This window comes from Corynebacterium sp. CTNIH16 (genome assembly GCF_032821655.1).
GTDB lineage: Bacteria > Actinomycetota > Actinomycetes > Mycobacteriales > Mycobacteriaceae > Corynebacterium > Corynebacterium marquesiae.
Window position 1 is genome coordinate 287,025 of record NZ_JAVBIG010000001.1, and the last position, 115,343, is coordinate 402,367.

The 115,343-nt window shown below is 58.7% G+C and carries 101 protein-coding genes, 2 tRNA genes, 1 other RNA gene, 1 pseudogene and 1 riboswitch (2 of these 106 cut by a window edge); of the genes and pseudogenes, 40 read left to right on the top strand and 65 right to left on the bottom strand.

Features of this window, described 5'->3' with window-relative positions:
- From pgeF to RAE04_RS01475, 16 genes are all read right to left on the bottom strand, one after another.
- Window positions 1-671, bottom strand: partial view of a peptidoglycan editing factor PgeF gene (gene pgeF / locus RAE04_RS01400; protein WP_198491692.1) — the 5' portion only. Its footprint begins 61 nt before the window's first position; the window shows 671 of its 732 coding nt (coding positions 1-671); its start codon is at window positions 669-671; the stop codon falls past the left edge of the window.
- Between the two features lie 24 nt (window positions 672-695).
- Window positions 696-2,015, bottom strand: coding sequence for a cell division protein FtsZ (ftsZ, locus tag RAE04_RS01405; RefSeq protein ID WP_284786832.1), 1,320 nt, complete (start codon window positions 2,013-2,015; stop codon window positions 696-698).
- 313 nt (window positions 2,016-2,328) lie between these two features.
- A complete protein-coding gene (locus RAE04_RS01410) occupies window positions 2,329-3,000 on the bottom strand; it encodes a cell division protein FtsQ/DivIB (protein WP_317026171.1) in 672 nt (223 codons plus the stop codon).
- On the bottom strand, window positions 3,000-4,463 hold the full coding sequence (gene murC / locus RAE04_RS01415; protein WP_317026172.1) for a UDP-N-acetylmuramate--L-alanine ligase: 1,464 nt from the start codon (window positions 4,461-4,463) through the stop codon (window positions 3,000-3,002). Before murC ends, RAE04_RS01410 begins: the two co-directional genes overlap by 1 nt.
- Window positions 4,464-5,564: an undecaprenyldiphospho-muramoylpentapeptide beta-N-acetylglucosaminyltransferase gene (gene murG / locus RAE04_RS01420; protein WP_317026173.1), complete on the bottom strand. Its 1,101-nt coding sequence runs from the start codon at window positions 5,562-5,564 to the stop codon at window positions 4,464-4,466.
- A gap of 23 nt (window positions 5,565-5,587) precedes the next feature.
- The gene (locus RAE04_RS01425) at window positions 5,588-6,988 is read right to left on the bottom strand and encodes a putative peptidoglycan glycosyltransferase FtsW (RefSeq protein WP_317026174.1); all 1,401 of its coding nucleotides are present in this window, start codon (window positions 6,986-6,988) and stop codon (window positions 5,588-5,590) included.
- A 29-nt stretch (window positions 6,989-7,017) separates the two neighbouring features.
- A complete protein-coding gene (gene murD, locus RAE04_RS01430) occupies window positions 7,018-8,409 on the bottom strand; it encodes a UDP-N-acetylmuramoyl-L-alanine--D-glutamate ligase (RefSeq protein ID WP_317026175.1) in 1,392 nt (463 codons plus the stop codon).
- 41 nt (window positions 8,410-8,450) lie between these two features.
- The gene (gene mraY / locus RAE04_RS01435) at window positions 8,451-9,557 is read right to left on the bottom strand and encodes a phospho-N-acetylmuramoyl-pentapeptide-transferase (protein WP_239273583.1); all 1,107 of its coding nucleotides are present in this window, start codon (window positions 9,555-9,557) and stop codon (window positions 8,451-8,453) included.
- 30 nt (window positions 9,558-9,587) lie between these two features.
- Entirely contained in the window at window positions 9,588-11,117 is a 1,530-nt protein-coding gene (locus RAE04_RS01440; RefSeq protein WP_317026176.1) for a UDP-N-acetylmuramoyl-tripeptide--D-alanyl-D-alanine ligase, read from the bottom strand.
- 2 nt (window positions 11,118-11,119) lie between these two features.
- Window positions 11,120-12,655 carry a UDP-N-acetylmuramoyl-L-alanyl-D-glutamate--2,6-diaminopimelate ligase gene (locus tag RAE04_RS01445; protein WP_317026177.1) on the bottom strand — a complete coding sequence of 512 codons (1,536 nt, stop codon included), beginning with the start codon at window positions 12,653-12,655 and terminating at the stop codon, window positions 11,120-11,122.
- A gap of 9 nt (window positions 12,656-12,664) precedes the next feature.
- A complete protein-coding gene (locus RAE04_RS01450; protein WP_317026265.1) occupies window positions 12,665-14,533 on the bottom strand; it encodes a penicillin-binding protein 2 in 1,869 nt (622 codons plus the stop codon).
- Window positions 14,534-14,731: 198 nt separating this feature from the next.
- Complete coding sequence (locus RAE04_RS01455; protein WP_317026178.1) at window positions 14,732-15,526, bottom strand: hypothetical protein; 795 nt, start codon at window positions 15,524-15,526, stop codon at window positions 14,732-14,734.
- Window positions 15,523-16,563 carry a 16S rRNA (cytosine(1402)-N(4))-methyltransferase RsmH gene (gene rsmH / locus RAE04_RS01460; protein ID WP_317026179.1) on the bottom strand — a complete coding sequence of 347 codons (1,041 nt, stop codon included), beginning with the start codon at window positions 16,561-16,563 and terminating at the stop codon, window positions 15,523-15,525. The genes RAE04_RS01455 and rsmH overlap by 4 nt, the downstream gene beginning before the upstream one ends.
- Before the next feature lie 157 nt (window positions 16,564-16,720).
- A complete protein-coding gene (mraZ, locus tag RAE04_RS01465; RefSeq protein WP_005324499.1) occupies window positions 16,721-17,155 on the bottom strand; it encodes a division/cell wall cluster transcriptional repressor MraZ in 435 nt (144 codons plus the stop codon).
- A gap of 450 nt (window positions 17,156-17,605) precedes the next feature.
- A complete protein-coding gene (locus RAE04_RS01470) occupies window positions 17,606-18,004 on the bottom strand; it encodes a DUF3040 domain-containing protein (protein WP_317026180.1) in 399 nt (132 codons plus the stop codon).
- A 109-nt stretch (window positions 18,005-18,113) separates the two neighbouring features.
- Window positions 18,114-18,545, bottom strand: a complete 432-nt coding sequence (locus RAE04_RS01475; protein WP_317026181.1) for an SAV_6107 family HEPN domain-containing protein — start codon at window positions 18,543-18,545, stop codon at window positions 18,114-18,116.
- A gap of 226 nt (window positions 18,546-18,771) precedes the next feature.
- On the opposite strand from RAE04_RS01475, the gene RAE04_RS01480 reads away from it, so the two are divergent.
- Genes RAE04_RS01480 through RAE04_RS01490 form a run of 3 tightly spaced genes read left to right on the top strand, consistent with a single transcriptional unit; the run spans window position 18,772 to window position 21,955 of the window.
- Complete coding sequence (locus tag RAE04_RS01480; protein WP_317026182.1) at window positions 18,772-19,326, top strand: GNAT family N-acetyltransferase; 555 nt, start codon at window positions 18,772-18,774, stop codon at window positions 19,324-19,326.
- 50 nt (window positions 19,327-19,376) lie between these two features.
- Window positions 19,377-20,456, top strand: a complete 1,080-nt coding sequence (locus tag RAE04_RS01485) for a polyprenyl synthetase family protein (protein WP_317026266.1) — start codon at window positions 19,377-19,379, stop codon at window positions 20,454-20,456.
- 8 nt (window positions 20,457-20,464) lie between these two features.
- Window positions 20,465-21,955, top strand: coding sequence for an alpha-(1->6)-mannopyranosyltransferase A (locus RAE04_RS01490; protein ID WP_317026183.1), 1,491 nt, complete (start codon window positions 20,465-20,467; stop codon window positions 21,953-21,955).
- Here the strand turns inward: RAE04_RS01490 and RAE04_RS01495 are convergent.
- A complete protein-coding gene (locus RAE04_RS01495) occupies window positions 21,924-22,328 on the bottom strand; it encodes an Rv2175c family DNA-binding protein (protein ID WP_317026184.1) in 405 nt (134 codons plus the stop codon). The two genes, RAE04_RS01490 and RAE04_RS01495, sit on opposite strands and share 32 nt — an antisense overlap.
- Window positions 22,329-22,338: 10 nt before the next feature.
- On the opposite strand from RAE04_RS01495, the gene RAE04_RS01500 reads away from it, so the two are divergent.
- A complete protein-coding gene (locus RAE04_RS01500) occupies window positions 22,339-23,691 on the top strand; it encodes a protein kinase domain-containing protein (protein ID WP_317026185.1) in 1,353 nt (450 codons plus the stop codon).
- Here RAE04_RS01500 and RAE04_RS01505 read toward each other — a convergent pair.
- Together RAE04_RS01505 and RAE04_RS01510 are read right to left on the bottom strand one after the other, a co-directional pair.
- The gene (locus RAE04_RS01505; protein WP_317026186.1) at window positions 23,688-25,076 is read right to left on the bottom strand and encodes a class II 3-deoxy-7-phosphoheptulonate synthase; all 1,389 of its coding nucleotides are present in this window, start codon (window positions 25,074-25,076) and stop codon (window positions 23,688-23,690) included. The genes RAE04_RS01500 and RAE04_RS01505 overlap by 4 nt on opposite strands.
- Window positions 25,077-25,120: 44 nt before the next feature.
- Window positions 25,121-25,630, bottom strand: coding sequence for a polyadenylate-specific 3'-exoribonuclease AS (locus tag RAE04_RS01510; RefSeq protein WP_269953159.1), 510 nt, complete (start codon window positions 25,628-25,630; stop codon window positions 25,121-25,123).
- Between the two features lie 74 nt (window positions 25,631-25,704).
- Between RAE04_RS01510 and RAE04_RS01515 the strand changes: the two genes are divergently transcribed.
- Window positions 25,705-26,886 carry a glycosyltransferase 87 family protein gene (locus RAE04_RS01515; protein WP_317026187.1) on the top strand — a complete coding sequence of 394 codons (1,182 nt, stop codon included), beginning with the start codon at window positions 25,705-25,707 and terminating at the stop codon, window positions 26,884-26,886.
- On the opposite strand, the gene RAE04_RS01520 is transcribed toward RAE04_RS01515, so the two are convergent.
- The 12 genes from RAE04_RS01520 to RAE04_RS01575 all read right to left on the bottom strand — a co-directional run bounded on the left by RAE04_RS01520 (window position 26,792) and on the right by RAE04_RS01575 (window position 39,999).
- Window positions 26,792-27,883: a hypothetical protein gene (locus RAE04_RS01520; RefSeq protein WP_317026188.1), complete on the bottom strand. Its 1,092-nt coding sequence runs from the start codon at window positions 27,881-27,883 to the stop codon at window positions 26,792-26,794. The two genes, RAE04_RS01515 and RAE04_RS01520, sit on opposite strands and share 95 nt — an antisense overlap.
- Before the next feature lie 65 nt (window positions 27,884-27,948).
- Window positions 27,949-28,689, bottom strand: a complete 741-nt coding sequence (locus RAE04_RS01525; RefSeq protein ID WP_286687839.1) for a lysophospholipid acyltransferase family protein — start codon at window positions 28,687-28,689, stop codon at window positions 27,949-27,951.
- A gap of 23 nt (window positions 28,690-28,712) precedes the next feature.
- Window positions 28,713-29,645: an ROK family protein gene (locus RAE04_RS01530; protein WP_317026189.1), complete on the bottom strand. Its 933-nt coding sequence runs from the start codon at window positions 29,643-29,645 to the stop codon at window positions 28,713-28,715.
- Window positions 29,646-29,683: 38 nt separating this feature from the next.
- Window positions 29,684-30,787 carry a glycosyltransferase family 4 protein gene (locus RAE04_RS01535; RefSeq protein ID WP_317026190.1) on the bottom strand — a complete coding sequence of 368 codons (1,104 nt, stop codon included), beginning with the start codon at window positions 30,785-30,787 and terminating at the stop codon, window positions 29,684-29,686.
- Window positions 30,788-31,831 (bottom strand): NlpC/P60 family protein, encoded by a 1,044-nt coding sequence (locus RAE04_RS01540; protein ID WP_317026191.1) that lies wholly within the window; start codon window positions 31,829-31,831, stop codon window positions 30,788-30,790.
- A gap of 114 nt (window positions 31,832-31,945) precedes the next feature.
- Window positions 31,946-32,575, bottom strand: a complete 630-nt coding sequence (locus tag RAE04_RS01545) for a C40 family peptidase (RefSeq protein ID WP_317026192.1) — start codon at window positions 32,573-32,575, stop codon at window positions 31,946-31,948.
- 961 nt (window positions 32,576-33,536) lie between these two features.
- The gene (locus RAE04_RS01550; protein WP_317026193.1) at window positions 33,537-35,159 is read right to left on the bottom strand and encodes a cytochrome bc complex cytochrome b subunit; all 1,623 of its coding nucleotides are present in this window, start codon (window positions 35,157-35,159) and stop codon (window positions 33,537-33,539) included.
- Entirely contained in the window at window positions 35,159-36,379 is a 1,221-nt protein-coding gene (locus tag RAE04_RS01555) for a ubiquinol-cytochrome c reductase iron-sulfur subunit (protein WP_317026194.1), read from the bottom strand. Before RAE04_RS01555 ends, RAE04_RS01550 begins: the two co-directional genes overlap by 1 nt.
- Window positions 36,376-37,263 (bottom strand): c-type cytochrome, encoded by an 888-nt coding sequence (locus tag RAE04_RS01560; protein ID WP_005324465.1) that lies wholly within the window; start codon window positions 37,261-37,263, stop codon window positions 36,376-36,378. The genes RAE04_RS01555 and RAE04_RS01560 overlap by 4 nt, the downstream gene beginning before the upstream one ends.
- Before the next feature lie 53 nt (window positions 37,264-37,316).
- Complete coding sequence (locus RAE04_RS01565) at window positions 37,317-37,901, bottom strand: heme-copper oxidase subunit III (RefSeq protein ID WP_193393064.1); 585 nt, start codon at window positions 37,899-37,901, stop codon at window positions 37,317-37,319.
- Window positions 37,902-38,474: 573 nt separating this feature from the next.
- Window positions 38,475-38,906 (bottom strand): cytochrome c oxidase subunit 4, encoded by a 432-nt coding sequence (locus RAE04_RS01570; RefSeq protein WP_198491716.1) that lies wholly within the window; start codon window positions 38,904-38,906, stop codon window positions 38,475-38,477.
- Between the two features lie 19 nt (window positions 38,907-38,925).
- Window positions 38,926-39,999: a cytochrome c oxidase subunit II gene (locus RAE04_RS01575; protein ID WP_005324460.1), complete on the bottom strand. Its 1,074-nt coding sequence runs from the start codon at window positions 39,997-39,999 to the stop codon at window positions 38,926-38,928.
- 390 nt (window positions 40,000-40,389) lie between these two features.
- Here RAE04_RS01575 and asnB point away from each other — a divergent pair, with 390 nt between their 5' ends.
- Window positions 40,390-42,312, top strand: a complete 1,923-nt coding sequence (gene asnB / locus RAE04_RS01580; protein ID WP_317026195.1) for an asparagine synthase (glutamine-hydrolyzing) — start codon at window positions 40,390-40,392, stop codon at window positions 42,310-42,312.
- 65 nt (window positions 42,313-42,377) lie between these two features.
- Here asnB and RAE04_RS01585 read toward each other — a convergent pair whose 3' ends face one another.
- Window positions 42,378-42,722: a HesB/IscA family protein gene (locus RAE04_RS01585; protein WP_005324455.1), complete on the bottom strand. Its 345-nt coding sequence runs from the start codon at window positions 42,720-42,722 to the stop codon at window positions 42,378-42,380.
- A gap of 141 nt (window positions 42,723-42,863) precedes the next feature.
- Here RAE04_RS01585 and RAE04_RS01590 point away from each other — a divergent pair, with 141 nt between their 5' ends.
- Window positions 42,864-43,556, top strand: a complete 693-nt coding sequence (locus RAE04_RS01590; RefSeq protein ID WP_317026196.1) for a DUF3043 domain-containing protein — start codon at window positions 42,864-42,866, stop codon at window positions 43,554-43,556.
- An 11-nt stretch (window positions 43,557-43,567) separates the two neighbouring features.
- Window positions 43,568-44,362 carry a nicotinate-nucleotide--dimethylbenzimidazole phosphoribosyltransferase gene (locus RAE04_RS01595; protein ID WP_317026197.1) on the top strand — a complete coding sequence of 265 codons (795 nt, stop codon included), beginning with the start codon at window positions 43,568-43,570 and terminating at the stop codon, window positions 44,360-44,362.
- 7 nt (window positions 44,363-44,369) lie between these two features.
- Here RAE04_RS01595 and RAE04_RS01600 read toward each other — a convergent pair whose 3' ends face one another.
- Complete coding sequence (locus RAE04_RS01600) at window positions 44,370-45,467, bottom strand: branched-chain amino acid aminotransferase (RefSeq protein ID WP_317026198.1); 1,098 nt, start codon at window positions 45,465-45,467, stop codon at window positions 44,370-44,372.
- A 103-nt stretch (window positions 45,468-45,570) separates the two neighbouring features.
- Here RAE04_RS01600 and RAE04_RS01605 point away from each other — a divergent pair, with 103 nt between their 5' ends.
- From RAE04_RS01605 to thiC, 3 genes are all read left to right on the top strand, one after another.
- Window positions 45,571-47,058, top strand: coding sequence for a leucyl aminopeptidase (locus RAE04_RS01605; protein ID WP_317026199.1), 1,488 nt, complete (start codon window positions 45,571-45,573; stop codon window positions 47,056-47,058).
- Between the two features lie 38 nt (window positions 47,059-47,096).
- Entirely contained in the window at window positions 47,097-47,633 is a 537-nt protein-coding gene (locus tag RAE04_RS01610) for an isochorismatase family protein (protein ID WP_317026200.1), read from the top strand.
- A gap of 330 nt (window positions 47,634-47,963) precedes the next feature.
- Window positions 47,964-48,074: riboswitch (TPP riboswitch) on the top strand.
- Complete coding sequence (gene thiC / locus RAE04_RS01615; RefSeq protein WP_317026201.1) at window positions 48,073-49,854, top strand: phosphomethylpyrimidine synthase ThiC; 1,782 nt, start codon at window positions 48,073-48,075, stop codon at window positions 49,852-49,854. It overlaps the preceding riboswitch by 2 nt.
- On the opposite strand, the gene RAE04_RS01620 is transcribed toward thiC, so the two are convergent.
- Window positions 49,846-50,256, bottom strand: coding sequence for an oxidoreductase (locus RAE04_RS01620; protein ID WP_317026202.1), 411 nt, complete (start codon window positions 50,254-50,256; stop codon window positions 49,846-49,848). The genes thiC and RAE04_RS01620 overlap by 9 nt on opposite strands.
- Before the next feature lie 125 nt (window positions 50,257-50,381).
- Here RAE04_RS01620 and sucB point away from each other — a divergent pair, with 125 nt between their 5' ends.
- From sucB to RAE04_RS01655, 7 genes are all read left to right on the top strand, one after another.
- Window positions 50,382-52,061 (top strand): 2-oxoglutarate dehydrogenase, E2 component, dihydrolipoamide succinyltransferase, encoded by a 1,680-nt coding sequence (gene sucB, locus RAE04_RS01625; RefSeq protein WP_239273554.1) that lies wholly within the window; start codon window positions 50,382-50,384, stop codon window positions 52,059-52,061.
- A 293-nt stretch (window positions 52,062-52,354) separates the two neighbouring features.
- Complete coding sequence (gcvP, locus tag RAE04_RS01630; RefSeq protein ID WP_317026203.1) at window positions 52,355-55,198, top strand: aminomethyl-transferring glycine dehydrogenase; 2,844 nt, start codon at window positions 52,355-52,357, stop codon at window positions 55,196-55,198.
- A gap of 2 nt (window positions 55,199-55,200) precedes the next feature.
- Complete coding sequence (gene gcvT, locus RAE04_RS01635) at window positions 55,201-56,313, top strand: glycine cleavage system aminomethyltransferase GcvT (RefSeq protein WP_317026204.1); 1,113 nt, start codon at window positions 55,201-55,203, stop codon at window positions 56,311-56,313.
- A 36-nt stretch (window positions 56,314-56,349) separates the two neighbouring features.
- Complete coding sequence (gene gcvH / locus RAE04_RS01640) at window positions 56,350-56,742, top strand: glycine cleavage system protein GcvH (RefSeq protein WP_049377710.1); 393 nt, start codon at window positions 56,350-56,352, stop codon at window positions 56,740-56,742.
- An 80-nt stretch (window positions 56,743-56,822) separates the two neighbouring features.
- Complete coding sequence (gene lipB / locus RAE04_RS01645) at window positions 56,823-57,626, top strand: lipoyl(octanoyl) transferase LipB (protein WP_317026205.1); 804 nt, start codon at window positions 56,823-56,825, stop codon at window positions 57,624-57,626.
- 127 nt (window positions 57,627-57,753) lie between these two features.
- The gene (gene lipA, locus RAE04_RS01650; RefSeq protein ID WP_005327094.1) at window positions 57,754-58,818 is read left to right on the top strand and encodes a lipoyl synthase; all 1,065 of its coding nucleotides are present in this window, start codon (window positions 57,754-57,756) and stop codon (window positions 58,816-58,818) included.
- 80 nt (window positions 58,819-58,898) lie between these two features.
- Window positions 58,899-59,684 (top strand): DUF4191 domain-containing protein, encoded by a 786-nt coding sequence (locus RAE04_RS01655; RefSeq protein ID WP_317026206.1) that lies wholly within the window; start codon window positions 58,899-58,901, stop codon window positions 59,682-59,684.
- A gap of 73 nt (window positions 59,685-59,757) precedes the next feature.
- On the opposite strand, the gene RAE04_RS01660 is transcribed toward RAE04_RS01655, so the two are convergent.
- Window positions 59,758-60,231: an RDD family protein gene (locus tag RAE04_RS01660; RefSeq protein WP_049377713.1), complete on the bottom strand. Its 474-nt coding sequence runs from the start codon at window positions 60,229-60,231 to the stop codon at window positions 59,758-59,760.
- Between the two features lie 118 nt (window positions 60,232-60,349).
- Here RAE04_RS01660 and glnA point away from each other — a divergent pair, with 118 nt between their 5' ends.
- Window positions 60,350-61,783 (top strand): type I glutamate--ammonia ligase, encoded by a 1,434-nt coding sequence (gene glnA, locus RAE04_RS01665; RefSeq protein ID WP_049377714.1) that lies wholly within the window; start codon window positions 60,350-60,352, stop codon window positions 61,781-61,783.
- A gap of 320 nt (window positions 61,784-62,103) precedes the next feature.
- Here glnA and RAE04_RS01670 read toward each other — a convergent pair whose 3' ends face one another.
- Window positions 62,104-63,009 carry a DUF3800 domain-containing protein gene (locus RAE04_RS01670; protein ID WP_317026207.1) on the bottom strand — a complete coding sequence of 302 codons (906 nt, stop codon included), beginning with the start codon at window positions 63,007-63,009 and terminating at the stop codon, window positions 62,104-62,106.
- Window positions 63,010-63,348: 339 nt separating this feature from the next.
- Between RAE04_RS01670 and RAE04_RS01675 the strand changes: the two genes are divergently transcribed.
- From RAE04_RS01675 to RAE04_RS01685, 3 genes are read left to right on the top strand one after another with little or no spacing between them, the layout of a single operon-like run.
- Window positions 63,349-64,320 (top strand): TDT family transporter, encoded by a 972-nt coding sequence (locus tag RAE04_RS01675; protein ID WP_317026208.1) that lies wholly within the window; start codon window positions 63,349-63,351, stop codon window positions 64,318-64,320.
- Window positions 64,321-64,338: 18 nt separating this feature from the next.
- Complete coding sequence (locus tag RAE04_RS01680) at window positions 64,339-64,548, top strand: hypothetical protein (RefSeq protein WP_317026209.1); 210 nt, start codon at window positions 64,339-64,341, stop codon at window positions 64,546-64,548.
- The gene (locus RAE04_RS01685) at window positions 64,548-64,922 is read left to right on the top strand and encodes a hypothetical protein (RefSeq protein WP_317026210.1); all 375 of its coding nucleotides are present in this window, start codon (window positions 64,548-64,550) and stop codon (window positions 64,920-64,922) included. The genes RAE04_RS01680 and RAE04_RS01685 overlap by 1 nt, the downstream gene beginning before the upstream one ends.
- A 2-nt stretch (window positions 64,923-64,924) precedes the next feature.
- Here the strand turns inward: RAE04_RS01685 and RAE04_RS01690 are convergent, their stop codons facing one another.
- From RAE04_RS01690 to thrC, 4 genes are read right to left on the bottom strand one after another with little or no spacing between them, the layout of a single operon-like run.
- Entirely contained in the window at window positions 64,925-65,470 is a 546-nt protein-coding gene (locus tag RAE04_RS01690) for an NUDIX hydrolase (RefSeq protein ID WP_198491733.1), read from the bottom strand.
- A 29-nt stretch (window positions 65,471-65,499) separates the two neighbouring features.
- Window positions 65,500-66,333, bottom strand: coding sequence for a trypsin-like serine protease (locus tag RAE04_RS01695; protein WP_317026211.1), 834 nt, complete (start codon window positions 66,331-66,333; stop codon window positions 65,500-65,502).
- Entirely contained in the window at window positions 66,311-66,457 is a 147-nt protein-coding gene (locus RAE04_RS01700; RefSeq protein ID WP_317026212.1) for a hypothetical protein, read from the bottom strand. Before RAE04_RS01700 ends, RAE04_RS01695 begins: the two co-directional genes overlap by 23 nt.
- A 3-nt stretch (window positions 66,458-66,460) precedes the next feature.
- The gene (gene thrC, locus RAE04_RS01705; RefSeq protein ID WP_317026213.1) at window positions 66,461-67,903 is read right to left on the bottom strand and encodes a threonine synthase; all 1,443 of its coding nucleotides are present in this window, start codon (window positions 67,901-67,903) and stop codon (window positions 66,461-66,463) included.
- Between the two features lie 39 nt (window positions 67,904-67,942).
- On the opposite strand from thrC, the gene RAE04_RS01710 reads away from it, so the two are divergent.
- Window positions 67,943-69,250 carry an MFS transporter gene (locus RAE04_RS01710; protein ID WP_317026214.1) on the top strand — a complete coding sequence of 436 codons (1,308 nt, stop codon included), beginning with the start codon at window positions 67,943-67,945 and terminating at the stop codon, window positions 69,248-69,250.
- A 14-nt stretch (window positions 69,251-69,264) separates the two neighbouring features.
- Here RAE04_RS01710 and RAE04_RS01715 read toward each other — a convergent pair whose 3' ends face one another.
- From RAE04_RS01715 to RAE04_RS01740, 6 genes are all read right to left on the bottom strand, one after another.
- Window positions 69,265-69,972, bottom strand: coding sequence for an AAA family ATPase (locus tag RAE04_RS01715; RefSeq protein WP_317026215.1), 708 nt, complete (start codon window positions 69,970-69,972; stop codon window positions 69,265-69,267).
- A 10-nt stretch (window positions 69,973-69,982) separates the two neighbouring features.
- Window positions 69,983-70,201, bottom strand: a complete 219-nt coding sequence (locus RAE04_RS01720; protein WP_239273539.1) for a hypothetical protein — start codon at window positions 70,199-70,201, stop codon at window positions 69,983-69,985.
- A gap of 145 nt (window positions 70,202-70,346) precedes the next feature.
- Window positions 70,347-70,796, bottom strand: a complete 450-nt coding sequence (locus tag RAE04_RS01725; RefSeq protein WP_239273538.1) for a hypothetical protein — start codon at window positions 70,794-70,796, stop codon at window positions 70,347-70,349.
- 10 nt (window positions 70,797-70,806) lie between these two features.
- On the bottom strand, window positions 70,807-71,151 hold the full coding sequence (locus tag RAE04_RS01730) for a hypothetical protein (RefSeq protein ID WP_317026216.1): 345 nt from the start codon (window positions 71,149-71,151) through the stop codon (window positions 70,807-70,809).
- Window positions 71,152-71,248: 97 nt separating this feature from the next.
- Window positions 71,249-74,320, bottom strand: coding sequence for a bifunctional [glutamine synthetase] adenylyltransferase/[glutamine synthetase]-adenylyl-L-tyrosine phosphorylase (locus RAE04_RS01735; protein WP_317026217.1), 3,072 nt, complete (start codon window positions 74,318-74,320; stop codon window positions 71,249-71,251).
- Between the two features lie 7 nt (window positions 74,321-74,327).
- Complete coding sequence (locus tag RAE04_RS01740) at window positions 74,328-75,665, bottom strand: glutamine synthetase family protein (RefSeq protein ID WP_317026218.1); 1,338 nt, start codon at window positions 75,663-75,665, stop codon at window positions 74,328-74,330.
- Window positions 75,666-75,857: 192 nt separating this feature from the next.
- On the opposite strand from RAE04_RS01740, the gene RAE04_RS01745 reads away from it, so the two are divergent.
- A complete protein-coding gene (locus RAE04_RS01745) occupies window positions 75,858-76,916 on the top strand; it encodes a DUF2786 domain-containing protein (protein WP_317026219.1) in 1,059 nt (352 codons plus the stop codon).
- A 135-nt stretch (window positions 76,917-77,051) separates the two neighbouring features.
- Window positions 77,052-78,788, top strand: a complete 1,737-nt coding sequence (locus RAE04_RS01750) for a CYTH and CHAD domain-containing protein (RefSeq protein ID WP_317026220.1) — start codon at window positions 77,052-77,054, stop codon at window positions 78,786-78,788.
- Between the two features lie 59 nt (window positions 78,789-78,847).
- Here the strand turns inward: RAE04_RS01750 and RAE04_RS01755 are convergent, their stop codons facing one another.
- Window positions 78,848-79,036, bottom strand: a complete 189-nt coding sequence (locus RAE04_RS01755; RefSeq protein ID WP_317026221.1) for a hypothetical protein — start codon at window positions 79,034-79,036, stop codon at window positions 78,848-78,850.
- 259 nt (window positions 79,037-79,295) lie between these two features.
- Here RAE04_RS01755 and RAE04_RS01760 point away from each other — a divergent pair, with 259 nt between their 5' ends.
- On the top strand, window positions 79,296-80,570 hold the full coding sequence (locus RAE04_RS01760; RefSeq protein WP_317026222.1) for a galactokinase family protein: 1,275 nt from the start codon (window positions 79,296-79,298) through the stop codon (window positions 80,568-80,570).
- 12 nt (window positions 80,571-80,582) lie between these two features.
- Here the strand turns inward: RAE04_RS01760 and RAE04_RS01765 are convergent, their stop codons facing one another.
- The 5 genes from RAE04_RS01765 to RAE04_RS01785 form a co-directional block, all read right to left on the bottom strand.
- Complete coding sequence (locus tag RAE04_RS01765) at window positions 80,583-81,977, bottom strand: ribonuclease catalytic domain-containing protein (RefSeq protein WP_317026223.1); 1,395 nt, start codon at window positions 81,975-81,977, stop codon at window positions 80,583-80,585.
- 25 nt (window positions 81,978-82,002) lie between these two features.
- An RNA gene (gene rnpB / locus RAE04_RS01770) (RNase P RNA component class A) lies at window positions 82,003-82,450 on the bottom strand.
- 15 nt (window positions 82,451-82,465) lie between these two features.
- A complete protein-coding gene (locus RAE04_RS01775) occupies window positions 82,466-83,596 on the bottom strand; it encodes a bifunctional RNase H/acid phosphatase (RefSeq protein WP_317026224.1) in 1,131 nt (376 codons plus the stop codon).
- Window positions 83,596-84,312 (bottom strand): zinc ribbon domain-containing protein, encoded by a 717-nt coding sequence (locus RAE04_RS01780; RefSeq protein ID WP_317026225.1) that lies wholly within the window; start codon window positions 84,310-84,312, stop codon window positions 83,596-83,598. The genes RAE04_RS01775 and RAE04_RS01780 overlap by 1 nt, the downstream gene beginning before the upstream one ends.
- The gene (locus RAE04_RS01785) at window positions 84,313-85,452 is read right to left on the bottom strand and encodes a Nif3-like dinuclear metal center hexameric protein (protein WP_317026226.1); all 1,140 of its coding nucleotides are present in this window, start codon (window positions 85,450-85,452) and stop codon (window positions 84,313-84,315) included. It abuts the gene before it with no gap.
- 95 nt (window positions 85,453-85,547) lie between these two features.
- On the opposite strand from RAE04_RS01785, the gene RAE04_RS01790 reads away from it, so the two are divergent.
- Window positions 85,548-86,039: a low molecular weight protein-tyrosine-phosphatase gene (locus tag RAE04_RS01790; RefSeq protein ID WP_317026227.1), complete on the top strand. Its 492-nt coding sequence runs from the start codon at window positions 85,548-85,550 to the stop codon at window positions 86,037-86,039.
- A 10-nt stretch (window positions 86,040-86,049) separates the two neighbouring features.
- Window positions 86,050-87,030: an SURF1 family protein gene (locus RAE04_RS01795; RefSeq protein WP_317026228.1), complete on the top strand. Its 981-nt coding sequence runs from the start codon at window positions 86,050-86,052 to the stop codon at window positions 87,028-87,030.
- Between the two features lie 208 nt (window positions 87,031-87,238).
- Here RAE04_RS01795 and RAE04_RS01800 read toward each other — a convergent pair.
- Together RAE04_RS01800 and RAE04_RS01805 are read right to left on the bottom strand one after the other, a co-directional pair.
- Window positions 87,239-87,311 (bottom strand) — tRNA-Val (locus RAE04_RS01800).
- Window positions 87,312-87,379: 68 nt separating this feature from the next.
- Window positions 87,380-87,778 (bottom strand): DUF3052 domain-containing protein, encoded by a 399-nt coding sequence (locus RAE04_RS01805; RefSeq protein WP_005324380.1) that lies wholly within the window; start codon window positions 87,776-87,778, stop codon window positions 87,380-87,382.
- Window positions 87,779-88,115: 337 nt separating this feature from the next.
- Between RAE04_RS01805 and aceE the strand changes: the two genes are divergently transcribed.
- Window positions 88,116-90,863, top strand: coding sequence for a pyruvate dehydrogenase (acetyl-transferring), homodimeric type (gene aceE, locus RAE04_RS01810; protein WP_317026229.1), 2,748 nt, complete (start codon window positions 88,116-88,118; stop codon window positions 90,861-90,863).
- Window positions 90,864-90,976: 113 nt separating this feature from the next.
- Here aceE and RAE04_RS01815 read toward each other — a convergent pair whose 3' ends face one another.
- Window positions 90,977-91,975, bottom strand: coding sequence for an alpha/beta hydrolase (locus tag RAE04_RS01815; RefSeq protein ID WP_317026230.1), 999 nt, complete (start codon window positions 91,973-91,975; stop codon window positions 90,977-90,979).
- A 27-nt stretch (window positions 91,976-92,002) separates the two neighbouring features.
- Between RAE04_RS01815 and RAE04_RS01820 the strand changes: the two genes are divergently transcribed.
- Both RAE04_RS01820 and RAE04_RS01825 read left to right on the top strand, forming a co-directional pair.
- Window positions 92,003-92,296 carry an acyl carrier protein gene (locus RAE04_RS01820; RefSeq protein WP_317026231.1) on the top strand — a complete coding sequence of 98 codons (294 nt, stop codon included), beginning with the start codon at window positions 92,003-92,005 and terminating at the stop codon, window positions 92,294-92,296.
- Window positions 92,293-93,078, top strand: a complete 786-nt coding sequence (locus RAE04_RS01825; RefSeq protein WP_317026232.1) for an HAD-IIA family hydrolase — start codon at window positions 92,293-92,295, stop codon at window positions 93,076-93,078. The genes RAE04_RS01820 and RAE04_RS01825 overlap by 4 nt, the downstream gene beginning before the upstream one ends.
- 69 nt (window positions 93,079-93,147) lie before the next feature.
- Here the strand turns inward: RAE04_RS01825 and RAE04_RS01830 are convergent, their stop codons facing one another.
- Together RAE04_RS01830 and RAE04_RS01835 are read right to left on the bottom strand one after the other, a co-directional pair.
- A complete protein-coding gene (locus tag RAE04_RS01830) occupies window positions 93,148-93,561 on the bottom strand; it encodes a hypothetical protein (protein ID WP_317026233.1) in 414 nt (137 codons plus the stop codon).
- 475 nt (window positions 93,562-94,036) lie between these two features.
- Window positions 94,037-94,831 (bottom strand): serine hydrolase domain-containing protein, encoded by a 795-nt coding sequence (locus RAE04_RS01835; protein ID WP_317026234.1) that lies wholly within the window; start codon window positions 94,829-94,831, stop codon window positions 94,037-94,039.
- 402 nt (window positions 94,832-95,233) lie between these two features.
- Here RAE04_RS01835 and RAE04_RS01840 point away from each other — a divergent pair, with 402 nt between their 5' ends.
- A complete protein-coding gene (locus tag RAE04_RS01840; protein ID WP_317026235.1) occupies window positions 95,234-96,925 on the top strand; it encodes an alkaline phosphatase D family protein in 1,692 nt (563 codons plus the stop codon).
- Between the two features lie 147 nt (window positions 96,926-97,072).
- On the opposite strand, the gene RAE04_RS01845 is transcribed toward RAE04_RS01840, so the two are convergent.
- Window positions 97,073-98,161 carry an alkene reductase gene (locus RAE04_RS01845; protein ID WP_317026236.1) on the bottom strand — a complete coding sequence of 363 codons (1,089 nt, stop codon included), beginning with the start codon at window positions 98,159-98,161 and terminating at the stop codon, window positions 97,073-97,075.
- A 146-nt stretch (window positions 98,162-98,307) separates the two neighbouring features.
- Entirely contained in the window at window positions 98,308-99,918 is a 1,611-nt protein-coding gene (locus RAE04_RS01850) for a mechanosensitive ion channel family protein (RefSeq protein WP_317026237.1), read from the bottom strand.
- Window positions 99,919-100,064: 146 nt separating this feature from the next.
- Here RAE04_RS01850 and RAE04_RS01855 point away from each other — a divergent pair, with 146 nt between their 5' ends.
- Window positions 100,065-100,586: a hypothetical protein gene (locus RAE04_RS01855; RefSeq protein WP_317026238.1), complete on the top strand. Its 522-nt coding sequence runs from the start codon at window positions 100,065-100,067 to the stop codon at window positions 100,584-100,586.
- 9 nt (window positions 100,587-100,595) lie between these two features.
- Here the strand turns inward: RAE04_RS01855 and RAE04_RS01860 are convergent, their stop codons facing one another.
- Together RAE04_RS01860 and RAE04_RS01865 are read right to left on the bottom strand one after the other, a co-directional pair.
- Window positions 100,596-101,651: a trimeric intracellular cation channel family protein gene (locus RAE04_RS01860; protein ID WP_284839048.1), complete on the bottom strand. Its 1,056-nt coding sequence runs from the start codon at window positions 101,649-101,651 to the stop codon at window positions 100,596-100,598.
- 114 nt (window positions 101,652-101,765) lie between these two features.
- A tRNA-Ile gene (locus RAE04_RS01865) sits at window positions 101,766-101,839 on the bottom strand.
- Window positions 101,840-101,951: 112 nt separating this feature from the next.
- Between RAE04_RS01865 and RAE04_RS01870 the strand changes: the two genes are divergently transcribed.
- The 6 genes and pseudogenes from RAE04_RS01870 to RAE04_RS01900 all read left to right on the top strand — a co-directional run bounded on the left by RAE04_RS01870 (window position 101,952) and on the right by RAE04_RS01900 (window position 108,683).
- Window positions 101,952-102,959 carry a DUF5067 domain-containing protein gene (locus tag RAE04_RS01870; RefSeq protein WP_317026239.1) on the top strand — a complete coding sequence of 336 codons (1,008 nt, stop codon included), beginning with the start codon at window positions 101,952-101,954 and terminating at the stop codon, window positions 102,957-102,959.
- A gap of 172 nt (window positions 102,960-103,131) precedes the next feature.
- Window positions 103,132-103,947 carry a PTS sugar transporter subunit IIA gene (locus RAE04_RS01875; protein ID WP_317026240.1) on the top strand — a complete coding sequence of 272 codons (816 nt, stop codon included), beginning with the start codon at window positions 103,132-103,134 and terminating at the stop codon, window positions 103,945-103,947.
- 11 nt (window positions 103,948-103,958) lie between these two features.
- Window positions 103,959-105,536, top strand: coding sequence for a PTS ascorbate transporter subunit IIC (locus tag RAE04_RS01880; protein WP_317026241.1), 1,578 nt, complete (start codon window positions 103,959-103,961; stop codon window positions 105,534-105,536).
- 37 nt (window positions 105,537-105,573) lie between these two features.
- Window positions 105,574-106,185 carry a hypothetical protein gene (locus RAE04_RS01885; RefSeq protein ID WP_317026242.1) on the top strand — a complete coding sequence of 204 codons (612 nt, stop codon included), beginning with the start codon at window positions 105,574-105,576 and terminating at the stop codon, window positions 106,183-106,185.
- A 156-nt stretch (window positions 106,186-106,341) separates the two neighbouring features.
- Window positions 106,342-106,761: an organic hydroperoxide resistance protein gene (locus RAE04_RS01895; protein WP_317026243.1), complete on the top strand. Its 420-nt coding sequence runs from the start codon at window positions 106,342-106,344 to the stop codon at window positions 106,759-106,761.
- 574 nt (window positions 106,762-107,335) lie between these two features.
- Window positions 107,336-108,683: pseudogene (locus tag RAE04_RS01900) on the top strand (IS256 family transposase).
- A gap of 415 nt (window positions 108,684-109,098) precedes the next feature.
- Here RAE04_RS01900 and RAE04_RS01905 read toward each other — a convergent pair.
- From RAE04_RS01905 to RAE04_RS01920, 4 genes are all read right to left on the bottom strand, one after another.
- Window positions 109,099-110,991, bottom strand: a complete 1,893-nt coding sequence (locus RAE04_RS01905; RefSeq protein ID WP_317026244.1) for a hypothetical protein — start codon at window positions 110,989-110,991, stop codon at window positions 109,099-109,101.
- A gap of 525 nt (window positions 110,992-111,516) precedes the next feature.
- Window positions 111,517-112,200, bottom strand: a complete 684-nt coding sequence (locus RAE04_RS01910; protein WP_317026245.1) for a type II toxin-antitoxin system death-on-curing family toxin — start codon at window positions 112,198-112,200, stop codon at window positions 111,517-111,519.
- Window positions 112,197-112,349: a hypothetical protein gene (locus RAE04_RS01915; RefSeq protein ID WP_317026246.1), complete on the bottom strand. Its 153-nt coding sequence runs from the start codon at window positions 112,347-112,349 to the stop codon at window positions 112,197-112,199. The genes RAE04_RS01910 and RAE04_RS01915 overlap by 4 nt, the downstream gene beginning before the upstream one ends.
- Before the next feature lie 892 nt (window positions 112,350-113,241).
- Window positions 113,242-114,816 (bottom strand): PucR family transcriptional regulator, encoded by a 1,575-nt coding sequence (locus tag RAE04_RS01920; RefSeq protein ID WP_317026247.1) that lies wholly within the window; start codon window positions 114,814-114,816, stop codon window positions 113,242-113,244.
- Between the two features lie 129 nt (window positions 114,817-114,945).
- On the opposite strand from RAE04_RS01920, the gene gabT reads away from it, so the two are divergent.
- Window positions 114,946-115,343 carry the 5' end (the start) of a 4-aminobutyrate--2-oxoglutarate transaminase gene (gabT, locus tag RAE04_RS01925; protein ID WP_317026248.1) on the top strand. It continues 946 nt past the right edge of the window, so 398 of the gene's 1,344 nt are visible here — the first part of the coding sequence; it begins with the start codon at window positions 114,946-114,948; the stop codon falls past the right edge of the window.

The following is a 115,343-nucleotide window of genomic DNA, read 5'->3' on the forward strand; positions in this document are numbered from 1 at the left end:
GAAAAGAATTCTTCGTCTTCAATGGTGCAACGGGGGTCGGATTCAATGGCGGTGATACCTAGCCCCATAAGCTGGCGAATCAGCCCTGCGCGCACATCAATGCCCCACGTGCCCTTCGACGTCCGTGTCTTGGAGCCGGGCAAGCGACGCTCGACGTCAGTGGCCATTTCCTCGGGCACTTCATAGTTCTTTCCCGAAGCAGCCGGCCCCATAACCACCTGAATGCGCTCGGGCTGTGCGCCAAGCTTCTGCATTTCGCGCACGGTATTGACCACAATGCCGTTGCGGGCGCCAAGGCGGCCGGCGTGGGCGGCGGCGATGACACCAGCGGCGACGTCGACAAGCAGCACCGGCGTGCAATCAGCGACGAGGACGCCCAGCCCGAGGCGTCGCTGGGTGGTGACAATTGCGTCTGTGGCTGGCACGGGCTCGTCCCGTGGACCATCGACGACGGTGACGGTATTGGTGTGTAACTGTTCCATCCACACGATGTCGTCCAGACCGGTCACGCGCTTCAAGCGCTCGCGGTTAGCGGCAACCGCGGCGGGGTCATCGCCGACGTGGTGCCCCAAGTTAAAGGAGTCGTATGGGATAGCAGACGCCCCGCCAGCACGGCTAGTAAAAACCATGCGGACGGGGCGTGTGGTGCGATGTTCCTCGTTTACTGGCATGCACACCAGCGTAGCGCTTTGCGCTTAGCGCATGAAGGAAGGCACGTCCAGATCGTCGTCGCCGTCATCGTCACGACGCTGGGACGGGCGGGACAAACGGTAGTCATCACGGCGTTCCTCGCGGGAGAAACGATCAGAGTTGGTGAACAGACCGCTAGATTCTGGGCGACGCTCCTCGGTAGGGCGCTGCGGGGTGTAGCGCTCTCGCTCCTGGCCGGCGCGCGGCTCGTAGGAGTGGCGCGGGGAATAGTCATCCTGTACCGGCTGAGCGGCAGCAGGCTGCGCCGGCGCCGGGGTGACGGACTCTGCATTCTCGCGCTGACGATTGTCAAAAAGAGAACCCGGCTTGCGCTGTTCCTGTTGCGGCTGCTGATCGGCAGCAGCCTGAGCCATGTTGGCCTCGGCGTCAAAACCAGTAGCAATGATGGTAATGCGAATCTCATCGCCCATGGTGTCATCAATGATGGTGCCGAAAATGAGGTTGACGTCCTCATCTGCGCGCTCTTCCACCATGGAGGCGGCGGCATTAACCTCGTGCAGGCCAAGGTCGGAGCCACCAGCAATGGAAAGCAGCACACCCTTGGCGCCTTCCATCGTGGATTCCAGCAGCGGGGAGTTAATGGCCTGCTCAGCGGCAGTCATTGCGCGATTATCGCCGCGGGCGAAACCGATACCCATGAGCGCAGAACCGGCATCGGACATGACGGAGCGGACGTCCGCAAAGTCGACGTTGATCATGCCCGGGATGGTGATCAGGTTAGTAATACCCTGCACGCCATTGTGCAGCACCTCATCGGCAGCACGGAAAGCCTCAACGATGGAGAGCTCTTCCCCACCGAGCTGCATCAGGCGATCGTTCGGGATGACGATGAGAGTATCGCAGACCTCGCGCAGCTCCTCAATGCCGGCCATGGCCTGGCGGGTACGGCGAGCACCTTCGAACTTGAACGGGCGGGTGACAACACCGACGGTCAGCGCACCCATCTTCTTCGCGATAGACGCCACGACCGGAGCAGCACCGGTGCCGGTGCCGCCACCCTCGCCGGCAGTCACGAAGACCATATCGGAACCCTCGAGGGCGTCTTCAATTTCGGACTTGTGGTCTTCTGCGGAGGTCTTGCCTACCTCAGGGTTAGCGCCGGCGCCGAGGCCACGGGTGGCCTCACGGCCAATGTCGAGCTTGGTGTCTGCATCGGAGAAAATGAGGGCCTGGGAGTCGGTGTTGATGGCGACGAACTGAACACCCTTGAGGCCTTCTTCGATCATGCGGTTGACGGCGTTGACGCCGCCGCCGCCGACGCCGACGACCTTGATATCCGCGAGATTGTTATTGGAAGAGATCATGTGAGTAGGTCTCACCTTTCGCTACTGTAAGTCTGCACGTGCATTAAACGAGGAATGTAATGCGGTCCACCGAAGGCGAATCGCGTTCCTTTCCATCTTTAACGACAGCAGTGTAATTTTCACGCACATTTTCCGCGTGTCGAGACCCTCAAGTTCCACTTTAGGGTTTCTCACCTGCGGTTTTACAAGTCACACCCGCATCATCCGCCCCATGGTTCAGGCACTAAAAAGAGCCCATGCAGCGCACACGCCTAAGCGCTGCTGTACGGGCCCACAAGAGCGATAAAAAGCACCCGCGGGGGCACCCGTCGCCCTATCCGCGGGTGGTGACCAACTCAGGGTTGGAAATATTCCACTCGCGGCCTTCCATCTTCAACACTGTGGCAAAGGCATGCGCCTTGTCCTCATCGTTGGAATCGCTGGCCCCCCAGAAGATGCGCCGGTCATCTTTAGTGGTGAAAGTCAGCGAGTATTCGCCCGCTACTTCGAGCTTTGCTACTTGGTTGCGGACGTCGTCGGAAAGCGCTGCAATCGCTCGCACGGCATCCTGGGTTTGCGGGGAGCCACTATCGACAGAGCCCGTAACCTCAACCGCGCCCGCGGGAGGTTCCGCGGAGGTAAATTCCTCGCCTTTGTCGTCGATCAGGTAGGGCTTATTATCGCGCTTTACAAACGCCACAGCCTTGTGCTCGGACACGTTGATGGTCAAGGTCGAAGGGAAATCGCGAGAGACTGTCACCGAATCGACCCAGTCCAATCCAGCAACACCGGAAGCTGCCTCACGCGCGTTCACGCGCAGCAAATTTTCGCCCTTGGGAACCCCAGAGGCTTCCTCCACCTGTGCGGGATCGAGCTGGTGGACACCTTCCACCTGAAAATTGCGTACCTTCAGGACTGGAACTGTCCACATCACGGCGGCCGCTATGAGGGCCACGGCGACAATTGCGGCGATGGCCCCAGCGATGAGCTTTGCGGATACGCGCACTAGCTTGCCCGCAATTCATCGAGGATTTCCGCCGCCACCATGGTTACCGAGCCAGCACCAATGGTCAGCACCACATCTCCTGGCTCCACCACCGACACGACGCCGCGGGCAGCGGCGGAAAAATCCGGCTCGAAGATGACCTGCATATCAGCGGGCATCTTATCGGTAATGATGCGGGAGGTAATTCCCTCCACGGGCTGTTCGCGAGCGCCGTAGATGTCGAGTACCACGGCGGCGTCGGCAAGCGAGAGTGCCTGGGCAAACTCTGCATCGAATTCCATGGTGCGCGAGTACAGGTGCGGCTGGAAACACGCGATGACGCGCCCGCCGTGGCCTTCCGCCTCAACCTTGGCGCGTGCGGCCCGTAGCACTGCCGCAACCTCGGTGGGATGGTGGGCATAATCATCAAAAACGCGCACGGGTTTGCCCTGCTTGTCGACGCTCCCCCGGTACTCAAAGCGCCGCCGCACACCGCCAAAATCAGCCAATCCCTCGGCGATGGCGGCTGGAGTGCCGCCGGAGAGCACACCGGCGATCAAGGCTCCCATGGAATTGAGCACCATGTGGTGGCCTGGGATCTGCAGCTCGTAGCGCACGGTTTCAGAAACACCAGGAAGGTTGACTTTGACGGTGGTGTCCATGCCTTCCGCGGTGGTCTCTTCGCGGACCAGCTCGGCGGCCAACGGCACGGTGGAGGTAAACGACTTCTCCTGCGAGCCGTAGGCCACGACGTTGATGCCGCGCTCCAGCGCCCGCTCGCCGGCCCGGGCAGCGTGCTCGTCTTCAGCGCACACAACGAGGTAGCCGGTCTCCGGGGTGACCAAGTCAGCAAAGTCATCGAAGACTTGGAAATAGGCTTCCTCGCTGTGGAAGAAGTCGAGATGGTCGGGCTCGATGGTCGTGAGCACCGCAACGTCGGGGCTATAGCGCAGCAGAGAGGCATCGGATTCATCGGCCTCGGCGACGAACGCTTCTCCGGTGCCACCGTGGGCATTGGTACCCGCGCGGTTGAGCTGGCCGCCGATGGCGAAGGAAGGATCAAGGCCCGCGTGTTGCATCGCGCTCACGGTCATCGACGTGGTGGAGGTTTTACCATGGGTGCCAGCCAGCAACACCTGCTGGTGACCTTCCATCAAGGCGGCGAGCAGATCGGAGCGGCGAATTACCGGGATATCGTTATCCTTTGCGGCTACTAGCTCCGGGTTGTCTTGGGGGATGGCGGCAAATGAGGTAACTACGACGGTGGGCAGCTCACCTGACAGTCGCAGATTTTCCGCGGCATGGCCGATGGCGACCTTGGCGCCCATGGTGCGCAGCACCTCAACCGGGGTGGAGTCTTTGACATCGGAACCAGTGACCACTCCGCCGCGAGCGGCGAGGATTCGCGCGAGCCCCGACATTCCGGAACCACCAATGCCGATGAGGTGGACGCGGCGCAGATCGTAGTGTGCGGGATCGGTCATTTACTTATCCTTCCTTCCAGCTGCATTCTCGGCCTCAGATACGCGGGCGGCGATGCGGTCTGCGATGGTATTTGCCACGTCCCCGGCGCTGGCATGGGCGGCGGCGTGCGTCATCGACTCGAGGCGTTGCGGATCATCGAGAATGCCGCGCACCTCAGAGATGAGTCGCTCTGGGGTCAGCTCCGTGTCCGGAATCTGGATGGCGGCGCCTGCCTCGACCACTTCGCGGGAATTGAGCGCCTGTTCGCCATTGCCGTGCGGCAGCGGAACGTAGATGGCCGGCAGGCCTGCGGCGGATACTTCGGCAACGGTCATCGCGCCGGAGCGGCACACGACGAGGTCGGCTACCGCAAGGGCGGAGCCCATGTCCTCGATATACGGCAGTGCGGCGTAGTTCGGGTGTTCTGCGGGCGGGTCATTCTTCTTGCCATAGGCGTGCAGGAGCTGGAAGTCCTGTGCGAGGTCCTCCACCGCTCCAGCGACGGCGCGGTTGATGCTGACCGCGCCTTGGGACCCACCGGTGATGAGGACGGTGGGAAGCTCGGCCAAGTTCCACTTGGTGCGCGCGTCTGCGGCCAGGTTGCCATTCGGGTCCTCCGCTAGGCTCGGGCGAACGGGAATGCCGACGACCTCGCCCGGCATGCCAGAATCCGGGTGGGCGTTGAGCCCAATGCCGCCCATCTTCACGCCGAGCTTATTGGCCATTCCAGCCAAAGCATTGGTTTCAAGAACATAGAACGGGATGCCGAGCGAACGCGCAGCGATATAAGCCGGGCCGGCCACGTAGCCGCCGGTACCAAAAACGACATCCGCCTCGACGTCCTTGAGCACCTGCTTGGCCTCCCCCACCGCACGAGAGAGGTTAAACGGTAGCTTGAAGAGCTGCGCGTTGACCTTGCGCGGGATTGGCACGGGGGTAATCAGGCTAAGGTCCACGCCGCGGGCGGGAATGATATCGCGCTCGAGGCCCTTTTCGGTACCGAGGGCGGTGATGCGTGCGCCGTGGCGCTCGCGCAAAGCTTCGCCTACGGCGAGGGCGGGTTCAATGTGTCCGGCGGTGCCGCCACCTGCGATGACAACGGAAATAGGCGTGGAATTCATAGCCTAAAGGCTACCAGCGCCACCTATCGATAGCGGCGCTCGGCGCGCGGATAGCGGCGGCCGCTTCCGGTCACGGGGCGACCAAAGCGCTCCTCGCGCACGCGGGACCGCGGCTCCTGCGGCCGAGCGTGACGGCCCTGCTGCTTCTTTTTCGGCTGCGGCACCGGCTGTGGCTCGCCGATGAAAAGGAGGCGATCGAACAGCGGGCGACCGAAATTCTGCATGGCGGAGATCTGCATCGGCTCATGACGCGCCACGTTGCACAAGATGCCCATCGAGCCGATCGTGATGATCGCCGCAGTACCGCCGGCCGAAATCATGGGCAGCTGAATACCGGTTACCGGCAGCAGGCCAATAACGTAGCCAATATTCACGAAGGCCTGCGTGACCACACCGATGGTCAACGTTGCGGCCAGCAGGGACTGGAACTGGTTCTGTGCGCGCATCGCGGTGCGCAGGCCCACATAGCCCAGTGCGGCGAATAGCACGATAACGAGCGCACCGCCCCACCAGCCGAGTTCCTCACCCACGATGGCGAAAATAAAGTCATTTTTCGCCTCGGGCAGGTAGAACCACTTGGCACGGGATTGGCCAATGCCAACGCCCCAGAAGCCGCCGTCGGCAAGCGAGAGAAAGCCCTGATAGGACTGGAAACCCGTACCTTGAGTATCGGAGATATTGCCTACGAGGGCGTCGAAATAGGTGTGGAAGCGGTTGGACCGGAAGCCGCCAGAAAGGAAGATAAACAGCAAACCACACACGGCTGCGACGCCGATGGTCGCCGGAACGCGCCAGTCGACACCCGCGAAAATCAGGGTGAAGACAACCACGAGGGCAAAGGACAAAGCCATACCCAAGTCGCCCTGAAAGACGATGAGCAAGAACATAACTCCGGCAATGAGGGAGTACATCATGAAGGGATCCGTCACCTTCATGGATTTGTGCTCCTTATCCGCCAATACGGTCGCACCAAACATGCCTACGGCGACGCGGGCAAGCTCCGAGGGCTGCAGGGAGAACGGTCCCAAGTAAATCCAGGACTGGGAACCTACCTCCTCGCGGCCGGTGCCCACACCGGGGATCAGCACCGCGATGAGCAAAATGATGGACAAACCCACAATCCACGGCACGCATTTGCGCAGGGTATGCGGCGAAACCTTGAGACCAAACCAAAAGGCAACGAGACCCAAGAACACCATCACGCACTGGCGCAACGCCTGGTTCCATACTCCGCCGTCCTCGGTTAGGGAAGTAGCCATGGAGGAAGAAAAGACCATGAGCACACCGATGCCCACGAGGAAAAAGATGATAAAGCGCAGCAGCTGGTAATCAAGGCCTGCTTCCTGGCGGGCTCGCTCGCGCAGCTCGCGAACGCGGTCGCCAAAACTCTTGGAGCGCGGGCGCTGCTGGGAGGTGGCCGTCATGTGTTCTCCTGATCCTTAAATCTATAGCTCTAGTTGCGGGTAAGCTCCCGCGCGGCCGCGGCGAATACATCACCGCGTTGAGCCATGCCGGTATACATGTCCAACGATGCCGCAGCCGGCGCCAAAAGAACGGTATCCCCGGCGTCGGCGTGTTGCAGTGCAGCCTCCACCGCAGCATTCATGGCTGCGAAAGGCTCCTGCGTTTCGATGATGTCCACCGGGGCATGCGGCGCGTGGGCGGCGAGGGCCCGGGCAACCGCTTCCCTATCCACGCCCAGGACTACCGCGGCTTTGATGTGGGCGGCGTGCTTGGCGACGAGCCCGTCCACCTCCGCGCCTTTCAACTGCCCGCCGGCAATCCAGACCACGGAATTGAGCCCCTTGAGCGCCGCATCCGCCGCATGCGGGTTGGTGGCCTTGGAATTATCGATGAACGTGATGCCGGAATGCTCATGGACCACAGCGCCGCGGTGCCCGGCGACGGTATATGCGGCCAGCCCCTGCGCAATGGACTCTGGGGTGGCGCCTGCCAGACGCGCGACGCTGGCTGCGGCCGCAGCGTCTAGGATTCCTGCCAGACCGGCGGGCTCAATGCCCTCTGCGGACGCGAGATCCTCGCGCTTCTCGTTAAGCCGCGAGACAAGACGGCCGGCACTTACGCCCACCTCTCCCTGTATAGGTTCAGCGGCAGTAAAGCCGAAGAGGTCTGCGGTATCCGCGGCGTAGTGGACCGTCTCGGCGTCATCCTTGCCCACCACAGCGACTTCACCGGAGAGCACCTTGGCCTTCGCGCGGGCATAGGCATCAAACGATCCGTGCCAATCCAGGTGGTCATCAGCCAAATTCAGTAGCACGCCCACATCCGGGCGCAAATGGCGGGACCAATGCAACTGGAAAGAAGATAGCTCGGCGCAGAGAACGTCGACGCGGGGGGTGGCCGTGAGGGCGTCGAAAAGCGAAACGCCGATATTGCCCACCGCCAGTGCGCGCTTACCGGTGCGCTCTGCATCTGCCTGCATAATCTGGGCCAACATACCGGTAGTCGTGGTTTTGCCGTTGGTTCCGGTAACTACCAACCAGGTACGCGGCGCGCCGAAGACGCCCGCACGATCCAGGCGATACGCGAGCTCCACGTCTCCGATGACCTCTACCCCAGCGTCCTGGAGGGCGACCAACAAGGGCGAATCGGGACGCCAGCCCGGCGAAGTAACCACAAGGTCAAAATCGCCTTGGGCGGCAGAATCGACGGAGACGGTTGCTACCCCGTATTCCTCCGCCAATTCCGCCAGCGCGGTCTCGTTGGCATCTACCACGGTGGTATCCACCCCGAGGCTTGCCAGCATTGCGACGCAACCGCGTCCCGATACTCCCGCCCCGGCCACGAGTACTCGCCCGCGCAACGAGGATGGCAACTCGGTCATCTCTATTCCTCTTTCCTCGATAAAGCTAAAAGGCGTGAGTCTTAGGAAGCAAAGCCAACCGCAGACAGCCAGTCGCCGTAGAAGATGCATACGCCGGCAATAGCGGCCATGGCGCTTAGCAGCCAGAAGCGAGTGACCACGGCGGTCTCAGCCCAGCCACCATTTTCAAAGTGGTGGTGGATGGGCGCCATGCGGAAGAAACGCTTTCCGGTGCTGCGGAAGACGATGATCTGGATAACCACGGAGACCGTCTCAATTACGAAGATGGCGCCGATGATGATCATGAGCAGTTCGGTGCGAGTGGTCACCGATAGGCCGGCGACGAGGCCGCCGAGTGCAAGCGAACCGGTATCGCCCATGAAGATCTTTGCCGGTGCAGCATTCCACCACAAAAAGCCCAAGCAACCGCCCAGGCCAGCGGCAGCCAGTACGGCCAAGTCGAGCGGATCGCGTACCTCATAGCACCCTGCCGCTGGCGACACGGCGCAAGAGTTACGGAACTGCCAGAAGGAAATCAGTGCATAGGCGCCCATCACCATCGCGGTGGTGCCTGCGGCCAAGCCGTCGAGTCCGTCGGTGAGGTTCACGGCGTTCGACCACGCAGCAATGAGTAGGTAGAGAAAGACCAGGAAAACAATGGTGCCGATGATGGCGCCGCCCACGGCGATGTCGAAGGTTTCAAAATCGCGAACGAAGGAAAGATTGGTAGACGCTGGGGTCAATCCGTGTGCATCTGGGAACTGCAGCGCCAGGATGCCGAAGATGAGTGCCACCGCCAGCTGACCTACCAGCTTGGCGGTCTTGTTCAGGCCGAGGTTGCGCTTTTTGAACAGCTTGATGAAGTCATCGGCAAAACCCAGACCGCCAAGGCCCATCGTGAGGAAGTAGACCAAGAGACCGGAGGGGCTAAAGCCACCGTTACCGGTCACGCGGGCATAAATTCCCACCACGAGATAGGCCACGGTGATGGCCAGCAAAATCGCCAGACCGCCCATGGTGGGGGTGCCGCGCTTGCGCAAGTGCAGCTGCGGCCCGTCCTCGCGAATTTCTTGCCCCTTGCCTACCCCGGAAAAGTAGCGGACCAACATGGGAGTGGTAAAGATCGCGACGAGGAAGCTGAGGATGCCCGCGATAATGATCTGAGTCATTGCTAGAGGTCTTTCTCCTTGTACTGAGGACTAACGGCGATTGAGCTGTTCTGCCACGCGCCACAGGCGCTGGGCATTCGATGACTTGATGAGGACTACATCTTTGGCCTCGCGCCCCGTCCAATCTTCGATGCCGGCAGGCGCTACCCTGACGATGTCTTCGACCGCCGCCGCAGCGGCGTCAACATCTGGGCTGATAGTAGTATTTATACCCCGCGCCTGTGCGGCCTCAACCATGGCCCTCATATTATCGTTGTCTCCCACGGCCACGAGGTGGTCAACGTGGTACTTGGAAAGCACCTCTCCCAATGCGCGGTGGGCGGCCACTGCTTCTCCGCCGAGCTCGCCCATCTCACCGAGCACGGCGATGGCGCGGGCATCCGGTCGGGCGGCCGAGGTATAGGCCAGCGCTGCAATGGCCGCGTGCATGGAATCGGGGTTGGCGTTATAGGAATCATCGATGGTGGTTACTCCATCGCGGCGGGTACGCACGTCCATGCGGTGTTCCGAGGCATTCTGATGCCCGGAAAGCGCGTTAGCTACTACCTGCGGGTCCATGCCCAATTCGATAGCAGCCGCGGCCGCAGCCAAAGCGTTAGAGACTTGGTGCTTGCCAAAGACCTGCAGCTTTACCGCAAGCGGGTCCGTTCCCGGCGCATGCAACACAAACGAGGGGCGGGCGACGTCATCGAGCTGGATATCGCTGGCGTAATACTGGGCGTCGGAAGCCGGCGGCTTATTGGCCGAGTAGTAGACGACCTTGGCCGAGGTGCGCGGCGCCATGCCGGCGACGAAGGGATCATCGGCATTGAGCACGGCGACGCCGCCTTCAGCGGCCGAGGGTAAGGCTTCAACGAGCTCGCCTTTGGCCTGGGCAATATTCTCGCGTGAGCCAAACTCGCCCAAGTGCGCGGTACCAACGTTGAGTACCACGCCGACGGTGGGCGCGGTGATGGTGGTCAGGTGGCGGATATGACCGATGCCGCGGGCAGACATTTCGGCAACCAAGAAGCGAGTGTGCTCATCGCAGCGCAAAGCGGTATACGGCAAGCCGACCTCGTTATTAAAGGAGCCGGGAGGAGCGACGGTGTCACCCTCAGCGCGGAAAATCGTGGCCAGTAGGTCCTTGGTGGAGGTCTTACCGGCCGAGCCAGTCACGCCGACAATGTCTAGGCCCTGCTCGGCGGTCAGGCGGCGGGTGACCTCCCGCGCAATATCGGATAGCGCCTGCACCACCGCGGCGGCCGAGCCGTCCTCGTCGTGGGCATAGATATCCGCGTTGGCGGCATCACCGGTAACGCGGCCTTGGGGCTTGACGACGACCGCCGGAACCCCGACTGGCCGCGCCGCCAGCACCGCCACTGCGCCCTGCTCGATGGCCTTTTCTGCATAATCGTGGCCATCCACACGGGCCCCGGGCAGGGCAAGGAAGAGCCCGCCCTTAGTTACCTTGCGGGAATCGAATTCGATGAACCCGGTAACGCGCTGGTCCGGGTCAGACACGCAATCGAGGCTGCCCCCGGTGATTTCGGCAATATCGGCAATAGAAAGTGGAATCATGTCTACTCCTTCGCATCCCCAAGGGTATCGCGGTGCGGGGTTCCGGCCAGCTTTTCCTCGATAGCGCGGGCCATTTCCTCGCGGTCATCAAAGTGCAAGGTTTTGCCGTTCACGAGCTGTCCCACCTCGTGGCCCTTGCCTACGACGATGACGGCATCGCCCGGCTCGGCCCAATCGACGACCTCATCGATGGCACGGGCGCGGGAGCCTACCTCGCGGATATCGCCCTGCGGGGCGGCCTCACGCGCGCCCGCCATAACCGCCGCGCGAATGGTGGCGGGGTCCTCGGAGCGCGGGTTGTCATCGGTAACCACGGTAAGGTCAGCGCGGCTGGCTGCGGCTGCGCCCATGATGGGGCGCTTAGAGCTATCACGGTCTCCGCCGGCGCCGACGACAATGCCGACGCGGCCCTTGGTTCCCTCCAGTTGGCCGCGCAAGGTGTCGAGCACCGCAGCGATGGCCGCTGGCTTATGCGCGTAGTCCACCACGGCCACAAAGTCTTGGCCGCGGTCGATGCGCTCCATACGGCCAGGAACTGCGACCTTCTCCACTCCCGACAGAAACTCCGCCGGATCCTCTCCTACCGCGGCGGCCATGCCGAGCGCCAAGCAAGCATTGGCGATATTGAACTCGCCAGGCAGCGGCAGCCGGAAGGTGAAATCGGAACCGTCATAATTCAGGGCTACCTCCTGGGCACCGGTGGCCTCAGTGGCGGTTTGGCGTGCGCTTATCGTGGCCGAAGCGCCCTGGGTGGCAACCGTAGTCACTGTGTGGCCCGCGCTCTTGGTGACGCCGCGCATGCGCTCGCCCCACTCATCATCGATGCAGAGGACGGCCCGCTCGGCCGCCTGTTCCCCAACGAAAAGCTTCGCCTTAGCTTGGAAGTAATCCTCCATGGTGGGGTGAAAATCGAGGTGGTCCTGGCTCAGGTTCGTAAACCCGCCTACCGCAAACCGAGTTCCGCGCACGCGTCCCAACTCCAGCGCATGCGAGGACACTTCCATCACCACATGGGTAACACCCTCGTTCTTCATGCGCGCGAAAAGCTCTTGCAGGGTCGGCGCCTCAGGCGTGGTGAGCGACGTGGGGACCGGAGCGCGGTTGATTCGAGTACCGGTGGTCCCGATTAGGCCCACGGAATGCCCGGTGTGGAGCAGGCCGGCCTCCAGCAGGTAGCTGGTGGTGGTCTTGCCGGAAGTGCCGGTAACGCCGATAACCGTCAGGTCGCGGGTGGGGTGGCCATAGATCTCTGCGGAAATGGGTCCGAGCACGGCACGAATATCGTCCACCACCACAATAGGGCGGGTCTCTTGGGCCTCGGTAAGCAGGTCGAGCCCGGCGGCGTCGGTAAGCACAGCTGCAGCCTTAGTATCGTGGGCGAACTGCGCACCGTGTGCACGAGTGCCCGGCAGGGCGGCGAAAAGCGCACCCTCAGGCAGCTGGGAAGAATCCAGCCCGCACGCGGAGACCTCCACGGAGGCATCACCAATGACGCGCCCACCAGAAAGCTGGGCGAGAGTATCCAAAGAAACGGTCATACTAAGCTCCTATTGTGCCCGCAGGGTCAGCCGCGGTGCTGGTTTCGAAGTCGGAATATTGTCACGGTTAAGCAGCCACGAGGCGATGTCGCGGAAAATCGGCGCTGCCGATTGGCCGCCGCCTCCATTGTCCTCCACGCCGGATTTGGGTTCATCCAACATGACGGCAACGACGAAGCGCGGATCATCAGCCGGGGCAATACCGGCGAAGGTTATCCAATAGGCGGAATTCGAATACGCCCCGGTATTCGGATCGACCTTTTGAGCCGTACCGGTCTTACCGGATAGCTGATAACCCTTGAGCTGCGCATTACCGGCCGTGCCATTTTGCAGGCCGGCGTCATCGTCTTGGAAGACGGCGCGGAACATATCCACCGTTGTCTTGGCGGTTTCAGGGCTTAGCACCTGAGTCTTTTTCGGTTCCTCCAGCTTTTCGTCCTTACCGTCTGACCCCTTCACAGAATCAATGATGCGCGGCTCGATGCGCTCGCCGCCATTTGCCAGTGTTTGATACACGCTCGCCATCTGCAAGGTGGTCCACGACTGGCCCTGGCCAATGGGCAGGTTGGCGAAGGTGCCGCCGGACCATTGCTCTAGATCCGGGACGCTGCCGGCCGATTCGTTCGGCAGCTCAACGCCCGTGGTATTGCCCAACCCAAACTTCTTTAGGTAATCGGCGTACTTTTCTTGGCCCAATTTATCGGCGATCATCAAGGTGCCAACGTTAGAGGATTTACCAAAGATGCCGGTGGTGGTATACGGCTCGGTGCCGTGTTCCCACGCATCATTCACCGTCACGCCCGCCATATCGATGGAACCGGGGACCTGGTGCACCTCATCCGGAGTGGTCACGCCCTCCTGCAGTGCGGCAGCCGCGGTAACCACCTTCGCTACAGAACCCGGCTCATATGGATGGGAGACGCTGCGGTTTTCAAAGTCCTTGCCTTCATCGAGCTGATCCTCAACATTCTTATTGGGATCCACTGTATCCGTATTTGCCATGGCTAGGACCTGGCCGGTTGCAGCATCGAGGACCACTGCTTCTGCACCGGAAGCCTTGGAGTTGGCCTTAGCCTTTTCCAGTTTTTGCTGAACGTAGGTCTGCAGGTCCAGATCCAAAGTGAGGGTGACGTCGCGACCGTCAACGGTATCCACGACGTCACGCAGCGTGCCTGGGATCACCTGGCCATCTGCGGATACGTCCTCGGTGGACTGGCCGTCAATGCCAGTAAGTTCCGTATCGCGCGCGGCCTCGAAACCGAACTGTCCATGGCCATCCATCGACACCTTGCCCACAACGTTTTCACCAATGGCGCCGTTGGGGTATTGGCGGATGTCTTGGCGGTCCGCTGCCACTCCGTGGTACTTATTGGCGATCTCTACGGCAACATCCGGATCGACATTGCGCACCAGTACCTCATACTGGGTATCGGCTTTGAGCTTATTGAGGATGTCGTCCTTATCCACCTTGGAGGTCGAGGCGCCGGAATCCTCAATCAGCTTCGGGATTCCCTCAGACATGTCCTTGAGGGTCTGCTCCATCTTCTTGGTGAGAAAACTATCCAGCTTCTCATCATCCATGCCCTCCGTCGAGCCATCTTTTTGGGCCTCGATCTCGGCCTTGTCTTTTAGCTCATCGCGCAGTCGGGTCGGCGAGACGGTCAAGGAACGAGACTTCATCGTGTAGGCCAAGCGCTGGCCATCGCGGTCTAAGATCTCTCCCCTACGGGCCGGCTCAATATAGACGCGCTCACGCTGGGTGACGGCTTTGGCGGAAAGGTCTGGGCCCCACACAAGCTGTACCCAGGCTAAGCGGCCAACGAGGACGACCATCGCCACGAGCACCACGGATACGATGATGCGCAGGCGTTTGCGCATCATTTTCTTTTGCGGCACCGCGGAGCTGGCAGAGCGGCGCGGGCGGCGCCTAGCCTTACTTGGCGTAGTCACAGTCCAGTGTCACCTTCCCTATTTCCGCCACAATTTCTTGCGTGTATTGATTGTGCCCTACAAAAGTGAGAATGCCCGCGCCACCACGCGCGAGCATCATCTTTTTCACCGATTATTCTTCCCTAGCTATTCGGCGCGGCTGTCATACGGCGCACGGGCTGGAAGATTGGGTCGCGCATCGCTCTGGACAGCACCAGCAGCGCCGGTCTCACGATCCGAATTACGGTCGGCATCGCCACCATTGCCGGTGCGCTGCTGTCCCTGTGGCACGGCATTGAGGGAATCCGACATCCCCTCCGTATCCTTTGGGTCGCTGGAAGCCTGGCCCGGGCGGATTGGTTCACCGTTGACATCAATGAGCTTTTCGGTATCCGGGGTGCCTTCGCGCTTGTCGACGATCTTTCCATCGCCGCCAACTTCCGCAATGCCCGGCTGCTTAGGAATAGCCATTCCCATTTCGTCCGCGCGGCGCGCAATATCAGCAGAAGAGCTGAGATTCTCTGCATCGCGGTTGAGGGTCTCAATCTGGTTATCCAGTTGGGAATCCTGCACGGTCAGCTGCTGGATAGCAAAGGTTTGCTTGGTAGACAGACCGGACAGCCACATGGCCAAGGCCACACCGACGATAAGCAGCGTAAGGGAAATGACGCCCAACCGAGTAAGGAGCCCGTTCTTCTTCGTCTGCGGCTGCAGCTGACGGCCACGGAAGCTCACTACCTGCTTCGAACCCAGGCGCTTCGTGCTGCGGTGCGGTACCCGAGTGCGGCTCGGGGCACGCTTAGTGCTGGGACGCTCGCGCAGCGCCGTCGGGGCTCCGGTATCGATTCCGGTGGTGAAGTCTCGGCTGGCGCCCATGGTGCGAGTGGCCTCTCTGTCGCGGCTGTCAGTCTTTAGGTGGTTGCGGCGTGGGATGGTGCTCATTGCCTGCCTCCCGACGGTAGAAATTCTGGTATTCCCTCGAGTCTTTCGATGGCACGAACACGCACCGACGCGGCTCGCGAATTTTCCGCGATTTCCTCCTCAGAGGCCTTTTCCGCCCCGCGCGTAACGATCTTGAACTTCGGTGCGGTGCCCGGCAGATCCATCGGCAACCCAGCCGGCGTCTTGGAAGTGGTCAGTTCTTTGAAGGCTGCTTTAACGATGCGGTCTTCCAAAGATTGGTAGCTCATGAATACGGCACGGCCGCCTTCCGAAAGCGCCTGGGTTATGACCGGCAGGACATTTTCGATAGCTTCCAACTCGCGATTGACCTCAACCCGCAGTGCCTGGAAGGTGCGCTTGGCGGGGTGCCCTCCGGTACGGCGGGTCGCAGCGGGAATGACATCATAAAGCAGCTCAACGAGCCGCGCGGAGTTGACGAAAGGCTCCTTGTCGCGCTCTCTCAACACGGCGGAGGCAATTTTCCCAGCGAAGCGCTCATCGCCATAGGTCTTGAGGACCCGCGCTAAGTCACCGTGCGAATAGGTATTGAGTACATCCGCCGCAGTAATCCCCTGCGAAGGATCCATGCGCATATCTAGCGGCGCATCCGCCTTATAAGCGAACCCGCGGTCAGCTTGGTCTAGCTGCATCGAGGAAACACCAAGGTCAAAGAGAGCGCCGGCAATGCCTACGGTGCGGGCCGAATCAAAGATGTCGCCGTCACCTTCCGCGATGGCGCTGCCCAGCTCATCGAATCGTGCGTTAACGCCGACGAAGCGATCGCCGTAGGGCGCAAGACGTTCGGATGCATTGCGCAGCGCCTGCTTATCGCGGTCAACGCCTATGACTCGAGCCTTGGGGAAAGATTCCAGGAAGTAGCGAGTGTGACCGCCGGCGCCCAGAGTGGCGTCAACAAGCACAGCCTTATCCCCCGCCGCTTCAACTTGGGGGCGCAGGAGATCGGCCATGCGCTCACGCATGACTGGCACGTGGCCGTGGTTTTCGGTCACATCATAATTTAGGTCCTTGGTAGCCATGTCTCCCCGCAACCCCCTTTCTCAAATTCCTGACTTCCAGTGGTGGAAAGCATGCGAGTGCGTATAGGGCCCTGTCCGAGGCAGGTTTCTGATATCGGGGAAGTACACCAGAATCATCCGCCTCGGACAGAGTCCTTACACGCACTCTTGTACAGGCTTAGAGCAAGCCCGCCAGTACGTCATCGGCATCTGCTGCCGAATAAGCATCTTCAGTTTGCGACTGGTACTCAGCCCACGCGGCTGCGTCCCAAATTTCGAGAAAGTCCACAGAGCCAACCACAACGCACTCCTTGGACAAGTTGGCATATTCCCGATGCCCCGCGGACAACGTAATGCGCCCATGCCCGTCCGGCCGTTGTTCGTCCGCACTTGCTGCCAAGTTACGGATAAAAGCACGTGCTTCTGGGTTGGTTCGAGAAACCGCCGCAGCCTTCCGTGCGCGTGCCGCAAATTCCTCCCGCGGGTACACGGCCAGCGAGTGGTCCTGTCCCTTGGTGACCATGAGGCCACCCGCGAGTTCATCGCGAAACTTTGCCGGAAGCGTAAGACGCCCTTTGTCATCGAGCTTCGGAGTGTAGGTTCCGAGAAACATCCCGGCGTCCACCTTCCTTACTCGAAAACTCCGGATTCTCTTACTTCAGAATCGAGACCCTTGAGCCCCTCTTTCCTCCGCTGCGCCCCACTCTACCCCACTTTCCCCCACCTAACCCACTTAAAGCGGCGTGTCCTTCGGATCGCTCTCGATTACTTGCAGCTAGATAATGGTTTTTCCAGTGGGAAGAAATCCCACGAAAGGCCTTGACAGCCCGCTACAATCACCCCACTCACCCCACCCGCAACACCAACATAATGAGCCCCAATCCACACACCAACCCCATATGCTGTGTTATCGAGGACTTTTAACTAAGTCCATGGGGTAGTTACCCCACCAGTTCCCACCTAGCGCCCCTTCCGTGGGGCAAAGTGGGGAATTTTGGCGCGGCACAAAAATCCCCGGTTGACCTTCACTAGGCCAACCGGGGTGAACCAAATCAATAAAGCGTTAACGCTCCTCAAAGCGGCGACGGAAGTTTTCCTCCAACTTGCCACTGACTCCACCGCTGCGAGACGCGGGCTTCTTTGCACGGGCGCCGGAGTAATGGCTCTGTACAGAGTGACCGGAGCCATCTCCGCGCAGCATCCACACACCAGCGGCAAACATCACCAAAAAGCCCGCGATAGAAAGCGCAATAAACCACAGGCTTTGCTGCGCGAGAGCAACTCCACCAATAAGCATGCACAGCCCAACGACGACGAGCGCTATACCTCGGAGGGTTACCGCACCGCCAGATCCGCCGAACGACGTAGGCTCAGAAACGGAAGCGCCAAACTTAGGATCGTCAGCAAGTAACGATTCCTCAATTTCACGGAGCGTGCGCTGCTCCTGCTCGGAAAGAGACACTGTTCCTCCAACTAGGGATTGAGCTTCGGGCGGTAATAGTTCTATCTATACTAACGCCCAGAATAATCAGTATGTTCCCCAAAAGGTAGTGAGCGCCCCCACGGAGTGACTACGCAGCAAAAGAGCCGAAAGTAGTCTCTACCTCACTTTCATCCAAAAATTGTGCGGCATGCTGCATGAGGCCATAAACATATTCCTCGCTCGGCGCTTCATCCAGCCCCGAAGACACGCGCGCACGAGTCCGCGAATATCCCTTAAAGGATTCAGCCCACCGCTTGTCTTCCACACCAACGAGCGCTAACCGATCCCATGCACTGGAGGGAAGGCGGCGGCGCCGAGCCACTACAGATGCAGCTACTCGTGCGCCAGCAGTACGTAGAGCCGATTGGTACGCCACCTCTAAGGCTTGATCGAATCGCCCCTCAGCCGCGTAACCGCGCGCAGCGTCTAATAATTCTCGTGCTTGGAAGAGAAATCGTGCCCGCTTGCCACTTTCTCGCCCAAGAGAACGAGTACGCGTTGCCGAAATAATCTGTGCCATTGTTTCGTCCTTAGCTAAATAAATAACGTCGTTGAACTGTCCCCGACCCTAAGCAAGCCGCCAGACATTTCACTGTTAATAATAGTTCACGTGTTCGATTCGATCAATGCTAATTGCAGGCCACAAATTAACTGCAGTCCTCTTGTTCGATTCGCTCTTGCGGCTTTCAAAGAACAGAGTGGGACTCGCTTCCCTTCCGCTACAGACATCTGGTGTCATAGGAAGTGTGAGCTTTGAAATTCGCCGCCTAACCCCGCCGGAATTCTCCCTATTAACCCCGCAGTTGGTTGAAATCTACATCGAGGCAATGCACTACAATCCCGCGATCTTGCATAGCCGCATTTCAAGCTGGCGAAATGACGTAACCCGCCCCGGATTCAGCGCGCAGATTGTCACCCATGACAATGGCCTCGTCGGCGTAGCCTATGGGTTCTTAGGCTCCCCGGACAGCTGGTGGGACGCTGAGCTTCGCCGGGGGCTCCGACTACAAGGCGGGCCCACCGAAGAGCAGTGGGACATTGTGCGCAACTACTTTGAGTTGGCAGAGATCCACGTCTTGCCGCAGTACCAGGGGCACGGACTAGGCAGAAAACTATTAGAGGGATTGCTATGGAATGCCCCGGCGCGCTACGCACTGTTGTCCACACCCGAGGTGCCGAACGAGGATAACGGCGCCTTCCGCCTCTATAGAGCCGCCGGCTTCTTCGATGTCCTCCGCGATCATCTCTACCCCGCCGATGCCCGCCCCTTTGCCATATTGGGCGCGAGCCTGCCGCTGTAAACCTCTGTTATTTCTTGCGCAGCCTAGCCGGTATCGTGTGAGGTGTGACTATGCAGAATATTCCTGAGCTTGCGGAAATCCCCGGTGCGGTGCGCGAGGAACTCGCCACCTTCCTTGATCAACGCCGAGCGCAGGTGGCGGAAATTGGTGCCCCGGTAACCAAGGCCGTGAGCTTTTTGGAATCCTTCGTGCTTGACGGCGGCAAGCGAGTGCGCCCTACCTATGCTTGGGCGGGCTACCTTGCTGCAGGTCGAGGAGAAGAAGATCCCGCGGCTATGCTCCGCGCGGCCGCCTCTTTGGAATTTATCCAGGCCTGCGCTCTTATCCACGATGACATTATCGATGCTTCAAATACCCGTCGCGGCAATCCTACGGTGCACCGGGGCGTCGAAAAGCTGCACCGCGAATCGGAATACTTGGGGGATCCAGAATTCTTCGGTACCTCCGTAGCAATCTTGGTGGGCGATTTAGCGCTTGTGTATGCAGAAGACATGTTCCAAGATTCCGGCCTGAGTGCGGCCGCTTTGCACCGTGCCCGCAGCCCGTGGCGCGGCATGCGCACTGAGGTTATCGGTGGACAGCTCTTGGACATCTCTTTGGAGGCAGCAGGGTCCGAATCAGTAGAGCTTGCCAATTCCGTCAACCGCTATAAGACGGCCGCTTATACCATTGAACGCCCGCTGCACTTGGGCGCCGCCATCGCCGGTGCCAGCGCGGAACTCATCGCGGCCTTCCGCGGCTATGGGCACGATATAGGCATTGCCTACCAGTTGCGCGACGATCAGCTGGGTGTTTTTGGCGATCCCGCGGTGACCGGCAAACCTGCCGGTGATGATCTGCGCGAAGGCAAGCGAACCGAACTTTTAGCGCTAGCGCTCCAGCGCGCGGATGAGTCCGATCCACACGCTGCTGCTACCTTGCGCAAGCTCGTTGGCCACACCTCAGATCCCCAGGAGCTATCGCGCCTGGCCCAGATCATCGCTGATTCCGGCGCACCAGAAGAGATTGAGCGCCGCATCGATTCCCTAACGCAATCGGGCCTGCAGCACCTGCACGCCGCGAAGGTGGATCCCACAGTCACCGAAACCCTAGAGCAGTTGGCTATCAAGGCTACTGCTCGCCGCAAGTAGGTTGTGCCGTGGCAAAGACGTACTCTTTTCCCATTCCGCGCGCACTGCCGCTAGGGCTATCTGCCTGCTGCATTTTGCTGCTCGCGTCCTTCTCTGGCGGCGCCACCCGCAACCGTGGAGGACTCCTCGAAGCCTTAAATATCGGCTTCTTGTCCTATGGGCATGGGCGCAATCTCGGCCTCGCGCTGTACTGGGTGGGTATTTTCCTCTTAGCCGCGGCGTGGGTGCTAGCTGGGCGCACCATCATTCGCCCGCAGCTCAAAAATCCTCTGCCCGAGGGCGGCTTGCGTGACATCCAGCGCATCCTCATCGCCTGGGTAGCTCCCCTTTTATTAGCCGGGCCATTGGCCTCACGCGATGTGTATTCCTACCTCATGCAAGGTGCTATGGTTCGCGATGGGTTCGATCCGTATACCGAAGGTGCCGCCGTTAACCCCGGACCCTTCCTCCTTGAGGTATCACAAGATTGGCGCAATACCACCACACCTTATGGTCCCCTTCACCTGTGGATAGGAGAACTGGTCACCAGCTTGGTAGGCGATAACGTCACTGCAGGCGTGGTGATCTATAAGATTCTTTCTCTGCTCGGATTTATTACCATCGCTTGGTCAATCCCCCGCATCGCCCGCAAACTCAATGCGGATCCAGCGGTAGCACTGTGGCTTGGTGTAGCTAATCCAGTTATTATCTTGCACCTTATCGGCGGCATGCATAATGAATCACTCATGGTGGGGCTCGTATCGATCGGACTGCTAGCGGCATTGCATAAGCGCTTCCACGCCGCCCTCATCCTCGTGGGCACGGCCGTGGCCATGAAGGCAACTGCGGTTATTGCGGCACCGTTTATCGTATGGATGATGCTCCACCACTATGCCCCCAAGGGCTCCAGTAAGTGGCGACAACTTGCTGTCTTTGTGCTATCTGGCATCGCCGCAGTGGCAGAAATCATCGCCGCAGTAGCCCTCATCACGTGGGTTTCTGGCACATCGTGGGGCTGGCTATCGCAGATAAGCGGCAATTCCAAGGTGATTAACCCGCTGGCAGGCCCCACCTTGGCCACCGATGTTATCTTCCCGGCGGTACAAATATTTATGCCGGATGCGTCTTATAACGCCATCTTGGCCGTCCTGCGCAGCATCGCAATGGTCTGCATGCTCATTGGGCTGGTGACGGTATGGTGGCTCTGCCGCAGGAACAACCGCGACGCCATTATGGGCACCGCGGCCGCATACCAAGTTGCCTTCGTTTTCAATGCCGTGACCCTACCGTGGTACTACGCCTCAATCTTCACCCTGATGGGCACCTTCCGGCCGCCGCTCTGGCTCATCAAATTCACCACCGGCGTGGCCCTGTTTATTGGCGTCTCCTTCTCCGGCGATGGCAATCACCAGCTCTACAACTGGTTCTGGGTCATCGGCATGATTGTGGTGGTGTGGTTTGCCACCCAGTGGATCTTTGAAGGCGTGCCTAAAAAGCGGCAGCCTGCGCGCGCCGAATAACCTCGCGGGCAAGGTGACCGTGCAGGGCATCGATCGGGCGGCCCGGCAGCGAGTCATCCTCGGTAAAGAGATGCCTGAAAATTTCGTCGTCCTTATAGCCGCCGTCTGTCAACACGGTAATTGCGGCAGTTACATGCTTGGCAATGACGCCCTTGTCGTTGAAGAAGGCCAGCGGTACGCGCTTTCCTTCTGGGGAATCCCAGGCAATGAACTTTCGGTCCTGCAGCAGGTCATAAGCGCGTGTAATGGGCAGGTCTAGCTTTTCTGCCACCTGCTGCATGCTGAGCAGTTCTTCATTAGCGAGCAAGGAATCGAGGGATTTTTCTTGGTTAGTCACGTTCTCTATTTTAACGCGGGCTAGATGATCGGCCATACTGGGAAGCATGACTAGGTTGGAAATTGGTGACGTTCTGGAGAATCGTTACCGGATCGATCGCCCCATTGCCCGCGGTGGCATGTCTACCGTCTATCGCTGCGTGGACATGCGGCTGGGACGAGCGGTCGCGGCCAAGGTCATGGACGAGCGCTATTCCGATGACCCGGTCTTTATCAAGCGTTTTTCTCGCGAGGCTCGCGCCATGGCCCGCCTGCAGCATCCCAATCTCGTGGCTATTCACGATTTTTCCGCTGACGGCGAGCCCATCTATCTCATCATGGAGCTCATCGATGGCGGTACGCTACGCGAGCTACTGGCCGAGGGTGGCCCCTTTCCTGTGCAGGCAGCCGCCTCTACCCTGCGCAATGTTCTGCGCGGCTTGGAAGAGGTGCATTCCACCGGGCTCATCCACCGCGACATCAAGCCCGATAATGTGCTTATTACCTCGCACCACCGAGTAAAGGTGGGCGATTTTGGGCTGGTGCGCGCCACCAATGCCGAAGCCACGACAGACATGATTGTAGGCACCGTGTCCTACCTTGCGCCCGAGCAAGTCACAGGTGAGGAAATTACCCCGGCCTCGGATGTATATTCAGCCGGCATTGTCCTCTTCGAACTTCTTACCGGCACCGTTCCATTCTCGGGGGATACTCCCCTGGCCCATGCCACGGCCCGCTTGGATTCTGACGTCCCCGCGCCGTCCTCGCGGATTTCTGGGGTGCCCAAGCTTGTCGACGCCCTCGTGGCCACCGCCACTGCCCGCGATCCCCGCGAGCGCTTCGCCGACGCCGGAGAATTCCTCGAGGCGCTCGATGATGTCTGCCGGGAGCTCAATCTCCCGGACGTGACCATTCCTGTGCCGAGGAACGCTGCTGCAGCGCGCACGGCACAAGCCCCCACGGATTTTTCTGGCACCGGAGCCACGGAAATTTTCGAGCCCACCCGCAGCATTCCGCAGGGCGAAACGGAGCATCTCGACGGCGGTCCGACAGAAGTCATCCCACCGCAACGCCTAAGCTTTGAGACCAAACTGGATTTGCCGCAGGCAGAGCCCGCTCCAGAACCGGAGCCGCAATCATTGTCACGCCCCCAGGCACAGCCGTATTCTGCGACCGAGCCACCACTCGAACCATTCGCGCCGGCAGCTGCCTCTGCGCCTGCACCAGTACCTGCTCCTGCCCCCGAGCAGTCAGTCCACAGCGCGCATGAAGAACCCGCCGAGCGCCCGCTGACCAACCGCAATCCGCTGTCACTAGTGCTGTACTTAATAGTGGTCGCGATTGCGGTGGGCGCAGTGGCTATCGGCGGGTGGTGGTTCGGCTCCTCGCTTTACGGCATGACGCCGAACCTGTGGATTTAGTTACGTAGCATCTCCGCGATAAGGAAGGACAGCTCGAGCGACTGCTGCGTATTAAGGCGAGGATCCACAGCCGACTCGTAGCGGCCCGGCAGATCCACGTCGGTAATGTCCTCGGCGCCGCCCAAGCACTCGGTGACGTCTTCACCGGTGAACTCAAGGTGTACGCCACCCGGGTGGGTACCCAGTTCACGGTGAACTTCGAAGAAGCCTTGGACCTCATCCACGATCTTGTCAAAGTGGCGAGTCTTGTAGCCATTAGAAACGGTGAAGGTATTGCCATGCATCGGGTCGGACTGCCATACCACCTTGTGGCCGGAGTCTTCCACCGCCTTCACAATGGCAGGCAGGACTGTGCGCACCTTATCGTGACCCATGCGCGAAATCATGGTCAGGCGCCCCGGCTCGCGATTCGGGTCCAGCCTTTCCGCGTACTCCACGGCCTGCTCCGGGGTGACGCCCGGTCCTAGCTTGATGCCCACTGGGTTACCAATCATCGCTGCAAAGTTCACGTGGAAATCTTCGATGCCACGAGTGCGCTCACCAATCCATACCTGGTGCGCAGAGAGATCGTAGAGCTTGGTATCGCCGTTGTTGTCCTGGCCCAAGCGCAGCATGGAGCGCTCGTAGTCCTTCAGCAAGGCCTCATGCGAGCAGTAGATATCGGCCGAGCGCAGGGTGTCATCGTGCACGCCACAGGCATTCATGAAGTTCAAGCCGTTTTCAATCTCTCGCGCCAAGTCCTGGTAGCGGGCACCCGCGCGGGACTTGCGCACGAACTCGCGGTTCCACTCATGCAGACGGTAAAGATCCGCAGTGCCGGACGAGGTCAAAGAACGCACGAGGTTCATAGCCGCCGAAGAGTTCGCGTAAGCGCGGATCATTCGGGCCGGGTCGTGGCGACGAGCCTCTTCGGTCGGCTCCACGGCGTTGACAATGTCACCGCGGTAGTTCAGCAAACCATTGGAATCCGTATCAGAGGAACGCGGCTTGGCGTACTGACCGGCGATGCGGCCGAGTTTTACCACAGGAACGGATGCGCCGTAGGTCAACACCACGGCCATTTGCAGCAGCGTTTTCACATTGCCACGGATATGCGGCTCAGTATTGGACTCAAAGGTTTCCGCGCAATCGCCACCCTGCAGCAAAAAGGCGTTGCCCAAGGCAACGTCTGCCAGCTTCTTCTTGAGTGCTTCGATCTCTGGCGCGACCACAATGGGCGGCACGGACTCGAGAATCTTGCGCACGTTATCGGCCTGGGAAGTATCCCAGCTGGGCTGCTGCTTTGCGTCACGCTTGATGACGTCCTGGAAGACCTCGTCAATGCCGGCAGGCAATGGCGGGAGGTCTGGCAGAACGCCTTGCGGAATATCTACTGTCCAACTCACACTGCTATTTAACCATCAATAGCCTATCGCGCGTTAGTTAAATCCTAGATATTAATTCTATTACCCTTAGACAGCGGAAGCACTTGGGCGCAGGCACGGAACTTGGCGAGGTTATGACGGGCGTCGACAAGCGCATCGTGATTGCCCTTAGGCACGGCCGGCAAGCTCGGACGTCCCGCAAACTCCCAATACTGCTTCAGCTCGCGGGTATAACGTGGCATGCGCCTAGGCAATCCGGCCATATCGCCCCACAGCTGCGCCAAAACCACATGATCATAAGCGCCCACCCACGCCCACAGCTCTACCGGAGTTGAGCTCTGGGTCAGGAACTCGAAGACCTCCGTGCGAATCGTCTCTAGAGGTTTCCACACTGGGTCCCGCGGGCTGGGCAATTTGGCCAATACATTGTCTTTGACCCAAGAATTGGCCTTGGACGGATCAAAATCCGTAGACACAGCGTAGTATTCGCTGCCATTCTCACCGACGATGCCGATGGAGACCAATTCAATGGTTTGTCCATCTTCGATAAATTCGGTGTCATAGAAGTAGCGCACGTCTCCCAAGCCTAGCGCCGCCTAATCTGCAGCGATAAATTGGCCCCTTAAAGAGACGGTTGTACACTTCTGGCGTGAAGAAATCTTTGTGGTTTACTGCTTTGCCCTTGTGCCTATCTGCCCTCGTGGCCCTTTGGTGGCTCATCGATATCCCGGCGCTTTTCTCCGGCGATTTCTCCACCTACTACCACATTGACCTCGATGTTTACCGTGAGGGTGGGGCCGGGTTTGGCAACGACCTCTACACCAAGGACTACCTCGTTGGCAGCAATCGCGATGTCTCTCTTCCCTTCACCTATCCGCCCTTTGCGGCGTTGCTCTTTGCCCCACTGAGCTGGATTCCCCTCACCGCCGCGAGCATCCTCGTATCTGTCGCCTCCTTTCTTGCTCTCTGGGTCTGCGTTGCCCTGGTACTGCGCTCCCTTGGCTGCCCGGGCTGGGCAGGCTGGGCGCTTCTAGCGGCGATGCTTACTGAACCGATTACGGAGACCTTTAGCTTCGGGCAGGTCAACATCCTGCTCACTGCACTCGTAGTGGTCGATATTCTCTGGCTGCGTCCCGGACGCGGCAGAGGTGTGCTTACCGGTATCGCTATGGCGATCAAACTCACCCCTGCGGTATTCCTTGCCGTATTTTTCGTCCGCCGCGAATGGCGCGCATTTTTCGCCGCTCTCGGTTCCTTTCTGGCAGCTGGGCTCATCGCCTTCGCCTGCAATCCACATAGCTCCATCCAGTACTGGAGCGAAACGCTGCGCGATTCCAACCGCATCGGTGGACTTGCCTATAGCTCCAACCAATCTCTGCGCGGTTTCTTTAGCCGCCTAGCTCCTGAACACGCTGAAAAGCTGTGGCTTGTAGCCGTTGTCCTCGTCGTTGCCATCGTGTGGTTTGCCATGGAGCGCCTCTCCCACGAGAACCAGGCGGTACTCATGCTGCTGGCCGCTTCAGTATCGCTCCTGTGCTCGCCCGTGTCATGGTCGCATCACTTCACCTGGCTGGTATTGGCGGGCGTGCTGCTAGTGGCGCAGCACCACTGGGCACTCGCTGCGCTGACATGGCTGGCGCTTTTGGCCCGCGGCCATTGGCTCGTCCCTCATGCCAATGACCAAGAGCTGAACTGGGCATGGTGGCAGCACATCGTGGGCAACGACTACGCCATCATTACCGCTCTGCTGGTTCTTTGCTCGCTACCATTGGCTCTACGACGGGCCGGCGCTTATCAATCCGCGGCGGAACCAGCGCCCAGCCAAGGATAGGAACCTTCCCTAGGGCCCAGAGCGCTACCGATGCCGCAGCGGAGTAGAAGAAGCACATTCCGATCCAGAACCAGGTATTTTCCATCGGCCACTGGCCAGCAAGGCTCACCACATAATCGCGGTGGGCCATGAAGAAGCCGTACCCCAGCGTCATGCCGATTGGGTGAGCCAAGTAAATGGGCAGGGTATGCCGGCCCACGAACTTTACAAAAGTGGACAGAGCCGGAATATGGCTAATAAGGACAGCACCAACGATGCCCGCTGGGGTTTCAAGCGTCTGCTCTGCAAAACGGATAAGCAGGTTGAGATCGCCTCGGCCAAGCATGTCCCCGCCTGGCAGTGGCCACTGCACTGCTACCTCGCCTTCGACGGCATCCCAGGTTTGTCGCAAGGATAGGCCCGCGATGTAGCTGATGATCGCCGCACCATAAGCCCACATAGAGCCCTTGCGGAAGGTGCCTTTGAAGGGTGCTTCGGCGGCGTCGGCAAACCGCGTAATCGGCCCGCGCAGATAGGCCGCACCGACGAAGATGGGCAAAAACATGATTGCCTTGCCAATAAAGTAGTAATGATCCTGCCAAGCTATAAACAGCAACGGCGCAAAGCTCAGACTTATGCCCGCCCACGCCGGCAACCTGCGCACGGCCCACAAAAATATATTGAAAAAAATAAGCGCGTGAATGAACCACGCCATGGTATGGCCCAACAGCAGGTTATAAAGCAGATCAGAAAGCTGCAGATAAGGATCGCCAAATACCCAGTGGTACTCGATGCGCTTAGTCCACAGTTCAACGGTCATCCACACCGTGTATGGGACGAGGAAAAACCAGAGGCGGCGCGTAAAAAGCTCGCTGAAAGAATAGCGAAAAATCTTGGTAGAGAAATAGCCGGATACGAGGAAAAACAAGGGTAGGCGGAGCGGGTCCAGCCACACGTTTAGGTCAGCCAACCACGTTAGCTCACCTTCCGGAACCACCAGCGTGACGTGCAAGAGCACGACGCCGATAATGGATACGCCTTTAGCGGTATCTGGCCAAGCTAAACGGGCCTTGGGAATAGTGATTACCTCCCCTTGTATTCAGCGCCGGCGGGGTAACCATGGCCGGCTTTGAGCGAAGCCTTCACATCGGAGGCGTACACATCAACATAAGGCTTATCGCTCAGCTCGGCCAAATTGCGCATCACAAAATCCGTGAAGGCGCGGATAGTTTCGTGCTCGGCCGGATTCATGCCGCGCTCCTTGGCCCAGTCATGCGGCCAGATAGGATCACCTACCCGCACGCCGACCTTAAACGGGCGCGGGATCCACGAGCCAATGGGGTTGGCCTTACGCGAATTGATCATCGCGATGGGAAATACTGGCTGGTTAGTCTCCATGGCGATGCGCCCCATGCCGGTACGGCCCTTGTACACACGGCCATCTGGGGAACGAGTTCCTTCCGGATAGATACCGAAGAGATCGCCGCGGGACAAAATACCTTCTGCGGTTTCCACAATGGCGTCGCCAGCGTCCTCGCTATCGCGCTCGATGGGGACCTGGCCTACCGCGGTAAAGAACCACTTTTGCAGGCTGCCAACAAGACCCGGAGTGGTGAAGTATTCCGACTTAGCCGGAAACGTGATCTGGCGCGGACACACCAAAGGAAAGAAGAAGGAATCCATAACCGCCTGGTGATTCGACACCAAAATCGCAGGCCCTTCAGCGGGGATTTTCTCGATCCCCTCGCTCCACGGGCGATTCCATACTCGCAGGGCGGGTCCGAAGAAGATGTGCTTAAAAGCCCAGTACCACTTGTTTTTCATCGCCAGGTCGTCCTTTGTTAGTTTTAACGGCCGCTGCGGGCCAAATCGGCTACGCCAATCATACCCGCTGCCGACCCTAATTCTGCGGTGGCAACACGTGCGAGGGGGCGATGCCCTGCCCCGACAATATCCTGCCCCATAGCTCGGGCGGCCCCCTCGAGGTAGAGGTCCGCATCTTGGGATACGCCACCCCCGAGAACGATGAGCTCCGGATCCAACACATCAGCAACAATGGAAAGGCCCTGGCCCAGCCACCGGCTGAAATCTTCCATCACCGCGACGGCAAGTGGATCTCCGCGCCGCGCCGCCTGGGTAATTTCCTTGCCTGTGGGATCAGCCGGCAGCGAAGTCTCATAGCTTCCTCGCAGATCAGCGCAGGTATCCGGCAACGCGGTACCAGAGGCATAGCGTTCCAAGCAGCCGCGCTTGCCGCAGGAGCACTGCCGGCCATTAGGGACTACCACGATATGCCCAAATTCTGGAGCGGTACCAAACGCACCGCGGTAGATGGTGTCATGCGTCATCAGCGTGGCGCCGATACCTGTTCCTACCGCAAAGAAAACCCAATCCTCCGCCCCCCGGCCAGCACCAAAGCGCCACTCACCCCATGCGGCGGAATTGGCATCGTGCTCCAAACGCACGTGCATACCGAGCTTCTGCGAGAGCGATTCCCGGACATTGGCGTGCCGCCAGGGAAGGTGCGGGGCGAAGCGCACTACCTCACACGTAGGATCCAAAAATCCAGCCAAGGCGAGGCCAACGGCGTCCACCTCATAGTCAGCGCGCAGCTCATCGACGATGCCCACAATATCCGCTTCCAGCTGCTCGGCGTCCATGGAAGTAGGAACCGTGCGGCTCGCGAGAATCTCACCCTCCCGAGTGATCACTCCGCCGCGCACGTTGGTGCCACCGACGTCGAAGCCGATAGTCAGATCGGCGGAGTTGTTCTTAAGCATGCATAACAGAATATACCGACAACCGGGTTAGGGTCACATCAAGACATCAGCTGCCGCAATCGCTGCCCCATAATCCGCCACGTCCAATTCTCTTCCACATGGCGACGCCCCGCGTGCCCCATACGAAGCCTACGCTGCGGGTCGGCCAAGAGAGCTTTCAACGCTCCAGCTAGTTCCGACACAGCTCCACCCTTGACGACGACCCCCGTCTCCCCCGTTACCGTCTCCGGTGCACCACCGGAGTCTCCAGCGACAACCGGCAGGCCGCACGCTTGGGCCTCCAAATACACGATTCCCAAGCCCTCGACGTCTAGCCCACCGCCACGGGTGCGTGCCGGCATGGCAAATACATCCGCTGCATGCAATGCAGTCTCAATGCTTTCCGCTTCCTGAATCACTGCGTCTGGACAGTAGATTTCCGTCAACTGTTCTAAAGCCGCGCGGTAGCGTCCGCGCCCGATGAGCAAGAGCTGCGCATCCGGAAATTCTTCACGCACTAGAGGCATAGCACGTAGAAGCTGATCCTGCCCCTTGCGTGGAACGAACCGCGAAATGCAGACGATGGTCGGCCCGTCGACTCCAAACTCAGTTTTTGCCGCTGCGCGTTGCTCCGGCGTGGCTGGAGAAAGGCCTTCCACGCTCACTCCGGAAGGCAGGTGCTCCCAGCGCGGATTCGGTCCAAATGGTCGACGCAACCGACGCAGGGTGTAGTCGGAGATATAGGTAATCACGTCAGCATGGTCACCAATTCGGCGCAGGCACTGCCGAGCCACGGGCACCATCGACCACCCCACTTCGTGCCCGTGCGTCGTAGCTACAACACGGGTGGCCCCCGCCTCTTTTGCGGCCTTGCCCATCAAAGCAAGGGGCGCGGCTGCACCAAACCAGACGATGTCAATATTCTCTGCGCGGATGATCTCCTGCATCCGACGCACCGTGGCGGGCGTCGGCAACATCACGCGGCGAGGCCAGCGGATAACCTTGTAGTCCACCGCGGCATCGAATTCTGCCGGCGATTCCTGGGTAGAGGCAAAGACCACGACATCACGCGGATCTAAGGTTGCTACGAAATCGCGCAGGTAAGACTGAATCCCGCCAATCTTGGGTGGAAAGTCATTAGTTACCAGCAGAACGCGGGCCACTTAGTACCGCGCCGTTCCGGTAATCGGCATGGACTTCAGCGGTACTACCTGAACAGGCACACCATAGGTGGAAGCATGGACCACTTGCCCATTGCCGATGTACATACCAACGTGCGTTACCCCAGGATAGTATCCCACGATATCGCCCGGCTGTAGGTCTTCCAACGGTACCGACGTGCCACCTGCAATCTGAGCCTGCGACGTACGCGGAATGGACTTACCAATCTGTTGATACGCCCAGAACATCAAACCGGAGCAGTCAAACTGATCGGGACCGGTCGCACCCCAACCATACGGCGCACCCAACTTGGACAAGGCAGCAGAGGCAGCACCGTCAGCTACCTCACCCAGATCCATATCTGGTTTCGCAGATCCGCCGAATTGGCCTTCCCAGGCCTGGCGCTGCTGATCATCGAGAGCATCCACCTGCTTTTCGATGTCCCTTTGCTGCTTTTCCAGCTCCTCCTTTTCCTTGAGAAGCTCCTCGCGTTGCTCTTCCAGCGCTTTCTTTTCCTCGCGCACCTTCGCAGCGGCGTCGGCAGCCTTATGCTTTTCCTCTTCCGCCATGGAGGCGGCATTAGCCTTCGCATCAAGAGTGCGCTGGGCCTTGCGGGACAGCGCGCCGAGGTAGCCCATGCGCTCTACAGCATCGGAAGGATCTTCCGCGGCCAAGGCACCAGACACTGCCGAACGGGAATCACCGCGGTAGCGCGACTGCGCGATGCCATTGACACGGTCCTGCTGGGTGGAAACATCGCCCTTCGCATCATCCGCACGCGTTTGTGCCTCAGCGGCGGCCTGCTCAGATTCAGCGACCTCAGCCTGCTTTTCCTCGAGCTTGACCTCGAGCTCTTTTACTTCTTCGTTCTTGGCAGAAACCTTGCGCGCGACTTCGCCAACGCGCTCTACCAAGGCGTCTACATCTTCGGTGGCGCCCTCCTGTTGCGGAGCCGCCTCCTGCGCAACAACCTGCGAAATCCCAGAAACCGACGTAACAGCAAGAGCCGCTGCAAGTGCAGCTGCAGGAAGTACTCGTTTAGACACGTAAGGACCCTTAGACTAAGAAAATTTTAAAAATCGTACTCACTATAGCGGGTTTTACCCCCTAATGCACGACAAAGCCCTCCCCGCGAAGGGGAGGGCAAGATCCGCCGCTTCTTAGAAGCGAACTGCGGAGTGAATCGGCATGTAGTTCAGGTCGCGCTCCTGAACCGGGACGCCGGAGTTAAGGGCGTCGATGATGGTGCCGTGGCCGGTGTAGATACCAACGTGGGAAGCGCCACCGTAGTAAGCAATGATGTCACCCGGCTGCAGCTGATCCAGGGAAACCGGGGTACCGGCGGCAGCCTGTGCCTGAGAGGTGCGCGGGATCTGCTTACCAGCCTGAGCGTATGCCCAGCTGGTCAGACCGGAGCAGTCGAAGGCGTTCGGGCCAGCGGCACCGTATACGTACGGAGAGCCAATGACGGAGCGTGCCGCTGCCAGTGCCTTCTGGCCAACGGTCTGCTGCGCCGGAGCGGTCTGCTTGTGGCCAGCGGCTGCGTAGTTGGTGTTCTGCTGGTTAGAAACCTGACCCAGGGACGGAACGTAGCGGTCAATGTTCGGAACCTGGTCAATGTTCGGGACGTTTTCCAGACCTGCTACCTCAAAGCGGTAGTCAGTATTAGGTACGACGACCTCTGCTGCCTGTGCGACGCCCGGAGCGACGACGGCTGCGGTTGCAGCCAGTGCTGCAGTAGATGCGATGCGACGGGTGTTCTTCATGCCCTGACGACGGTGCTGTGCCATGAGTAAAACTCCAGATCTTCCTGCGCGCCTACTCCCTTGTAAAGGAAGCTCTGACCCTGGGGGACTAGCGTTCGTTGGGAATCCGTTCCTTTAGGATTTCCTCCACTCGGCCCCTCAGTAGGAGGGGCCAGATGCGGCGCTGTAATTCTTCTGTTTAGATTGAGCACCTTTCGGGCGGTAACTCAATGTCTCGAATAGGTTACGAAATCATCACAAGCAATGTCCATTCGCGACACCAAAATAACGTTTGTTATCGCTTCGTTACCTTCCGTTGACCTTGCCGAGATTTAACCCCCACATAGAAGCAATCGCTCATCGGAGTTAAAACATTTATGGCCACAAGCTGCACAAATAAAGACGGACGGCTGTCGCCCAACAAAGGTGTCCCCTTGCTAAGAAAAAGCTCAACAATTAAGAGAATTCTAAATTGTGACTTTCAACACTAGAGTATTTTAGCGGCCCCTTCTCCCCCACCAATTCACTCCTTTTACCGCACGCCTAGAGACTAGCTTTCATCCCAACCGCGGCCCACTTCGCCACCTTTCCTTATGGAGGTTCTAGCTAAACCGCTTTCCGACGCCCCCCCTAACTCGCTCAATCGACGAGTGCAGCGTGCTTCCAGGCAATAAAACCTTTCGGCATTCACACCTCCCTGAGCCCACGCCCTAGGCTTCTTGAAGCTGTAAAGCACGAGCAAACCACTAACCACCGACAATACGCGCACCAGACCGCGCACTAAACCGACTGCACAACAAGCTTCAGCAGCAGTTCTTCAGATGCTTCAAGATTCATAAAGACTGACAGACACGCAACGGATTTCTTTCAATACCTCTAGGAGCAGCCAGAAAAATAAGGACTGGGTTCGGAATGAATCCGAATATACGCAAGACCCGCCCGTGCTCCTTCAACAGGAGCAGGGCGGGTCTGTGAGCGCGTTTCGAGTAATCCTCAGGAAAAGCGGTTAGATGCGGCCGTTTTCCTCGTCCTCACGGCGGTTAGCCTCGTTGAGGCGGCGGAACATTTCCGCTTCCTCGTCTTGGTTATCCGAGTGGATTTCGTGTACTCGGTGCATGAGGGCCGAATCATCAGGGCTGAAGGTGCCCTGGGTCTCGGAATCGGCGAGTCCGAGGTGGTTCAGCTGCTTCGGTACCTGAGCGCCTGCGTACTCGAGCGGAACCGGGTGGCCTTCGGCATCAACTGGGCCGAGCGGCTGGTGAACCTCAATGAAGGCACCATTCGGCATCTGCTTGATAACGCCGGTTTCAATACCGTGCTCCAGTACCTCGCGGTCAGAGCGCTGCAGACCAACGCAAATGCGGTAGGTCATGAAGTACGCAATCGGAGGTAGCACGATGAGGCCGATACGACCAACCCAGGTCATAGCGTTCAACGAAATCTGGAAGAAGTGTGCCACGTGGTCGTTACCACCGGACAGGGTAACCAGCAGGAAGAACACGATGGCAGCCGCGCCGATAGCGGAGCGGGTAGGAACATCGCGCGGACGCTGCAGCAGGTTGTGGTGTGCATCGTCACCGGTGAACTTCTTCTCCAAGAACGGGTACGCCATAAGTAGGACAACCATGAGACCACACAGCAGAGCTACCCAGAACGCGGAAGGAATGGTGTAGTTACCGATGTAGAGCTCCCATGCCGGCATGACACGGGCAACACCGTCAGTCCACAGCATGTAAATATCTGGCTGGGAACCGGCAGAAACCTGAGATGGGTTATACGGTCCAAGATTCCAAATAGCATTGATGGTCAGCAGACCAGACATTAGCGCCAGTACGCCAGCCACCATCATGCCCATACCAATAGCCTTGGTGGCGAAGACCGGCATAATGCGGACGCCAACCACGTTGTTCTCTGCACGGCCCGGTCCAGGGAACTGGGTGTGCTTCTGGAACCAAACCATAATCAGGTGGGCTGCAATCAGGCCAAGGATGATGCCCGGAATAACCAGAACGTGCAGGATGTAGAAACGATCCAGCATCAGGTCAGACGGGAAGTCACCGCTAAAGATTGCCCAGTGCAGCCAAGTGCCGATAATCGGCAGGCCCAGGATGATGGCGGACATGATTCGCAGACCAACACCGGAAAGCAGGTCATCCGGCAGGGAGTAACCAAGGAAGCCCTCGATCATGCCCAGCAGGATAAGTGCGCAACCGATAATCCAGTTTGCTTCACGCGGACGACGGAATGCGCCGGTGAAGAAGATACGCAGCATGTGCGCAACCATGGACATCATGAACAGCAGAGCTGCCCAGTGGTGCATTTGGCGCACGAACAAGCCACCACGAACTTCAAAGGAGATATCCAGCGCGGTGGCGTATGCGCGGGACATTTCTACACCATTTAGCGGTGCGTAGGTGCCGTCGTAAATGACCTTGGTGATGGACGGGTCGAAGAACAGCGCCAGGTAGATACCGGTCAGTACAAGAATGATGAAGCTGTATAGCGCCATCTCACCAAGCATGAAGGACCAGTGGGTCGGGAAGACCTTGTTCAGCTGAGTCCTCAGCACGCCGGCGGCGCTATAGCGCTCATCCATATTGTTGCCCATTTGGGCGAGTTTATTGCTCATTATGACTTACGCTCCCAGAATGCCGGGCCGACAGGCTCAATGAAGTTGCCCTGTGCTACGAGGTAGCCCTCGTCATCCACCGTGATAGGCAGCTGTGGCAGTGCACGAGCAGCAGGACCGAAGACCGGCTTACCGTACTGCAAAGCATCGAACTGCGACTGGTGGCACGGGCACAGGATTCGGTTGGTCTGAGCCTCGTACAGAGAGGTCGGGCAACCGATGTGGGTACAGATCTTGGAGTAGGCGTAGTAGTCGCCGTGGTGGAAGTCTTCTTGACCTTCGCGCTCGATTGCCTTCTGTGCGTCGTTGTGACGCAGGCGAATCAGCATGACCGCATTGCGGTTGCCGTGAATCGAGTGCATGTGGTGCTCGTAGACATCGCGCTCGGCATCGTACTTGTCGCCATCGTTGACGTCTTCTTCTGCCAGCGGGAAGACGGTTTCCATGCCGCCTGCCGCCAGGTCCTCCGGGCGCACACGAACTAGGCGGGTTACGCCCTTGGTGCTGTAGTGCTCACCGGTTTCACCGGAGTGCTTCTCGGCGATAGTACCGGTGTCGCGGGCCAAGTAGAGCTTGACGCCTTCGTCGTGCAGGGTCCACCCGGAAGTCCACAGGGTGCCGTCGCCGGCGTAGTTCATGTTGTGGCGAACCTTCCAAGGGTTCTTAATTGCGCCGCCGAGCGGAGCAATCACGGTAAGGCCGAACAGAACGCCGGCGCCGCCCAACAGACCCTGAACGGTCTTGCGGCGACCCAGAGTCGAGGTCTTCCAAGAATCGTTCAGAAGGGCGGTCAGGGTACGGCGGTCAACCTCTTCGGAGGGACCGTCGTGGCGACGCTGAACGGAAATCTCCTCTGGGAGAATCTTCTTAACGTACTGAACGATGGCGATGCCCAAGCCGCAAATTGCGAGGGCTGCAGTAATACCCAGCAGAGGGGTGTAAAGAGTGTGCCAAATGTGGCCCTCCTCCCCCAGCTGCTTGTACTGCCACGGCCAGAACAGATAAACGCCGAGGAACCCGAGGCCGCCGATGACGGACAGGAACAACCAGATAGCAACGTTACGTCCAGCACGCTTTTCAGCCGGGTCACCTTCGACTGGGAATCGCTCCTTGCGGAACGCAACGGTGACGTCGTCGAGCTCGGTACCAAGAGCAGCGAGTTCATCGTTGCTCATCTTGTCGAGCTCAGCGTTAGTGTAATTGTTCTTCACATTGCTCATGAGCGCGATCCAATCCACATAGCGGCAGCGCACAGGGCGCTAATGCCGATAATCCACATTGCCAGGCCTTCCGCTACTGGGCCGAGACCACCAAGGTCCCAACCTGCTGGGGAAGGAGTTTCCTTTGCAGACTTGAGGTAAGCAATGATGTCCTTCTTCTCATCTGCGGTCAGCTGGCGGTCAGAGAACTTAGGCATGTTCTGCGGGCCGGTCAGCATTGCCTGGTAGATTTCCTGCTCGCTTGCCGGAGCGAGCTCCGGAGCGAACTTACCGGAGGACAGCGCGCCGCCTTGGCCGGTGAAGTTGTGGCAGGAGGCACAGTTCATACGGAAGAGCTCGGAGCCCTTCGCTACGTCTTCTGCCTGGATTTCGCCATTGTAGTTAGCACCACGCAGCGATTCCTGGGCAACGCTTCCGTCGTCGTTGTAGACAATGTCAGCGCCGCCACCGTTGGCTGCAACATATGCAGCCAAGGCCAGAGTCTGCTGCTCGGTGTAGCGGGGAGCCTTGCGCTCTGCCTGTGCGTCGTTAGACATCATCGGCATACGGCCGGAGTGCACCTGGAAGTACACGGAACCAGCACCGATACCAACGAGGGACGGACCGCGACCTTCGATGCCCTGCAGATTGGCACCGTGGCAGGTGATACAAGCGGTGTCATAGATGTCCTTACCCTCTTGGACGAGGGCTTGGTCATCTTTTTCCGCCGTGGCAACCTGTGCGTCCGGGGTCAAGGCAGAAGCCAGGACGCCCGCACCGGACAGGCCAATCGCCAAAGCGAAGCCACCGGCAAGGGTGCGCTTCGCCTTGCGGCGACGGCGGGTCTTCTTAGCCGCCGCAGTGGTCTGCTCCACTGCCACGGACTGCGAATTGTTATCCATCATTTTCCTTTAGATAACTCGAACACGGGAGGACTGTTTGGGGATCTTGGCCAGTGCTACTGGACCAAGTAAATAACGGTGAAAACGCCGATCCACACGACGTCAACGAAGTGCCAGTAGTAGGACACTGCCATTGCTGCGGTCGCCTGTGCCGGCGTGAACTTGGACTTAGCAACGCGCGCGAGAATGATCGCAAAAGAAATCAATCCCGCGGTCACGTGCGCAGCGTGGAAGCCGGTGATGATGTAGAACACCGAGCCAAAGACGCTGGCCTGGATAGTCACACCTGCGTGAATCAACTCGGTCCACTCGAACGCCATGATGCCCAGGAACACAACGCCCAGTACTAGCGTCACGGTGTACCAGAGTCGAAGCTTGTAAACGTCACCCCTTTCTGCGGCAAACACACCGAACTGCGAGGTCACAGAAGAAGAAATCAGCACTGCCGTAATGAGGAAACCCATGGGCAGGTTGATATGAGCGGTGTGCTCCGCCCAATCGCCTTCCTGACCGTTTGCTCGCGAGGTAAACCACATCGCGAACAGTCCGGCAAAGAACATCAATTCCTGAGACAGGAACACGATGGTGCCCACACTGACCATATTGGGTCGGTTCAGTGAGGCAGCACGTGGTGCTGTCATACCTTGGTTAGAAACTACGCTCGTCACAGTGGCTATTATGGCTGTTCCGAGCGCCGAAGTCACCTCGATTCCCCCCGCTATCTCTATTCGTTTTTGATGCTTTATCCAGTAAACGTTCAGCGCGACTACGTGACAAACTTTATTTTTCCAATGGGGAACTTTTCGCCCTGCTTTACGACGCCCCATTGACGCAGGTGACGCCACACGTCGGCCCCCGCCCTGAATTTCCGAAGTGTCCCAGACGCCCGACGTCCCCACTTATCGATACACCAATCCGTGCGCCAGTCCCCGTTACTTGGAGAGATAAATCACATTCCACGAACCCCCTAAACACCCAGCTTTACAACTTTCGAACGACCCCCGCAAAAATCTGCTCCTACGTGGCAGAATGCAGAAGAAACGCTATCGCGTACATGCGGAATAGTCAGTGACCCCTCCCCCACCGGTAAATCTTTTTGGAACTTTCGGGAACTTTCTGACGGCGCGAACGACGCTGGATCGCCAAAGCCCTCCTAGCCATGATGACTAGGAGGGCGGAGAAGTTTTAGGCAGGGATTCCTTTATATCGAGGAATTAGTGCTTTTCCTTCGGCAGGCCGTACTGCAGGGACAGGCCGGTGCAGGCCGCGATGAGGCAAACAGCGCCGAGGGCAATCAGCCAGAAGTAAAGGAAGATGACACCCAAGCCAAGGATGCCGATTGCACCGGCCATGGCCAGCGGCCAAATGGAGCTTGGGGAGAAGAAGCCCAAGATACCGGCAGAATCTTCGGTTTCCGCTTCTTCCCAATCTTCTGGCAGCACGTCACTGCGGTCATCAGTGAAGTGAAGGTAAGCACCCAGCATCATGCACAGCAGGAAGGCGAGGAACATCCCCACGATGCCGACCCACTCGGCACCGTAGAGGTAGCCGTCGTCCTTAACGAAGGTGACGCCGAAGATGTAAACAATCAGCGAGACAAGAAGGTACGTCGCGATTGAGTAAAAGACTTTCGATGTTGCACGCATTGTGTTGTGTCCTTATCTCTTATGCCGCGGTGTTCACGTAGTTGTCGCCCTTAGCGGTATCACGCTCACCGGAGAACGGGTGGGTGGTTACCGCATATGGGTCCTGGCCGATTTCTTCCAGAGCTTCCGCGTTGGTGGCTTCTGGGTTGTCCTCGCGGAACTTCAGGTAGGTGTTGAAGTCCTCCGGAGAGACAACGCGGATTTCAAAGTTCATCATCGAGTGGTAGGTACCGCACATCTCAGCACAACGGCCAACGAATGCGCCCTGCTTCTCAATCTTTTCTACCTGGAAGCTACGCTCCTGAGCGTTTGCCTCGGGGTGTGCGTAGACGTCGCGCTTGAACAAGAACTCCGGTACCCAGAATGCGTGGGACACGTCGCCCGAAGCGAGACGGAACTCAATCGCGGTATCGGAAGGAAGAACCAGAACCGGAACCTCTTCGGTGGTACCGACGGTCTCAATCTTATTGTAGTTCAGGTAGGAAAGATCGCCCATGGACTTGCCGTGGATTGGGTTCGGGTTGTCCACACCTTCAGGGTCGTGAGCGGTCTTCTCTGCCTCAGCCTGACGCTCCTTATCGGCACCGTCGTAGTTCTCACCATTGACATGGTTCTCGGCGTAACCGAACTTCCAGTTCCACTGGAACGCGGTGACGTCGACGACAACCTTCGGATCCTTATCCAAGGCGGTAACCTTCTGCTGAGTCTGAACAGTGAAGAAGAACAGGCCCATGATGATAAGGATCGGGACGATGGTCAGAACCATCTCCAGCGGAACGTTGTACTGAATCTGGCGCGGGAACTCGCCCTTGCCGTCCTTCTTTGCCTTCTTCGCACTCCAGCGGAAGATTGCAGTGAGGAACAGGCCCCACATAATAAAACCAACGATCCATGCGGCAACCCAGACCCAAATCCAGAAGTTGTACATGGCCTCTGCCTCAGGGGTAATGCCCTTCGGCCAACCGAATCCCAGGAGGTTCTCTACAGCAGTTGGCGCCTGAACGTCACAACCTGCCAGAGCGAGTCCACCCAGGGCAAGTGCGCCAGCTACGCCCGCCTTACGGGCAAAGGTGCGCTTATTACGCTGTCCCACGTGTGTTCTGCCTTTCTGTCCACACAAAACTTCTCGAATACTCACAGAGCACTCTTACCCAATCAGAATAGAGGATAATTGCCAGATTCCCAGCCTGTTTAAAGGCACAAAAGGGCACCTAGTGCGCTCATTTCATATTCTCCTTCTGGTAGGTTACCGCCCCACCTGCATAATGTTCCAACCGCACCCCCAGTAGCCATAGACTCCGTGTGTGCCAATTCACAGGATTACCGTGGAACCATCATCCGAAAGTTCGCACCCCTATCGGGGAAGCTAATTCCAAGGCAGTCGGCAGGTTTCCTTAAGCCGTGGCGTGTTCTGGTTTCACGCTCTCTAGCCGTAAAGTGGGTGACTAGCAATAGACGCTTATATATAAGGAGCAATCTTTACATGTGCGGACTTCTTGGCATGCTCGCCGCCACAGGCAACGTAGATAAGTACGTTGACGCGCTGGAACGTTCCCTGCCCTGCATGCGCCACCGCGGCCCAGATGCGGCCGGCACGTGGCATGACGGCGATGCCGCGTTCGGCTTCAATCGTCTGTCCATTATCGACCTGGAGCATTCCCACCAGCCCCTCCGCTGGGGTCCGGAGGACCAGCCCGACCGCTACGCCATGACGTTTAACGGCGAAATCTACAACTACGTAGAGCTACGCGAGGAGCTCAAAGGCCTCGGCTACACCTTCCACACCGAGGGTGATGGCGAGCCTATCGTGGTGGGCTACCACCACTGGGGCAAGGACGTAGTCAACCACCTGCGCGGCATGTTTGGCATCGTCATCTGGGATACCCGCACCAAGACGATGTTTGCTGCTCGTGACCAATTTGGCATCAAACCACTGTATTACGCCACCACCCCAGCAGGAACCGTCTTCGCTTCCGAGATGAAGTGCATCCTTGAAATGGCAGACGAGATTGGTCTAGAGCTCAACCTTGACCGGCGCGCCATTGAGCACTACGTCGACCTGCAGTACGTGCCGGAGCCAGAATCCCTCCACGCGAATATTCGCCGCGTTGAATCCGGCTGCACTGTCACTCTTCGCCCGGGCGAAGATGTCGTTTCTGAGCGCTACTTCAAGCCCCGTTTCCCTGTGCAACAGGTTAAGCAAGGCGAAGAGCAGCAACTATTTAACCGCATTGCAGAGGCGCTGGAAGATTCCGTCGCTAAGCACATGCGTGCCGACGTCACCGTGGGTTCCTTCCTATCTGGCGGCATTGACTCCACCGCTATTGCCACCCTGGCCAAGCGCCACAACCCAGATCTACTGACCTTTACCACCGGCTTCGAGCGCGAGGGCTATTCTGAGGTCGATGTCGCGGCAGAGTCCGCGGAAGCTATTGGTGTAGAGCACATCGTCAAGATTGTTTCCCCTGAAGAATACGCCGCGTCCATCCCGAAGATCATGTGGTACCTGGACAATCCGGTGGCTGATCCCTCGCTGGTCCCGCTGTACTTTGTGGCGCAGGAGGCCCGCAAACACGTCAAGGTAGTTCTTTCCGGTGAGGGCGCAGACGAGCTCTTTGGCGGCTACACCATCTACAAGGAACCACTGTCCCTTGCCCCATTTGAAAAGATCCCGTCCCCACTGCGCCGCGGTCTGGGCAAGCTCTCCCAGGTTCTGCCCGAGGGCATGAAGGGCAAGTCGCTGCTTAATCGCGGCTCGATGACGATGGAAGAGCGCTACTACGGCAACGCTCGTTCCTTTAACTTTGAGCAGATGCAGCGCGTTATCCCGTGGGCAAAGCGCGAATGGGACCACCGCGAGGTTACCGCTCCCATCTACGCCCAATCCGAGGATTTTGATCCGGTTGCCCGCATGCAGCACCTGGATCTATTCACTTGGATGCGCGGTGACATCTTGGTCAAGGCCGATAAGATCAATATGGCCAACTCGCTGGAGCTGCGCGTGCCATTCTTGGACAAGGAAGTCTTCAAGATTGCCGAGTCCATCCCTTATGACCTGAAGATCTCGCACGGCACCACCAAATACGCCCTGCGCAAGGCCATGGAGCAGATCGTCCCGGCGCATGTTCTGCACCGCAAGAAGCTGGGTTTCCCAGTACCGATGCGCCACTGGCTGGCCGGCGATGAGCTTTATGGCTGGGCCCAGGACACCATCAATGAATCCCAGACCGAGGACATCTTCAATAAGAAGGAAGTTCTCGAGATGCTCAAGGAGCACCGAGATGGCGTTTCCGATCACTCCCGCCGCTTGTGGACCGTGCTGTCCTTTATGATCTGGCACGGCATCTTTGTGGAAAGGCGCATCGATCCGCAGATCGAGCAGCGCGAATACCCAGTCAAGCTCTAAGAGCCTTCCACACACAAAAAGAGGGTGGGTGCCAGTGGCACCCACCCTCTTTTCTGTCCGTCTATTTAGTTGAAGGAATCGCCACAAGCGCAAGAGCCGGTGGCATTCGGGTTATCAATGGTGAAACCCTGGGACTCGATGGTGTCAGCGAAGTCAATCTTGGCACCGGTCAGGTAGGGAACGGACATCTTGTCCACAACGAGGTTTACGCCGCCTACCTGGTCAACCTTGTCACCATCCAAGGTGCGGTCATCAAAGTAGAGCTGGTAGCGCAGGCCAGCGCAGCCACCAGGCTGGACGGCAATGCGCAGGGAGAGATCGTCGCGGCCTTCCTGATCAAGCAGCGCCTTTGCCTTCGCGGCTGCTGCTTCAGTCAGAATGACGCCGGTTGCGGAAGCTGGAGCGGTCATCACTTCTCCTCAATAAGTATTGGATTCGTTGCCACTACCCTACCCGGTTAGTTCAGGTGGGAAAAGGTAGCCCATATCTACAACACCATCTGGGCCGGGCCTATTCCCCTATTGACACCTAAACCTTGTAGTGTGAGGAACGTGAAACTCCCGTGGCAAAAAGATGACAAGACCTCCACTGAGCCTGCTCCTGTACAGGACAAAGCTCAGGCAGAAGTTCAGAAAGAGCCCCAGCGCAAGGGCTATACCCCACCGAAGGGTCGCCCTACGCCAAAGCGCGCAGAGCAAGAGATCGCGCGCGGCGTAAAGCGCGATCCCCATGGCATGTCCGAAGCACAGCGCTACCAGCACCGCAAGGACATGAAGAAGTCCATGAGCAAGGACGAGTGGAAGGAATATAAGAAAAAGGAGCGCCAAGAGCGCCAGCAGGCAAATCGCGAGCAGCAGGCCCGCATGGCAGAAGGCGATCCCCGCTTCCTACCCGCCCGCGACCAGGGTGCCGAGCGCGCCTATGTGCGCGATTGGGTGGATGCCCGCCGCAGCCTGAGCAACTGGGTCATGCCGATGGCCTTGGTGCTCATCGTGATCATGTTCTTGACCTACGCGGTACCCAGCATTGCAACAATCATCAACGCGGTAGCGATGGTTATCCTCATCATCTTCGCCATCGAGGGCGTCATTTTGGCCCGCCGCTGCAATAATGCCGTGCGCGCCAAGTTCCCCGGCACCACCGAAGCCGGCTTTAGCCTTGGTTTTTATGCGTATTCTCGCGCCAGCCAGCCGCGCAAGTGGCGCATCCCGCGCCCCCGCGTGGAGCTCGGTGCTGACGTTTAGGGGGACTACTCATGGCCATTCCGCAGCCCGATAAGAAGGCACATACCGCACAGGACGCGCAGCTCGCCCCTTGGGGGCGCCTGACCGACGCCGCGCAATGGCTGGCTGCTTGCCAAGGCGCGGCACCGGCCCATGAGCCGCAGCGCGTGCGCGCCGTAATTTTCGCGGATCAAGAGACCTCGCTTTCGGCCGCTGAGACCGCTGCGCGTCGCGCCGAGGCCGGACTGAATGTAGTCACCGTGACGGATTATTCCCAGGCCTACAACCTTGGAGCCGCAACAGCGGATGCGGAAATTGATGCCGGGGCTGACCTACTCATTCCCGGCGGCGAAGAACTCGCCCGAGTACCGGCCGTGGTAATGGCAACGATGACGCAGACGGAACCGGTAGTGATCGTCGGCAAGCAGCGCAGCGTGGAAGACTGGAAGCGCGAGGTCTGCGCTATCCGGGACGCCATGTTCCGCGCCCGCAACCTCGAGGGCATGGAGCTGGTTGAATCGTGCCAGTCCACGGTGCTAGCAGCTACGGTGGGGTTCATTGCCCGAGCCGCGGAGCGCCGTACGCCCCTGCTTATCGATGCCCCCTTGACCGCCACCGCCGCGCTCCTTGCCGAGCGCGATAATCCCGGTGTGAAAGAATGGCTCTTCGCCACCACGCTGTCCATTGCCCCTGCACATAAGTTGGCACTGGAAAAGCTAGGGCTCCACCCCCTGCTTGAGCTGGGAATGGAGCCACAACCTGCGCTCGGCGCCCTCGCGGCGCTGCCAATGCTGCTCACCGGAGTCGAGATCGCCGCGGACGCCTAAGCGGGGCCTACTTCACTAGGGTATGGAGCCAACCGTGGGTATCCTCCACTGCACCGCGCTGGATTCCGGTGAGGCGCTCGCGCAGGGCCATGGTGATCTCACCCGCTTCATTGCCATTGACCTGGAAATCCGCAGAATCTCCCATTACGTGACCTACCGGTGTAATAACCGCGGCAGTGCCACAAGCAAAGGCCTCTGACATCGCGCCGGATTCGGCATCGCGCTGCCACTCTTCGGTAGTGATGCGTCGCTCGGTGACCTTGTAGCCCAAATCCTGCGCTACCTGCAATAGGGATTCGCGGGTAATGCCGGGCAGCAAGGAGCCCGATAGTTCTGGTGTAACAATCTCCGCGCTATCACCAGAGCCATACACAAACATCAGGTTCATTCCGCCCATCTCCTCGATGTAACGGCGCTCGATGGCGTCCAACCAGACCACCTGGTCACAGCCCTTTTCATCTGCCTGGGCCTGCGCCAAGAGTGAGCCTGCGTAGTTGCCCGCAAACTTGGCCGCGCCGGTGCCGCCAGGGGCTGCGCGCACGTAGTCAGTGGACAGCCACACCGACACCGGCTTGATCCCGCCGCTGAAGTAGGAGCCCGCTGGGGAGGCAATGAGCACATAGCGGTAAGAATTGGCCGGGTGAACGCCCAAGGAGACTTCGGTGGAAATCATAAAGGGGCGCAGGTACAGCGCCGCTTCCCCACCGGTTTCCGGTACCCAGTCCTGATCCACCTCTACCAATTGGCGCAGGGACTCGATAAACTCCTCCTGGGGAAGCTCGGGCATAGCCAGGCGCTCAGCGGAGTTGATTAAGCGCTGCGCATTGTGGTCCGGACGGAAGGTAGCGATAGAACCATCCGGCTGACGGTAGGCCTTGATACCCTCAAAGATCGCCTGGCCATAATGGAATACATTGCTGGCCGGGTCCATGCTCATCGGACCATACAGGCGCACCTGAGCATCGTGCCACCCTTTTTCTTCAGTCCAGTCAATGGTGACCATGTGGTCTGTAAAGTGCTTGCCAAAGCCGGGATTGGCGAGGATATCACTCAAGTCTTCCGCGGACGTAGGGCTATCAGAACGAGTAATCGTGTAATCAAGCATGCCCACAATCTACCCCTTTATCTATAGCAAGGCAGGAATAAGTTCATCGCCGCGCGGTACAGTGGTGGGAAGATTGATAAGCCTTTCCACAAAGGAGGAGACAATGGCACAGTCCGATCTACCAGCACGCGGCCACTTTCCCCAGGTAAAGCTGGGAAAGAAGGTTCCTAAGAAGGCGGAAGCTCTACTTATCGCCGCTTTCGAGGGCGAAGGCGGCCTAGAACTGCCAGGCACCGATCTGCTTGGAGGCGCGGCGCTGCGCTCCACTTATGAAGCACTGGTGGCCGTAGGGGCCGCTGGCAAGGCCGGTGAGGTCACGCGCGTGCCGGCCCCAGCCAAGGCGGGTGTAGCATCCATCATCGCCGTTGGCTTGGGCGATGCGGAAGAAGTAGACGATGAGACGCTGCGCCGCGCTGCCGGCCAAGCCTCCCGCTCTATCACCAAGGTGGGGACCGTAGCCACCTCCCTGGGCGATTTTGGAATCAGCCCGGTGGTGGAAGGCCTTATCCTCGGCGGCTATAAGTATTCTGGCCTGCGCTCCGAGTCAGCAGCGGAGACCACCACCTACACCGTGGTGGCGGAGAAGTCCGCTCAACAGGAGTTCGACAGCGCCAAGATTACCGCCGAGTCCGTCCTCATCGCCCGCGACCTAGTCAATACCCCTTCCAACCTGCTCTACCCAGAAACCTACGCCGCGTTCCTGTCTGCCCAAGCGGCAGAAGCCGGCCTTGAGGTGGAGGTCTTGGATGAAAAAGCGCTGGAAAAGCAGGGCTTTGGTGGCATCATGGCCGTCGGCCGTGGATCCGCCCGCCCGCCGCGCTTGGTCCGCTTGAGCTGGAAGCCGAAGAAGGCCAAGCGCCACGTCGCTTTGGTGGGCAAGGGCATTACCTTTGACACCGGCGGAATTTCGCTCAAGCCGGGCGCCAAGATGTGGGACATGATTTCTGACATGGGCGGTTCCGCTGCAATGGCCGCTTCCATCATCGCTGCGGCAAAGCTGAACCTGAAGGTGGGCATCACCGCTACCCTGCCGCTGGCGGAAAACATGCCGGGCAGCGATGCTACCCGCCCGGGCGATGTCATCACCCATTACGGCGGCATTACCTCCGAGGTTCTCAACACTGACGCGGAGGGCCGCCTCGTGCTTGCCGACGCCATCGCGCGCGCCAGCGAGGACAACCCCGATTTCCTCATCGAAACCGCGACCTTGACCGGCGCCCAGATGGTCGCCCTGGGTGAGCGCACCGCCGGCGTGATGGGCTCGGAAGAATTCCGCGATCGCATGGCCGAGATTGGCCGCGAGGTGGGCGAAAAGGCATGGGCCATGCCTTTGCTAGAAGAACACGAGGAATCCGTGAAGTCCGCCAGCGCCGATATCCGCAATATCAACGCCAAGCGTGAAGGCGGCATGGAATATGCTGCAACGTACCTCCAGCACTTCGTGGGCGAGGGAATCGAATGGGCCCATATCGATGTGGCTGGCCCTTCCTTCAACACCACGGGCGCTTATGGCTACACCCCGAAGATGGGCACCGGCGTGCCCACCCGCACAGTGGTTGCCGCTCTGCGCGAGATTGCTGAATTAAAGTAGCACCACAGCAGGCTTAGTGCGTTTAGAATCCCAGAAGTATGAAGCCTGCTTTAATCATCGTTGACGTGCAACATGACTTCTGCCCCGGCGGGGCCTTAGGCACCGAGCGGGGCAATGAGGTCGCTGTAAAAATCGCTTCCCTGCAACAGGATTACGAAACCGTCGTAGCCACGCAGGATTGGCACATCGATCCGGGTTCTCATTTTTCTAAGGACCCGGATTTTGTCGATTCGTGGCCGGTGCACTGCGTAGCCGAGTCCCACGGCGCAGCTATGCATGAGGCCATCGGGCCGGCGCAAGCCTACTTCCGCAAGGGCGAATACACCGCCGCCTATTCTGGGTTCGAGGGCGCTGCGAACGGTACCTTGCTCGCTGACTGGTTGCGCGAGCACCGCATAGACGCAGTGGATATCGTAGGCATTGCCACCGATCACTGCGTTCACGCCACGGCCGCCGACGCCCTTAAGGAAGGCTTTACTGTCCGCGTACTGCGTGGGTATTGCTCCCCAGTCGATGATGCCCGTGGCGAGGCCGCTTTGGAAGAACTCGCCGCAGCGGGAGCCACCATCTGCTAGCCCCGTGCCGTAGGAATGTCGACAACGCCAGCGGCCCTCGAACCGAATGTGGTCCGAGGGCCGCTGGCGTCTCTCTACAAAGTGTTTCCATCTATCGGCTAAAGCAGCCGCCCTCTGGAAATGGGAGGGGTTCTCTCTATCTCTCTCGCATGCGCTCTCTCAAACGCATGATTTAAGTATGGGCCATCGATATTGGACACTGGTGTCAAGTACCTGAAAGTTTCCTGTTGAAATCTACCGCCAACGCTCCTGCCGCCTCCCTCGGCCGAGTGATTGCCCGCTGATATTGCAAAAGCCCTGCGCGGCGCTAGGCGTTTATTATAGGGTGATTTGCGTCCCCACGGGTGCCCGAGCACGGGCTGAGAGTGCGCTAAAGCTGCGCATAGACCGTTCGAACCTGTTTGGTTAATACCTACGAAGGAAGAGAGGAGCGCTTGCCATGACGGCTGCCCCAGAAAACCACCCTAAACACTCCTATTCCCCCATTCACCACCACGGCTTAGAGGTCCCAGAGACCGAAATCCAACTGGAGGATTCCCCACAAGGCCCCAATGAACCCTTCCGCGTCTATCGCACGCGTGGGCCAGAATGCGCACCAGAAGAGGGACTTCCAGCCCTGCGCAGCGAGTGGATTAGCGAGCGCGGAGATACCGAAGAATACACCGGCCGCGGCCGCGATCTGGCGGACGATGGACGTGCCGCCCAGCGCCGCGGAGCGTCTTCCCAAGAGTGGAAGGGCTCTAAGCGCCCGCCGCTAAAGGCTCAGCCTGGGCGCCGCGTAACCCAAATGCACTACGCCCGCCAAGGAATCATCACACGCGAAATGGAATTCGTAGCACTGCGCGAGCACTGCGATCCGGAATTCGTTCGCGCTGAGGTCGCTCGCGGCCGCGCCATTATCCCTAATAATGTCAACCACCCCGAGTCTGAGCCCATGATCATTGGGCGAAAATTCCTCACCAAGATCAACGCCAATATTGGCAACTCTGCGGTCACCTCCTCGATCGAGGAAGAAGTATCCAAATTGCGCTGGGCTACCCAATGGGGAGCGGATACCGTCATGGATCTATCTACGGGTGACGATATCCACACCACCCGCGAATGGATCTTGCGCAACTCCCCGGTCCCTATCGGCACCGTCCCCATTTACCAGGCATTGGAAAAGGTTAATGGCGTAGCAGAGGACCTTACGTGGGAGATCTTCCGCGATACCGTCATCGAGCAGTGCGAACAGGGCGTGGACTATATGACTATTCACGCCGGTGTTCTCTTGGCCTATGTACCGCTGGCAAGCAATCGCGTGACCGGTATCGTCAGCCGCGGCGGTTCCATCATGGCGGGATGGTGCCTTGCTCACCACAAGGAGTCTTTCCTCTATGAACACTTTGATGAGCTGTGCGAGATCTTCGCTCAGTACGATGTTGCATTTTCGCTTGGTGACGGCCTACGCCCCGGCAGCCTTGCCGATGCCAACGACGCCGCCCAATTTGCCGAGCTCAAAACCATCGGCGAGCTTACCCGCCGCGCCTGGGAGCATGACGTCCAAGTCATGGTGGAAGGCCCCGGGCACGTGCCGCTCAACATGATTCAAGAAAACAACGAGCTCGAGCAGGATTGGGCCTCTGACGCGCCCTTTTATACTCTCGGCCCGCTAGTTACCGATATCGCTCCCGGCTATGACCACATTACTTCCGCCATCGGTGCTGCCCATATCGCAATGGGCGGTACGGCCATGTTGTGCTATGTCACTCCGAAAGAGCACCTAGGCCTGCCCAACCGAGACGACGTAAAGACTGGTGTCATTACCTATAAAATTGCGGCGCATTCCGCGGACGTCGCCAAGGGGCATCCAGGCGCCCGAGCCTGGGACGATGCCATGAGTAAGGCCCGCTTTGAATTCCGCTGGAATGACCAATTTGCGCTTTCCCTCGATCCGGAAACCGCGCAGGCTTACCATGACGAAACCTTGCCCGCCGAGCCAGCCAAGACTGCCCACTTTTGTTCCATGTGTGGGCCGAAGTTCTGCTCTATGCGCATCAGCCAAGACATTCGGGATATGTTTGGCGGGCAGATGGCCGAGCTAGGCATGCCGACGCTGGGCGAACAGGTCCGTGCGGCCGCCCACGGCTCGGCACCAGAGGAGGGCATGCAGGAAAAGTCCGCCGAATTCCGCCGCAATGGGTCTCAGGTCTATCTACGCGAAGAGAGCGATCTAGCTTAATTCAGTTCCCGTATCGGGGTTCTCGCCGCGCTCGAACCGGGCGCGGCGTTTTCTTTGCTCTTCTCTCTTGCGCAGAATGCGGTTTCGCTCCATGCGTTCACGCATGCGCTGCGGATAGCCGGTTTCTTCTACATCATAAATATCGCAGCTCAATAGTTTGGCCACCGCATCGATGCCTTTGGGCCCACCGATGCGGCGGCGAATGAACTCGCCGTTTTCATCAACCACAACAACGGACATCTCATTGACTACTGTTTCCGGTTCTACAAAGGCCTCGACGTATACCTTTCCAGCGGCCCATTGTTGCAGATCCTGCGCGTCTTCTGGACGGATGGTCTCCCCCGGTCCGCGGGGTGGTCGCAGCGACGATCTGGACTTATTGCGGCGGAAGGGGTTGAACATAATTCCTTAGCTTACCCGGAAGGAGGGTAGTTACTAACCCCACATCTGCACGAGGGGGAGCAACACGCTGTAAGATTGTCGGGTAGCGATAGAACACTACCAACTTTCGAGGAGTCTTATAACTCATGGCGAACTCCGTTGAGATGCCCGAGCTGGGCGAATCCGTAACCGAAGGCACCATCACGCAGTGGCTCAAGTCCGTCGGCGACACCGTCGAGGTAGACGAGCCTTTGCTCGAGGTCTCCACCGACAAGGTCGACACTGAAATCCCTTCCCCCGTAGCCGGCACCATTATTGAAATTAAGGCTGACGAGGATGACACCATCGAGGTTGGCGAGGTCATCGCCATCATCGGTGACGAGGATGAGGCAGGCTCCGCATCCAACGACTCCTCCGCTGACAAGGGCGAGGAAGAAGCAGAAGAAGCTAAGGAAGAACCGAAGGCTGACTCCTCCAACGGCGGCTCCGGCGACGCAGCCGACGTGGAAATGCCAGAACTCGGCGAGTCCGTCACCGAAGGCACCATCACCCAGTGGCTCAAGTCCGTCGGCGACACCGTCGAGGTAGACGAGCCTTTGCTCGAGGTCTCCACCGACAAGGTCGACACTGAAATCCCTTCCCCAGTAGCAGGCACCCTGGTAGAAATCCTCGCCGACGAGGACGACACCATCGAGGTCGGCGAAGTCATCGCCCGCATCGGCGACGAAAACGCCACCGCATCCTCCTCCGAGGCCAAGCCAGAGCCACAGGAAGAAAAGAAGGAAGAGCCAAAGGAAGACAAGAAGCCAGAACCGAAGGCTGAGGAAAAGAAGGAGTCCACGCAGGATTCCTCCCTGAACACCTCTGCCAAGGTCAACAATGGCGACAACGTTCCTTATGTCACCCCACTGGTACGCAAGCTGGCTGAAAAGCACGGCGTAGACCTCAATACCGTTGAGGGCACCGGCGTGGGCGGCCGCATCCGCAAGCAGGACGTGCTCGCCGCTGCTGGCGAGGGCGATGCACCTGCCAAGTCTGGCACACAGTCCGATAACTCCCCTCGCGCTCGTTGGTCCACCAAGTCCGTGGATCCGGCCAAGCAGGAACTCATCGGCACCACCCAGAAGGTCAACCGCATCCGCGAAATCACCGCCGCCAAGATGGTGGAGGCGCTGCAGATTTCCGCGCAGCTGACCCACGTCCAGGAAGTCGACATGACTGCTATCTGGGATATGCGCAAGAAGAACAAGCAGGCGTTCATCGACAAGCACGGTGCCAACCTGTCCTTCCTGCCATTCATCGTGAAGGCTACCGCCGAGGCTCTGGTCTCCCACCCGAACGTCAATGCGTCTTATAACCCAGAGACCAAGGAGATGACCTACCACGCGGACGTCAACATCGCTATCGCTGTTGACACCCCGAAGGGCCTGCTCACCCCGGTTATCCACAAGGCACAGGATATGACCCTGCCGCAGATCGCTCAGCAGATTGCAGAGCTGGCCGATAAGGCCCGCAATAACAAGTTGAAGCCGAACGATCTCACCGGTGCTACCTTCACCGTGACCAACATCGGTTCCGAGGGTGCCATGCTCGATACCCCGATCTTGGTTCCGCCACAGGCCGGCATCCTGGGCACCGCGGCTATTGAAAAGCGCCCGGTCGTTGTCAACGAGAACGGTCAGGACGCCATCGCCATCCGCCAGATGTGCTACCTGCCATTCACCTACGATCACCAGGTAGTTGACGGTGCGGACGCAGGCCGCTTCATCACCACCATCAAGGATCGCCTGCAGACCGCAGACTTCCAGGCAGACCTCGAAGTCTAAAGGTTCTATCGCCGCTTAAAGCCTCTTAGCCCCACTGCGGAGCTAAGAGGCTTTAGCTATGCCTGGGGTGCCAAGTGGGGGTGACGGATCCAAAATCACCGGACTAATCCATCCCTTTTTATTCGAGGTGTAGAGGGAGCTCTGCCCCTAAGCCCATGGTGAGCGCACTAGGCGCCGCCCTATACAGTGACGCGCTGCATAAAAGTTTCCAAAGGGGGATCGGTTCACCCATTGTTAAACATATAATTGGGGCGGTTACAGCCACTGTCCCCCTATTAAGGAGTCTCACTGACATGGAATTCATCTCCCGCCACCTAGGGCCGGATTCTGCGGAGCAGGCCACCATGCTTGCGAAGGTAGGCTACGACAGCGTGGACGCGCTGGTCGATGCCGCCATTCCGTCAAAGATCCGCGCCGCAGAACTGCCTCAGCTTCCTGAGGCACTCTCGGAAGATGAGGCGCAGGCTACATTGCGGGAGTACGCCAACCAGAACACCGTGCTGAAGTCCTTCTATGGACAAGGCTTTTCTGACACCCTCACCCCCGCGGTCATCCGCCGCGGTTTATTGGAAGATGCGGGATGGTACACCGCCTATACCCCGTATCAGCCAGAGATCTCCCAGGGTCGTCTTGAAGCGCTGTTGAACTTCCAGACCATGATTGAGTCCCTGACCGGTCTGCCCATCGCGAATGCATCCTTGCTGGATGAGGCCTCCGCCACCGCGGAAGCCGTGGGGCTTATGTCCCGCGCGGTCAAGAAGGGGCGCCGCGTGGTGCTGGATTCTCGCCTGCACCCGCAGGTGCTTACCGTCGCCGCGGAGCGCGCCCGCGCGATTGACCTCGAGGTAGAAATCGTGGACCTGCGCGAAGGCCTCGTGGGCGAGGATCTCATCGGCGCAGTAATCGCCTACACCGGCACCGAGGGCGATATCTTTGACCCCTCCACCATCATCGAGGAGCTACACACCCGCGGCGCACTGGCTACCGTGGCCACCGACCCACTTTCTTTGCTCCTGTTGGAGGCACCTGGCTCGCTGGGCGCCGATATTGTGCTCGGCTCTTCCCAGCGCTTTGGCGTTCCGCTCTTCTTCGGCGGCCCGCACGCTGCCTACATGGCGGTCACGGAAAAGCTCAAGCGCCAGATGCCTGGCCGCATCGTGGGCGTGTCCAAGGACGCGGATGGTCGCCCTGCTTACCGCCTGGCACTACAGACCCGCGAGCAGCACATTCGCCGCGAACGCGCTACTTCCAATATCTGTACTGCGCAGGCGCTACTGGCCAACGTCGCCTCCATGTACGCCGTATACCACGGCCCGCAAGGTCTCAAGGCCATTGCCCAGCGCGTCCACGCGCTCGCTTCCTCCTTTGCACAGTCCGTCAAGGATGCGGGACAGCAACTAGTCTCCGAGGACTTCTTCGATACCGTTACTGTTTCCGGCATAGACGCCGCCACCATCAAGGCTGACCTCCAAGAAGAGGGCTACCTCGTGCGTACCATCGGCGAGGATAAGGTATCGGTGTCCTTTGGTGAGTCGGCGACCAAGGGGGACGTCGCCAAGCTCGCCCAAGCCTTCGGTGCCGATGCTACTGAGGCCGACTTTGCCCTGCCGGACAAGCTGCAGCGTGGCGAGGAGCCGCTCCAACACGAGATCTTCAACCACATCCACTCCGAGACCCAGATGCTGCGCTACCTGCGAAAGCTAGCCGATAAGGACTTGGCGCTCGACCGCACCATGATCCCGCTGGGCTCCTGCACCATGAAGCTCAACCCCACCGCCGCCATGGAACCCATCTCCTGGCCGGAGTTTGCAGGCATCCACCCCTACGCGCCAGAGGAAACGACCGCCGGTTGGCGCGCACTGGTAGAAGAGATTGAGGGGTGGCTGGCCGAGGTCACCGGCTACGCCAAGGTCTCCATCCAGCCCAATGCCGGCTCCCAGGGCGAGCTGGCGGGTCTTTTGGCCATCCGCCGCTACCACGTAGCCAATGGCGATAACGAGCGCGATGTAGTGCTCATCCCAGCCTCCGCGCACGGTACCAATGCGGCCTCGGCAACGCTGGCTAACCTGCGCGTTGTAGTGGTGAAGACCGCCGAGGACGGCTCTATTGACCTGGCGGATTTGGATGACAAGATTGCCAAGCACAGCAACCACATTGCCGGCATCATGGTGACCTACCCGTCCACCCACGGTGTCTTCGATCCGGAGGTCCGCGACGTATGCGATAAGGTCCACGCGGTGGGCGGACAAGTCTATATCGACGGTGCGAATATGAACGCGCTGACCGGCTGGGCCCGCCCAGGCCAGTTCGGCGGCGATGTGTCCCACCTCAACCTGCACAAGACCTTTACCATTCCGCATGGCGGTGGCGGCCCAGGCGTGGGTCCGGTCGCAGTGGCCGAGCACCTCATCCCCTTCCTGCCCACCAACGCCGCGGATCCGCAGCTGGATGCCACCGCCGCTACCCCAGTAGGCCAGGGCGTGCCGATTACCAATACCAAGTACGGCTCGGCGGGTGTGCTGCCGATTTCCTGGGCGTACCTCACCATGACCGGTGCGCAAGGACTGGCACAAGCCTCCGCCCACGCCATTTTGGGCGCGAATTACCTGGCCAAGTCCTTGGAAGATTCCTTCCCTGTGCTTTACACCGGCAACGCTGGCTTGGTGGCACACGAGTGCATCCTGGATCTGCGCGCGCTTACTGACGCCTCCGGGGTCACCGCCGCCGACGTAGCCAAGCGCCTCGTGGACTTTGGTTTCCACGCCCCTACCCTTGCCTTCCCGGTGGCCGGAACCCTCATGGTCGAGCCCACCGAGTCTGAAGACTTGGGCGAACTGGACCGCTTCATCGAGGCAATGCGCACCATTCGCGCCGAGATTCAAGAGATCATCGACGGCGAGGTTTCCTACGAGGGCTCCGTTATTCACCACGCACCATTTACCGCGGAGTCCATCGGCTCCGATACGTGGGAGTTCGCCTTCAGCCGCGAAAAGGCCGCGTGGCCCGTGAAATCCCTGCGTCACAGCTACAAGTACTTCCCGCCGGTGCGCCGCATCGACGAGGCCTACGGCGACCGCAACCTAGTATGCAGCTGCCCACCACCAGAAGCTTTCGACATCGACGATTCTGAGGAGTAACCATGACCGAACTACTTACCTCCCCGCTTCATGCCGAGCACGAGAAGCTCGGCGCCACTTTCACGGCCTTCGGCCCGTGGAACATGCCCTTGAAGTACCAGAACGAGCTGGATGAGCACCGCGCGGTGCGCAGCACCGCTGGCCTCTTTGATCTGTCCCACATGGGCGAGATCTGGGTCAACGGCACCGACGCCGACAAGTTCTTGTCTTATGCCTTTATCTCCAACTTTGAGCCACTCAAGGTGGGCAAGGCCAAGTACTCCATGATTGCCGCTGAAGACGGCGGCATCATCGATGACCTGATTACCTACCGCTTTGAAGAGGACAAATTCCTCGTCGTGCCGAATGCCGGCAATGCCGATACCGTGTGGGACGAACTCAATAAGCGCGCTGAGGGATTCGATGTTTCCCTGAAGAACGAGTCCCGCGACGTCGCCATGATCGCCGTCCAGGGCCCTAAGGCCGCAGAAATCCTCGTGCCGCTAGTAGAAGACAATAAGCAGGACGAGGTATATAACCTCGGCTACTACGCTGCCACCATGGGCAAGGTAGCGCGCACCTTCGCCATTATCGCGCGCACCGGCTACACCGGTGAGGATGGCTTCGAGCTCATCGTGTATAACTCCGATGCCCCGCAGCTGTGGGAAGAACTGCTCAAGGCCGGCGCGGAATACGACCTCAAGCCGTGCGGCCTTGCCGCCCGCGATTCCCTGCGCCTCGAGGCCGGCATGCCGCTCTATGGCAACGAGCTCTCTCGCGATATCACCCCGGTAGAGGCGGGCATGGCGCGTGCCTTTGCCAAGAAGGAGGCCGATTTCGTCGGCGCCGAGGTCATCCGCCAGCGCGCCGCCGAAGGCCCACAGGTGGCGATCACCGGCCTCACCTCCACGCAGCGCCGCGCCGCGCGCGCCGGAGCCGAAGTATTCGTGGGAGACAAGAAGGTCGGAACCGTCACCTCCGGCCAGCCTTCCCCCACCCTGGGGCACCCAGTGGCTATCGCGCTGCTGGAAACCAGCGCCGAACTCGAGCCTAGCGCCGAAGTCGAGGTAGATATTCGCGGCAAGCGCTATCCTTTTGAAGTAACCGCGTTGCCGTTCTACAAGCGCGACAAGTAAACATCTTCTCAACCAGCCCGAAAGGACTACATCACCATGGCTACCCTTCCACAAGATTTCTCCTACTCCGAAGACCACGAGTGGGTCAACGCCACCGCTGACGCCGTCGCAGGCGCTACCGTGCGCATCGGCATTACCTCCGTCGCTGCCGATCGCCTGGGCGAGGTTGTCTTCGCCGAGCTACCGGAGGTAGGCGATACCGTCACCGCCAGCGAGTCCTGCGGCGAGGTCGAGTCCACCAAGTCCGTCTCTGACCTCTACTCCCCTGTCACCGGCACCGTCAAGGCCGTTAACGAGGCCGTGCACGATGACTACGCGGTCATCAACAACGACCCGTTTGGTGAGGGCTGGCTCTTCGAGGTCGAGGTAGATGAGGCCGGCGAGCTCATGGATGCCGGCGCCTACGCATCCGCTAACGGCCTGGACTAATTCGGCCCCATGCGGGAGGGTGTGCCATGCGCATCCTCCCGCTTTGCTTTGCCCACCGCACCAGAGGAAACTTTGAGGCTATGACTGCACCACGCGATCCTTTCTTCCCCGCCGAGCGCTCCATCCGCGCCTCCGATAAGCCACTAGAGGTCCGTTTCTTGGGCCGGATGGACTACCAAGAGGCGTGGGATTACCAGGCCGAGATAGCAGCTGCCCGCGCCAAGGGCGAGCAAGGCGACGTGGTGCTTGTAGTCGAGCACCCGAACGTCTATACCGCCGGCAAGCGCACCCAGCCAGAGGATATGCCGGATAATGGCCTGCCCGTTATCACCGTGGACCGCGGCGGGCGCATCACCTGGCATGGCGAGGGCCAGCTGGTCATCTACCCCATTATCAAACTGGCCGAGCCTGTCGACGTCGTCGACTATGTCCGCCGCTTAGAGGAAGCCACCATCCAGACCGTGCGACAGATGGGAGTGACCACCGCTGGGCGCATCGACGGCCGCTCAGGTGTTTGGGTCCCCTCCACCACGCAGGCCAAGGATCCATCCGCGCCGAAACGCGACCGCAAGATTGCCGCGCTCGGCATCCGCATTACCCGCGGGGTGACCATGCACGGCTTGGCGCTCAATTGCTGCAATACGCTGGACTATTACGACCACATTGTGGCCTGTGGCATCGACGACGCCGACGTCACCACCCTGTCCCTAGAACTGGGCCACCAGGTCAGCCTCGAGGACGCCACGCAGCCGCTGTTGGAAGCGCTGGACGACGCCCTCTCGGGTCGTCTCATCGTTGCCGACCACACCTTCGGCTCAGCCCCGGATCCCACGAAGCTGGCGAATGAAAGGGCACGGGAGAGGCGTCGGCAAGCGCGGCACTAGCCCTCGTTCGGGGCTGGCGCGGAATAGGATGTGACCCCGGCGACTTATACCTAGAAGAGCTATTAGCCATCACCACCGTCAACCGATAAAGTGAGTTTTTGTGACTATAAAGCCTGAAGGACGCAAGATGCTCCGCATTGAAAAGAAGAATGCGGAGTCACCCATCGAACAAAAGCCACGCTGGATCCGCAACCAGGTCCGCACTGGCCCGGGCTACGAGGACATGAAATCCCGTGTGGCCGGCGCCTCCCTGCACACCGTGTGCCAAGAGGCAGGCTGCCCGAATATTCACGAGTGCTGGGAATCCCGCGAGGCTACGTTCCTTATCGGTGGCGATAAGTGCACCCGCCGCTGCGACTTCTGCGATATTGCCACCGGAAAGCCGGAAGAATTAGACCGCGACGAGCCGCGCCGCGTGGCCGAAAATATCCGGGAAATGGATCTTAACTACACCACCATTACCGGCGTTACCCGCGACGATCTCCCGGATGAGGGCGCTTGGCTCTATGCCGAGGTGGTGCGCAAGATTCACGAGCTTAACCCGCATACCGGCGTGGAAAACCTCACCCCGGATTTCTCCGGCAAGCCGGACCTTTTGGAAGAGGTCTTTGAAGCCAAGCCAGAGGTCTTCGCCCACAACTTGGAAACCGTGCCGCGCATCTTTAAGCGCATCCGCCCGGCCTTCCGCTACGAGCGCTCCTTGGACGTTATCCGCCAGGCCCACGACTATGGCCTGATTACCAAGTCCAACCTGATTTTGGGCATGGGCGAGACCGAGGATGAGGTCGAGGAAGCATTGCGTGACCTGCGCTCTGCTGGCTGCGATATCATCACCATCACCCAGTACCTGCGCCCCGGCCCGCGCTTCCACCCGATTGAGCGCTGGGTGCGGCCAGAGGAATTCGTCGCCCACTCCAAACTGGCCAAGGAGCTCGGCTTCGGCGGCGTCATGTCCGGCCCGCTGGTGCGCTCGTCCTACCGCGCCGGCCGCCTCTACGTGCAGGCCATGGAAAAGCGCGGCTTCGAGCTTCCAGAAAACCTCAAGCATCTTGCCGAGACCTCCCAGGGTGCCACCGCCCAAGAGGCCTCCACTCTGCTGGAGAAGTACGGCCCATCGGAAGAGACTCCTGTGACCACCCGCATGGCCAAGACCCCGGCTAATGCGAATTCAGCGGCGGCCACCATCCGCTAAACCGAACGTTTTCACAACGGCCTGCGTTTTCGCGTGGGCCGTTTTAACATTTATGCCCGTTGACCTTTAAAGTAGGAGCCATGGCGAAAGATGACAAGGCAGCACTAAAGGCTGCAAAGAAGCAAGAACGCGCGGCCAAGCGCCAGCAGCGTAAGCAAACCTGGTCCCAGATGTGGCAAGCATTCAATATGCAGCGCAAGCAGGATAAAGCGCTTATCCCTATCATGCTGGGTGCCTTCCTGGGCATGGGCTTGCTCTTCTTCCTCATTGGCCGGCTTTTTGGCGGCCAATGGTTCATGCTCATCCTCGGCTTGGGCATCGGCGCGCTGCTCGCCATGTTCCTCTTTACCCGCCGCCTTGAGCGCGATATGTACAAGCGCGTGGAGGACCAACCGGGCGCTGCCGGCTGGGCGCTGGAGCAGCAGCTGCGCAATACGGTGGGTATCGTGTGGTCCGTAAAGACCGGTGTGGCCGCTACCCGCCAGCAGGATCTTATCCACCGCGTCATCGGCAACGCCGGCGTCATCTTCGTGTGCGAGGGCAATAAGAACCGTGTCCGCCCCACCTTGAACCAGCTGAAGAAGCGTGTAGACAAGATCGCCGGCGGCGTTCCCATCTACGAAATCTTCGTGGGCAACGGCGAGGACGAGGTTCCCGTATCCAAGCTGCGCAATAAGGTCATGAAGCTGCCACGCAACTTCAATAAGAACGAAACCTACGACAACATCCGCCGCATCGAGGCCATGGACTCCATGCCGGGTACCACCCCGGGTATGCCCAAGGGCCCGATGCCCCACCAGGCGCAGAACATGGCGGGCATGAACCGCCGCATGCGCCGCGCCCAGCAGCGCAAGAAGAATAAATAAGCGCTAAAGCTAATCCCTGCTACACCGTCTACGGCGTAGCAGGGATTTTCTTATGCCTTTGAAAGCAGGCTGTTTAGGAGCGAATAACGATGGTACCGGTGGCGCGGTCATGCATTCCGCGTCCATCCGCATCAACCATGGCCGCTGGGAACAGCACACCTGTGAGCACTGTGCGCAGCGCCGCGCGCCAAAGGCCCACGCGGGCACCGGGGACATCGAGTCGCGCCACGCCCATACCCAACAGCAGCATGCCGGGGGTGCGAGCAAAGAGCCAACCACACACGATGCCCATGATGACCCACAGGGCGTAGCCCAAGAAAGCCACGCCCCCAAGTTCCGTGGTGAACATGTGGATCAGGTTGGCAATGAGCATGCACACGATCCAGTCAATGGCCACGGCGCCGGCGCGGCGGCCAACGGGGGCCAGTGACCCCGGCCCAGACTCCGGAAGGCCGAGCTTTTCGCCCGGCCAGCGGCCGGGGCCTTCCATGTCATCGTATTCGCCCGGAATATTCGGCCCGTCGAGCCACGTACGCTTATCTGCCATGCTCACCAATCTAGCGGGCACAAAGTGAGATGTGAAACGAGGGGAATCGCGATGCCCACGGTGAGAACCTAGTAGGCTATAGAGAGACAATTCACCGGTCAACAACGAGGAGACAAACGTGTCTTTCGAGACAGTGCAGGACATCGTCCAATTCATTAAGGACGAGGACGTAAAGTTCGTCGATATCCGCTTTACGGACGTCCCAGGCACCGAGCACCACTTTTCCATCCCAGCAGATGAGTTCACCGTAGAAGATGCCGAAAATGGCCTTGCCTTCGACGGCTCCTCAATCCGCGGATTCACCACCATCGATGAGTCCGATATGACCCTGCTGCCGGATCCAGCCACCGCGCATATCGATCCGTTCCGCACGGCCAAGACCCTGAATATCAAGTTCTTCGTCCACGACCCATTTACCTTTGAGCCTTTCTCCCGCGACCCGCGCAACATCGCGCGCAAGGCGGAAGAGTACCTGCAGTCCACCGGCATTGCCGATACTTGCAACTTTGGCGCTGAGGCCGAGTTCTACCTCTTTGACTCCGTGCGTTATGCCACCGATGCCCACCACGGTTTCTATGAGGTGGACTCCGATGAGGGTTGGTGGAACCGCGATAAGGAAACCAACTTCGACGGCACCCCGAACACCGGCTACAAGACGCGCATGAAGGGCGGCTACTTCCCCACCGCGCCGTATGACAAGCACGGTGAGGTGCGCGATGCCATGGTAGAGAACCTGCAAAAGGTTGGCTTCCAAATCGAGCGCTTCCACCACGAGGTCGGCGCCGGCCAGAATGAGATCAACTACCGCTTCAACTCCATGTTGCACGCGGGCGATGACATCCAGACTTTCAAATACGTGATTAAGCAGACTGCGGCACAGTGGGGCAAGACCGCAACTTTCATGCCCAAGCCGCTGGCCGGCGATAATGGTTCTGGCATGCACGCCCACATGTCCCTGTGGAAGGACGGCAAGCCTCTCTTCCACGACGAGGCTGGCTACGCAGGCCTTTCCGATATCGCCCGCTACTACATCGGCGGTGTCCTCCACCACGCTGGTGCAGTTCTCGCGTTCACCAACCCGACGCTGAACTCCTACCACCGCCTGGTGCCGGGCTTCGAGGCCCCGATTAACCTGGTGTACTCCCAGCGCAACCGCTCGGCCGCAATCCGTATCCCGATTACCGGTTCCAACCCGAAGGCCAAGCGCATCGAGTTCCGCGCACCGGATCCATCCGGCAACCCGTACTTGGGCTTTGCCGCCATGATGATGGCCGGCATCGACGGCGTAAAGAACCGCATTGAGCCGCACGCTCCAGTTGATAAGGACCTCTACGAGCTGCCGCCAGCAGAGGCTGAGTCCATCCCACAGGCACCGACCTCCCTCGAGGCTTCCCTCAAGGCCCTGCAGGAGGACATGGACTTCCTCACCGAAGGCGATGTCTTCACCGAGGATCTCATCGAGACCTACATCAACTACAAGTACGAGAACGAGATTAACCCGGTTCGCCTGCGTCCTACCCCGCAGGAGTTTGAGATGTACTACGACTGCTGATTTTTAGGTCTTGGTCCCGTGGTCTGTGGCTTCCTTATCACCGCAGGCCACGGGACTTTAATATTTCCTACTATGTCGGTGCCAAAGCAAACTGCGGGATCTTCGCGGGATAGAGAGAAGACCAACCAGCGCTACAACCTGAAAGATGCCCACGAACTTGGCCATTTGAATAGCGCTAAGTATTCATCGCCTCCCCCATTCTGTGAAGCAGCTAAACCTCGCAGTTACTTAATTCTCTGCGCTGGCCGCGAGAAAGTACCAACCTCGATCGTTTCATTCGAGACCAGCTGTTGGCCTCTATTGCTCAATATGCGAGCGGATTAGGCGTTCTTCTGACTAGCCATACGTACCCGCTCAAGCATCCTTTGATTTTCCTCTTTTTGAAGCAACGAACCTGGCCGTGCTATGACTCGGCGCTCTCTATTTAAAACCTCAGAGTGATGAAGGTCGTCGATACTGCGCTGCCATAAATGGAGTTTTGATTCGTGAGTAAAAGCCCCGAATGCTGCTTGTAGTTCGCGAGCCTCGGCAATCCATGCGTATCTCGAGTCTTCCACCAGCTGGTATTCGATTGCGCGTTTAATCATGGCGCAGACCCAATCGGCAAACTGAATATTTGCGGATAGCTGGCTATCGATATGCATCGGCGGCTCCACAATTCTACGCATCTCTTCATGCCATGAAGCACGGCCGAGAATATGTGCATACATTGCTGGCAGACGCTGCTTTCGCGACTTTTCATTGATTTGGTCCATCAAGACAAGTACAGATTCATCGTTCGCATCTGCCGCACGCGCAAGCCGGTTCAGAGACTCGCGCATCGCAGACTCTTCTCTCCCCTTAAACTCATCTGGTCCGCAGTTCGTTTCCTTGGGAGTACCCAGTGGCTTTTCCTCCGCGTAGTAGAAGAGTTGACCTCCGAGATTCCTCAGCTTCGAAATTAATGAACCGAGTACTCGCAGATTTTGCCGTCGCTCCTCATACACCAATGCATAGAGTAAATCTGATCCCTTCTTTTCCCATTGGTTGGGATCAGTTCCTTTCGGAATTTCATGCTTGCACAACTGTTGCTTCGAATGAGCAAAATATGCACCAAAATCCCGAGCTTTATCTTCGGGTATCAGAAACCCGCCATACCCGAATGCGGGGCTGTCGGAGAATCTCTTATGCCGAGGATGGACAAATGCCCCAGTCTGTCCGATTTCATCGATATATGCTAGCAGCACCCAATTCTCCCGATAGCACAAAAGCCCACGCCAAGCGCAGGCTTTCGGAGTTGTTGCCCTGAGTATTCTTGCTTACGCTCAACTCTGGCTTACCGCTTAGATACTAGCACTCAAAGCGGCGTTTATCACCTCATTGGTCTTTCCTGTAACTTTGACCAATCCACCCGCGGTACCCAAAAATCGCCTGCTTGGCTCCCGAACACTTTCATAGTGCGACCCCAGACACACATTCACGTGGGATTGACCCCCGCCCCTATAGGCACGCTTAGCGAGAGTTCTCACCAGCAAAAACGACAGCAAAATTCTGATAATCCGACCGAAAGAAATTAACATGTGGGTGTGACAGATAGATTCCGCCAACTCCCAGCCCCTGGCCCCGCGTGGGGAGGCAGCCTCATGGGCACCTCCATCGTTTCGCGCCTGCTCGTGGAAGAAGGCATGATGATCCTGGCCGGCATTTTTGCCGCCATCGCGTGCGTCATCTTTGTCGTTCTCACCGCGGGCTTCTTGCGCTACCGCCACCCTAGCTTTGAGCGCACCACTATGGCGGAGTGGTCGATGTTTTTCATCGGAATCTTGGCGCTCGGTGCCGCGCTTTCCGGTTTGACGGATATCCCTACATTCCGTCTAGTGGGCTTTTGGATCGGTGGCCCGGTTACGGTTATCACGTGGGCTATCCAGCTCACGCGCTTTGATGGCGAACCGAAGTTCACCTGGGGCCTGCCGCTGGTCGGCCCTATGATTTCAGCTTCCGTTTCCGGTTGGCTAGCTAATGACTACGGCCCGCTCTACCACGTGATGGGTACGGTATTTTTCTTCATGTCCCTGGTGACGGCGGTGCCCACCTTCGCTCGCGTGTACTGGGCCGCATGGCACGGCAAGGTGGATTTCACCGGCGCGAAATCAGCCACCGCATGGGTCCCGCTAGGTGTAGTGGGCCAGTCCACGACGGCAATGCAGATTCTCTTCCCCGGCCCGGTGTCCATCTATTACGGCGTTACGGCGCTTATTATCGCCATTCCGCTGTCCATCTACGCGATGTTTACGTTCTATCCCAATGTGGCACGGTGGGTTCCGTACTCCCCGGCGTGGTGGTCCTGCACATTCCCGCCAGGAACCGTAAGCATGGGCGGCCACCAGCTAGCATTGGTCAATGGCTCCGAGCTTATCGACGCCATTGCGCTCACCATTCCCGTCCTCCTCACCGCCCACTGGATGCTGTGCTCCACCCGCTTCCTCAGCTGGGTGTGGGAGGGAAAGAAGGAAACCGGCCCTGAAGAACCACTCATTAAGACGGGTCCAGAAAGGTAGTAAGGAGGCGCAGCCACTATGCGAGACGTTAGCTTTGAACGAGGCAAGCGCCGCACACGCCGCCGCACGCGTGAAGCGCGACCGCGGCGCGAGCACTGGAGCAGGGAATACGCAATCTATGCGGAAGATTCCTGGGGCATAGATGACTTGGGCCCCGAGGGCGGCGAGAATTCCGTGCGCGCCTATTCCGGTGGCCGCGCAGATGGCAATCGTCGCCGGCGCCGCTGATGCATAATAGCTCCCCTATCACCTTCATCGCTTGGGATCGCGCCAACCTGGCTGCGGTGAGAGACGTACTCGCCGGCCTGCAGCGAGACGGCATATTCCTGCGCCGCGGCCACCTGCTCTTGGAGACGTCGTGGCTTGGCTCAGGCGCGCGGGACTTCTACGCCACTGCCTGGCGCTGGGGCGTGCAAGACTGCCCGCTCTTTTATGACCTAGCCCGGCGCGGCAAGCTCTTGGTCACTACCAGCGATACCGTGATTTCCTGCGGCGACAACGACAACATTGCCGATGCGCGCGCTGGCATTGTACAAGAGCTCATCGCTGCCGAGACCCCACAGCAATTGGGCGGGCTGCTTGCCGACGCCGCAGAAGACTAGCCCTACAGTCCCGGTTGCTCGCTGCGCTTCATCCAGCCCATGCGCGGGGCAAAACCGCGGGGATGTTTCATCTGCGCTACGGCGTCGGCAATCATGAGGCGGTGGCGGCGCGAAACGCTTTCGGGAAGCTTCGCCACGGAGAACCACCCAGCCTCGGTATTTTCTTCATCGCTGATGACCGGCTCTGCGCCATCCGCTACTGATACGCGCAGCGCCGTTCCCATAAAGGTGCACTCATCACCGTTGGGGTAGGTCACTGGTCCGGACTGCCCCACGCCCAAAAGGGCTTCCACCTTGGCGTCGAGCCCCACTTCCTCTTTGACTTCTCGCAGCGCGGTGGTGGTGATCTCCTCGCCTGGCTCGCAGATTCCTTCCACCGGGGTCCATGTACCGTTATCGGAACGCTTTACTAGGAGCACGGAGGGGACTTCCCAAAGCGCGGCGTCTGCCGGAACATCACGGATGATGATGGCGCTGCAGGCCGGCACGAAGATCTGCTCGTGGCCAATCTTTTCGCGCAGCTGAATAATAAAATCTGGAGTCGGCATGCCACCTAGCGTAGACCAGTGCGGCGCACTTAGACCACGGGTCCCAAGACCTCTTTAGCTAGAAGCTGAATATCGGTGGCCAACGTGAAAGACAGCTCCATGTCCGTCGGCGTGGTTTGGCAGGTGTGGCCTTCTTCGAGGCGTTGCGTCGTTCCCGAGACCACACCCACGATGGTTTGCTTTCCTTCTACTTCGCCGTACACCGGACCACCGGAGTCACCATTGGTACTGCATACGCGCGCCCTAGCGGCGAGCGAATCCCGCTGGAGTCCCTCCGAGTTCAGCTGCGCCATCTCTGCATCATGGGAAAGCGTGCCGCACGTCTCATCGGTCACGCGGCCAAGCTTGCACACCTGATGTGGCAGGTGAGCCAGGGAGGTGGCGACGCTATTGTCTACCGCCCCGGGGACATAATACTCAGCGCTGCCGGTGATCTCGATAAAGGCAACATCGAGGTCGTGGCTGTCTTCGGAATAGAAATCAGAGTAGATGACCTCGCCGATAGGTTCGGCGGGGTAGCTAAAGTTGCCGTCGGCGGTTCCGGCCCAGACCTTATCGCCGGGTTTGCCGCAATGGGAAGCGGTGACGGCGATCGTGCGGGCGTCGGCAAGCGTAAATGACCATGCCGCGGTACACGACTGGTAGTTGAAATAGGCGCCCGGCCGCGGTTCATCGCCGGAGAGGTCCAAGGCGGTGCCCGGCGCGAGCGGCGCCGTGGCCGGGGAATAGGACTCATTGGGAATGAGGTTTTTATAAGACAGGGCGGAGAAACTTGGTTCTTCCCCACCCCGTACCGGGCTGCAGGCCGCAAGGAACGCGGCTGTGCACGCTACAAAGACGCTAGTTGCTCTCCGCGTCCGCATCCCCGGCGTTGTCCTTATTATTTTCTTCCGCATCCATCTCCGCCTGGGCTTTGAGATCGCGGATGAACTTTTCCGGATCAAACTCGGTGTAGTGTTCCGGGCCGGCAAAATTTTCTAGGGCCATGGTCTAAACCTCCGTTTTCTGAATCGACGTGGTGATGTAATCCTTGACCGCCGCGGCATCATTAAGCAAGTCCTTGACGTGCCGCTCAGTATCGAGGACGCCGGCAAAGCGCTCGGGCGGCTCAGGGGCAGAGCCGATGGCCTCCGTGATGGTCTCGGCAAACTTCACCGGCAGCGCGGTCTCCAGACACACGATGGGCGTTTTTACGCCCTCGCGCTGTGCGCCGCGAGCCACCTTGATGCCGTCGGCCGTGTGCGGATCCGCCAGGTAATCAAAGCGCTCGTGCACATCCTTGATGGTGGCTAGGCGATCGGCATGGCTGGAGGAACCAGACAGGAAACCATAGTCCTCGCGGGCAGCGGCAATCTTGTCGTGGTCGAGGCTAAAACCGCCCTCTTTCACCTTGGTGCCGAAAAGATCCGCGGTCTCGGCTGCATCGCGGCCGAGCAAGTCGAACGCAAAGCGCTCAAAATTCGAGGCGCGCGAGATATCCATGGACGGCGAAGAGGTAGCCATGGTCTCTGCGGCTGGTCGCGGCCGGTAGTTTCCGGTACGGAAGAACTCATCCAGCACATCATTCTCATTGGTAGCCACGATAAGACGATCAATGGGAAGACCCATCTGGCGAGCGATGTGGCCGGCACAAATATCGCCAAAGTTACCGGTAGGAACGCTAAAGGAAACCTTCTGATCGGCATTTTCGGTGACCTTGAGCCAGCAGGAAATGTAGTAGACCACCTGGGCCATCAACCGTGCCCAGTTAATGGAATTGACCGCGCCAATGCGGTATGCAGCCTTAAAATCAGCATCTCCCGATACCGCCTTGACCACATCCTGGCAATCATCGAATACGCCATCGAGGGCGATGTTGAAGATATTCGGGTCATCCAGCCCAAACATCTGTGCCTGCTGGAAGGCCGTCATCCGGCCGGCTGGGGTGAGCATAAAGACGCGAATGCCGTGGCGCCCGCGCATCGCATACTCTGCAGAGGACCCTGTATCGCCTGAGGTGGCGCCCAAAATATTGAGGGTCTCGCCGCGGCGAGCAAGCTCATATTCAAATAGCTCACCCAAAAGCTGCATGGCCATATCTTTAAAAGCGGCGGTGGGCCCTTCAGAAAGGTGTCCGATGAAAAGGCCCTCCCCTAGCTCCGTTACGGGCACAATCTCAGGATCGGCGAACTTGGGGCTGGTGTAGGCGCGCGCGGCGATGTCCTCGATGTCTTGCGCCGGAATATCGTCAATGAAAAGCTTAAGTACCTCGGCCGCGAGTGCCGCGTAGCCCTTATCCGCAAGCAACGTGCGCCATGAATTTAAAGTGGCGGGATCCAGTTGTGGGTAGCTCTCTGGCAGATACAAACCTCCATCGGGGGCAAGCCCGCCAAGGAGAATATCCGTAAAAGATGCGGGCTGACGAGCGGTATCGCGGGTCGAAATATACTTCACACAAAAGAATCTTAGTAGTTAAGGCGTAAGGTATCAGCCATGTCGCAGCCGAATCCTAGAGAAGTCATTACCACTCAGGCTTTAAGCATTTGGGTGGCCGCCATGGCGGTCTACCTCGTAGCGATTACCGGCCGTACCTCTTTTGGTGTGGCCGGTTTAGATGCCATTGAGCGCTTCGATGTCGATGCCGGCCGCATCGCGGTTTTTACCTCCGTGCAGCTAGGTGTATATGCCCTAGCCCAAATTCCCACCGGCATCTTGATCGATAAGTTCGGTCCGCGCTTACTCCTCGTGGTCGGCGCCGTCATTATGGGCATTGGCCAGGTCGTCCTGGGTTTTACCACCAGCTATGGCGTAGCCATTGCCGCGCGCGTGCTCATCGGCGCGGGCGATGCCACGGCATTTCTCTCCGTGATGCGCATCCTGCCCTATTGGTTCCCACTGCACCGCACCCCCATGTTCACTCAGGTGACGTCATCGCTAGGACAAATGGGCCAGTTCATCTCTGCCGTTCCTTTCTTGTGGCTATTGGGCGCGGCTGGATGGACCGCCGCCTTCGTTACCCTTGGCGCGGTAGGAATCTTGGTAGCCATCGCCGCTATCGTGGCGGTGGCAGACTCACCAGAGAAGTTGGGGATTATTCCCACGGAGAAGGAACCACCCAACTCGCAGGCCACCAGCATCCCGGCCCGCTTGAAAACGGTATTCCGCTCCCCGGTGGCCTGGCAGGCTTACTTCATCCACTACATCGGCATGCTCCCGCTCATCGTCTTTGTCATGCTCTGGGGTATGCCCATGATGACCCAGGGCATGGAGATGTCCAAGGCCAAGTCCAGCCTGGTACTTACCTTGCTGGCGGTATTCTTGGTCTTCGTCGGCCCCCTGCACGGCAAAATTTCATCTCGCGCGCAGCATGTTCGACCGTGGCTTAGCCTCGGATTTGTGGCTGTTCACGTGCTGACTTGGCTCGTATTCTTTGCTTTTGGAACTGACAGCGGGCTGCCGGCAATCTTGGTGGTGTCCTTTATTACCGCGCTGTGCACACCGACGGCTAACTACGGCTTCGATATCGTGCGTGAGCGCATGGACCGCTCTGTGGTGGCCACAGCTACGGGCTTGGGAAATATGGGCGGTTTTACCTCTGGCATGTTGGGCGCGCAGCTTTTCGGCATGGTGTTGGACCACTCCTCCGACGCCCCCAATTATTCTATGCCGGATTTCACTGCCGCCGCGGCTGCGGTGCTAGCCGTCTGGGTAGTAGGCATGATTGGTGTGGTCATCACCCACTTCCTTCGCCGACGCGCGGGCGAAGACGGGCCTTCTGTCACCATCGTGGAGGTTTCCTAGAAACCGTCGGTTGATTACTCCGGGTTGAGGATAAAGCGAATGGTTCCCTCAGGGTCCGCCAAAAGCTCCCGGGTCGCCGCCACGGCTTCCGCTTCGTCGAAGGCGATGCGTTCAAAGCCAGTATCGTTGAGCTCCACAATGTCCGCACCAGGGCAGGCCAGAAGAATCGGTGAGTGCGTGGCAATAATGACCTGTGCGCCGCGGTCAACTGCTTGGGCAATTTCCCCTACGAGGGCCAGTTGCCGGATAACGGACAGCCCAGATTCTGGCTCATCAAGGATGTAGACGCCTTGGCCATTGATGTGCTCATAGAGCAGGTCAAAGACGGATTGCCCGTGCGATCGGCGGGACAAATCCACGTTCTGAGAAAGAGTCGAACGTCCGCCCCGTTCGGCCGCTGAATCCCCACGCTCAATCAAGTACTCGTGCTTTTCGGCGCGCAGGAAATAGGCGCGGTGGATTACTTCCTCAGTATCGCAGCGGATGGGGCTGCGAGGAACGATTTCATCTGGGTCACCCATGCGGCCGCCCGAGGGAGAACAAGCCAAGTCACTAGCTAGGCCCGCGAGCAAGCTCGATTTGCCAATGCCGTTTTCACCTACGAAAACAGTTACTGGACTCCGCAGCTTGAAGCTGCCTAAATCCTCCAAATAGTCAAAGACAGGCAGCTCGGCGCGGTAGTCATCAGGCTTGAATTTCAGGCTTAGGGCATCAACCAGCATGGGCCCTAGGTTAATTCAGTTCATCGAGTACGTGCAGCGCGTCTTCCTGCGCTGCCGCCGCACCAAAGTCTTTCAGGTGGTCCCCCAAGTCGCCGGACGGAACCGATTGGGCGATGGTATCGGCCGGCACGGTATTAACGGCATAGGCCACCCCTATCCCGCCGGTGATAGGGATGGCGATAGCGGCAAGCACTCCCACCGCGGTCGACAGCGTGGTCTTGAAAGTCATAGTCTCCTCCAGAAGCTTCGGCACCGAGCACCTTGCCCGTTACCGATTTGTGATGTTTTAGCTTAGGGAGAATCGCTGCCAAGGCCATGCCGCTCGGCTGCGGGTTGCCTGAATTTTTGCCCCCAGTTCGCGAGGAAATAAAGGGCTAGTTTGCCGGGTAACTTTCAGCCACGATGCCATCGCTGGCCGGCATCACAAGTCCCCGTTCAAAAGCTACGAGGACTGCCTCTTCATCGGATTCGCTGATGTCTCCGGCCTCCACCGCGCTGCTGAGCTCACGCTCAAGGTAGACGCGCACATCGGACTTGCCGTTTTCCGTCTGGGTAATATCGCGCGGGACGGAATTGAGCGGAATGCCCAGCGCCTTAGCTAGGGAGGTCACGCGGTTGGCGTCGGTGGAATCATCGCCTTTGATAGCACCATTAACCTGTGCGGGCATGTCTTCCTGAACCACGCCACCAGCCACGGCCTCGCCCACCGTCCTCGTCCCCTTAGGCGGCTTATCGCGATTGGTGGCCCACACCCCGACAGCAATGGCCACGATGACGGCCACGGCTACAAAGGTCCACAGGTAGATGAGCTTATGTCGATGCACTCCGCTGATTTTAGCCATGGTAACCAGCGCCACCGCCGAAGGAACCGTAGTCATTGCCGCGGGGGTTCTCGCCGCGATCATTGAGGGCATCAATGATGGAGCGGATGGTGGCCTCCCCTATGCGGTCGGCTCGCCCCCACGAGCGAGGCGCCTGACGGGAGCTATCGGGCGATGGTTCCTGGCGCGGCGGCACTGGCTTTTCCTCCCGCGGCGTGGAGACCTCGATGGTCAAGGTGGTGCCATCAAGGTGGAGGGCGTCGCCGTCGCGCACGCCCGCGGCACGCGCTGCGGAAAGCAGCGCGGATAACTCGCCCACCGTGGCGGTGCCCACATCGAGTTGCAATTTGAAAGACATAACTAGCTAGTCCTTTCTTATTCTCCTCCCACTTTAGAGCCCGAAAGTGCAAAAAGTAAGGCCACAATGCGCACTTCGAGGACTTTCAAGGCCAACTCTACGAATGCTCGAAGGATTCCTCCTCGCCCCAAAAGACCTCATCCACAACCTTTCGGGCATGGCGGGTAAGTTTCAGATAGCTCTCTAGAAACTCTTGGTTCTCCTCCGGCGGCCAGCCGGCGGCACCGGCTACCTGGGCCAGCTGCGGGCCGGGCCCGGGCAACTGGTCCACGCGCTTGCCGCGGACAAGCACCAGGGCGTTGCGGGCGTCGGTAGCCATAAGCCAGGCTTCGCGCAGGTCCGAGGCCTGCTCGGCAGAGAGGATTGCGTTTTCCTCCAAGGCGTCGAGCACGCGCAGTGTGGACGGATCGTGCAGTTCGGCATACTCGTGGGCATGCATCATGGTCAGGAGCTGTACGGTCCATTCAATATCTGAGAGCGCACCGCGCCCCAGCTTGGTATGAGTATTGCGGTCCGCGCCGCGCGGGAGGCGCTCATTGTCCACGCGCGCCTTCATGCGCCGGATATCGCGAATGGTCGAGGCGCTCGCGCCGCCTTCTGGGTAGCGGAAGCTATCGACCATGGACATAAAACGCTCGCCTACTGCCCTATCGCCAGCCACGAAGGCCGCGCGCAACAAAGCCTGCAGCTCCCAAGACTCGCCCCACTCGCGGTAGTAACGCTCATAGGAGGAGATGGTGCGTGCCACCGCACCGGAGCGGCCCTCTGGGCGCAGGCCCAGGTCGACGTCCAGTGGTGGATCGCCCGAAGGCTTAGACAGGCGGCGCCGAAGCTTATCGACGATCCCGATGGCCCACTTCACGGCCTCCCCTTCCGCACCAGAGTCATCGGCCGGTTCGCTAGGTTCTGCTACGACGAGCACATCCGCATCTGAGCCAAATCCCAGCTCCATGCCTCCCAAGCGACCCATGCCAATAACGGCAATGCGCGCTGGTGGCTCTGCGTCCTCGTTGGCCAGGCGCCACGCGCGCACCTCGGCGCGAAGTGCAGCCTCAAGAACGGCATCCCAAATTGTGGATAGCTCGTGACACACCTGCTTGACCGGCATGAAGCCCAGCAAATCCGCACTGGCGATGCGGGCCAGCTCCACTCGGCGCAACGAGCGCGCCACCGCCACCGCTTTATCCGGGTCGGCGTGGCGCTTGCTGGAATTGACCAGCGCCTTGGAAACCTGTTCGGGCTTGGTTTCTAGCAATTTGGGGCCAGTGGCGCCGTCGGAAAGCTGCTTGACCGAATCTGGGGCGCTAATAATCAGATCAGAGGTAAACGGCGAGGTACCTAGAATGTGCATGAGCCGCTGGCCCACAATTCCTTCATCGCGCAGCATGCGCAAGAACCACGACCTATCGTTCGCGGCCTCCGAGAGCTTGCGATAGTTCAACAGGCCCATATCGGGGTCTGCGGTATCAGCCAGCCATTCCATCAAGGTTGGCAGCAAAATCGCCTGGATGCGTGCCTTGCGCGAGGTTCCTGCCGCCAAGGAGGTCAGGTGCTCGAATGCGCGGTCGGGGTGGTTATAGCCCAACGCGGCCAGCTGCAGCTTGGCGGCCTCCGGTGAAAGCTTGAGCTCATCGGCGGACATGGTGACCACGGAATTGAGCAGCGGCCGGTAAAACAGGCGCGAGTGCAGCTCGGAGATCCGCAGGCGGATCCGGCGCAGGTGCGACAGCATGCGCTCGGCCGCCGACTTGGTGCCCTGCGGATAAAAGCCGGCGATGCGCGCCAGCCACTTCATCCCCTCTTCGTCGTCCTTTTCCGGCAGCGTGTGCGTGCGGCGAAAGCGCTCCAATTGCAGGCGGTGCTCAAGCAAGCGCAGGAACTCATAGGCTTCAATGAGCTGGGTGCCATCCTCTCGGCCGACGTACCCCGCTGAAATCAGCGCCTCCAGCGCCTCCACCGTGGAAAGTGCGCGCAGCGTCTCATCGGAGCGCCCGTGCACCAATTGCAAGAGCTGGACAGCAAATTCGATATCGCGCAGACCGCCCACGCCTAGCTTCAGCTCGCGATGTTTAAGGTCATCAGGAACATTGGCCAGCACGCGGCGGCGCATGGCCTGTACATCCTCCACGAAGGATTCGCGTTGCGACGCCGTCCACACCATCGGGCGGATCTGGTCCAAATAGTCCTGGCCTAGCGGGAGGTAGCCCGTCATAGCGCGCGCTTTAAGGAGCGCCTGGAATTCCCACGTCTCCGCCCAACGCTTGTAGTAGGTCACGTGGGATTCCAAAGTGCGCACCAATGCGCCCGACTTTCCCTCGGGGCGCAGGTTCGCATCCACCTCGAAAAAGGTGGTGGTTCCAATGCGATTAAACTCCGCCGCTAGCCGCGTGGCCCTAGGGGTTGCCTCGCTGCCGACGAAGATGACGTCCACATCGGAGATATAGTTCAGCTCGCCTGCGCCACACTTGCCCATCGCCATGACTGCCAGCTGTGCATCCAAGGGTTCATCGCCGTAGATGGTGCGCACGGCGCAGGCAAGGGAGGCGGTTAAGGCGGCGTCGGCAAGCGCGGTGGTCAGCGCCGTAATCTGGCGGAATCCTACCTCCGGCTGCAGCCTGGTCTGGCCCTTGCGGGAATGGAAGGTACCCGCCACATCGCAGGCGGCAATGCGCATCATCAAAGTGCGGTAGGTCGTGCGCAGCGCCTGCTTATGCTCCCCCTCGCCGGCGCGGTAGGTGCCCGCCGCGCTCAAGTCCTCGCACGCCGGATCGGGCCGGTCCACGTCGTGAGCAAAATCCGCAGGCTGTGCATCGACGGCGCCAAGCAAGCTTTGTAGCATCTCTTCGGGCTGCGGAAGGGGTTTTTCTAATTCTCGCCACAGTTCAGGGTGCGCCGCGAGATGATCGCCAAAGGCGGTGGACGCCCCCAGGAGTGCGAAGAGGCGCACGCGCAAAGTTTCATTGGACCGCACGGCATCATCGAGCTCTGGGGCTTGTTCATAGATGCGGATCAGATTATTGAGTGCCAGGTCTGGGGCACCCACGGCAGCGAGGGTCCACAACAGATCCGCTGATTCCGGATTCTTCCACCCCAGCTGCTCAATATCTTGCGCAGCATGCGGGCGGGTAAGACCTAGTGTGGCCGGTGAAGGCACAGCAGCAGGACGCATTATTCTCCTAGAAATTCAGGTTATTGCGCAGCTCAAAGGTGGTGATTTGGCTCTGATAGTGGTGCCACTCATCCCACTTGGAGCGCAGGAAGAACTCAAAGACGTGCTCGCCCAAGACTTCTGCCATGAACTCGGATTTTTCAAATTCTCGCAAGGCCTGATCCAAGCTGGTGGGTAGATCCTTATAGCCCATTGCCCGGCGCTCGCGACGGGTGAGCTGGTGGACATCGTCCTCGGCCGGATCATCGAGCTCGTAGCCCTCGCGGATGCCTCGCAGGCCTGCTGCTAGTAGCACCGCATACCCCAGGTAGGGGTTCATCGAGGCATCAATGGAGCGGATTTCTACCCGGCGCGATTCTTCCTTGGTAAGCCGGTAGGTGGGAACGCGGACCAACGCGGAGCGATTCGATACTCCCCAGGTGGCTGCGCCCGGCGCCTCGTTGCCGAACATCAGGCGCTTATAAGAATTGGTCCACTGGTTCACAATCGCGGACATCTCCGTGGAGTGCTCCAAGATACCGGCGATGAACTGGCGGCCGGTCTGGGACAAAGAGAATTCATCATCCGGATCGTGGAAAGCATTGGTTTGGCCTTCAAAAAGGCTCAAGTGGGTGTGCATGCCAGAGCCCGGCAAATGTTCGAAGGGCTTAGGCATGAAGGTGGCGCGTACCTTGGAATTTGTGGCCACCTGCTTGATCACGTGCCGGAAGGTCATGATGTTATCGGCCATGGTGAGCACGTCCGCATGGCGCAGATCAATTTCTTGCTGGCCCGGCGCGGTTTCGTGGTGGCTAAACTCCGTGGCAATTCCCAGCGATTCCAGCGCTAACATTGCCTTCCTGCGGAAAAGCGGGGCGGTATCGTGCGTTGCTTGATCAAAGTAACCGCCGTTGTCCGTGGGCACCAAGTCTGTAAGTTCGCGGCCGCGCTCGAAAAGATAGAACTCGATTTCTGGCGAGGCCATGCAGGTAAATCCATCGTTGGCGGCCTCAGTGACCTGGCGGCGCAGGATATGACGCGGGTCCACCATGGAGGGCTGACCGTCCGGCTGGGCGATATCGCAAAACATGCGGGCCGATTGCAGGTCCGGCTCATCCATATCAAAGGGCAGAATCTGGAAGGTGGAAGGATCTGGCAGCGCAATGGTGTCGGACTCAGAGATACGGGAGAACCCTTCCACGGAAGAACCATCGAAGCCAACACCTTCTTCAAAGGCCGATTCCAGCTCGGACGGGCTCATAACCACGGATTTGAGGGCGCCCAAAATATCCGTAAACCACAGGCGGATAAAGCGGATATCGCGTTCCTCAACGGTTCGTAGGACAAATTCGTGTTGGCTATTCATGCCTTAGACCTTACCGGCTTACCTCCGAGGGATGTACAGTTCATGCGACAGTTTTTCCAGGGAGAAAAGCGCAGGTCGCAAGAGTATCTAGGGGGTATCTAGCGGGGGCTTTTCCTTCACGTGCCAATTGGTGCGCATGCTTTGCTGAGGAAGCAAGCGAACACACGTACACCTGTTAAAGGACTAAGTTTTATGACCTCACACTGCAATGACCTTTCTGCTCACGTAATCGAACGCCTCATCACCGCCGCGCAACACGGTTGGGCACCGGCGGATTTAGAGCATGTCTTAGGCCCACACGCCTATCCCATTATCTACCGTGCTAGCCCTCATGTGCCGGCACGGATTACCTCCCCTGCCTTACGCAAGGCTTGGCTACAAATGGCACCGCCGGAAGAAAATTTCATTCCGCGCGATAAGCTGCGCGCCATTATTAAAGAGCTAATTCATCTGCCTAGGTTACGCGATACTGAACTTTTGGCCTCTGGCGAATCCTTGCGAGAAGACGGCCTTAGCGATAAACAACGCAAAATTCGTGCAAAGGTCCTAGCCCTTCTACGCAAGGCTGAGTCCACCAGTTTTGAAGATGAGGCCGAGGTTCTTATTTCTAAAGCGCAGTCCCTGCAACAGAAGTATCGTATCGAGGCTCTGCTTACATCCGAGCTCCCCGATCTCATTTCTCATCGCGTGCACATACACCCGCCCTACATCAAGCACCAGGCTTCCCTGCTCAGCACCATCTCCGATGCCAATGGATGCACCACGCTCCTCATCCATGACAAAGGTCTAGCCTGTGTGATTGGCGCTCCTGCCGATGCCGCCCATTGCGCCGACCTTTTTGCCTCCCTCAACCGCCAATGCGACTGGTTTATGCGTAACGGCGATGGAGCGGAAATCGCCCGCGCTACCAATTCCACTGCCGCTTATCGCCGCAGCTTCCGTCTGTCTTATGCAGCCCGCATCGGTGAATTGCTCACCCAAGCCAATGAGGACGGAATTGCTGAAAACCTGCGTGAGTCTCAGTATTGCTCACACCATGCAGAGGCTGTAGCCACCCAAACCCTTCCCGCATTGCAAGCACGCACCGATCACGCCATCGATACCCGCAACCGTCTCTTCCCCAATCTCACAGAGATGTCACTATCAATGAACAGTCTGCACGGCATCAACGATGGCATTGCCGCTGCCGATAAATCTCACTTAGGAGGAGACGCCTCAGGGCTCGGTTCAGTCCCAGAAATTACACGGTAATTTCCCCTGTTCAATACACATCTTCGCCCCCGTTCCCTGCTAGCGAACGGGGGCGAATAATGGCGCCACAACGAGGTCATTACAGGTAAGATCACCGATGAGATTGATTAGGTCTAGAAAGTAGAAGGTACGTGAATGTCTACACAGTCTTTTCTCGAAGTTGAAGCGAAATTCTCCGTAGCCGAGTCCACTCAGCTCCCTGAACTGACCCGCCTTGAGGGAGTTGACCACGTCGCGGACACGCGCCACCACGCACTATCCGCCATCTACTACGACACTGAAGACCTCCGCCTCACCCACGCAAAGATCACCCTCCGCCGCCGCACCGGTGGCAATGATGATGGTTGGCATATCAAGATTCCTAGCGAGGCTGGCCGCACTGAAATCCACGCCGATCTGGGAGAACCTGTAGATGGCCGCTACGAAGTACCTGAGGAGCTTCTCCACCAGGTCCGCTCAATTGTCCGCCACAATGAGCTCGCCCCAATTGCTCAGGTAGACAACAAGCGTACCGAGATGGTCCTAGCCGATACCGAGAATAAGCCGGTAGCAGAATTCTGCGATGACCACGTCACCGCCTTTTCCTTCCTTCCTGGTGGCCAGCAGCAGTCGTGGCGCGAGTGGGAAGTAGAGCTCGCGGGTGAGCTACCTGGTACCGAGGAAGGAACGCAGTTCATTCGCCGTGCTACCTCTCTTCTCATCGGTGCCGGCGCTCGCGTATCTTCTTCCCCATCCAAGCTGAAATCGGCCTTGGGTGATTCTTATGCCAACGCCCCGCTTCCCCCGGCCTTGGTAACGCCGGACGTGGACTCGGACTCCCCTGCCGCCGCCGTGATCACCGCGCTGCAAGCTAACCGCGACAAGCTGGTTGATTATGATCCACGTGTGCGCCGCGATGAGTGGGATTCGGTGCATCAGATGCGTGTAGCTACCCGCGAACTGCGCAGCCACCTTCAGACCTTCCACGGCATTGTGGTCGGCCCAGAAATCGAAAAAATTGAAGCCGAGCTCAAGGAGCTCGCCGGCATCTTGGGCGTTGCTCGCGATGCGGAAGTTGTGGAAGAGCGCTGGCAGAAGCTGTTGGAATCCGAAGATTCTGACACCTTGGACGATTCCACCCGCGAGCACATTGCACAAGATATGGGCACCGCCTACCGCCGTGCGCACCGTCGCGTTATCGCTGCCCTTGATTCCGAACGTTACCTCGAACTGCTAGAGTCCCTTGACCGCCTGCTCGCAGACCCGCCAACGGCCGATAAGCAGCAGGAGTCCGTTCCGGCAACAAGCGAGGCGGAGGAGACGGAGGAACAGTCCTCTGCGGAAGAGGACGCCACTACCCCTACCGAATCCAGCGAGGACAGCGCGCCTGCTGCGGAAAAGTCCGAGCACAAGCCGGAGAAAAAGAAGTCCAAGGACAAGTCCGCCGACATGGATACCGTGATGGCGCAGCACCTTGAAAAGGCCTATAAAAAGCTGGTTAAGCGCCATAAGAAGGCCGTGGAGAACTGGGATAACCAGGAATTGTCCCTGCACGAGCGCGAGGATTATTTCCACGATATGCGCAAGGCAGCAAAGAAGCTCCGCTATGCAGCTGAAGCAGCTGGTTCTGCCACCAACCTCAAGACCAAGCGCCTCTACAAGGCCTGCAAGCAGATGCAGTCGGTGCTCGGTGACTTCCAGGATTCGGTGACTTCGCGCGATAAGCTGCTCGATCTGGCAGAGTCCGCTCGCCGTCGTGGGGAAAATACCTTTGGCTACGGTCTGCTCTATCAGCGCGAGCGCACCATCGGGCTAAAGGCGCTAGATGATTACGCCGAGTCTTTCAAGGACATCAAGGCGGCGTTTAAGCCGCTGCGTAAGAAACTAAAGTAGCCGCACTTCCCAGACAGTTACTGGGAAACACGGCGTTGAAAAAGATGGCTGGAGGTTATTTACTTCCAGTCATCCTCTTTGTCTGCGGCATCTGCCGCATCGTTGCGGGCCTGGGCGATTTCGATGGCGTTTTCTGCCTCTTCGCGGGTGTCATACGGGCCCATCCGATTTTCCCAGCCAGAGGTCTTGCCTTGGCTGACTTTCTTAGTGGCGGGATCAAAGAACCACTTCTGGTCTGCATCGCTCATGAAACTATCCTCTCAGTCGTTGCATCAGCGGCACCGGCTAAGTGCTGCCGCTGATATGGCTTGTGCCCACACTACCTACGCTGTCTCACCGATGCCCGCTAGAATGTGGGGCAGCGCAATTCTTTTATACGAATCGATGTCGTATTCCCCGCCACCGCGCACATAGGTGGCGGGCGTTCGTTGCTTTAAACGCACCACCGCGTGTGTGGGGCAACGAAGACTACTGGTCCCAGAACCTGGAAAAGGAGCTTTAGCACCCATGCCACTGTGGTCAACGCCTGCAGAGCCTGTAGCCGAGCGCGCCGCCCAAGCACATACCGAGTTCACGGGCAGCGCTCCAACGCATACCGCCAGCGCGCCGGCAACGTGGTCCCTCATTGGTGAACACATTGACCACTTCGGCGGCATTGTTGCCATGTGCGTGGACAAGCTACGCACCGCTGCTGCAGTAAGCCCGCGCACCGACGGCGTGGTGGCCGTACATTTCCACCCATCTCAGGGCGAGACTGCTCATGACTCGATTAGCCTGCAAGCGCTCGCAGAGCTGGCAACAGCGCAACAACCCACCACGGATGCAGAGGGGCAGCCACTCATTCCACCGGCACCGGAGGGAGGCCTGGCCGCTCGCGTGGGTGGCATCGTCCACACGATGATTAACCGCCAGTTGCTCTCTCGTGAGACAGCCGGCGCGGATATCACCATCGCCTCCGATATTCCGGAAGGTGCGGGTTTGGGTGCAGATGCCGCCGCGGATGTCGCGGTAGCGCTGGCCCTCATGGGGGCCGATGCGGACCTGGATGCGCCGCTAAGGGCCCGGGTGGCGGATGTATGCACCCAGGCCGTTACTACCTTTGGTGCACGGCCGCCTTTGCGTGCCCGCCACAGCGCAGCCCTGCGCAGCACGGGTGAGGGCGTATGCATCATGGATTACGCCGATGGTTCTGTCACCCACGCCCCGCACCTTGTAGGCCGCGAGATAGCTGCCTTCGCAGTGGCGGTGCCGGAAGATTTTTCCGCGCAGGAGGAAAAGGCTATCGCCGATATCCGTCAGCGGCAGCGCTTTATTGATGATGCCTGCCATTCCTTTGGCACCGATTCACTGCGCTTGCTTCCAGACGCCCAACAGCGCGTCCTTGATTGGCTCAAAGCCGTCCACAAGGTCTACGGCGAGGAGGGCCGCCCGAGTATCAGCGCCGCCACGGAGTGGATGGCCTTTTATGAGGAAGAAACTGAGCGCGTAGAAAAGTTCACCCGCTTCCTGCGCTCGCACCGCGGCGCGGAGCTCTTCCCCATCGTTTTGCAGTCACAGTCCTCCCTAGCCAATATCTACGGCTTGGATTCGGCGGAAAAACTCGCCGAGCTGGTCACGGTCCGCGGCGCCGTAGCGGGTCGTTCGGCACACGCGGGGACTTCAAATGCGGTCATTGCCTACGTTCCGGCGAAAAGCGCGCACAACTTTGCGGCCGACTTGGCGGAAGACGGCCTGCTCGTAGTCGAGTTGCAGCCAGGCGAGGCCGCGCGCGGCGAAAGCTAGTAGCCTCTCCGGCTAATCAGCAGGCCACGCAAAGAGCACCTCGCGCGAATTGGTATCCGCTGTCACCAGCGAGACGGTGGTTTCGCTGCCGGTTTCTGGCGCGCCTACAGATTGAGCGAAGACGGGTGGCTCCGGAACAAAAATCCGAGCTTTGTCCCGCTTCGGATCGCCGCTGACAACGGTGGCCGGGAAATTGGTGCCGAGCCAAGGGCGCAGCACGGTGGCCTCAGTGAGGTTAAGGCAGGCCTTATCCACCTGGGAGGCAAGCTGCGAAGTAGAGCGCATTGCGCCAATGATGTCCGTGGCGCGCTCCCCCACCCAGCTGGGAACCTCGTAGTCGCCGCATAGGGCTAGGCAGACCTCAGTGGCGAACCTATCGGACAAGCGCCGCAGCGGCGCGGTGACGTGGGCATAGTAGCCACCAATACCGGCATGTACCTGCGCCTCCTGTTCTCCTAACCACGCATAATCGGCCCCGCGCAGGAGGCTTTGGGCCTCACGCATAACAGCCATACCCCGCGGGGAATCGGCGTCGACGGTGAGGAGGAATTGGGGAATGGGGGCGTCGCCAAGCGCAAAGCCTAGGGCTTGGGCCTCGGCGCGAAATTGGCGCTCATGCTCCGGCTCGGCCGCGGGCAGGGTGCGCAAGAAGCCCACGCCAGCTTCCTGCATGAGGCGCCCAGCGCACATGCCGGCGAGCAGGGAGATCTCCGAGTTAAAGTCCATGACCTCATAGCGCGGTTCGATAATAAGCTCAAAGGTGCCGTCAGCATTTTCCACCACCCGCTGGGAGGGCAGGCGCAAGGAAATGGCCGCACGGCGCAGGGAGGATTCCTGGCGCAATCGTCCGACCTCCGGCAATAATGCAATGGACGAGTGCAGGCTGCCGGCCGCGAGGTCCGCATGCGCGCCTTCATAATCCAGGCGGGCCTGGGAGTAAATCAGCGCGCGCTCGACGTGGAAGGAGTCCACCTCGCCGTTGCCATCCAAGTCAAAGGTCCACAACACGGCCGGCTTATCGGTGCCAGGCAGCAGCGAGGCTCGGTCCTCAGAAAGCTCGGGCGGGTGCAGGCGCGCGGGTTCATCGGGAAGATAGATGGTCTGGCCGCGGCGGAAGGATTCGCGCTCCAGCTCGCTGCCGGGCTCAATGAAAGCAGCAACGTCCGCGATGGCATAGTAGACGCGGTATCCGCCTTCGCGTTCTTCGATGTAAACCGCCTGATCCAAGTCCATGGAGCCGGCGGGATCCAGGGTCACGAAGGGAATTTCGCGGGCGTCGCGGCGCGAGTCGGCGTATCGGTCCTGCGCGCGGACGGCCTGGTCGGTGACCTCGGCCGGAAAATCGGTGGCTACCGAAAATTCTGCGGCAATGGCGCGGAAATCAAGCGGGGCGGCATAGAGCTTCATGCCCACCACCATAAACGTAGTAGGGCGAATGAGTCGGCCTATAAGCCGGATTCTGTCTAATCGCGGCACTCCCTGGGAAGCACCGCGCGGTGAACATCCATCTAGACCAACCGTTGCCAGTTGGTTCCAGCAGCTACCTTCAGGCTCGAGCGAGCAGCCTTAAAACGCCTGATCGGGCCCCGCAACGTGGCGGGGCCGTGATGCCTTGCTCCCGGTGGGGTTTACCCAGCCACCGCCATCACTGACGGTGCTGGTGCGCTCTTAACGCACCGTTTCACCCTTACCTTGTGGCTCCAATTTGGCCGAAACCAAATGGAGGCACAAGGCGGTCTACTTTCTGTTGCACTTGCCCGCGGGTTTCCCCGGGTTGCCGTTAGCAACCACCGTGCTCTGTGGAGTCCGGACTTTCCTCGGCGCCCACGCGACAGCACGTGGCTGCCCGTTTGAAGCGACGCGATCACCCGGCCGGCTCATTCGCGTTCCTTATTCTAGCGCAGGCCTGCCAGGTGGCCCACATCGTTAAATCCGTGCACCATAGAGCCGCCTTCCCAGAACTCCACCCGCGAAATGGCCGCCAGGTCGAGGAAGAGATGACCAAAGGTGGCGGGGCCGGCATCGAGCGCCTGGCGGATGAAGGACTTAATTGGGTTGACGTGGCTAACCACCAACACAGTCTTGCCTGCGAAGCGCTCTTGTAGCTCCTTGCGGGTGGTGCGCACGCGGCGGTTGACCGCTTGCAGCGATTCGCCGTCCGGACAGGCGACGCTCGCATGGTGCAGCCATTCCTCGTGGAGTTCCGGATCGCGCTGGTGGGCCTCGGCTGCGGTCTTGCCTTCCCACGCACCGAAGTCCACCTCGATGAGGCCTTCGACGGTTTCTACCGCGATATCGCGGCCATTGGCTACGGCCGCTGCAGTTTCCTGGCAGCGACGCAGGGGCGAGCAGACGATGGCATCAAAGTCGGTGCCGGCAAGCGCTTGGGCAGCAGCAAGCGCCTGCTTTTGTCCGAGCTCCGTAAGGCCCGGATTGGCGCGGCCGGAGTACTGCTTGGCGGCCGACATCTCCGTCTGCCCGTGGCGAAGCAAGATAAAGCGAGTGGTAGGTCCGCGATCCCCCAGCCAATCGGTGGGGTGCGGCGCGGTGGTGTCCTGCTCTGCGGCTGGGGCTGACTCGGAGTCTTCTTCGCCAGCAACAATGCCTTCTGGGTGCCCGGCGGCCGCGGCATCCATGGCATCATTAGACAGGGCGTCTGCCACCTTGTTTTTGGCGCGCGGTACCCAGTCCAGGCTGAAAGAAGAAAAGCCGTTGATGTATTCGCGGGCGCGCAGGGCCAGCTTCTGCATATCAGGGTGCTTGATCTTCCAGCGGCCGTTGATCTGTTCCACCACCAGCTTGGAATCCATGTGGAATTCCACCTCGGTAGCGCCCAGCTCAGTGGCGGCTTCAAGGCCGCGCAGCAGGCCGTTGTACTCAGCAACGTTATTGGTGGACTTGGTTCCTACCACGTAGACAATTTCGCGCAGGATGCGCTGACCGCTGCTGTCATAGATAACGGTGCCAGAACCGGCTACTCCGGGGTTGCCGCGGGAGCCGCCATCGGCGTAAATGATGACCTTCATTAGACCAGGCGCACCAGGTAGGAGCCGCAATCGCCGCACTGCGGCAGCTCATCGGCCGGGGCATTGCGCACAGCGTTTTGCTCGGCCGGCGGCAAGACGATGAAGCAGCCGCCGCAGGCGCGGTTGGCCTTGAACTGGGCAGCGCCTACGCCATTTTCCTCGCGCTGGGTATCGTACTCACTAAGCACTCCGGCGGGCAGTTGATCGCGCAGCTCGCCGATGCGCACGGCTGGATCTTCTTGATTGGCGGCCGCTTCCTTAGCCGCCTCGGCCGCACGGCGCAGCTTTTCCAGCTTGCGCTCGGAATCGGAAACGCGCGCGCCGTGGACATCCAGATTGGAACGCAGCGCGTGCACCTCGTTATGCGCCTCCTGCAGCTCGCTCATGAGATCTGCGATGCGGGACTTGGCAGCGTAGAGGTCGTGCTCCAGATCCTTGCGGTTTTCTGGGTCCACTGCGGCGCCGAGCTGGCGCTTATCATCGCGCTCGCGCTGGCGCAGCTTGCGCTCATCGGCCTGGATGCGCAGGATTTCGGTCTCCATGTCATCGACGGCCATCTGCGCAGAACCGGAGGCATCCAGCAGGCGCTTGTGCTCCTCCTTGGCCTTGTCATACTCGGCTTGTTCCGGAATTTCCTTCTTTGCGCCATGGCCCTGCGAGCGTTCCAGGTTGGCCAGCTCCAGCAGTACCGGCTGTAGTTCTTGCGATAGTTTCACTTATGACTCCTTTGGGTGCGCAGAGATAGTCCACGGGTCGGTGCGCAGGCTGATAATTTCCGTATCCAGTTCTAAAGCATTCTCTACGATATCGCGCGCCTGGGCCGTCCACGGAAATTCGCTGGCCCAGTGGGCGGTATCGATGACGGCGGGCCCGCCGGCGCGCAGGTGCTCATCCACCGGGTGGTGGCGCAGATCCGAGGTAACGTACACGTCCACGCCTAGCTTCGCGGCCGCGGAGAGGAAAGAATCTCCCGAACCGGAAGACACGGCCACGGTGCGCACCTTCTGATCCGGATCGCCGGCGGCGCGGATGCCCCAGGCGGTCTCCGGCAGGGCATTAGCCACCTGCTGGGTGAACTCGCGCAGGGTCATCTCCTGCGGCAGCTCTCCCACCCGGCCGAGGCCTAATGCCTTATTTAGGTCCTGGTGACCAGCGGTTTCCGTGATGTCATAGGCCGGCACCTCATAAGGGTGGGCGGTGTGCAGAGCCTGCAGCAAAGAGGAGCGAAGTGCGGCTGGGGCGACGAACTCGACACGGAGTTCCTCGCCGCGGTGCAGCGCGCCGATCTCGCCTTCGGTCGGGTCAGCTCCCTCCTCCGGCTGGAATTGGCCCGTGCCCGCGATATCGAAGGAGCAGTGAGAGTAGGCGCCGATGTGGCCCGCGCCGGCGTCGAAAAGCGCCTGCTTTACCTCCTCGGCCGCGGCGACCGGCACGTGCACGCCCCACTTATCCACACCCTGGGGCTCCGGCACGATGGGCCGGCCGGGGTTGATGCCTACCAGCTCCGCGAGCTTGTCGTTTACGCCCGGCCGCGCCTTATCCGCGTTGGTGTGGGCCGCAAAGAGCGCAACGCCATTGCTGACCAACGTGTGCACTACCTTGCCCTTGGGGGTATCGGCCGCCACGGACTCCACCCCGCGCAGCAGCAACGGGTGGTGAACCACGAGCATGTCCGCGCCGAGCTCCACTGCGCGCTCGGCCACCGCTTGGGTGCAGTCCAAAGCGAAAGCCACCCGCTTTACCTCCGCGGCCGGATCCCCGCAGATAAGCCCCACGGCATCCCACTTTTCCGCCAGGTGCGGCGGGTAGGCCTCATCGAGTACGCGGCGGACATCGCCCACGCTCACAGCGGACATGGAGGTGCTCCTTTATGCTCGTTTCATGGAATAGTTGCTACTGCTATATCCTATCTTCCGCACCACAGTACTATTCGCGCGAAGGGGTTTTCCGCATGACCGAGACCGATACCCGCTCCGGCCTTTACCTCGTTTTTGTCTGCACCGGAAATATCTGCCGCTCCCCCATGGCAGAAATCATCGTGCGCGATGAAATGGAAAAGGACATGCTAGACCTCGTCGCCACCGTGGATTCCTGCGGTCTGGGCGGCTGGCATGTAGGCCAGGGCGCGGACGAACGCGCAGTTGCCGAACTGCGCCGCGGCGGCCACGATGGCGGTTCCCACCGCGCGGTCAAGCTAGGCACCGAGCACATGGACGCTGATCTCTTCATTGCTATGGACAAGGGCCACTGCGCGGCCCTCATTGAGCACGGCATCAGCCCCGACAAGATTCGCCTGATGCGCAGCTTCGACCCCAGCTCCCCGGAGGACGCGGACGTGGCAGACCCCTATTACGGTTCCGCAGGGGATTTTGAAACCACGCGCAAGAATATCGAGGCCGCCGTGCCTGGCCTGCTGGATTGGATTCGCGCTAACCGCGACTAAACTAGGCCCCATGCTAAAGACGTTCCTTAAGCCGGGTTGGGTTCTACTGCTACTTTTCGTCGTGGCATTTTCCTACCTTGCTTTTACCGTCCTTGCCCCGTGGCAGCTGGGCAAGGACGATGACATTGTGGAACGCAACGAGCTCATCACCCGCGCCTATGAGGCTGACCCCCAGCCGGTGGAAGACCTCGTGGATGGCAACGGCGCCATCAAGGACGATGAGTGGTCCCGTGCCACCCTGCACGGCCAGTACCTGCCGCAGGATGAGGTGCTGCTGCGCCTGCGCCCGGTCGATTCCGGTCCGTCCTACCAATCTCTGGTTCCCTTCCGCACCGATTCCGGCCTGACCATCCTGGTTAACCGCGGCTGGGTCAAGGCCGGCGAGGCCAACGCTGTGCCAGATATTCCCCCTGCCCCTTCTGGCGAAACGACTTTGACCGGCATGATCCGCGCCGACGAGGCCGAGCACCAGTCCGCCCCCATTAAGCAGGAGGGCTACCAGCAGGTCTACTCCATCCATACGGAGCAGATTGCCTCGCTTATCGACGCCCCCTTGGCCCACGACTACATCCAACTCTCCGCCGACCAGCCCGGCGTGCTCAACCCCATGCCGATCCCGCAGCTCGACCGCGGCAACCACCTCTCCTACGGCTACCAGTGGATTGCCTTCGGCATCATGGCCCCGCTGGGCTTGGGCTACTTCGTATGGTCCGAAATCCGTGAGCGCCGCCGCCTGCGCGAGGAGGAAGAGGCCCTCGCCGCCCTCGACGCCGATGCCTCCACTGCCGGCTCCGCACCCGTAGAAACCCCGTCCCCTGCAACCTCCCGGCACGACGCCCGCGCGGCCACTGACGACGCCACCGATACCGCCACAGCCGTACCCGCCGCGTCCTCCTCGCATGCCGCCAGCCGCCGCAATCGCTCACGCTACGGCGACTCCAAGCCGGATCACTACGCCAAGTTGAACAAGCGCCGCCGCGAGCGCTACTAACCCCTCTCTGCCTAGGCAGTGGCTTGAGCATCCGCATAGTCCCCACGAAACAGCCACGTTAATGCGTTATGCCCTCTCCTCTTGGGGCATAACGTGGCCACAAGTTGGCTCTCGAGGCCTTGCCCCCCTCAACCCTGCCAGCCGGCTAAGCCCACCAACGCAAAAATGACCGCCTCCCAGAAACGAATCCGAGAGACGGCCTGTCTTGTGCGGCCTGAGGGGATCGAACCCCCGACCTATTGGGTGTAAACCAATTGCTCTTCCAGCTGAGCTAAAGCCGCATGCGCTCTTGCGCTGTAAGAAACAGTAGCGCAGGTTGCTAAAGCAACACAAATCGGCAGGTAAAGCCCTACTTCTTGGTGTAGCCGCGCTGCACCAAGCACGAGCCTTGCCACTCGCCTAGGCGCTCCGCCTTGGTCTGCACTAGACCTGCCAGCTGAGCGGACTCGGAGATGAGCCCAGGCTCAACGGTTCCCGGCTTGCCGGCACCCGGGGTGAGCAGCCAGACTGCGCCGTTATCGGCCAGCGGGCGGCTCGCGTCCACCAGTCCATCCACAAGGTCGCCATCTTCTTCGCGCCACCAAAGAAGAACTACATCGCACAGCTCGTCATTTTCTTCTTCCAAGAAGTCATCGCCGAGCACGGCCTCGATCGATTCAGAGATCGCGGTATCGCAATCCTCGTCCCAACCAAGCTCCAGGGCGATTTGCCCTTCCTTGATTCCGAGCTTGACTGCAGCGTCAGCCACTATGCATTTCCTTCCTAATTTAGTGAATGTCTGGTCCGCGTATCGCCCACATCCTGCGGGTAAATCGCGGCTTAATAGAAGTATTTTAACGCCCGCCGGACCCTTTTACCCGCCTAAGGGCCACAATTCCCCCATTTTGCAGGCCCTACCGCTGCCGCAACCGAATCCACAGAGTTAGCAAACTACCCTCTTTTACCCCACCGAACTTTGCAAAGATACTGGTTATAGCGATGTAACGTACCGCACGTACCCTTAAGTCGGACTTCACAACGACTGTGGATCTGTGAGCGCGTATCCTAGTAAGCAAACTGTGCAGACCCTTAAATAGGAGGTTTAAATGGCCGAGAAGGACGCCCACCAGGGCGACTCCAACTTCCCCCTCATCCGCGACGGCGTTGCATCGTATCTTCACGATAATGATCCAGAAGAGACCCGCGAGTGGATGGACTCCCTCGATGGTCTGCTGGACCACTCCGATCCGGAGCGCGCACGCTACTTAATGCTGCGCCTGCTCGAGCGCGCCACTGCGAAGCGCGTTGAGATGCCATCGCTGACGTCTACGGACTTCGTCAACACCATCCCCACCACCATGGAGCCGGAGTTCCCAGGTGATGAGGAGCTGGAAAAGCGCTACCGCCGCTGGATCCGCTGGAACGCAGCCATCATGGTGCACCGCGCACAGCGCCCAGGCATTGGCGTGGGCGGACACATCTCCACCTACGCAGGCGCTGCCCCGCTGTATGAGGTCGGCCTGAACCACTTCTTCAAGGGCAAGGAAGATCCTTCGGGCGGCGACCAGGTCTTTTTCCAGGGCCACGCTTCCCCAGGCATGTACGCCCGCGCATACATGGAAGGCCGCCTGACTGAAAAGGATCTGGACAGCTTCCGCCAAGAGGTCTCCCGCGGTGAGGGCGAGGGCCTGCCCTCCTACCCGCACCCGCGCCTGATGCCATGGTTCTGGGAATTCCCCACCGTGTCCATGGGCTTGGGCCCGATTAACGCTATCTACCAGGCACGCTTTAATAAGTACCTGGAGACCCGCGGTATCAAGGACACCTCCAAGCAGCACGTATGGGCTTTCTTGGGCGATGGCGAGATGGACGAGCCAGAATCCCGCGGCCTGCTGCAGATTGCATCCCTCTACGAGCTGGATAACCTCACCTTCGTGGTCAACTGCAACCTGCAGCGCCTTGACGGCCCGGTCCGCGGCAATACCCAGATCATCCAGGAGCTGGAGTCCTTCTTCCGCGGCGCCGGCTGGGAGGTCATCAAGGTTATTTGGGGCCGCGGCTGGGATAAGCTGCTGGAAAAGGACACCGAGGGTGCCCTGGTCAACGTCATGAACACCACCTCCGATGGTGACTACCAGACCTTCAAGGCGAACGATGGAGCCTATGTGCGCGAGCACTTCTTCGGCCGCGATGAGCGCACGGCCAAGCTGGTAGAAGACATGTCCGATGATGAGATTTGGGCGCTGCGCCGCGGCGGCCACGATTACCGCAAGGTCTACGCCGCCTACGCCCGCGCGCTGGAGAACAAGGGCACCGGCAAGCCAACCGTCATCCTGGCCCACACTATTAAGGGCTACGGTCTGGGCCACAACTTCGAGGGCCGCAACGCTACCCACCAGATGAAGAAGCTGACCCTGGATGACCTGAAGCGCTTCCGCGATAAGCAGGAGATTCCATTCTCCGATGCGGAGCTGGAAAAGGATCCGTACCTGCCGCCGTACTACCACCCGGGCAAGGATTCCCCGGAGATCAAGTACATGCTGGAGCGTCGTAAAGAGCTCGGTGGCTTCCTGCCGGAGCGCCGTGAGGACTTCACCCCGCTTGAGGCGCCGGCACTGGATAAACTGCGCTCCGTGCGCAAGGGTTCTGGCAAGCAGGAAGTAGCTACCACCATGGCCTTGGTGCGCACCTTTAAGGAGATCATGCGCAACAAGGAGCTGGGCAAGCGCGTTGTGCCAATCATTCCGGACGAGGCCCGCACCTTTGGTATGGACTCCTGGTTCCCCACCATGAAGATCTGGAACCCACGCGGCCAGAACTACGTGCCGGTTGACCACGACTTGATGCTTTCTTACCGCGAGGCCACCGACGGCCAGATCATGCACGAGGGCATTTCTGAGGCCGGTGCCGCCGCCTCCTTCACCGCGGCAGCTACGTCCTACGCCACCCAGGGCGAAGCCATGATTCCGCTGTACATCTTCTACTCGATGTTTGGCTTCCAGCGCACCGGCGATGCCTTCTGGGCAGCTGGTGACCAGATGGGCCGCGGCTTCATTATCGGCGCTACCGCCGGCCGCACCACCCTGACCGGTGAGGGCCTGCAGCACATGGACGGCCACTCCCCTGTCCTGGCCGCTACCAACCCGGCTGTAGTTTCCTATGACCCGGCCTTTGGCTACGAGGTTGCCCACTTGGTCACCCGCGGCATTGAGCGCATGTACGGCGAGGACAATGAGGCCATCATGTACTACCTCACCGTCTACAACGAGCCGGTGCACCAGCCGGCCGAGCCGGAGGACCTGGACGTGGAAGGCCTGCACAAGGGCATCTACCACTTCAACACCGCTGAGGGCGGCTCCATTGCTGCCAATATCTTGGCTTCCGGCGTGGGCGTGCACGAGGCGCTGCGCGCGCAGCAGCTGCTTGCCGACGACTTCGATGTCAAGGCCTCCATTTTCTCCGTCACCTCCTGGAACGAGCTGGCCCGCGACGGTGCCCGCCGCAATAAGGAGGCCCTGCGCAAGGGCGAGGAGCCGACCGAGGCATTTGCTACCTCCCAGCTCAAGGGCTACGAGGGTCCGTTCGTTGGCGTCTCTGACTTCACCACCGAGCTGCAGGAGCAGATCCGCCCATACGTCCCAGGTACCTACATCACCTTGGGCGCGGATGGCTTCGGCTTCTCTGATACTCGCGAAGGCGCACGCCGCTACTTCAACATCGATGCCGAGTCCATCGTCGTCGCCGTACTCGACGGCCTGGCTCGCGAGGGCAAGATTGAGCGCTCCGTAGTGGAGAAAGCAGCCAAGGACTTCAAGCTGGATGACCCGACCGCTACCACCCACATCGAGGACTAACCCCCGCAGTGGCGCGAGCTAGACCCGCACCACTGCGTTGTAAGTAAGGCGCCGCCGGCTTCCCGCCGCGGCGCCTTTTGCGTGCACTAAGAAGTGCTGTGGGGCTGGCCAGCTTAAATCGCGTCGAGGACGCGGCCGAGGGCCGTGGAGATAGCCTCAGGATCTTCGAGAATCACCATGTGTCCTGAGCCTTCCACTGTCTGCAGGCTCGCGGCAGGCCAATTCTCACACAGGACTTCGGATTGCGACCGCGGGGTGACAATATCGGCGGTGCCCACCACTACCTCTCCGTGGAGCTTCGCTAGCCTTTCGGCGGCGCCGTATTCGTCATGTTCCAGAAGATCGTCGAAGAAACCGGAATAGGAGGCCAAGGGGGTATCGAGAAGCATGGCAACGTGAAACTGCAGCTTCTCCATCTGGGGAAAGCCGGCCAAGGTCACGGCAAAAAGCGGGGCGATAAAGCGAGCAACTTCAAAGCGGGCGCTATCGACGCGACCTGGCAAGCGCAGGCACAAGCGGTAGAGCGCGTGCAGGGACTTGGACTGCAAAATCTGGGCCACGCCCTTGGCCGCAAAGCGGCGCATAGAGGTAGAAATCAGCAACGCGCCCTTGATACGCCCATAAACCTCGGTCGGCGCACGGCGGATAAGATTCAAGGCAACCATGCCGCCTAGGGAATGGCCCACGATGACCAAGTTGCCGTGGGGAGCGCGCTGGCGGATGACGGCTAGGACGTCGTCGGCAGCCGCGTCAACGGTGCACTCTTCTGGGTCAACCGTGGAGGATTGCCCATGCCCGCGCAGGTCCACCAAGAGTGCGCGGGTATTGCGGCCACGCAGGTAATTGGCCTGGTCATAATAGGCTTCTGAGGACAGGCAATAGCCGTGGATGAAGACCACCGTCACCGAGGCGTCCTGCTGGCCTACTTCATACCAGGCGATGTCTAGGCCATCGTGGTCCACGGTGCCGGATGCGCTGATGTGGGTAAGCCCCGGCTCGGTAGAGGGATCATGCAATCCGCCATAGAGCTTTTCTAGCTCGGCGCGGTGCGAGGGGCGCAGGCGCTTGAGCCAACTACGCGCCACAACGGAAGAACGTTTTCTCAATGCCATAACGCGATCAATACTAGACTGGTGGGCATGGCAAACGACCTCAGTGCCCAATTGCAGGCAAAATTCAATGCGAGTGCGCCGGACAAGGAGCCGGAGCGAGATACTCTCGGCCAGCTCATCGCACTCATCCACAAGGTCACCGGGACCGAGGAAGACTTGGACCGCGAGACCCGCCTGAAGGATATCGGGGTAGAGTCGCTCGATCTGGTGGAGCTCACCGTGCGCGCGGAAGAAGCCTTCCAGGTGCGTTTTTCTGAGGAAACGATGCTCAACAGCGAAACCATCGGCGATATCGCCGAGTATGTGGAGGATCACCAATGATTTCTTATCTATCAGACATGGACGGCGTGCTCATCAAAGAAGGTGAGATGATCCCTGGCGCCGATAAATTTATCCAGGCACTTAAAGACAATGACATCGAGTACATGGTGCTGACCAATAACTCCATGTCTACCCCGCGGGACCTATCTGCACGCCTGCGCAATACTGGTTTGGACATTCCCGCTGAGCGCATCTGGACCTCCGCTACCGCTACCGCGAACTTTCTTTCCAGCCAGGTAAGCTCCAGCAAGGCCTACGTTGTGGGAGAATCCGGCCTGACCACCGCCATGCACGAGGCAGGCTGGATCCTTACCAACGATGATCCAGACTTCGTGGTGCTTGGTGAAACCCGCACTTATTCCTTTGAAGCCATCACCAACGCCATCAATCTCATCCGCAATGGTGCTCGTTTTATCGCCACCAACCCGGATGTTACCGGCCCGGCTCCTGAGGGTGTACTGCCGGCCACCGGCGCCGTGGCCGCGCTAATTACCGCCGCCACCAACCGCGAGCCTTATTACGTGGGCAAGCCCAATCCGGTCATGATGCGCTCGGCGCTCAATCATATTGGTGCTCACTCGGAGCACACGGTCATGATTGGTGACCGCATGGATACGGATGTCAAGGCAGGTCTCGAAGCGGGCATGCGCACGGTCCTGGTGCGCTCCGGTATCTCCGATGACCGAGAAATTTCCCGCTACCCGTACCGCCCTTCTGCCGTGCTGAAATCCGTGGCCGAACTGCCCGAAAAGATCCTAGATCCGTTCGCAGAGGATAACTAAGCCGCGCTGCATGCTCACCGCAGCTCAAAGGGGCTGACCCAGCTTAGGCTGGCCAGCCCCTTTGTGCGCTTATTGTGGCAGGCGCACGGCAGCAGTAAAACCGTGGCGCTGCGCGAGGTAGCGCACGACGCAGTCAAGCGCATCCAGCTCCTCGCGGGTACCGGTAAGCACCTGGTGGCAGCCGATACCGCTGCCTGCGTTGGCGCAGGCGCTACCGCCTTGGGCAAGCGCCGCTACGGAAAACCCATCCCGGAACCAGCGGGTACACCACTGAGCGGTCAGTGGGTCATCGCCCGGAATGATAAATTCCGACTCGGTACGGATGCACCGATCCATGGCGTGTTCAATCTCCGAGCGCAGCGTGCGCGGCATCCCGGAAATCTTGAGCACACCGGTGACCACGGTGGCGCCACCGTTGACGGAGGGCCACGTGGAGGTGGAGGCCGGCTGTTCAACCGGCGCAGGGTTAACGCACGTATTCATAGCCGATTCTCCCTCGACATAGATCACCACCGCACGAGGCCTGCCGGCCCAGCGCGATGCAAGACGAGCTTCGTCTTCCCCAACGAACTGTCTGATGCGTCTGCCCACAATTTTCCTGCGTCACACCCCTCCCTACAACCCTCAACTTTCACTTCAACCCCCATTCGCTAAACCTCAACCCTAGGTACAGACTGAGGCTAAAGTTGCAGGTGAAACCAGTGTTATAAATGTGAAATTTGGAGTTTGTTGAGAAAATTCTCGCTCTCCTTGACGGCAGGCGACAGAAGCCCTGCTCACGCACCGGAAAGCGCAACTAGGCTCACGCGCAACCGCCACCCTCGCGCTCATGCCAGTTTCCCGCGCAGGATGGCCCCCTTTCGCACGAAATTCCCCGACTCCTCCCCGCCCCACGGGGGAGCCTTCCACCGCGCCACTTCCCCCAGTGGAAGGCGCTCGCTCCGCCACAGCTGGCAGATCACAAAGAATTCCAGATGGCGGTATTTGTATCGTGCCAGAGGGGCTTGCACCACTCGCCAAAGTCGCGGTTTGTGAGCGCAACCATGGCATAGTCGCCGGCGACCCAGAGGTAGGTGCCGGACATGCCGAAGTGACCGACGGCGTCGGCAGGCAAGGAGCCCATCCAGTGTTCCTTATCGCCGCGGATTTCAAAACCTAGGCCCCAGGTGCAGTCTTTGAAGCTGCCGTAGCCCGGAACAATGCCGCGCAATCCATTGAAGTGAACGCGGCGCATGTCGGCCACGGTGGAGGGGTGCAGGAGTTGTGGGTCCTGAACTTCCGCGGCAAAGGCCGCGAGGTCCTCCACTGTGGAAACCAGGCCATGGCCGGCCGAGCCTTCGAGCCGGGTGGACTTCATGCTCAGCGGGGTCAATATGCCTTCGCGCAGGTACTCGGCAAAGTCCATGCCTGTAGCTTCGGCCACGGTATCCGCGGCCCACTCATAACCGGCCGAGGAATAGATGCGGCGCTCGCCCACTGGCTTCTGCGGCTCCCGGGAGTCAAAGGAAATTCCGGAGGCGTGGGCAAGCAGGTGCTCGAGAGTGGAGCCCTCCGGACCGGCCGCTTGCTCAAGCTCCACGGCACCTTCTTCCACGGCCAGCATCACACCGTAGGCCGCAACCAGCTTGGTCACCGATGCCACCGGAAACTCGCGGGCAGTATCCCCCACTGTTTCTGCCACCTCACCTTGGTGTAGTAAGGCTCCGGCCACCGTATCCGCGGGCCACTGGCTAATTTGGCTAAATTCACTCATATCCTCTAGCCTACTGAGCCGCATTCGGAAGGACTGGACCGCTTTGGGCGCGCCTTTTCGAACCGGTCACTCCTTTGGCCTACTGGGCCCGCGTACGCCTTGGGTTCACGAATCCCACATACCTTAGGTCTACTGGGTCCCACACACCTTAGGTCCAAGGTGATCGGGCCGATCTGAGCGAACGGACCCCTCAATTCAGCCCTAAAGGCCTCAAATCAGCCCGATCAGACTGGACCTAAGCCACAGAAGCCGGCGAAAGCCCCTCGAAACCGCCCAGCCGCCAGACGCGTCAGGCCCACAGGCGGCCGCCCAAGTAAACCACCAGTTAAGACAAAAAGAACTCTTTATGGAATTGGCCAAGAATCGCTTGCATAGGCAACAAACATGACAAAGCTTTAAGTCATGCCTAATAATTCTCAGAATCAGCCCGAGTTTGCGCGCGGAAACGTCAATCGCCGCCGCTTCCTGCAGACCACCGGCACCGCCGGTGCCGCCATCGCCCTGTCCACCACCGCCGCGAATACCGCCAATGCCCAAAGCAGCCTCTCCCCGCGCGTGGAGCAGCACATGGTGGAGCCCAAGCTGGGCGAACGACCCTTCCTCCACGGAGTTGCCTCGGGTGACCCGATCCCGGATTCGGTCATCCTGTGGACCCGTGTGACCCCGGAGGCCGATGCCATGCCAGGCTCCGGGCTGGGCGAGGCCACCCGGGTGGAGTGGGAAATTGCCAAGGATGAGGGCTTTGGGGACGTCGTCAAGCGGGGCGAAGTGACCACCGACGCCAACCAGGACCACACCGTGCACGTGGACCCGCACGGCTTGGAGCCGGAGACCGTGTATTTCTACCGCTTTAAGGCGCAGGAGAAATACTCGCCCATTGGTCGCACCAAGACCGCCCCGGCGCTGAGCGCCTCCCCGGATGAGCTGACCTTTGGCGTGGCTAGCTGCGCCAATTGGGAGTCCGGCTTCTTCAATGCCTATGGCGATATTGCCCAGCGCGGCCGCGCGGACCAGCTGGATTACATGATCTTCTTGGGTGACTATATCTACGAGTACCCGCAGCGCGAATACGCCGGCTATGGCCCGGTGCGCCTGCACCACCCTGCGCACGAGATTATCTCGCTGGAGGATTACCGGATTCGCTTCGGCCGCTACCGCACCGATGAGAACTTGCAGGCCGCACACGGTGCGCTGCCGTGGGTTGTGGTGTGGGATGACCACGAGGTGGCCAACGATAACTGGCGCGAGGGCGCGGAGAACCACACCGAGGGCGAGGAGGGCGCCTTCTTGGACCGCCGCAAGGCCGCCATGCAGGCCTACTTCGAATGGATGCCGGTGCGCGCGACCAACCCGTCGGAGCAGGGCCACCTCTACCGCAGCCTGACCTTCGGCGACCTGGTGGAGCTGACCATGATGGACCTGCGCACCTACCGCGATGAGCAGGTGCGCTTTGGCCCGCGCAAGATGGCCGCCGAAGGCCGCACGATGCTCGGCTCCGAGCAGTACAACTGGCTGCTCAATAAGATTGAGACCTCTTCTGCCAAGTGGAATATGCTGGGCAATTCCGTCATGTTCTCCCCCATGAACCTGGCTACCCTGCAACAAGATGACAAGACAAAGCCAGTTTCTTCCTCGCTGTCTTCTAATATCACCGGCATTCCGGTCAACGGCGACCAGTGGGATGGCTACTCGGCGGAGCGCCGCTTGCTTATCGACGCCCTCTCTAAGCACGACTCCCACACCCTCTTTGTCACCGGCGATATCCACTCCGAGTGGGCGCACAATATCAGCAAGGATGGCCGCATTTTCGGCGCCGAGATGGTCTGCGCCTCTGTGTCTGCGCCAAATGTGAACGAGCAGCTGAAGCTGCCGGAGGGCAATGAGCTTTCCAAGCTGGCCGAGCGCTACTTGATGGGTGCTAACCCGCACACCCGCCACGTGGATCTGGACCACCACGGCTATAGCTATGTCACCGTGCGCCCGGATTCGGCGGAAATGCACTGGTTGCGTGTGGATAATCTGCTCACCGCCAAGTCCCCGGTGCGCGAGGCCGTGACCATGACCTGGCGCCCGGGTGAGGGCTACACCAAGTAGTTGTAAGTTCTGTCACATGACAGGTACTAGGTGTTAACGAACGGGTAGTACACCTTCGATAGGCACAGTGAAAGACCCTCTCTGGGGAATTTCACTACCTATCACTCGCGCGCCTTTCGGGCCCCCTTTGGTGCCGCGGATTCTTCCCTAGTCCGCGGCATACTCATAGTCGATGTAGCCGCGCTCGCCGCCCAGGTAGAACGTATCCTGGTCCGGCTCGTTGAGCTCGAGGCCCTCGCGCCAGCGGCGCACCAGGTCCGGGTTGGCGATGAGCTGGCGGCCCACCACTGCGGCGTCCACGTAATCCAGCTCGATTTCGCGCTGGGCATCCTCCTTGGAGGTAATCGTGGGGAAACCATCATTCATGAGCACCTTGGTCACGCCATTTGCGCGAGCCTTTTGCGCCAGCGTGGCGATAAGCTCGCTTTCCGGCTCGCTGTGTAGCAGGGACACATAAGCCAGGTTCAGCGGTGCCAGGACATCGAGCAGACCGCCGTAGGTGGCCAGCATATCGGCCTGATCGTCTTCAATAACACCCTGCACATTGTGTGCCGGGGAGAATCGCACACCCACGCGGTCGGCGCCGATTTCCTCCGCCACGGCGCGGATGACCATCTCTGGCAGGCGCCAGCGATTTTCCGGGCTGCCGCCGAATTCATCCTCGCGCTTATTGGCAGACGGCGCCATAAACTCATGCAGCAGGTAGCCATTCGCGTTGTGGATTTCCACGCCGTCGACGCCGGCGTCAATAGCCCGGCGTGCGCCCTGGCGGAATTCCTCCACGATGCGCGGCAGCTCTTCCTTCTTCAGCTCGCGCGGAACCGGCGCATCCATTTTGCCGGAAAAACCGCGCACGGTTCCGCCCCAATCGAAGGCGCTCGGCGCATCCGGGTTCGCACCGTCAATCAGGTCCGGGTGGCTGGTGCGGCCACCGTGCATAATCTGCATAAACAAGGTGCCGCCTTCCCCGTGAACGCGGTCCGCGACAGCGCGCCACCCCTCTGCCTGCTCCTCGGTGGCAATGCCTGCCTGCCCTGGGAACGCACGGTTGGTCCATGCCGGGAAGGTTCCCTCCGTAACCACCAGACCCGCCGTGGCACGCTGCGAATAGTACTTTCGGTGCAGCTCGGTAGGCACACCGCTCTCGCCTGCACGCTGGCGGGTCAGCGCCGCCATGGTCACGCGATTGCCTAACGTGTATCGGCCGAGTTCCAGTGGTTCGAAAAGTGAAGTCATGCCCAGTGCAACGCGCAGCCGATGCGCACTATTTCATCTTTGCCACACAAAATCATTCCTGCACGTCAATGGCGATGACATGAGCGTTTATGCCGGCTTTGCCAACCACAAAAGGAAGCAGTGGTCGCGATAGAGGGCACGGCCTATTAACGCGGCTCAACCAGAATCTCTGTGCCCGTACTACCGGCGGTTCCCGAAACTTGGGCACCGTCGCCAGCATCGCCTCCCGCAGCGGGCGCAGTGCCGGCGCCGGTCCCGTTCCCAGAATCTGTCCCCGCGTTGTCTGCACCGGTGGCTGCGCTCTGGTCCGGGGAGCCATTACCAGTAGCGCCCGGTCCCTGCCTGTCGCCGGCAGGCGTATCAGTCGTGCCAGCGTCATTAGTGCCTTGTGGGCTGGTGGCCTCAGAGGGAGCCGCGCCCTCCTCACTCGGCTCGCTCTGTGTGCCGGATTCGGTGGTTTCCAGGGTGGGTTCGGTTGACGGGGCTTCGGCAGGCTGCGAGGAGGAGGTTTCCTTGCCGCTATTGCGCCAATGCTCGGGCGAGAGCCAGCCAGCGTCGGCATCGTCCGGGTTGCTCGAGGCCAGGATCAAAGCACCGACAACAAGAAGCGCGAGGATAAGGCCCGTGGTGGATGCGCGGACTCGGCCACCGAAGGTGGCGATCTTTTGAAACTTGCTATTGGTCTCCACGCCACGCCAGATGCCCTGGGAGGACTCTGATTCTTGGTCATCCGCATCAGGCAGTGCGGGTTTTCCAGGGCCATCGCTATCCGGGCCATCCACCTCAGCGCCCTCGGTGTCGGCACTGCACTCCACCTTCGTCTCTGGGTGGGAGCCCTCCCCTGCGGTGGAAGCATCCTTGACGGATTCCTGAGCCGCGGTAATTCCCTGCGATGACGGCAGCGGGCGTTGCAGTTCATCCAAATCGGCCACGTTGTAGTGGTCCCAGAACTCCGAGAGCAGCGCGGAGCGAATGGCGCGTTCTACCGCCCACTGGCGGGCGGGGTTAACGGTGACCAGCACGCGGTAGGTCACGTGCCAGGATTGGCCGGCGGCCTGCGGGGCAACCAGCTGGGTGGCCGGCAGCACCTCCAGCTCGCCATTGACGTCTACGGCGATGGACGGCTCTCGAATCGCCTGCTCGGAAATGGTGCGCACGCGGCGGGTAATTTCTGGCAGGGTCTCGCCCTCTTGCACCGGCACGTCAAAGTTGACCACGGCGCGCGACCATTCCTGGGAATAGTTGGTCACCGCGCCGGCCGAGCTATTGGGCACGGTGACGAGCTCGCCAGTGGGAGTGCGCACCTTGGTGGTACGCAAGGTCAGCATCACCACGGTGCCTTCCACATCGGTCACGCCATCAAAGCTGACGTAATCGCCCACACCAAATTGTTTTTCCGACAGGATGAAAAAGCCAGAGAGAAAATCCGCGATGATGGACTGGGCGCCAAAGCCGACGGCGGCTGAAACTATCGTCGCCGGCACCGCCGCGCCTACTGCAGGAACACCGATATTGGTCAGCGCGGCCCAAATGATGAGGAAGTACGCGATGGCCTGCACGATGTAGACCAGCGCACCGGTAAGCGCCAGACGGGCCTTGGTGGCTTCTTCCTCTTCATCGAGGCGGCGTTCCATAATGCGGATTGCCAGCCTACCGATGCGCGGTATCAAAATACCGATCAGCAGCAGCGCGATAAGCGGTAAGCCGTGGTCAACGAAGAGGCTCCACAGCTCGTAGAAGTAATACTTCAGATTCATGTCTCTAGAGTAGGGCGCGCGCCTGAAAACTGGGTGCCAGTTTGCTGCCAGCAACCGAGCAAACACTCCCCCTAGCACAGCCACTACTCCCCTATGCCCTGCACAAACTCCTGCATCGTCTGCCTTGTTTGTCTACTGTGTGGGGCATGAAGAAATCATTCCTTATTCCCTTCTTCGCCCTAGCTCTTTTTGCCACCGGTTGCGGCGGCAGCGACGAGACCGCCACCACCATTTCCACGGTGAAAGAAACCGTTACGGAAACGGCCTCTGAAACGAGCTCTACAGAATCCAGCACCGAGGAAACATCCACAGAAGAAGCGACCACGGAAGTAGCAACCACCGAGGCCGCGCAGCACGCTGAACCGCAAACCGAAAATCAGGAAGCCGTGCAACCGGCTACCGAAAACCGGCAGCAGGAAAACACCGCACAGTACCAATGCGCGGACGGCACCTGGGTGGAGTTTGCCGCGTTATGCAAGGAATCAAACGCTCAACCGCCAGTACAAGCGCCCAATGGGCCGAGTGCGGAGTGCCCGGCCTACCTGTGCGGCTACGGCAACGATGCCAATGGCAACCGGAATAAAAGCTCCGGAGAAATCCAGACCCAATATGGCTGCGAGCAAGGCTATATCACGGACCCGCAGCTTTGCGGTGCGGTTGGGCGCTAAGCCTATCTCCTAGTCGCGGGAGTCATAGCGTTTCATGAGGCGATCAATGAGTTCATCAGTAAGCTTGTCATCTTCCAAAATGGCATCAAGGAGGCGTTGGGATTCCTCGTGGGAGGCCTGTTCCTCCTCGTTGTAGGAATCACCGGTGAGGTCCACGCCGAAGTCCGTGTCATCGCTTTCTGCTACCACTGCGCTGAGCTGATCCACATCGGATTCGAAGGACTCCATAAACTCGCTGGCCTCCGCAGCGGCCTCCTTGCGGCGCTTGCCGGAGCGCACTTCCTTTTCAATGCGGCGCTGCAGCGCGGCCTCCATTTGGCGGTGGCGCCAAGAACGTAGGCGGTGCGGCTCTAGGCGGCGGCCCACTGCACGGCTTTTATTCTCGGCTTTCTTGGCCAACACTTTAACCTGTGCGGCGGTGTCATTAATAGGTGCCCAGTCTTGGTAGGCGGGCACGCGCCAGCCGGCCCAGATGCCCAGCAGCGCCAAGAAGATAGAAACTAGCGGCCCGACGATCATGCCCACCGCCATCATGTCGAAGTGGTGGCCCACCAAGACGATGACAGCGCAAGCAACAGCCGGGATAACCGTCGGCTGGTTATCACCAAATACGCTCGGCTCGCGCCCCATCACGATGTCACGAATCATCGATCCGCCCGTGGCGGTAAACACGCCCATCATGATGCATGGAATAAGCGGCAGGCCGTAGGTAATGGCCTTTACCGCGCCGGTGGCGGCCCACAGGCCGGAAACGACGGCGTCGCCATGCGCCTGCAGATAATCCCAGGTCTTTCCTTTGAAGTAAACAAAGCGAGCAATCAGCGCGCCGGTAAAGGCCAAGTAGAGGTATTCGGGCTGGCTCATTGCCGCAACGGTGCCGCGGTTAATGAGTACATCGCGCACCATACCGCCGCCCAGGGAAGAAAACATCGCAATGAAGAAGAAGCCGATGATATCGTAGCCGCGCTTGCGCGCCATAGTGCCACCGATAATTCCCATCAGCAGCACACCACTGATATCAGACCAGCGGTAGAGAGATTCAATGAGCGGATCTACTTCAACCATATGGTTATTAGACTTCACCGCCCGCGCTTGCGCAATCAGCACACCCATATGCGCAGATAAGCACTAAAGGCGCCGGCACTGCTTGCCGACGCCTCCTTGCCCCCCCCTACACCGTGGGGCCAGCGGGGCTCGAACCCGCGACCAACGGATTATGAGTCCGTAGCTCTAACCGACTGAGCTATAGCCCCACGCAGATTGCACACCCAACAGGGCGACTCTCTGCCCTGAAAAGATTAGTCAAAGAGCGGCCAAAGACCAATTTGCCGAGCGTATGAAGGTCGAATGCGGTATATGTAAATTATGCGCCACATCACAGTCTCTTTCCTTATCGCCGCTGCCCTGACCTTGTCCGCCTGCTCAGCCGACTCGGACCAGTCCTCCTCCATTAACTCCGACGAGAACTCCTCTAACAGCCAAGACTCCAACGCCAGCTCCAACGAAGAAGCCAAGGACGTCATTGGCACGTGGGAACAAAAAATAGGCGAAGATGACCACAAATCCACCTTTACCGCTAGCGTGACCGAAGAGGTCATCACCGTGGAGTGGGATTACGGCTCCGACAATGATGAACCACTGTGGATTGGAACCTTTGACGCTGCCAAGGCCGCCAAGGGCGAAACGGTAGCCTCCAAAAAAGACGCCGGTGGTGTGGACGCTGTATCCGATGCCATGATGCCGGATACCCTAGATTTCAAGCTCGAAGACGATCAGCTCAAATTCACATTCAATACCGACAATGTCTCACTAGACGTCGCGTTAAAGAAAATTAGCGACGAGCCCAAAACCAAAAATGAGCTCCAAAACACCGATGCCACCCGCTCTTTCAAAGACAACGTTCTGGAGCTACCCACCGCTACGGTCAAGATCACCGGACACCACGTTATCGATCCCGGCTCCCCTGGAAACCGGATTGGCGATAAGCCCATCATCGTCTTTGACTACGAGATGACCAATAAGACGGACAAAGAGCTGCGCACTGCGGATTTCTCCTCCATGTTCACCGCAATCCAGGATAACGACGAGAACTCCGTCAATGAGCTCAAAACTGGTTTTAGCGAATACATCGATACTGACAACATGTTGGACAAGATCAAAAAGGGCGGCACGGTCAAGAGTTCCGCCGCCTTCGAGCTTGATGACCTCACCACTCCAGTAGAACTGGTAGCCAGGGAAAAATACGGCGAGGAAGAAGTGGGCTCGCAGACCTACAAACTGGAGGAGTCTACCCCGATGGATCCCGCGCCAAAGGACGAAGATTCCAGCCCGGAGTCACCTAGGAAAAAAGAGAAAGACACTCATTCTATCTAGCTCCAGTTCCGAGGTGGAAGTGGTTGCCCAGCCTTAATCCCACTCAACTCGAGGCGGTTCGAAACTAGGTCTATGCAAACGTTACCCCTGCTTTTACCTCCGGTTTCTCCGCAGCATAGAATCATCAGTGACATCCACCCCGATGTCACCATTTCTGTGATGGGAGATACATATGGCGACACTAGATTCCCTTTTGGTACCCGGTGCGGTGGAGCTGCACGGCGCCGCAGATAACTGGAGGCAAGCCATCCGGATGGCGGGATCGTTGCTGGAAGAAGCAGGCACGATCACCGCGGACTACACCGAGGCGATGGTCCACTCCGTGGAAGAGACGGGCCCCTATATCGTGGTTGCGCCGGGATTCGCCTTTGCGCACGCGCGGCCTTCGGAGGCGGTGAAGGAAACCTCCCTGTCCTGGGTACGCCTAGATGAGCCGGTGAAATTCGGCCACGATTCCAACGATCCCGTCGACCTGGTCGTAGCTTTCGCAGCGCGCAATGACTCCGAGCATCTGCAGGCGATGAAACAACTGGCAAAGCTGCTTGCCACCAAGCGCGCCGATCTCAATCGGGCGGAATCCGAAGGGGAACTCCGCGCGGTGCTCACTGCAACCACGCAAAACAAGAAGCAGCCAGCAGCCAAGCCACAAGCAGCATCCGAGCCCCAAGAGGCAAAGCATACGGCCGCAGATTCTGTCGCATCCAAGGGAAAAATCCTCACCGTATGCGGCAATGGCCTGGGCACGTCGCTATTCCTCAAAAACACTCTCGAGCAGGTCCTAGACGAATGGGGCTGGGGACCGTACCTGAATGTAGAGGCCACGGACACCATCTCCGCCAAGGGCCGGGCGAGCGAGGCGGATTTCCTTCTCACCTCCGGTGAAATCGCTGCAACCCTGGGTGATGTCGGGGTCCCTGTGTACGTCATCCAAGACTTCACCTCTATGTCTGAAATCGATGGGGCTCTGCGCGAGCTCTATGACATTTAAGGAGCATCCTCATGGATTTTCTTCTTGCTATAGCAAATTTCCTGGTTAATGAGATTCTCTCCGTACCGGCATTCCTCATCGGCATCATCACCGCGGTCGGCTTGGCCGCGATGGGACGCGGCACCGGCAAAACCATCGGCGGCGCTATCAAGGCCACGCTCGGCTTCTTGCTCATCGGTGCCGGCGCCGGTCTTGTCACCGATTCGCTCGAGCCGCTCGGCGCCATGATTACGGGCGCTACTGGCGCGCAAGGCGTGGTGCCAACCAATGAGGCAATCGTAGGCATTGCACAAGACCAGTTCGGCAGCCAAGTCGCCTGGATCATGATCTTAGGCTTTGTGGTTTCGCTGCTCCTCGCCCGCTTCACGCCCATGAGTTACGTGTTCCTCACCGGTCACCACGTCCTTTTTATGGCCACACTTCTCACGATGGTGCTCGCACCTGCCGGGTACTCGTCCTGGGTCGTCATCGCCTTTGGCGCGGCTCTGCTCGGCATCCTCATGGTCTCGCTCCCGGCTATCGCCCACCCATTTACCCGCCGCATTACCGGCGATGACTCCGTCGCCATCGGGCATTTCGGCACGGCTGGGTACTTGGCCGCCGGTGGTGTGGGCAAGCTAGTAGGCGGCAAAGGCAAAAAGATGTCGCCCTCCACTGAAGACCTGAAGCTCCCGGAAGGCCTGCGCTTCCTGCGCGATTCTATGGTGGCAACCGCGCTGTCCATGGCGCTGATGTACGTGGTCCTCGCCGTGCTTTTCATTGCCCGCGCCGGCACTGAAGAAGCCTTTACCGCTTTCCCGGATGGTGCTAGCAACGTGGGCAATTTCTTGATGCAGTCCGTCACGCAAGGCCTCCAGTTCGGCGTAGCCGTGGCCGTCATCCTTTTTGGTGTCCGCACTATCCTGGGCGAGCTCGTACCCGCATTCCAGGGCATCGCCGCCAAGGTCGTGCCCGGTGCGATTCCCGCACTGGATGCGCCCATCGTCTTCCCTTATGCCCAAAACGCAGTGCTCATCGGGTTCATTTCCTCCTTCCTCGGCGGACTTGTCGGCCTTGCTGTCCTTTCCACCTGGCTCAATCCAGCCTTTGGCATTGCGCTGATTCTGCCTGGTTTGGTGCCGCACTTCTTTACCGGCGGCGCAGCAGGCGTTTACGGCAATGCCACCGGTGGTCGCCGCGGTGCCGCATTAGGCGCCTTTGTTAATGGCCTCATTATTACCTTCCTGCCAGCCTTCCTCCTCGGTGTCCTTGGTGCCTTCGGCTCCGCGAATACCACGTTTGGTGACGCTGACTTTGGCTGGCTCGGCCTGCTGCTGGGCTGGTCCACCAATGCCGGCGGTGCGCTCGGGCTTATCTTTATTGCCCTTATCGCGCTGGCCATTTTGGCTCTGGGCTGGGTATGCCAGCGCAAGCTTGTCGACGCCCACTGGGACCCCACTCCCCACCGTCCTTCCCCCACCAGCAATGCCGATGCCGCCGCAACCAACGGTGCAACCGGCGCGGCTCCTTCTTCTGGGACAGCCAAGAAGTATCCGAAGGTGCTACCGCCAGAAGGTGCGCCAGTTCCACCCGCCCGCATAGACCACTAGCCGCGCGCCGCGCCCCGAAGGGCGCTACAGTATCCCTATGCAGCGCCCTTCCCTATTCCCTCTCGCGTCCGTCCTCCTCGCTACCAGTCTTGCGCTAAGCGCCTGCGGCTCCGGTTCAGACTCCAGCTCTGATTCCGCCCCAGCAGAAGAGCCAGCCTTCGCTACCGCACAGGACAACAACTCCGCGGCTGATGAAGCAGAAAAGAAGACCAGCGCTAAAGAGAAGACGGAGTCCCGCCGTACCGAGACTGTCACCGAAGTAGCAGAGCCGGAGCAGCCTGCCCCACCGGCTGGTGGAAACCACAACATCCATGTAGGCCAGATTGGCGGATACTGCGGCACATCTTCATCAGGCGATTCCATCGACGCCGGCGACGCCACCTCCTGCGAATTCGCCGCCGCGGTCTTTGATGCCGCGATGAAGGCTAGCTACACCATGCGATCGAAAGATCCCACGGTAACGCCGACATACCACGCCGATATCACCGCCAGCAGCCCAGTGACCAAGCAATCCTATAACCTGGATTGCCGCATGGGCAGCGACCAGCGGGTACTCACCTGCGAAAAGCCCGGCGACAATACGGTGCGCGCCTCATTCGAAACCGCAGATAGAAGCGTGTGGACTAAGCGCGTGGCCACCACGAACTAAGCACCTACCCAGCACCTTGCCCACACTGCCCACCAAGTCTGCCGCTACTCCAACGCCACCCGCGGCAATATCGAGGCCATCGTGACCGTCGTCGAAGATTAGAGTTCTTGCGTACAATCGGCGGACGTACAAAGACCCGATAGAAAAGGAGTCATTATGGACGCCGTTTACACCACCGAAGCACTCTCCACCGGAGCAGGCCGCGACGGCCGCGCTGTAGTTAAGGATTCCGATCTGGATTTCACCATGACCGCCCCAAAGGAAATGGGCGGCAGCGGTGAGGGCGCTAACCCGGAGCAGCTTTTCGCTGCCGGTTACGCCGCTTGCTACCACTCCGCGCTGAAGGCAGTGGCCAAGGACAAGGGTGTTGACGTGGAGAATTCCTCCATCGGCGCCCGCGTTAACTTGGGCAAGAACGACGAGGGCTTCTACCTCGGCGTTGACCTCGAGGTCACCATCCCAGGCGTTGAGGATGACAAAGCCCAGGAGCTTGCCGACGCCGCCCACCAGATGTGCCCTTACTCCAAGGCCACCCGCGGCAACATCGAGGTCAACGTTGGTGTTGCGCAGGACTAATTTCTAGTCCTCCCCCAGCCCACGCCGCGCTACCATGCGCGCCGCGTGGGTATTTTTATGCTTTGCGCAACCTCTTTTGTCGGCGCCTCGGAGACCCCTCGGCACCGCAACAAGGCCAAAACCATATTTTTTAAAACCGCGGGTTTTCATCAACTAGCCTGCCAGCTGGAGCGCCTATTTTATAAAATCGGCGATTTTTAACAATTAGGGTTCCTCCGGTCTTCTTTTAACCGCGCTGATTGATCGATTTGGATCTCACAAAGAAAAATGCCAACCGAGGTCAGTGAAGCTTACGGGCTAATGCCTCACCACACTCCGCCTTGTATGGACAATTAGAATGACGTTATTTTCCGGTGATCACTGTATGCATTAGGACATAAGTGCCCCGAGTTTTGTTCCTAGGCATTTGCCTTGATTTCTATTATTTCCTGTGGCGGGTTCTGCTTCCAAAATTCGGTTTCGACCTCGACCGGGGTTCGGTATCCTAAGCTTTGGTGGAGCCTAGTCTCGTTCCGCCGAGAGTGTCTGATGGTTTGTGTGTGGGTACCTAACCTGCATGAGGAGATGGACCAGAATGACTACTGTGGCACGACGAGATCCGGCTGATAAGGCCAAGATTGATGCGATTGAAAAGAAGCTTCTTGCTAACCCTGAAATCGCGAAACTGATTGATGACCTAGGCACGTCTACAACGGATGCCAATGACTTGGTTCGCGGCATGTTACAGGCCTCGATTACCAGAGGCCTCAACGCTGAAATGGATGCCCATTTGGGCTACGAGTCTGGCGACAGGAGTGCTAAAGCTGCTGCTGGGACAGACAATCACCGCAACGGGTCGTATCCAAAGACCGTGGATTCTAACTACGGGCCAGTCACCGTTGATATCCCGAGGGATCGGGCTGGAACATTCTTGCCGACTATGGTCCCTAAAGGTTCTAGGCGCTTGACTGATGTCGATGACATGATCGTCAGCTTGTAGGCCGGTGGGATGACAAGTAGGGATATCCAGCATCATATGGCAACGGCGATGCGTGTTGATATTTCCCATGAGTCGATTTCGGCGGTTACTGACACCGTCCTCGATGAGGTCATGGTCTGGCAAACCGCCAGCTAGATGAGTTCTACCCGGTCATTTTCCTGGATGCGTTGCGTATTAAAGTCCGCGACGGCGGCCGAGTAGTCAACAAGTCCGCGTACATGGCAATCGGTGTGGACCTTGACGGTATCAAACACATTTTGGGATTGTGGATTGCCAAAGAAGAAGGCGCTTCATTCTGGGCGCAAGTATGCGCCAATCTTTTCAACCGTGGGGTTAAAGACGTCTTTATCGTTTGCTGTAACGGGTTCAAAGGCTTGCCGGAAGAAGTAAAGGCAACCTGGCCGAACTCTATGGTGCAAACTTGTATCGTGCACCTGATTCGCGCAGCGAACTGGTGGGTAGCCTACGGGGATCGACGGGGTGTATCGGCGGCGTTGAAAAAGATTTACACCGCCGCAGACGAGTCCACAGCTAAGGCTGCCTTAGACGAATTTGAAGCCTCTGAATTGGGAGAAAAGTATCCACGCTCAGTCCAGGTCTGGTGTGATGCTTGGCAGCGTTTCGTACCGTTTCTGCAGTTCCCACCAGCAGAGCAGCCAGGAAGGTAATCTATACGACGAATTCAATTGAATCATTCAACAATGAACTGCGTAAAGCTACTCGCAGTAGGGTGCAGTTCACTAACGATGAATCAGCGATAAAGACGCTGTGGTTGATGATCTGCAACATCGAAGACAAACGAGCCGTGAAACGAGCCAAACAGGGCAAACGAGTCTCAGCGACAGCCGGCAGACTCATGGAAGGAGCCAGAGTTTCCAGCTGGAAACAAGCCATCAACCAAATGGCCGTGGCCTTTCCCGCCCGCTTCGACAAATACCTATAAACCTAACCCCACACACAAACAACTTGACACGCTCCACGGTCCTTCGCATCCTGGTCAAATTTTCTTGGCATGTTCCAGATTTTCCCATCTACTCAAACGGAACAAAACCTGAGACACTTCAATCGCTTACATTTCAGCGTCCTCCCTGGGAACCTTAAAAAGTCACACTCCGGTATTTCATGGGCAGCGTTACAATACAATGCAGCCACATGGACACAGCTTAAAGACCTAGTTTATGAGCAAGCTAAATATCCTTGTATGGCACCTGACAGCGTACGCCTGAAAATGACCGCATAGAACTCGTCGATGTTGGGAACAACTCGACCAAATCCCCTCATTCAAACCAGAAATGGCAACCGACCATGAGCCAGCAATTATTCACAAATCTCTAGCCTAAAACGGCGGAAAAATTCCGCTACCTCCGGCTACAATCTCGATAAAAACAAAGATCATCATTGATTTTAATAATCAAGAAAATTAACAGCTTTAAAATTAAAAAGTAAGAAAAGAATTGATCCCGTTCGGACCGAGCAATACGCATGCCGCCGTGCAAAACGATATTTCTAACTGCTAGGCCATTCCGAAACTTATCATTTAAACAATAATTAAAATACTCGCTCTCTTCTTTCGTCAACAGTTTCCCCTCCCAGTTCAAGAGACCTATAGCCACGAGACGATCAGATGCAGCTCGCTCCCCCAACAGGCTTCCAGTAACCATAGTGGCCCCGTGTTGATGAACGCGTCTCAGGATTTCCATCTCAACCCAGTCAACGACCTGCACAGAGCCAGAATGCATCGAAATAAGATTAACTTCTTCCAATAGCTTTAAGGCAGTTTTCTGCGGTTGCAGCCCGAAATCTTCAGCTGATAACTCCGAATTCCATGCCGCACTAGGAAAATCCGTTGCACCTCGACATTCTTTCTGTAAAAGGAGGATGCTCTGATCGGAGAACAATAGATCCAAAACGGTACGGCTCCTTTCATCACAAGTGTTAGGGACAAGGTACTTGCGTTTCGCCCGGGACGGTAGCTCTCCGAAGTCGACGGTTCTACCACTCAGCTCTATAAGTTCATGATCCACTTCTCCTCTTTCGGTCCAGCAGGCATACTGCTGGACTACGCTCTCAATCCCAGGTAACAAACTCTTGCATCGTTCGAGCATTGAAGTATCTTCAGACGGGGGCGAGAACAGAAAGTTGCGGATTCCAAACTCTTCTTTCAAATAGATTTCAAAAAACCACTTGACTACCTCTTCCAAACGAACACCCTGGCGTAAGAGAAATCTATGATAGAAAGAAACAAGAGAGTGTAACCTAATTTCCTTGAAATTGAAGGCCGCATTTTCTAGATAGAAATCCACTGACCGCATCCCGGCAGCCCTCTCAAACACAGAAGACTCCGACACATACGAGGGCGCTGTTAATATACCGTCGACTGAAGTAAAGCTAAATAAATAAATGAAGTTGTCTAATATTTCTTCGTTAGACATCGACGATAAAAGGTAAGCGCGATCAATTTTTATTATTTCCTCCCAGGTTTCTTCCTTAAACTGACAAGAGATCAACTCGTCCAAATTGTTCACTAGGAGAACTTCGACGCTAAATCTGATGCGGTCAGCTTCTTTCACATCGGACAAGCTGTCCTGGTAAAATCGACGGTATTTTTGCATCGTCCTCGCCGACAAGGCCCTCACCCCAGAAGTAGCCGTCAATCCAGACCTCCTAGCTTCAGCTACAACTTTAATGAAGCTCAGGTTTTCCTGACCAGATGCAAGATACGCATCCAATATCTCTTCGATATCTGAATCGGTTAACGGTTTCGGAATAAAAGAGCACTGCTCGGCAACATTGAAGATTGCACCTATGATTAGCTCTGCCGCGGGGTAAGGGTTCTGTCGATATAATTCGGCCAGCCCCTCCTCTTGACGTTTTCGCATACATTTTGCACCCACAAGCTCTGTAAGAGAAAAGCCGGCTACATGCAAGACCTTTGCAACATCCTCGTCAAACAGGTCCTTTCTACACTTAAAAATCCAGTCAATATAGTCTTGGCGATATTCAATCGCTACTCCTTTCGATAGTTCGCCTACCTGCTGCACAGACTTTCCTGCGAAAAGTCTTCCCAAACGCGCCCCAGCTTCTTTCTTGAACTTTTGTACGTCAGCGGTAGAAATATCAGGTTCCCCGGAATATTGAAGAATATCGTCCAGATAACGGGAGGCATTAATACACTCAATTAGGTCATTTATTTCCGGTAACCACTCCCCCTTTTTCCGCCTATTAAAAAGCTCGACACTCTTATTGGCCATGTAATTAAATGCTAAATCATCACGTGAAAAATATTGTATATACAAGCTACATTGCCCCATTTTCGGTACAGCGGCCCTATAACTGGAAAACCGCTTCGGGTCTCCCCTTAATTACTACCCTTCATCGCTTCTCAATTCGGGTTGGCTACAATTCCTATACACGTAATGGAGCACCGAATTCTCGCATTCTCCGATCTCCGACATCTCGTTTCACGCCAGACCCATTTCATCTTGAACGCTAGGACCTTGCGGACAAGCCCGGTGCCTTGCTGGTCGATCTGGAGCAGGTTTCCACCTCTCATATGGCACAGGCAACCTATGTTGGGAATTGCAGCATTCTGTCGCCAAACATTCGGCTGCTCTAAGCACGAGACCCCTAGATCGGCCCGAAGTTTGCGCCACAACTCCCGAACAGAGCGCTTGACGACGTCCCTCTTGCACCAAACCAGCACAGATAGCCTCACACCCGTAAAATCTAGAAGCCCGATCCCCATCCCCAAGCTCTGGTACTAGCGCTTCAAATGCCTAGATATACCTAGACCAGTCGTGCACATCTAACTGCGCTTGAATTGCTCGAGCTTTAAACTCTATTCTCTTTTTCTCTAAGGGGTTGCCGGCATACTGGAGTAATTCTTCAGCTGCTTCGCGTGCTTGGTCGGGGGTAAACACCATTTCAATCGGGGTACTCTGGCTTCCCGCGAGATACAGGTAGATAAAACGCGTTCCGTCAGGAATCTTTCCAACCCCAACGAAGTAGTCTTCCCCTTCATCCGTTATCTCAATTACGCTAAACCCTGGAGGTAGTTTACCTGCGTTCCCTAGAAAAGGTGCCACCATAGATCGCAAAGCATCTGCAATTTCAGGAACGCCAACTTTTTCACTAACTATTCTTTCCACAAGTTGCTCAGAGGTATCTGCATCGACTTTTCCGAGCAGGGGGCCTACTGCCAAATTCAGTCTGAGAAACAACCAGCAAACCGCCCAGCCAGTCCGCTTGTTACCATCGAAAAGACTCTGCGTGGTGCAGAAAGAATGCAGAAGTGCTGCAGCTTTATCCCAAGCGGTTGGAAACGCGTCTCTTCCGAAAACGGTAGTCGCCGGTCGGTTTACATTTGCTTTAAACTGATTGGAATCACGAATTTGCGGAGGGGACCCGCAAGCCAATTCCCCGACGATTAGGACTTCCTCTTCGTTGGGATAAATGGTCAAGCTAAACGGCGGTTTAGATCCGCGGACCAATTGGCAATCTCACGCCCCAAGTACTCGACGTAGCGGCGACGGTCTTCCTTATCCATATCCTGGACCTGAGCTACAGAAGTATTAATATTGTCAGGTTTTGAAACGGTTGACTGTGTCAATTTAATCCCTCCTTTGCCCTTCACTAGTCAGTATCTGCTTATTTCAAAGGTTAGCACTCGTTGAAGAATCTGTGGGAACAGTAACCTTGCCCCTGCTAAGTTTGAAATTAAACGATGTGGTGTGCTCACTAGGCTCACCCCCTCATGTCGACAGGGGTTTCGTTTCTTAGACGGCCCCTAATTCGCAAAGTGACCCCAGTATTACTCCATGCTCACCTCTAGGTCACGGTATTTAAAAGAGGAATACTCCCAAATCTTTTCCAAACCACCATGCTGGATATACTGATTTATTCTTGGAGAAGGCAAGAACATCTAGCCATTAAAGCTGTCCATCCTATATCCCACCAATTCTTAATACGCCGATAGCTTAGCTTCGCTCAAAGCCTGCACCGTACGAGAGGCAAAGAAAGCGCTGCAAATACATGCCGATCTTTGCCCTCTCGGGAAATGAACGCGGCCCAGTAAAGCACCACTACTACTGCTACCGCAATGGTTACCGTAGTGAGCACGGAGTTAGATATCGCCGAAGCCTCCCACATGGCAGTGAGAACCGGAATAGCAATAGTTAATGGCGCTAGGAACCGAGAGACAACAATCACCGACACCGTCTCTACCAGCAGACTACCCCACGACAGACTCGCCCTTTCGACCTACGGAACGAGTGGTAACCAGTTGCTTCCTCACTACTCTTTGGACCTGACCCCTGTTAGGTAGACACCTGATATCCAACCCGACCGAGCCGGGCATCAGGTGTCCACCAAACAGGGGTGGAAAGGCCTGAGCTTGCCGACGCCACCCACCAGACGTGCCTTTACTCCAAGGCCACCCGCGGCAACATCGAAGTCAAAGTTGGCGTTGCACAGGAGTAATTTATCTATTTAAACCAGCAGGCCTAGTCGCTTTTAGAGGCTGCAGAGGCGTTTCCTAGAATCAAGAGTTCGGCAGTTACCAGCGGATCTTTGAGGTCTAGCTCGAGGATCTCTGCGATTTCTTCCATGCGGCGCCGCACAGTATGGCGGTGGGTTTCCAGTTCTTCGGCAGTATGAGAAATATTGCCGCCATTGCGCAGGAAAGCCTCTAAAGTACAGGCGAAATCGGTACGGTTGCCGGCATCAATTTCCTCCAGCCTTCCCCAAGTCTCTTTTACGCGGTAGTCAATAGCACTGCGTACTTGAACATCACCAAGCCAATTCAGAGATTTGGCTTCGGGACCGACCAGCGTTCCCGCCTGAAGCCCAAAGACTACGCGTTGTAGTTCTTCCACCACAGTTTCGTTCAGATCAGACCACAAGAGTGGAACTCCCACGGCGATGCGCTGGGTGGTGCGCATTCCTAGAAATAGCTCTCGGATATTTTTCACACTGCGGGTACCCCGGAAGATGAGAAAGGATGTGGCGGCGTCGATAGGCAGGGCAAAAAGCATGCGCCCGTAGCTGGCAAGTCGCTGATCTAGATTGCGCATAAACCGGTGGTGCCCTTGAGACGATTTTGATTTCACCAGTACTGGCCGCACCCGTCCATCCGCATCGCCTACGTGGTGAAAGATCCGCTGCATTGAGTCTTGGTCTTTCGAAAGCCCAATTTGGATAGCAATAGCAAGGGAATTGAGCTCCTGCTGCATCGTGCGCAATTCCCGCGGGCGGGTGATGATGAGCTCTGCCAAGCCAGCAGCATGTTTGAGCGCGGTGCGATCATGCGAGCTGAAAAGATGTGGAGCAGCCGCAATCAGACCATAGATGCGATCTCCTTGGGGCTGCAGCCGCTGGGCAATGACATTGAATGAGCCATACTGGGCGGCGATGCCAAATTTTCTTTTACTCGTTTCTTCCACAATGGGGCGAAAATCTAACTCCTCGGCCCCTGGTATCCCAGCTTGGGCAGCGATTCGCCCATCCAGATCAACGAGGCACATATGGGCCTGCAGAGCTTGCGCCGTGCGCGATACCAGTTCTGGCAATCCCTGGGCAGCGGCCTCATTGAGTAACTGTTGCCGTTCTAAAAGCTCCGCATGGGCTAGGTCACGCTGACGTATCACTTCACGGTGTAGCGCTGCCTGCAAAGAGATAAAGGGGGTCTCCAGCGGGACAATGAATAAGGATATCTCTGCTTCCTTGGCGGCGTCGATCATGGCTGAAGGAACCTCATCAAAAGCAATGCCTAGGCCGAAGCCAATGCCGGCTACACCGGCTTCGGCAAGCTTGCGTACATAAAGAGGAAGCTCTTGTGGCGTGTGCGCGAAGGCAATACCCGTAAGTAAGACCACGGAACCTGCGCCGATGAATTCGCGCGGGTCAACGAGCTCACAAGGGTGAATAGCAGAGAATTTCCGCCCAGAATCGTGAACCTTTTCCAGGTTTAGTCCTTTTTGGGCCAATAGCCACGACAAGGACAGATCGATGTCTGGCCTAGTGAGATCAGCTGCACCGCGTACATCTGAATCGGTGCCTACTACGTTGAGTGAAACCATAGCCCGCCCCTCCACATCCATACTGTCTAAGTTTTTCTCCTCAATTCACCACACTGTCTATATCGCATATTACATCGTTCGGTACACAATGATTCACATCACATTCTCAATAAGTACCGAAGGAGTGACATGCAAGATTTCAACCACCGGCTTCCGCAGCAGCGGAACGTGCGTACCGCTATCCCCGGGCCGCGTAGCCAAGAATTGGAGCAGCAGCGAGAGGCTGAACTCGCCCGCGGACTAGTGCCGGGCCTGCCGGCTTATATCGTCGATGGCGATGGCGGCGTTTTAGTCGATGTCGATGGAAATAGCTTTGTAGATTTCGCTTCCGGTATCGCCGTGACCACGGTAGGCGCCTCCAATGAACGAGTAACCACCGCTGTCTCCGAGGCCGCATCGCATCTGCTTCATACGTGCTTTTTAAATGCGCCCTATGAAGGGTTTGTTGCCGTCGCCCGCAAGCTCAATGAGCTCACCCCTGGAGAGCATAAGAAGAAGAGTGCACTCTTTTCCACGGGTGCCGAAGC

What these genes read in the sequence shown, in the direction of transcription:
- ftsZ (WP_284786832.1), bottom strand. Translation starts at nt 2,015, where the DNA reads ATGATCTCTTCCAATAACAATCTCGCGGATATCAAGGTCGTCGGCGTC.
- murC (WP_317026172.1), bottom strand. Translation starts at nt 4,463, where the DNA reads ATGACCGATCCCGCACACTACGATCTGCGCCGCGTCCACCTCATCGGC.
- murG (WP_317026173.1), bottom strand. Translation starts at nt 5,564, where the DNA reads ATGAATTCCACGCCTATTTCCGTTGTCATCGCAGGTGGCGGCACCGCC.
- RAE04_RS01425 (WP_317026174.1), bottom strand. Translation starts at nt 6,988, where the DNA reads ATGACGGCCACCTCCCAGCAGCGCCCGCGCTCCAAGAGTTTTGGCGAC.
- murD (WP_317026175.1), bottom strand. Translation starts at nt 8,409, where the DNA reads ATGACCGAGTTGCCATCCTCGTTGCGCGGGCGAGTACTCGTGGCCGGG.
- mraY (WP_239273583.1), bottom strand. Translation starts at nt 9,557, where the DNA reads ATGACTCAGATCATTATCGCGGGCATCCTCAGCTTCCTCGTCGCGATC.
- RAE04_RS01440 (WP_317026176.1), bottom strand. Translation starts at nt 11,117, where the DNA reads ATGATTCCACTTTCTATTGCCGATATTGCCGAAATCACCGGGGGCAGC.
- RAE04_RS01445 (WP_317026177.1), bottom strand. Translation starts at nt 12,655, where the DNA reads ATGACCGTTTCTTTGGATACTCTCGCCCAGCTTTCTGGTGGGCGCGTC.
- RAE04_RS01450 (WP_317026265.1), bottom strand. Translation starts at nt 14,533, where the DNA reads ATGCGCAAACGCCTGCGCATCATCGTATCCGTGGTGCTCGTGGCGATG.
- RAE04_RS01455 (WP_317026178.1), bottom strand. Translation starts at nt 15,526, where the DNA reads ATGAGCACCATCCCACGCCGCAACCACCTAAAGACTGACAGCCGCGAC.
- rsmH (WP_317026179.1), bottom strand. Translation starts at nt 16,563, where the DNA reads ATGGCTACCAAGGACCTAAATTATGATGTGACCGAAAACCACGGCCAC.
- mraZ (WP_005324499.1), bottom strand. Translation starts at nt 17,155, where the DNA reads ATGTTTCTCGGAACCTACACTCCGAAGCTCGATGACAAAGGGCGTCTT.
- RAE04_RS01475 (WP_317026181.1), bottom strand. Translation starts at nt 18,545, where the DNA reads ATGGCACAGATTATTTCGGCAACGCGTACTCGTTCTCTTGGGCGAGAA.
- RAE04_RS01485 (WP_317026266.1), top strand. Translation starts at nt 19,377, where the DNA reads ATGCAGAATATTCCTGAGCTTGCGGAAATCCCCGGTGCGGTGCGCGAG.
- RAE04_RS01495 (WP_317026184.1), bottom strand. Translation starts at nt 22,328, where the DNA reads ATGGCCGATCATCTAGCCCGCGTTAAAATAGAGAACGTGACTAACCAA.
- RAE04_RS01500 (WP_317026185.1), top strand. Translation starts at nt 22,339, where the DNA reads ATGACTAGGTTGGAAATTGGTGACGTTCTGGAGAATCGTTACCGGATC.
- RAE04_RS01525 (WP_286687839.1), bottom strand. Translation starts at nt 28,689, where the DNA reads ATGAAAAACAAGTGGTACTGGGCTTTTAAGCACATCTTCTTCGGACCC.
- RAE04_RS01530 (WP_317026189.1), bottom strand. Translation starts at nt 29,645, where the DNA reads ATGCTTAAGAACAACTCCGCCGATCTGACTATCGGCTTCGACGTCGGT.
- RAE04_RS01545 (WP_317026192.1), bottom strand. Translation starts at nt 32,575, where the DNA reads ATGGCACAGCACCGTCGTCAGGGCATGAAGAACACCCGTCGCATCGCA.
- RAE04_RS01550 (WP_317026193.1), bottom strand. Translation starts at nt 35,159, where the DNA reads ATGAGCAATAAACTCGCCCAAATGGGCAACAATATGGATGAGCGCTAT.
- RAE04_RS01555 (WP_317026194.1), bottom strand. Translation starts at nt 36,379, where the DNA reads ATGAGCAATGTGAAGAACAATTACACTAACGCTGAGCTCGACAAGATG.
- RAE04_RS01560 (WP_005324465.1), bottom strand. Translation starts at nt 37,263, where the DNA reads ATGATGGATAACAATTCGCAGTCCGTGGCAGTGGAGCAGACCACTGCG.
- RAE04_RS01565 (WP_193393064.1), bottom strand. Translation starts at nt 37,901, where the DNA reads ATGACAGCACCACGTGCTGCCTCACTGAACCGACCCAATATGGTCAGT.
- RAE04_RS01570 (WP_198491716.1), bottom strand. Translation starts at nt 38,906, where the DNA reads ATGCGTGCAACATCGAAAGTCTTTTACTCAATCGCGACGTACCTTCTT.
- asnB (WP_317026195.1), top strand. Translation starts at nt 40,390, where the DNA reads ATGTGCGGACTTCTTGGCATGCTCGCCGCCACAGGCAACGTAGATAAG.
- RAE04_RS01585 (WP_005324455.1), bottom strand. Translation starts at nt 42,722, where the DNA reads ATGACCGCTCCAGCTTCCGCAACCGGCGTCATTCTGACTGAAGCAGCA.
- RAE04_RS01595 (WP_317026197.1), top strand. Translation starts at nt 43,568, where the DNA reads ATGGCCATTCCGCAGCCCGATAAGAAGGCACATACCGCACAGGACGCG.
- RAE04_RS01600 (WP_317026198.1), bottom strand. Translation starts at nt 45,467, where the DNA reads ATGCTTGATTACACGATTACTCGTTCTGATAGCCCTACGTCCGCGGAA.
- RAE04_RS01605 (WP_317026199.1), top strand. Translation starts at nt 45,571, where the DNA reads ATGGCACAGTCCGATCTACCAGCACGCGGCCACTTTCCCCAGGTAAAG.
- RAE04_RS01610 (WP_317026200.1), top strand. Translation starts at nt 47,097, where the DNA reads ATGAAGCCTGCTTTAATCATCGTTGACGTGCAACATGACTTCTGCCCC.
- thiC (WP_317026201.1), top strand. Translation starts at nt 48,073, where the DNA reads ATGACGGCTGCCCCAGAAAACCACCCTAAACACTCCTATTCCCCCATT.
- RAE04_RS01620 (WP_317026202.1), bottom strand. Translation starts at nt 50,256, where the DNA reads ATGTTCAACCCCTTCCGCCGCAATAAGTCCAGATCGTCGCTGCGACCA.
- sucB (WP_239273554.1), top strand. Translation starts at nt 50,382, where the DNA reads ATGGCGAACTCCGTTGAGATGCCCGAGCTGGGCGAATCCGTAACCGAA.
- gcvP (WP_317026203.1), top strand. Translation starts at nt 52,355, where the DNA reads ATGGAATTCATCTCCCGCCACCTAGGGCCGGATTCTGCGGAGCAGGCC.
- gcvT (WP_317026204.1), top strand. Translation starts at nt 55,201, where the DNA reads ATGACCGAACTACTTACCTCCCCGCTTCATGCCGAGCACGAGAAGCTC.
- gcvH (WP_049377710.1), top strand. Translation starts at nt 56,350, where the DNA reads ATGGCTACCCTTCCACAAGATTTCTCCTACTCCGAAGACCACGAGTGG.
- lipB (WP_317026205.1), top strand. Translation starts at nt 56,823, where the DNA reads ATGACTGCACCACGCGATCCTTTCTTCCCCGCCGAGCGCTCCATCCGC.
- lipA (WP_005327094.1), top strand. Translation starts at nt 57,754, where the DNA reads ATGCTCCGCATTGAAAAGAAGAATGCGGAGTCACCCATCGAACAAAAG.
- RAE04_RS01655 (WP_317026206.1), top strand. Translation starts at nt 58,899, where the DNA reads ATGGCGAAAGATGACAAGGCAGCACTAAAGGCTGCAAAGAAGCAAGAA.
- RAE04_RS01660 (WP_049377713.1), bottom strand. Translation starts at nt 60,231, where the DNA reads ATGGCAGATAAGCGTACGTGGCTCGACGGGCCGAATATTCCGGGCGAA.
- RAE04_RS01680 (WP_317026209.1), top strand. Translation starts at nt 64,339, where the DNA reads ATGCGAGACGTTAGCTTTGAACGAGGCAAGCGCCGCACACGCCGCCGC.
- RAE04_RS01685 (WP_317026210.1), top strand. Translation starts at nt 64,548, where the DNA reads ATGCATAATAGCTCCCCTATCACCTTCATCGCTTGGGATCGCGCCAAC.
- RAE04_RS01690 (WP_198491733.1), bottom strand. Translation starts at nt 65,470, where the DNA reads ATGCCGACTCCAGATTTTATTATTCAGCTGCGCGAAAAGATTGGCCAC.
- RAE04_RS01695 (WP_317026211.1), bottom strand. Translation starts at nt 66,333, where the DNA reads ATGCGGACGCGGAGAGCAACTAGCGTCTTTGTAGCGTGCACAGCCGCG.
- RAE04_RS01700 (WP_317026212.1), bottom strand. Translation starts at nt 66,457, where the DNA reads ATGGCCCTAGAAAATTTTGCCGGCCCGGAACACTACACCGAGTTTGAT.
- RAE04_RS01710 (WP_317026214.1), top strand. Translation starts at nt 67,943, where the DNA reads ATGTCGCAGCCGAATCCTAGAGAAGTCATTACCACTCAGGCTTTAAGC.
- RAE04_RS01715 (WP_317026215.1), bottom strand. Translation starts at nt 69,972, where the DNA reads ATGCTGGTTGATGCCCTAAGCCTGAAATTCAAGCCTGATGACTACCGC.
- RAE04_RS01720 (WP_239273539.1), bottom strand. Translation starts at nt 70,201, where the DNA reads ATGACTTTCAAGACCACGCTGTCGACCGCGGTGGGAGTGCTTGCCGCT.
- RAE04_RS01730 (WP_317026216.1), bottom strand. Translation starts at nt 71,151, where the DNA reads ATGTCTTTCAAATTGCAACTCGATGTGGGCACCGCCACGGTGGGCGAG.
- RAE04_RS01735 (WP_317026217.1), bottom strand. Translation starts at nt 74,320, where the DNA reads ATGCGTCCTGCTGCTGTGCCTTCACCGGCCACACTAGGTCTTACCCGC.
- RAE04_RS01740 (WP_317026218.1), bottom strand. Translation starts at nt 75,665, where the DNA reads ATGAATAGCCAACACGAATTTGTCCTACGAACCGTTGAGGAACGCGAT.
- RAE04_RS01745 (WP_317026219.1), top strand. Translation starts at nt 75,858, where the DNA reads ATGACCTCACACTGCAATGACCTTTCTGCTCACGTAATCGAACGCCTC.
- RAE04_RS01750 (WP_317026220.1), top strand. Translation starts at nt 77,052, where the DNA reads ATGTCTACACAGTCTTTTCTCGAAGTTGAAGCGAAATTCTCCGTAGCC.
- RAE04_RS01755 (WP_317026221.1), bottom strand. Translation starts at nt 79,036, where the DNA reads ATGAGCGATGCAGACCAGAAGTGGTTCTTTGATCCCGCCACTAAGAAA.
- RAE04_RS01760 (WP_317026222.1), top strand. Translation starts at nt 79,296, where the DNA reads ATGCCACTGTGGTCAACGCCTGCAGAGCCTGTAGCCGAGCGCGCCGCC.
- RAE04_RS01765 (WP_317026223.1), bottom strand. Translation starts at nt 81,977, where the DNA reads ATGAAGCTCTATGCCGCCCCGCTTGATTTCCGCGCCATTGCCGCAGAA.
- RAE04_RS01775 (WP_317026224.1), bottom strand. Translation starts at nt 83,596, where the DNA reads ATGAAGGTCATCATTTACGCCGATGGCGGCTCCCGCGGCAACCCCGGA.
- RAE04_RS01785 (WP_317026226.1), bottom strand. Translation starts at nt 85,452, where the DNA reads ATGTCCGCTGTGAGCGTGGGCGATGTCCGCCGCGTACTCGATGAGGCC.
- RAE04_RS01790 (WP_317026227.1), top strand. Translation starts at nt 85,548, where the DNA reads ATGACCGAGACCGATACCCGCTCCGGCCTTTACCTCGTTTTTGTCTGC.
- RAE04_RS01795 (WP_317026228.1), top strand. Translation starts at nt 86,050, where the DNA reads ATGCTAAAGACGTTCCTTAAGCCGGGTTGGGTTCTACTGCTACTTTTC.
- aceE (WP_317026229.1), top strand. Translation starts at nt 88,116, where the DNA reads ATGGCCGAGAAGGACGCCCACCAGGGCGACTCCAACTTCCCCCTCATC.
- RAE04_RS01815 (WP_317026230.1), bottom strand. Translation starts at nt 91,975, where the DNA reads ATGGCATTGAGAAAACGTTCTTCCGTTGTGGCGCGTAGTTGGCTCAAG.
- RAE04_RS01820 (WP_317026231.1), top strand. Translation starts at nt 92,003, where the DNA reads ATGGCAAACGACCTCAGTGCCCAATTGCAGGCAAAATTCAATGCGAGT.
- RAE04_RS01825 (WP_317026232.1), top strand. Translation starts at nt 92,293, where the DNA reads ATGATTTCTTATCTATCAGACATGGACGGCGTGCTCATCAAAGAAGGT.
- RAE04_RS01830 (WP_317026233.1), bottom strand. Translation starts at nt 93,561, where the DNA reads ATGAATACGTGCGTTAACCCTGCGCCGGTTGAACAGCCGGCCTCCACC.
- RAE04_RS01835 (WP_317026234.1), bottom strand. Translation starts at nt 94,831, where the DNA reads ATGAGTGAATTTAGCCAAATTAGCCAGTGGCCCGCGGATACGGTGGCC.
- RAE04_RS01840 (WP_317026235.1), top strand. Translation starts at nt 95,234, where the DNA reads ATGCCTAATAATTCTCAGAATCAGCCCGAGTTTGCGCGCGGAAACGTC.
- RAE04_RS01845 (WP_317026236.1), bottom strand. Translation starts at nt 98,161, where the DNA reads ATGACTTCACTTTTCGAACCACTGGAACTCGGCCGATACACGTTAGGC.
- RAE04_RS01850 (WP_317026237.1), bottom strand. Translation starts at nt 99,918, where the DNA reads ATGAATCTGAAGTATTACTTCTACGAGCTGTGGAGCCTCTTCGTTGAC.
- RAE04_RS01855 (WP_317026238.1), top strand. Translation starts at nt 100,065, where the DNA reads ATGAAGAAATCATTCCTTATTCCCTTCTTCGCCCTAGCTCTTTTTGCC.
- RAE04_RS01860 (WP_284839048.1), bottom strand. Translation starts at nt 101,651, where the DNA reads ATGGTTGAAGTAGATCCGCTCATTGAATCTCTCTACCGCTGGTCTGAT.
- RAE04_RS01870 (WP_317026239.1), top strand. Translation starts at nt 101,952, where the DNA reads ATGCGCCACATCACAGTCTCTTTCCTTATCGCCGCTGCCCTGACCTTG.
- RAE04_RS01875 (WP_317026240.1), top strand. Translation starts at nt 103,132, where the DNA reads ATGGCGACACTAGATTCCCTTTTGGTACCCGGTGCGGTGGAGCTGCAC.
- RAE04_RS01880 (WP_317026241.1), top strand. Translation starts at nt 103,959, where the DNA reads ATGGATTTTCTTCTTGCTATAGCAAATTTCCTGGTTAATGAGATTCTC.
- RAE04_RS01885 (WP_317026242.1), top strand. Translation starts at nt 105,574, where the DNA reads ATGCAGCGCCCTTCCCTATTCCCTCTCGCGTCCGTCCTCCTCGCTACC.
- RAE04_RS01895 (WP_317026243.1), top strand. Translation starts at nt 106,342, where the DNA reads ATGGACGCCGTTTACACCACCGAAGCACTCTCCACCGGAGCAGGCCGC.
- RAE04_RS01905 (WP_317026244.1), bottom strand. Translation starts at nt 110,991, where the DNA reads ATGGCCAATAAGAGTGTCGAGCTTTTTAATAGGCGGAAAAAGGGGGAG.
- RAE04_RS01920 (WP_317026247.1), bottom strand. Translation starts at nt 114,816, where the DNA reads ATGGTTTCACTCAACGTAGTAGGCACCGATTCAGATGTACGCGGTGCA.